This is a genomic window from Pseudomonas sp. DL (assembly GCF_047199225.1).
GTDB lineage: Bacteria > Pseudomonadota > Gammaproteobacteria > Pseudomonadales > Pseudomonadaceae > Pseudomonas > Pseudomonas aeruginosa.
Genome location: NZ_CP178323.1, coordinates 1,409,138 through 1,521,234, shown reverse-complemented (window position 1 = coordinate 1,521,234; position 112,097 = coordinate 1,409,138). Strand labels below are relative to the sequence as shown.

Here is a 112,097-nt window from a genome sequence, read left to right as displayed (position 1 = left end):
CGCGCGCACATCGAGCGGCGCCTGGAAGCCGACGGACGCGAGCTGGAATTCGAGATCGTCTCCAACCCGGAATTCCTCAAGGAAGGCTCCGCCGTCGCCGACTGCCGGCGCCCGGACCGCATCGTGGTCGGCTGCGACAACGAAGAGGTGCGCCAGGTGATGCGCGAACTCTACGAGCCGTTCAACCGCAACCACGACCGCATGCTGTTCATGGGCCTGCGCAGCGCCGAACTGACCAAGTACGCGGCGAACGGCATGCTGGCGACCAAGATCAGCTTCATCAACCAGATCGCCGAACTGGCCGAACACCTCGGTGCCGATATCGAGGCGGTGCGCCAGGGCATCGGCGCCGACCCGCGGATCGGCTACCACTTCATCTACCCCGGCTGCGGCTACGGCGGCTCCTGCTTCCCCAAGGACATGCGCGCGCTGATCCACAGCGCCGAGCAGGCGCATTGCTCCAGCGACCTGTTGCAGGCAGTGGAAGCGATCAACCGGCGGCAGAAGCACAAGCTGTTCGAACGCATCCGGGTGTTCTACGACGGCGACCTGCGCGGCAAGACCTTCGCCCTCTGGGGCCTGGCCTTCAAGCCGAACACCGACGACATGCGCGACGCGCCCAGCCGCGAACTGATGGAAGCGCTCTGGCGCCACGGCGCGCAGGTGCGCGCCTACGATCCCGAAGCCATGCAGGAAACCCAGCGGCTCTATGGCCACGACGAACGCCTGAGCCTGATGGGCACCCCCGAGGCGACCCTGGGAGGCGCCGATGCGCTGGTCATCTGCACCGAGTGGCAGCAATTCAAGGCACCGGATTTCGAGCTGCTCAAGGAGCGCCTGAAGGCCCCGGTGATCTTCGACGGGCGCAACCTCTACGACCCCGAGCGCATGGCCCGCCACGGCTTCCACTACTACCCGATGGGACGCGGGCAGTCCTGCTCGTTGCCGATCAACGAGGCCAGCCTCGCACAGGAAGATGGCATGCGCCTGTTGCGCCAGGCCTGAGGCCGCCCCAGGTCGGATCGACCGCTGGGGCGAATAACCGCTTGCGGTTATCCGCCGGTTCTCCGGAGTCTCGGCGGATAACGCCTGCGGCGTTATTCGCCCTACCCCCTGCCACGTCGCTCAGGTGGCGTAGGGCGCATGACCGCCTCGCGGCTATCCGCCAGCCGCCGGCTCCCGCGAGGACGAGGTCCCCAACGCCAGTCCCGGCTCGGCGCCGCGCTTGAGCACGGCGTAGAGCAGCCCGGTAAGCAGGCTGCCGGCGACGATCGCCAGCAGGTACGCCAGGGCGTGGTTGATCGCGTTGGGCACCAGCATCACGAACAACCCGCCGTGAGGCGCCTGCAACTTGCAGCCGAAATACATCGACAGGGCGCCGGTCAGCGCGCCGCCGGCGATGCTCGCCGGGATCACCCGCAACGGGTCCTTGGCGGCGAACGGGATGGCGCCTTCGGAGATGAAGCACAGCCCCAGCACCGAGGCTGCCTTGCCGGCCTGCCGCTCGCTCTCGGCGAACTTGCGCCGCGCCAGCAGGGTCGCCAGGCCCATGCCGATCGGCGGCACCATGCCCGCCGCCATCACCGCTGCCATCGGCGCGTAGCTGTGCGACGAGAGCAGGCCGACGGAAAAGGCGTAGGCGGCCTTGTTGACCGGTCCGCCGAGGTCGACGCACATCATCCCGCCGAGCAGCAGGCCGAGGAGGATGGCATTGGAGGTACCCATGCCGTCGAGGAACCCGGTCAGTGCCGCGAGCATCCCGGCCACCGGCTTGCCGACCACGTAGAGCATCAGCAGGCCGGTGACCAGGCTGGCCAGCAACGGGATGACCAGGATCGGCTTCAGCGCTTCCAGGCTCGCCGGCAGCCTCAGCCCGTGGCTGATGGCCCGCGCCGCATAGCCGGCGATGAAGCCGGCGACTATCCCGCCGATGAACCCGGCGCCGAGGGTCCCGGCGAGCAGGCCGCCGAGCATGCCCGGCGCCAGGCCCGGGCGGTCGGCGATGGAATAGGCGATGTAGCCGGCGAGCATCGGCACCATCAGGACGAAAGCCGTGTCGCCGACCGTCCTCAGCACCGCCGCCAGGCTGCCCGGCTGCTTGTAGGCATCGATGCCGAAGGCCAGCGACAGGGCGATCAGCAGGCCGCCCGCGACCACCATCGGCAACATGAACGACACCCCGGTCAGCAGGTGCTTGTACACCCCGCGCTTCTCGTCCCTGGCGACCACCGCGCTGGCTGCGCCCGCGCTCTCGACCTGCCCTTCCGCCAGCGCCCGCTCGAGCGTCGCGCGGGCCTGCTTGAGGGCCACGCCGGTGCCGCAACGGTAGATCTTCTTGCCGGCGAAACGGGCCGTGTCCACGTCGATGTCGGCGGCCAGCAGGACCACGTCGGCGGCGGCGATGTCCGCCGGGTCGAGCGGGTTGCGCGCGCCGACCGAGCCCTGGGTCTCGACCTGCAACGCGAAGCCCAGTTGCCCCGCCGCGAGCTGCAACGCCTCGGCGGCCATGAAGGTGTGCGCCACGCCGGTCGGACAGGCGGTCACCGCGACGATCCGCGGTGCCGCTCCGGCCTCCGGCGCAACCAGGCCGACCTCGTCCCCGGCGACCTCCACGCTCGCCAGGGCGGCGGCCCGCTGGAGGAAGGCGCGCGGATCGGCCAGCGCCTCGGCGGGACGCGCGCGATACACCGGCTTGCCGACGAAACGCGCCGCCGCCAGCGGCTCGACGCCGACCAGCAGGACCCAGTCGGCTTCGGCGATCTGTTCGGCGCTCAGTTCGCCCTCGGGCCTCGACCCGGCATTCGCCTCGACGCAGGTTTCCCAGCCCAGGCGCTCGGCGGCGCCCCGCAGCAGGCGCGCGGCGAGCACGCTGGTGACCTGTCCGCCAGGGCAGGCGGTGACGATCGCTAGTTTCATCTCAGGCCTCCTCGACCAATGGCTGCACCACGACGCCCGCTTCGATCCGCGCCAGGCGCTGCGGATCGCCGATGCCGAACTCGAACTGGGTCACCGCCAGGCTGGCGATGGCGGTGGCCTGACGCAGCACCCGCTCGGCCGGCCAGCCGCTGGCCAGCCCGTGCAGCATGCCGGCCAGCAGGGAATCGCCGGCACCCACCGTGCTGGCCACTTCCACCGCCGGCGGCCGCGCCTGCCAGGCACCCTCGGCGGCGAACCAGTTGACCCCCGCGGCGCCCTGGGAAATCACCACCTGGCCTACCCCGTCCTGGCGCAGGCGTTCGGCCGCCTGGCGCTGTGCGGCCAGGTCGTCCATCGGCGCCGAGCAGAGGTCGGCCAGTTCCTCGACGTTCGGCTTGATCATCCACGGCGCAGCCTTCACACCTTCGCGCAGGGCCGCGCCGCTGCTGTCGAAGGCGACCTTCAGGCCGAGGCGCCGCAAGCGCCGCAGCAGTTCGCCCAGCCATTCCGGCTCGACCCCGCGCGGCAGGCTGCCGGCGACCACCGCCAGCTCGTGCTCCCCGGCAAGCCGGTCGAGGCGTTCGAGCAACGCCGCCTGGGCTCGCTCGTCGGCCTCCGGGCCCGGCCCGTTGAGGTCGCTGACGCGCCCGCCGCGCTCGGCCAGCTTGATGTTGCTGCGGGTTTCGCCCGGCACCCGGACGAACGCATCGGCGAAGCCACGACGCTGGAACATGGCGGTGAACGGCGGCTGGTTGTCTTCGCCGAGGAAGCCGCTGACCGTCAACCGATGGCCGAGGTCGGCAAGCACCTGGGCGACGTTCAGGCCCTTGCCGGCGGCCTGGGTCAGCACCGCCTCGCTGCGGTTAACCGCCCCCAGTTCCAGCTGGCGCAGGCGCACGGTGAGGTCCAGCGCCGGGTTCAGGGTAATCGTCAGGATCCGCGCCATTACTGCACCTCCGCTTCCACCAGGGCCCGGACCTCGGCGGCGCTCGCCAGGCCCAGGGCTTTGCGGGCCAGGCCGCGCGCAGCGACCAGCTGCAGTTCGCGCACGCCGGCCTTGACCAGGGCGATGCTGCGCGCCGAGACGCTCAGCTCGTCCACTCCCAGGCCGACCAGCAGCGGCAACGCCAGCGGGTCGGCCGCCAGTTCGCCGCAGACGCCGACCCACTTGCCCTCGGCGTGGGCGGCGCGGACGGTCATGTCGATCAGTTGCAGCACCGCCGGATGCAGACCGTCGGCCTGGGCCGAAAGACTCGGGTGGCCGCGATCGATAGCCAGGGTGTACTGGGTCAGGTCGTTGGTGCCGACGCTGAAGAAGTCCACCTCGCGGGCCAGCACCGGCGCGAGCAACGCCGCAGAGGGCACCTCGACCATGATCCCCAGTTGCAGGTCGGCCAGCGGGATTTCCTCGCGCAGGCGCAGCGCCAGGTCACGCGCCTGGCGCCATTCGTCGAGGCTGCCGACCATCGGGAACATCACCCGCAGCGGCCGCTCCCCGGCGGCGCGGAACAGCGCGCGCAACTGGGTCTCGAGGATCTGCGGTCGCTGCAGGGTCAAGCGGATACCGCGCAGGCCCAGATAGGGATTCTCTTCGTGGGGAATCGGCCAGTACGGCAGCGGCTTGTCCCCGCCGACATCCAGGGTCCGCGCCACCAGCGGACGTCCGTCGAGGGCGTCGAGCACCCGACGGTATTCCGCTTCCTGGGTCGCCAGGTCCGGCGCGCGGGCGTTGTTCATGAAGACGAACTCGGTGCGCAGCAGGCCAACGCCCTCGGCGCCCAGCTCCACCGCGCGCGCGGCGCCGGCGGTGTCGCCAAGGTTGGCGCAGACTTCCACCGCGTGGCCATCGCGGGTCCGCGCAGGCTCCAGCCGCTGCGCGTCGGCGCGGGCCTGGCGCTGCTGGCGGGCGTCGCGCTCGGCGGCGGCCTGCTGCAACTGTTCGGTGCTCGGCGCCACCTGCAGCCAGCCGTGCTCGCCATCCAGCAGCAGTGCCGTGCCAGGCTCCAGGCCGAGCACCGCCGCGCCGGCGCCGACCAATGCCGGAATGCCGAGGGCGCGGGCGATGATCGCGCTGTGCGAAGTGGCGCCGCCGCGCGCCGTGAGGATGCCGGCGACCCGCTGGGCGTCGAGGCGGGCGACATCGGAGGGGCCGACCTCGTCCATCACCAGGATGTACGGCTGCTCCGGCTCGCGCGGCGCCTCCACCCCGCAGAGCCTGGCCAGCACCCGCCGGCCGAGGTCGCGGAGGTCGGCGGCGCGCTCGGCGAGCAAGGTGTCGTGCAGCGCCTCCTGCTGCGCCGCGCTGTCTTCCACCACCCGACTCCAGGCCGCTTCGGCGCTTTCGCCGCGATTCAGGCGCAGTTGCACCTGCTCGGCCAGTTCCGGATCGTCGAGCATCTCCCGGTGGGTGACGAAAATCTCGCGGATCGCCTTCACCGTGCTGCGTTCGACCAGGCCGACGATCTCCTCGTCCACCGCCCGCTTGGCCCGCAGCAGGCGCTCGCGTTCATGGGCCGGCGACTCGCCGCGCGGCTGGAACTCGAAGCGCTGCGCCACCTGGACATGCGCCGGACCACTGGCGATGCCCGGCGACGCGGCGATTGCCTGCAGGCGCTCGCCGGCGCGCAGCGGCGCCGGCCGGGCATCCTCTTCCGCCTCGCCGACGGCATCGGGCAAGGCCTCCTCCGCCAGCGCTTCGACCTCCTCGCCGAGCCCCTCGCGCACCGCGGCCAGCAAGGCTGGCAGCGCGTCCTCGGCGATCGCCGGCTCGGCGCTGAACTCCAGCGTCTGGCCGCGTCGCGCGCCGAGGGCGAGCAGCTTGCTCAGGCTCTTCGCCGAGACGGGGGCCGCCTCGCTGTCGGCCAGGCGTACCCGGATCTCGCCGGCGAAGCCCTTGGCCAGCTGCGCCAGCGCCTGCGCCGGGCGGGCATGCAGGCCATGCGGGTTGGCCAGGACCGCTCGCGCGCTGGGCCAGTCCGGCGGCAGCTCGCCACCGAGCGCCGCGAGTACGCTGCGGCTGCTGGTGGCGCGCACCAGCTCGGCGCCACGCCCTTCCAGCAACAGGTCGCACAGGCGTTCGAGCAGCGCCTGGTGCGCTTCGCCCAGGCTGGCCAGGCAGAACAGCCCGGTGACCGGTTGCCCCTGGTGCTGCAACGGTTGCGCCGGAGTGACGAAGGCCAGCCCGGGGCGCTTCACCAATTGTTCGCTGTGCAACCAGCACAGCCCGTCGCCCAGCGGCAACGGTTCGGTCTGCTGGAGCACGGCGGCGAAGCCGTTCTCCACGCAGCCGGCCTTCTTCAACAGGCGCGCGCCGAGCCAGGCCAGTTCGTCGAGGTCCTCGGCGTTCTGGCCGAGGCCGACCAGTTGTGCGTCCAGCGCCAGTTCCTGCGGCGCGCCCTGCAACAGGCCGAGGACTTCCTCGGCGCTGGCGGCCGCGCTCAGCGCCGGTCCCAGGTCGGCCTCGCCGAGGGCGCGGGTGAGCAATTGCAGGAGCTGCAGGTGTTCGTCGGACTTCGCCGCGATGCCGATGGCCAGGTAGACCTGCTGGCCATCGCCCCAGTCCACTCCCTCGGGGAATTGCAGCAGGCGCACACCGGTGCTGAAGACCAGCTCGCGGGTATCCGGGGTCCCATGGGGTATGGCGATGCCCTGGCCGAGGTAGGTGGAGCCTTGTGCCTCGCGCGCCTTCAGGCCCTCGGCATAGCCGGGCGCGGCCAGGCCGTCGGCGACCAGCGCCGCGCCGAGCAGGCGCAGGGCTTCGGCCTTGTCCGCGGCGCGCTGGCCCATGCGGATCTGCCGGGTATCGAGTTCGAGCATGGAAACCTCCTCAGGAGCGAACGGCTCCCCGTCTCACGTCCGGATCGTCCCGCCGCGCCGAGGCGCGGGCGCGGGATGTGCCGGCGGTAGCGGAAAGCGGCTCGCGGGAGCCTTCCGTACAGCCAGGGGCGGTGATCCGCTTGTTGTCATTGACCTGCCATAGCGTAGGCGGCGCCGCGTTCGGGCTGCGCGAGGCAGCCTGGGGCAGGGGGCGCCGGCTTCGCCGGAATCTTTTGCTGAATCGATTCACTTAATTAAATTGGCACGTTACCCGATAATGATTGATCCTTGAAGCCCAACTTGTCGTCGCCTCCAGTAGAGATCGGTTTGAAACTCAGTGATATCGCCCGCCTGGCCGGGGTCTCGGTGACCACCGCCAGCTACGTCATCAATGGCAAGGCCGCCCAGCGGCGCATCAGCGCCGCCACCGTCGAGCGCGTGCTTGCCGTGGTCGAGGAACACGGCTACCAGCCGGACCAGCAGGCCGCCGGCCTGCGCCGCGGGCAGACCCGCACCCTCGGCTTCATCCTCCCGGACCTGGAAAACCCCAGCTACGCCCGCCTCGCCAAGCAACTCGAACAAGGCGCCCGGGCGCGCGGCTACCAGTTGCTGATCGCCTGCTCCGACGACGAGCCGGAGACCGAGCGCCAGGTGGTCAACCTGTTCCGCGCGCGCCGCTGCGACGCGCTGATCGTCGCCAGTTGCCTGCCGGCCGGGGATGATACCCATGCCCGGCTGGTCGCCGAAGGCCTGCCGGTGGTGGCCATCGACCGCCAGCTCGACCCGCAGCGCTTCGCCTCGGTGATCAGCGACGACCAGGACGCCGCGCGCCGCCTCACCGAAACCCTGTTGCAACCGGCGCCGCGCCATATCGCCCTGCTCGGCGCGCGGGCGGACCTGATCATCAGCCACGACCGCGCCGCCGGCTTCCGCCAGGCGCTGAAGGACTTCCGCGGCGAGGTCATCGTCGAGCATGCCGAGGTGTTCAGCCGCGAGTGCGGACGCCGCCTGATGGAGCAATTGCTCGAGCGCCTGGGCTACCTGCCCGACGCCCTGGTGACCACTGCCTATGTACTCCTCGAAGGCGTCTTCGATGTGTTCCAGGCGCGTGCCGACGGTTGGCCCGAAGGCTTGCGGGTGGCGACCTTCGGCGACACCCAGTTGCTCGACTTCGTGCCGCTGAAGGTCAACTCGATCTACCAGCAGCACGCGCTGATCGCCGCCAACGCCCTCGAACTGGCGCTCCGCGCGGTCGAGGAGAACGACTACCGGCCGGGCCTGCACGCCGTCCCCCGGCAACTCAAGCTGCGCGACTGAGCCGGCCGCCATGCGCCTGGTCGACACCCACAACCACCTCGACTTCCCGGACTTCGACGCCGACCGCGCCGCGCTGCTGCAACGCAGCCGCGCGCTGGGGGTCGAGCGCCAGGTGGTGCTCGGCGTCTACCGCGAGAACTGGCAACGGGTCTGGGACCTGGCGCAGGCCGAGGATGGCCTGTACGCGGCGCTCGGCCTGCACCCCGTCTACCTGGCGCGGCACCGCCCGCAGCACCTGGACGACCTGCACCAGTGGCTGCAACGCCTGCGCGGCGAGACGAAGCTCTGCGCGGTCGGCGAGATCGGCCTGGACTACTACCTGGAACACCTCGACCGCGACGCCCAGCAGGCGCTGTTCGAGGCCCAACTGCGGCTGGCCGCGGAATTCCGCCTGCCGGCGCTGATCCACGTGCGCCGCGCCCACGCGGCGACCATCGCCACCCTCAAGCGCATCCGCCTGGAGCGCCGTGGCATCATCCATGCCTTCGCCGGCAGCCGCGAGGAAGCCCGCGAGTACCTCAAGCTCGGCTTCCGCCTCGGCCTCGGCGGCGCGCCGACCTGGCCGCAGGCCAACCGCCTGCGCAAGGTGGCGGCGGAGCTGCCGGCCGAGGCCATCGTGCTGGAAACCGATGCGCCGGACATGGCGCCATCGATGCATCCCGGCCAGCGCAACAGTCCGGAGCACCTGCCGGACATCTGCCGCGCCCTCGCCGAGCTGCGCGGGGTCGACGCCGAGGAACTGGCGGCGAGCAGCAGCCGCAACGCCGCCGAGCTGTTCGGCTGGGACTGATCAAGCGTCGCGCAGGACTTCCGGCGCCAGTTGCGGGTACGTCTCGCGCAACGCCTCCAGGCAGGCCGAAAGCTGCGCCGCTTCCTCCGGCAGGCGCCGGGCGAAGTCGCTCCAGCCTTGCAGACGCAATCGCCGGGGCATCGGCACCAGGCCGCTGATGGCGTCCCAGAAGGCATCCCAGTTGCATCCGTACCACGGCGGCAACGCCAGGGCCTCGCGCAGGCGTTCGTGCAAGCGCGCGGCGCTGTCCACGTCCGCCAGCTCGATGGCCAGGCTCGCCGCCCGGTTCAGTTCCTCGTCCATGGAGCCTCCGCCAGCAATGCGTCGCAACGCTCGCGCACGAACGCGCGCAAGAGGGTCACCGGACGGGTCAACTGGGCGCGGTGGGTACACAAGAGGTTCATCGGCGTCGCTTCGCCCTGCCACTCCGGCAGCAGCAGGCGCAGGCGCCCGGCGCGCACGTCCTCGGCCACGTCCAGCCAGGACTTGTAGACCAGCCCCTTGCCGGCCAGGGCCCAGCGCCGCACCACGTCGGCGTCGTCGCAGACCCGGTCGCCGGCGACCGTCAGGGTCAGGCTGCGGCGGCCCCGCTGGAACGCCCAGCGGTCGTGTACCCGGCCGCCGAGTTGGTAGAGCAGGCAATTGTGCTCGCGCAGGTCGTCCGGCTGGCGCGGCTCGCCGCGCTCCGCCAGGTAGCCCGGCGCGGCGCAGAGCACTCGCCGGTTGTCCGGCGCCAGCGGCAGGGCGACCAGGCTGGAGTCGGCCGGTGCGCCGTAGCGGATCGCCACGTCCACCGGTTGCCGGTAGAGATCGGTCACCCGGTCGCCGAGCAGCAGGCGCAGGCTCAGTTGCGGATAGCGCGCCTGGAACTCGTCGAGCCATGGCAGCAGCAGGTTGCGGCCGAAGTCGGAGGGCGCGGAAAGCTGCAGTACCCCGGCGATCTGGTCCTTGCCGCCCTGCAGCAACCGGCGCCCCTCCTCCAGGCTGCGCAACGAGGCGCGGGCATGCAGGAGGAACGCGTCGCCCTCGGGAGTCAGGCGCAGGCTGCGGGTGGAGCGGGCGAACAGGCGTACCTCCAGCTCGCTTTCCAGGCGCTTCAGCGCCGCGCTGGCCACCGCCGGGGAAATCTCCAACTGGCGCGCGGCGGCGGACAACGAGCCGCTGTCGCTGGTGTGGACGAACACCTGGAGGTCGTCGTAACGCAGCATTTTCAAGATTCCTTTGAAAGAGTCTTCCCTGATAGCCTGTTTTTCAGCGATTTGAAATAGCCCATCCTGACTCCGCTCCATCGAAGGAACCCACCATGAGCACACCCCTCACCCTGATCGCCACCATCACCGCCGCCCCCGGCCACGCCGAGGCCCTGGAACGCGAATTGCGCGCCCTGGTCGCCCCGTCGCGCGCCGAGGCTGGTTGCCTGCAGTACGACCTGCACCAGGACCGCCACGACTCCCACCTGTTCTACATGATCGAGCAGTGGCGCGACGACGCCGCCCTGGAGCGGCACCAGAACACCGAACACTTCCTGCGCTTCAGCCGCGGCAACGAAGCCCTGCTGCAGAACGTGAAGATCGACCAACTCTATCGCCTCGCCTGAGGCCCGTTTCCCGGAGTTCCCATGAAAGCTGTCGGTTACTACCAATCCCTGCCCATCGACCATCCCGACGCCCTGCTCGACCTCGAACTGCCCGAGCCCACGCCGGGCCCGCGCGACCTGCTGGTGGAGGTCCGCGCCATCTCGGTCAACCCGGTGGATACCAAGGTCCGCCAGCGCGCCCAGCCGGAAGCCGGCCAGGCCAAGGTGCTGGGCTGGGACGCGGCGGGCGTGGTGCGCGCGGTCGGCAGCGAGGTCAGCCTGTTCCGTCCTGGCGATCGGGTCTGGTACGCCGGGGACATCACCCGCCCCGGTAGCAACAGCGAGCTGCATCGGGTCGACGAGCGCATTGCCGGGCACCTGCCGAAAAGCCTCGACTTCGCCCAGGCCGCGGCCCTGCCGCTGACCACCATCACTGCCTGGGAACTGCTCTTCGAGCGCTTGCAGATCGCCGAAGGCAAGGCCGACCAGGGCCAGAGCCTGCTGGTGGTCGGTGCCGCCGGCGGGGTCGGTTCGATCCTGGTCCAACTGGCCCGGCAACTGACCGGCCTGAACGTGATCGGCACCGCTTCGCGCGCAGAGACCCAGGCCTGGGTCCGCGACCTCGGCGCGCACCATGTGATCGACCACGGCAAGCCGCTGGCCGAAGAGCTGAAGCGGATCGGTGTCGCCGAGGTCAGCCATGTCGCCAGCCTGACCCACACCGACCAGCACCTCGAACAGATCGTCGCCGCGCTGCGCCCGCAAGGCCGCCTGGCGCTGATCGACGACCCGGCGTCGCTGGACATCGGCAAGCTGAAGCAGAAGAGCCTGTCGCTGCACTGGGAGTTCATGTACACCCGCTCGATGTTCCAGACCGACGACATGATCGAGCAGCACCGGCTGCTGGAGCGGGTCGCCGGGCTGATCGACGAAGGCGTGTTGAAGACCACCGTCGGCGAGCATTTCGGCCGCATCGACGCGGCCAACCTGCGCCGCGCCCACGCGCTGCTGGAGAGCGGCCGGGCCAAGGGCAAGATCGTTCTCGAAGGGTTCTGAACGGCAGGACCACGGGGCGCGGCGTTTTCCACCCTACCGCCGTGCCCCTGGCCTTTGCTATCCCGCCTTGCGCACCCTCAGCGCAGCCTCGATCTCGCCAAGGATCGTCGGGTCGTCGATGGTCGATGGCGCCGCGTAGTCCTCGCCATCGGCGATCTTGCGCAGCACCGCGCGGAGGATCTTCCCGGAGCGGGTCTTCGGCAGCCGCTTGACTACCACCACCCGCTGGAAGCAGGCCAGCGCGCCGATCTGTTCGCGGACCAGCGCCACCAGCTCGCGCTGCAGTTGCTCGGCGGCGATCCCGGCATCGTCCTTGAGCACCACCAGTCCCAGCGGCACGTGGCCCTTGAGTTCGTCCCGCACGCCGATCACCGCGCACTCGGCAACCGCCTGGTGCTGCGCCACGCGTTCCTCCATCTCGCCGGTGGAGAGGCGATGCCCGGAAACGTTTATCACGTCGTCGGTGCGCCCCATGATGTAGACGAAGCCGTCCTCGTCGAGATAGCCGCCGTCGCCGGTGTGGTAGTAGCCGGGATAGTTGCCCAGGTAGGCCTGCAGGTAGCGCGGGTGGTCGCCCCAGAGGGTCTGCGCGCAGCCCGGCGGCAACGGCAGGGCGATGACGATCGCGCCCTGGCGGTTCGCTCCCAGCGGCCGGCCTTCGTCGTCCAGCACCTGCACGTGGTAGCCGGGCACCGCGCGGTTGGTCGAGCCGGCCCGCAGGTCGTGGCCGGCGATCCCGATGCAGGGCGCGGTCACCGGCCAGCCGGTCTCGGTCTGCCACCAATGGTCGTGGACCGGCCGCCCGGTGTGCTCCTCCAGCCAGTGCTGGGTGCTGCTGTCGAGCTTCTCGCCGGCCAGGAACAGGTGGCGCAGCGAACCCAGGTCGTAGCGCTTCACCCGTTCGCCATGCGGGTCTTCCTTGCGGATCGCGCGGATCGCCGTCGGCGCGCAGAACAGGCTGTTCACCCTGTGCTCTTCGATCACCCGCCAGTAGGCGCCGGCGTCCGGCGTGCGCACCGGCTTGCCTTCGTAGAACACCGTGGTACAGCCGCACATCAGCGGGCCGTAGACGATCAGCGAGTGGCCGACCACCCAGCCGACGTCGGAGATCCCCCACCAGACGTCGCCGGCCTGCATGCCGTAGATAGTGCGGACCGCGTAGCGCACCGCGACCGCGTGGCCACCGTTGTCGCGGACGATACCCTTGGGCTTACCGGTGGTGCCCGAGGTGTACATGATGTACAGCGGATCGCCGCTGGCCACCGGCACCGGATCGGCCGGCTCGGCGGCGGCGAGGCAGTCCTGCCAGTCCAGGTCGCGGCCCGGGTGCAGGCGCGCGGGCGCCTGCGGGCGTTGCCAGACCATGACGTGGGCAGGCTGGTGGATCGCCAGTTCGAGGGCCTTGTCCACCAGCGGCTTGTATTCGATCACCCGGTCGAACTCCAGCCCGCAGGAAGCGGTGAGCACCAGCTTCGGCGTGGCGTCGTCGATACGCAGAGCCAGCTCGTAGGGAGCGAAGCCACCGAACACCACCGAATGCACCGCGCCCAGGCGCGCGCAGGCGAGCATCGCCATGGCCGCCTGCGGCACCATCGGCATGTAGATGATCACCCGGTCGCCCTTGCCGACCCCGAGGGCCCGCAGGGCGCCGGCCAGGCGCGCCACTTCGTCGCGCAGCCGCAGGTAGCTGTAGCGGTCCTGGGTGCCGGTCACCGGCGAGTCGTAGATCAGCGCGGTCTGTTCGCCGCGCCCCTCCTCGATCTGCCGGTCGAGGGCCAGGTAGGCGCTGTTCAGACGGCCATCGGCGAACCAGCGATGGGTGCCGTCGGGCAGGCTTTCGAGGATGTTCGCGGGCGCCTGGTACCAGGCCAGGGAACGGGCCTGTTCGGCCCAGAACGCGGCCGGCTCGGCGATCGAGCGGGCGTGCTGCTGCAGGTACGTCATGTTCCAGCCCTCTGATTGTTCTTATTAGGGATGAAGCAGTGAGTGAGCCTTGGAGTATGGGCGGGTGCCGGGCACCCGCCATCAACCTTTGGTCGTAGGGGTCAGTCCTTGCCGCGGTAGAGCTTCTGGATGCTGGAGAAGTCCAGCCCCTCGTGCTCGGCATCGGCCTGGGCGTGCAGGCTGAACAGGTTGCGCGCCAGCGCGCCGAGCGGCGTCGAGGCCTGCACCGCCTGGGCGTTGGCCAGCGCCAGGCCGAGGTCCTTGTTCATCAGGCGCACCTGGAAACCGCCGGCATAGCCGTTGCTCGCCGGCGCCTGCGGCATCACCCCGGGCCAGGGGTTGTAGAGGTTCAGCGCCCAGTTGCCGCCGGAACTCTGCTTCATCACCTCGGACAGCACCGCCGGGTCGAGGCCGTTCTTCACCCCCAGCGCCAGGGCCTCGGCGGTGCCGGCCATGAGGATGCCGAGGAGCATGTTGTTGCAGATCTTCGCCACCTGGCCGGCGCCGTGATCGCCGGCGTGGAAGATGTTCCGGCCCATGTTCTCGAGGACCGGCCGGGCCCGCGCGAAGCCTTCGGCGGGGCCGCCGACGATGAAGCTCAGGGTGCCGGCGCGGGCGCCGCCGACGCCGCCGGAAACCGGCGCGTCGAGCAGGGTCAGGCCCTTCGCCGCGGCGGCCTCGGCGACCTTGCGCGCGGTCTCCGGGGCGATGGTCGAGCAGTCGATCAGCAGGGGCTTGCCGGCGACCCGCGCGAGCAGGCCGTCGTCGCCGAGATACAGGCTTTCCACGTGCTGCCCGGCCGGCAGCATGCTGATCACCACTTCGGCGCCTTCGCAGCACTGCAAGGCGCTATCGGCGCCCTGCGCGCCCTGCTCGACCAGGCCCAGCACGGCCTTGGGCTGCAAGTCGAAGACATTCACCCGGTGGCCGGCCTTGAGCAGGTTGGCGGCCATCGGCCCACCCATGTTGCCCAGGCCGAGGAATGCGATGTCGGTCATCGGTCCGTCTCCCTTTCAGCGCATCTGGATCGAGAAGTTGGTCCCGGCCACGCTGTCGCTGTCGAACCAGCGCGCGGTCACGGTCTTGGTCTCGGTGTAGAAGCGCACGCCCTGCTTGCCGTAGGCGTGCAGGTCGCCGTAGAACGAGCCCTTCCAACCGGTGAAGGAGAAGAACGGCAGCGGTACCGGAATCGGGATGTTGATGCCCACCTGGCCGACCTCGATGTGGTGCTGGAAGGTCCGCGCCGCGGCGCCGGAGCTGGTGAAGATCGAGGTGCCGTTGCCGTAGGGGCTTTCGTTGATCAGGCGGATCGCCTGCTCCAGGCTGTCGACCTCGGCCAGGCAGAGCACCGGGCCGAACACCTCTTCGCGGTAGATCGCCATGTCCGGGCGCACCCCGGCGAACAGCGTCGGGCCGACCCAGTTGCCGTCCGGGTATCCCTCGACCTTGTAGCCGCGGCCATCCAGCAGCAGTTGCGCGCCCTCCTCCACGCCCTGGCCGATCAGGCGCTCGATGCGCGCCTTGGCCTGCGGGTTGATCACCGGGCCGTAGCTGGCGCCGCTGTCATCCCATGGGCCGGGGCGGACCTTGGCCAGCGCGTCGCGGATTTCCGGAATCCACTCGCGGGCGGCCCCCACCAGCACCGCCACCGAGATCGCCATGCAGCGCTGCCCGGCCGCGCCCACCGAGGCACCGACCAGGTTGCTGATGACCTGTGCCTTGTCCGCGTCGGGCATGATCACCATGTGGTTCTTCGCCCCGGCGAAGCTCTGCACGCGCTTATTGTGCGCGGTGCCGGTGTGGTAGACGTACTGGCCGACGGCGACCGAGCCGACGAAGGACACCGCCTTCACCTGCGGGTGCTTGAGCAACTGGTCGACCTGTTCCTTGCCGCCATGCACCACCTGCAGCACGCCCTTCGGCGCACCGGCCTCGAGGAACAGCTCGGCGAGCCGCACGCTGGTCAGCGGCACCTGCTCGGAAGGCTTGAGGATGAAGGCGTTGCCGCAGGAGATGGCCAGCGGGAACATCCACAGCGGGATCATCGCCGGGAAGTTGAACGGGGTGATGCCAACGCACACGCCCAGCGGCTGGGTGATGCTGTAGGTGTCGATGTTGCGGGCGACGTTCTCCACCGTCTCGCCCATCAGCAGCGAGGGCACGTTGCAGGCGTGCTCGACCACCTCGATACCGCGCCAGACGTCGCCCTTGGCGTCCTCGAAAGTCTTGCCCAGCTCGCTGGAGACGATCTTCGCCAGTTCGTCGTGGTGTTCCTTGAGCAACGCCTGGTAACGCAGCATCACCCGCGCGCGCTCGGAAACCGGGGTTTCCTTCCAGCTGGCGAAGGTTTCGCGGGCACTGGCCACCGCCTGCTCGACCTGCTCCGCGCTGGCGCAGGCGATCTCCGCCAGGGTGCTGTTGTCGAGGGGATTGCTGACCGGGATGCGCTGGGCGCCGAGACCTTCGACGAAGGCTCCCGCGATGAGGTGGCGGACTGGGACTGACATGAACCCTCCTGCACCGGCCAGGCCGGCTTTTATTGTTGTGGCGGACTGGTACGAGGTCGATTCGGACCTCGCTTTGGCCAAGAAGCTATCACTGGGCGGAAGGTCGCGAGATCGACTAAATTGTGTTGTTCATGGACTATATTGCGGAGCCGGCTACCGACATGTCGCACACCTCCGACTGGCCCCTGCCGGCCGACAGCCTGCGCTTGCCGATCCCGGCGGCGCTGCTGGAGAAACTGGCGGTCCACCCGCTCAGCCGCGACCTCTACCCCACCTCCCTGGGCCACTACCGGCGCGCCCGCGACCACCGCATGAGCCGCGAGCGCCATGACGAGCACCTGCTGATCTATTGCAGCGAAGGCCAGGGCCTGTTGCGCGTGCGCGAGGGCGAGGCCTGGCGCGAATACCGGGTCGGCAGCGGCGACCTGCTCTGGCTGCCGCCGGGCATGGCCCACGACTACGCCGCCGACGACCGCCAACCCTGGACCATCTTTTGGACCCACCTGCGCGGCGACAGCGCCACCTGGCTGCAACACAGCGCCGGCTACCGCGACACCCCGCTGCGCCATTGGGGCCTGCAACACGCCCTGCTCGGCGGCTTCGAGCAACTGCTGGAGGTGCGCCACAGCGGCTACCGCTTCCAGCACTTCCTGCTCGCCGCCAGCCGCCTGCGCAGCCTGCTCTGCCAGCTACCGCTGCTGCGCCCGCTGCGCGAGGGCAGCCTGGACCTCGACGGGCTGCACGCCTACATGCGCGAACACCTGCATGCGCGCCTCGAACTGGAACGCCTGGCGGCCTTCTGCAACCTGTCGAAGTTCCATTTCGTCAGTCGCTACAAGGCGATCACCGGCCGTACGCCTATCCAGCACTTCCTGCACCTGAAGATCGAGTACGCCTGCCAGTTGCTGGACAGCAGCGACCAGAGCGTGGCCCGGGTCGGCCAGGCGGTCGGCTACGACGACAGCTACTACTTCTCGCGCCTGTTCAGCAAGGTCATGGGTTTGTCGCCGAGCGCCTACCGGCAGCGGGTAAGGCAGGGCGAGGGAGGAGCCTGAAGCGCTCTGCGGCGGGGCTGTAAACGAAGCGGCGACCAGTTGTCGGCAAACTGATCCCGGTCAGTGTTTTCCGGGCCGACAGGACTAGACTGAAGCTCCCTTTCCAGCCCCGATGGATGAATCGCCATGAACATCCTCGTCCGCCCGTCGCAAACCCCGAAAGGCCAATGCTGGCAAGTCTGCCTCGACCAGCAGGCCGTCAACTTCCGTAGCGAAAGCGAGGCCCGGCGTTTCGTCGACCGCCTCGAGGCGCGCCTGCGCGCGCCCCATGTGCTGCCCGAACTGAAACAGCGAACGGCCTGATCCGCGCTCAGGCGGCCTGGCGCTCCAGGCGCCCGGTCTGCCAGGCGAGCAGGGTCGCGACCGCGCCGCAGACGGCGATCACCAGAGTCATGGGGATCGCCGTGCCGTCGTGGAGCACGCCGACCAGCGCCGAAGCGCCCGCCGCCACGCTGAACTGCAGGCTGCCCATCAGCGCCGAGGCGCTGCCGGCGTGCTGTCCCTGTCCGGCCATGGCGCAGGCGGAAGCGTTGGGAATGATGCAGCCGAGGCTGGCCACGCATCCGAACAGCGGAACCAGCAGCGGCCACAGCGTGGCCGGTTGCAGCGAAGCGATGCCCAGCAGGGCCAGGCCGCACGCCAGGTAGCCCCAGATGATCCGCCGCAGCCAGAACGCCGGCCCGCGATAGCGCAGCAGCCGCGCGTTGACCTGTGCCATGACGATGAAGCCCGCGGCATTGCTGCCGAACAGCCAGCCATAGTGCTCGGCGGGAATCCCGTAGAGCTGGATGAACACGTAGGGCGAACCGGCGATGTAGGCGAACATCCCGGCCATCGCCACCCCGCCGGAAAGGCCATAGGCGAGAAACAGGCGGTCGGCGAACAGCCGCCGGTACTGCCCCAGCGCGCCGGACAGCGGCGGTCGCTCGCCGTCGGCCGGGATGGTTTCCGGCAGCCACAACGCCACGCCGAGGCCGGCCAGGGCGGCGAACAGGGTCAGGCAGACGAAGATCGATTGCCAGCCCTGCCAGTCCAGCAGCAGGCCGCCGGCCACGGGGGCGAGGATCGGCGCCAGGCCCATCACCAGCATCAACTGGGAAAACGCCTTGGCGGCGCCGATCGGATCGCACAGGTCACGCACCACTGCCCGCGAGATGACCATCCCGGCGCAGCCGCCGAGGGCCTGGACGAAGCGCGCGGCGATCAGCCACTCCAGGCTCGGCGCCAGGGCGCAGGCGGCCGAGGCCAGGGTGAAGATACTCACCCCCACCAGCAGCGGCAGGCGCCGGCCATAGCGGTCGGCCACCGGGCCGTAGAGCAACTGGCCGATGGACAGGCCGGCGAAGTAGGCGGCCAGGCTCAGCTGGACGTGCTCGACGTCGGTGGCGAAGGCCTTGGCCAGGGTCGGGAAGCTCGGCAGGTAGAAATCGATGGCCAGTGGCCCGAAGGCGCTCAGGGCTCCCAGTATCAGCAGGATGCGCAGGTTCATGGATCGCTCGGCACGGGGCGCGTCGGTGGCAGGCAAGGCACTTCCCTGCGCGGCTCCCGGCAAGCGGGACGACGACGCCTATCATTGAATCGTCTGTGAGGGCGGGCGGCTCCAGGCCTGAAGGCCGGTACTGGCGGGAAGATGCTACGGACAGCCGGGGAGTCGCCGAAAAAGCAGCGCGCAGCATAACACCGAAGACGCCCGCCGATCATGGCCGGAGACCGTGGAACCGCGGAATCCACGACTCATGAATGAGCAGCATTAGACAAAGGTGGTGTCGAAATACTTCGAGTCCGCCCGAGCGCGGCTAAAATCGGTACACTCCCCGCCCCGTTGCCGAGACCGATTCGACTACCCAGCACAGCATGCGACGCACAAAGGAAGATTCTGAAAAAACCCGTACGGCCATCCTCCTGGCCGCCGAGGAACTGTTCCTGGAAAAGGGCGTGTCCCATACCAGCCTGGAACAGATCGCCAGGGCCGCCGGGGTGACCCGTGGCGCCGTCTACTGGCACTTCCAGAACAAGGCCCACCTGTTCAACGAGATGCTCAACCAGGTACGCCTGCCGCCGGAGCAACTCACCGAGCGCCTGTCCGGCTGCGATGGCAGCGACCCGCTGCGCTCGCTCTACGACCTCTGCCTGGAGGCCGTGCAATCGTTGCTGACGCAGGAGAAGAAGCGCCGCATCCTGACCATCCTGATGCAACGTTGCGAATTCACCGAGGAACTGCGCGAGGCGCAGGAACGCAACAACGCCTTCGTGCAGATGTTCATCGAACTCTGCGAGCAGTTGTTCGCCCGCGACGAATGCCGTGTGCGGCTGCATCCGGGCATGACCCCGAGGATCGCCTCGCGCGCCTTGCACGCGCTGATCCTGGGCCTGTTCAACGACTGGTTGCGCGACCCGCGCCTGTTCGATCCGGATACGGACGCGGAACACCTGCTGGAGCCGATGTTCCGTGGCCTGGTGCGCGACTGGGGTCAGGCCAGCTCGGCGCCGTAGCCCTCCTCGCGGATCGCCTCGAGTACCTGGGTGCTGTCGAGCCGGCTGGCGACCCGGACTTCGCCGGCGCCAAGATCCACCTGGACGTCCGCCGCCGAATCCTTCGCCTGCACCGCATGGGTGATCGCCCGTACGCAGTGGCCGCAGGTCATGCCCTGAACCTTGAAGACTTGCATGGTATTGCCTCCTGTTGGTCATCGATGGGGCGATTTTCGACCTTGACATGGTGTCAAGGTCAATCCTCGAAATATCCGGTAACCGACAAAGCGTCAAGAACGGGTAAAGGCGGAGTAAAGAGGCTTAAACCCTACAAAGCACATGGTTAACATGTTCACCTTGTTCTTCACGAGGTAGAACCATGTCCATCCGCCGCTATTCCCCGTCACAGATCGCCCTGCACTGGCTCAGCGCCGTCGCGGTCCTGCTGATCATCGCCCTGCCCTACGGCGCCGACTTCTTCGCCGGCCTGCTCGGCGGCAAGGGCAACGTCTTCACCCTGCACAAGTCGCTGGGCGTGGCGGTACTCCTGCTGACCCTGACACGCCTGGCGCTGCGCCGCGTCCAGGGTGTCCCGGATACCCTGGAGGGGAACCCGGACTGGCAGCGCGCGGCCGCCAAGGCCGGGCATTTCCTGCTGTACGCGGTGCTGATCGTCATGCCGCTCTCCGGCATGCTCGCCGGCAAGCGTCCGCTGGACCTGTTCTGGCTGGTGCAGATCGGCCCGTTCGACCTGCCGGAAGCCTTCAAGGCGTTCGCCGGCGGCACCCACGTCACCGTCCAGTACCTGCTTTTCGCGCTGATCCTCGGCCACGCCGCCGCTGCCATCTGGCACCACCGCGTGCAGAAGGACGACGTACTGCGCGCCATGCTGCCGCAACGCGGCGCCTGACCCCAGCGACGGACGGGCACGCGGATGCCCGTCCCGACTTGTCCCGGGCCCCGGCTTCGGCCAAGCTTTTCCCTACACCCCCGCCGCCGAGGCCCGCCATGTTCCCCATTCTTCGCCCGCTGCTCCATACCGCCGCCCTGGCCTGCGCCCTCCCGGCGCTCGCCGCGGACCCGCAACCGGCCAGCGGTGGCTGGGCGCAACCCGACCCGGCGCCGATCGGCTATGCGGTGCTGAACGTTTCCCGCGAGCGGGTCGAGTCCGGCACTGCCTGCGATGTCGGCCTGTACGTCCACGACGAACTGGTCGGCAACCTGCAACCGGGCGCCAGCCTGGCCCTGAACCTGCAACCCGGCGCGGTGGACGTGCGTCTTGCGCCGAACGGTCCTGGCGACGCCTGCCGGAACGGCATGACCATCCTCGCCGGACAGACCCTGCCCCTGCGCGCCGGAGAGATCCGCAACCTACGCATTACCCTCGGTGCGGGCGGGCTCTACCTGGCACCGGTGGCGGATGGGTACTGAGGGGTAGCGACTTGCCGTGGAGCATTGGCCATGACGCAGGGCACGAAGGTGGCGTTTCGGCACCGGGTGCACGGGGACTGCCTGGCGGGCCGTGAATGCGTGACTGGCCCCCAGCTCCCGTCGCTGCCTGCACGGCACTAAGGGGGGAAGCTGTTGCTTAGCGCTTGAGCGGGCGTCGTGCTTGCCTTGGCCTCTTGTTTCGCCTTTCCAGGCGAGTTCCTTCTGCAAGCGTCCAAAAGACTCGCCCACCACTCGGAGGGCAAGCCAGGAGCCCGATCCGTAGGGCGAATAACCGCTTGCGGTTATCCGCCGGCTCTCCAGGGCATCGGCGGATACCGCCTGTGGCGGTATTCGCCCTACGGGACGTTCGAGCGGGCTTCATGTTTGCTGCTCAAGCTGCTTGTCGTGCCTGCCTTGGCCTCTTGTTTCGCCTTTCCAGGCGAGCTCCTTCTGCAAGCGTCCAAAAGACTCGCCCTGCCCCTCGGAGGGCATGCCAGGAGCCCGATCCGTAGGGCGAATGACCGCTTGCGGTTATCCGCCGGCTCTCCGGGGCATCGGCGGATACCGCCTGTGGCGGTATTCGCCCTACGGGACTATATCGCTCGCGACTTCTTAGCTACACGGCAGTGAGGGGGGACGCTGTTGCTTAGCGCTTGAGCGGGCGTCATGTTTGGTGGTCAAGCTGTTTTCTGTGCCTGCCTTGGCCTCTTGTTTCGCCTTCCCAGGCGAGTTCCTTTTGCAAGCGTCCAAAAGGAACCAAAAGACTCGCCCCGGCATCCGGCCCCAGCCGCTTCTCGGCTGGGGTGCCCTCGCTGCATCGTTGCTCCCGGCGGCACGCCGCCACGGTCCTTCGTGGACCGAGGCGGCTCTCGCGGCATCCTGCCACTCGTCCCCCTCCGCAACGATTCCGCTCGGCCTCCTGACGGGGCGGGTTTGCCGCCCCACCACTTGGAGGGCAAGCCTCACTTCGTGCATGCCAGGAACCCGATCCGTAGGGCGGATACCGCCTATGGCGGCATTCGCCCTACGGGACTACACGGCAATGAACGGCGCAGGCTGGCCGTTCTGCTCTTTCTTGAGTTTCTTAGCTGCCTATACGGCAGTGAACCCGGCGAAGGGCCAGTCGCTGGACCACAAGCGTTTCTTAGCTGCCTATACGGCAGTGAACCTGGACGGGCAGGTGTATCTGCGCCTGGGACATTTCTTAGCTGCCTATACGGCAGTGAACATCGACCGTCAGGTAGGGCTTGCTGTGATCGATTTCTTAGCTGCCTATACGGCAGTGAACCAAGTCTTCGGACTCCTCGGGCCGCTGCTCGATTTCTTAGCTGCCTATACGGCAGTGAACACCGTCGATACGGCCCCTCGGCCTGTCCAAAATTTCTTAGCTGCCTATACGGCAGTGAACTGAGTCCAAAGCCGATACACGGGGCTCGTTCTTTTCTTAGCTGCCTATACGGCAGTGAACGCCGGATGGGGCGCCCCTGTGTTCGGGCATGTTTTCTTAGCTGCCTATACGGCAGTGAACCTATGAAAAACCTGAAAAAACTGTTCGTTCGTTTTCTTAGCTGCCTATACGGCAGTGAACATTGCCGGCGCCGGCGAGATCCTGCACACGTCTTTCTTAGCTGCCTATACGGCAGTGAACGAGAACGGGGTGATCCAGTTCGGCCAGGCGCTTTTCTTAGCTGCCTATACGGCAGTGAACGCGCGGCGCTGTTGGTGCCGGTCGCGTAGCCGTTTCTTAGCTGCCTATACGGCAGTGAACTAGCCCCGAAAACCTATAACCATTTGAAGGAAAAGGAAATACCGAGTTGTTCCCGCCAGAAACCCTCTTTTTTCGAGGCCTCGTAACTTACTGATTTATAAGGGTGTAAGAAATCGTCCGAAAAAAGGGTCGGAAGTTTCGGGCAATTGGAGGCCGTTTCGCGAGGACCGGGACGGCGATCAACCATGCCGTTCGAGGGCAAAAGGTCTTGTGATGAGCGATGCCGCAAAGCCCCCGGCCAGGCCGGGGGCGTCGCGCCAGGGAGCGGCGCTACAGGCTCGGGTGGCCCGCCTCGATTTCGGACAAGGCATCGCTGAGCAGCGACAGCAACGCACCGTTGATGTAGGCCAGGGTGCCGCCGGGCTCTTCTTTCTCATCGAGCAAACGGGTCATGGCCAGGATGTTGATTGCCGACCTCAAGCGCACTTTCGCGTTGTCGAACAAGTGCGTGGGGAGTGCATGGGTGTCCACGTACAGGGTGGCGCTACGCGGACACATGTCGGCCTGGGAGGTGGGTAGCAGCGGGACGAAGCGGGGGGACGATTCTGTTACCTCGGGGTTGGACGTATCATTCGGCTTAGCCATGGGTCAGCTCCTTCATAAGCTGGTTTGTGGTTAGCGGGTCGTAGGTGTTCCACCACCTGCGGCCCGCGTCTTTTTTGCCCTCAGAAAATAGAGGGCAGTGCCGTTCGGTCCTGTCCCTGCGGGACGGATTTGCCGGCCCCTCCATCATCCTCCTACTGGGTTTTTATCCAATTCCCGGGCTTCTGAGAGAGCCTGCGGAAATGTCCGGGGGAGCTGTCCGGCGTTTCCAGGGCCTGTAGGGCGAATACCCCGGATAAGCGGCGGATAACCGCAAGCGGTTATTCACCCTACGGATCAGGGCTTCGGTATGTGGAGGTCTGGCATGCACGAGGCATCCCCCTCCTGAAGCGCCCCTCAGCCCAATCGAATCCTTCCGCTCGCCACCAGCACCGCATGCCCGGCGATACTCACCCGCTCGCCCTCCAACCGGCACCACAGCTCGCCGCCGCGCGCCGAGCACTGCTGGGCGGTCAGCGACAGTTTGTTCAAGCGCTGGGCCCAGTAGGGAATCAGGCTGCAATGCGCGGAGCCTGTGACCGGGTCTTCGTCGACGCCCATCGCCGGGGCGAAGAAGCGCGAGACGAAATCCTTCTGCAGACCCCGCGCGGTGACGATCACTCCACGCCAGGGCAGCCGCGCCAGGGCCGCGAAGTCGGGGCGACAGGCGCGCACCGCCTCTTCGGACTCGAGCAGCACCAGCAGCTTGTCGGTGGAGCCCAGCACGTCCACCGGCGGCAGGCCCAGGGCCTGCTCCAGCTCGACGGTGCTACCGACTTCGCTCGGATACTGCGCGGGGAAATCCAGGACCAGCCGCTCGTCCTCGCGGTTGACCCGCAGCGCACCGGAGCGCGAGATGAATTCCAGGCGCTCGCCCGGCTCGTCGTAGACCTCGAACAGTACGTGGGCCGCAGCCAGTGTGGCGTGGCCGCAGAGCGCCACCTCGACGCTCGGGGTGAACCAGCGGATCCGCCAGGCCTCTCCTTCGCGAACGACGAAGGCGGTCTCGGAGAGGTTGTGCTCGGTCGCGATCATCTGCATCAGCTCGTCCGCCAGCCAGGCGTCGAGGCGATAGACCACGGCGGGATTGCCACTGAACGGGCGGGAAGAAAACGCGTCGACCTGGTGGAACTCGAGCTGCATGGCAGACCTCCTGGGAACGATCGCCACAGCATGCCGCCGCAGGCTCCGGGATGGGCGATACAGTGCGATCTTTTCCGATCGTAACAGTGGGACTTCGCCCTGCCTTCGACCCATTGCCCGAGCGGGCGTTTGCGGCGACCTGCCGGCGTTGTGAAGCCGCCGGCAAAAACGCCGCCTTTTTCCGCGAAACGCCGCTCAGGCCTCGCTGCGCACCCGTCGCACCGCGTTCTGCCAGCCGGCGTAGAGTTCGCCGCGGCGCTCCTCGGCCATGTGTGCGGCGAAGCGGCGCTGCAGGTGCCAGTGGCTGGCGATGTCGTCCAGGTCACGATAGAAGCCGGCCTTCAGCCCGGCCATGTAGGCCACGCCGAGGGCGGTGGTCTCGGTGACTTCCGGGCGCTCCACGGTGACGCCAAGGATGTCGGTGAGGAATTGCATCACCCAGTTGTTCACCACCATCCCGCCGTCCACCCGCAGCGCGCTGGGCGGCGTGCCGTCCTGGCGCATCGCTTCGAGCAGGTCGCGGGTCTGGTAGCAGACCGATTGCAGACCGGCGGTGACGATCTCCTTGATTCCGGTGTCGCGGGTCAGGCCGAAGATCGCGCCGCGCGCCTTCGGGTCCCAGTAGGGCGCGCCGAGGCCGGTGAAGGCCGGCACCAGGTAGACGCCGTTGGAGTCGCCGGCCTGGATCGCCAGGGCTTCGCTTTCGTGGGCGTGGTCGATCAGCTTGATGCCGTCGCGCAGCCATTGCACCGCGGCGCCGGCGACGAAGATGCTGCCCTCCACCGCGTAGCTGACCTTGCCGTCCAGACGGTAGCCGACCGTGGTGAGCAGGCGGTTCTTCGAGGTCACCGGCTGCTCGCCGGTGTTCTGGATCATGAAGCAGCCGGTGCCGTAGGTGCTCTTCACCATGCCCGGCTGGAAGCAGGCCTGGCCGATCAGCGCGGCCTGCTGGTCGCCGGCCATGCCCAGCACCGGGATCGCCGCGCCAAGCAGCGACGGCTCGCTGACGCCGAACTCCGCCGCGCAGTCGAGTACCTCCGGCAGCAGGCTGCGCGGGATCTCGAACAGCGCCAGCAATTCCTCGTCCCAGTCCTGGCTGTGGATGTTGAACAGCAGGGTGCGCGAAGCGTTGGTCGCGTCGGTGCGATGGGAGCGGCCGCCGGTCAGGCGCCAGAGCAGGAAGCAGTCGACGGTGCCGAAGCGCAGCTCGCCGCGTTCGGCGCGCTGGCGGGCGCCGGGCACGTTGTCGAGGATCCAGCGCAGCTTGGTGGCGGAGAAATACGGATCGATCAGCAGCCCGGTGCGCGCGCTGACATTGGCCTCGTGGCCGGCGGCCTTGAGTTCGGCACAGTAGTCGGCGGTACGACGATCCTGCCAGACGATGGCCGGGTGGATCAGGTCGCCGCTGGCGGCGTCCCAGACCAGCGTGGTCTCGCGCTGGTTGGTGATGCCGATGGCGGCGATGTCGGCCGCGCGCAAGCCCTTGCGGGCGAGCGCGTCGCGACAGACCTGGAGGGTGGTCAGCCAGATTTCCTCGCCGTCGTGCTCCACCCAGCCGTCCTTCGGGAAGTACTGCTTGAATTCCTGCTGGCAGCTCGCCACCGGCAAGCCCTGGGCACTGAACACGATGGCGCGGGAGCTGGTGGTGCCCTGGTCGATGGCGAGGAGATAGTGGGACATGGAAAACCTGACAGATTGAAAAGTAAGACGAATGCCGACCGCTAGGCCGGCGGGATTAGCGGCTCATTCACGGCCGATGGCGGCGAACGAACCCTGGGTCAGCTGGGCCAGCACCTCGGCCGCCAGCTCCACTTCCAGCCCGCGCCGTCCTGCGCTGACATGGATGCTCGGGTACTGCCGCGCGCTTTCATCGATGAAGGTACGCAGGCGCTTCTTCTGCCCCAGCGGGCTGATCCCGCCCACCAGGTAGCCGGTGGCCCGCTGCGCCGCCTGCGGATCGGCCATGTCGGCCTTCTTCGCCCCCGCCGCATGGGCCAGGGCCTTCAGGTCGAGACTGCCGATCACCGGCACCACCGCCACCAGCAACTCGCCCTTCTCCGTGGCGGCGAGCAGCGTCTTGAACACCCGCTGCGGGTCCAGGCCGAGCTTTTCCGCGGCCTCCAGGCCATAGGAAGGTGCCTTGGGGTCGTGGCTGTAGCTGAGCACCTTGTGCGCGGCGCGGGTCTTTTTCAGCAGGTCGATGGCAGGGGTCATGGTCACTCCCGGAGAAGAACGTTGGCTGAAAACCGGCGCCTACCTTAAGCCATCGCCGCCCCTGCTGCACGGGCGCCGATGCCGCGGCCCGCGTGCCTCGGTAGCGATATTCGATTGGCCGCGAAAACGAAACCGGAGGGTCGTTTTTCGGACAAACGTTCATCTTCGCGCTTTGACAGCATTCCTTTGTGAATATATTTTTTCGAAACTGAACAATTTTCACGGCTGCCCGCCATAATTACAAGAACAGACAAGAGAGGCCCCATGACCACCGCCGCCCCGACCCCGTCCCTGTTCGGCCAATGCCTGGCCGAGTTCCTCGGCACCGCCCTCCTCATCTTCTTCGGCACCGGTTGCGTCGCGGCCCTGAAGGTCGCCGGCGCCAGCTTCGGCCTGTGGGAAATCAGCATCATCTGGGGGGTCGGCGTGAGCATGGCGATCTACCTCAGCGCCGGCGTCTCCGGCGCCCACCTGAACCCGGCGGTGAGCATCGCGCTGTGGCTGTTCGCCGGCTTCGAGGGGCGCAAGCTGCCGTTCTACATCACCGCCCAGGTGGCCGGTGCGTTCTGCGCCGCAGCGCTGGTCTACACCCTCTACAGCAGCCTGTTCATCGAGTTCGAACAGGCGCAGAACATCGTCCGCGGCAGCCAGGACAGCCTGGCCCTGGCCTCGGTGTTCTCCACCTATCCGCACCCGGCGCTGTCGGTCGGCCAGGCGTTCCTCGTCGAAGTGGTGATCACGGCCATCCTCATGGCGGTGATCATGGCCCTTACCGACGACGGCAACGGCCTGCCGCGCGGTCCGTTGGCGCCGCTGCTGATCGGCCTGCTGATCGCCGTGATCGGTAGCGCCATGGGCCCGCTGACCGGTTTCGCGATGAACCCGGCGCGCGACTTCGGCCCCAAGCTGATGACCTACCTGGCCGGCTGGGGGCCCATCGCCTTCACCGGCGGCCGCGAGATTCCCTATTTCCTGGTGCCGATCTTCGCCCCGATCCTCGGTGCCTGCCTCGGCGCCGGCGGCTATCGTGTACTGATCGCGCGCCATCTGCCGAGCGCCGCAGCGCCCGCCGAAGCCGAGCCGGAGAAGGTTCGCGCTTCCTGACCGCCCGTTCTTTCCTGCCATAGCCACAAGGCCACAGCCATGACCGACAAGCACAACAAGAAATACGTCGTCGCCCTGGACCAGGGCACCACCAGCTCCCGCGCCATCGTCTTCGACCGCGATGCCAACGTGGTCAGCCAGGCCCAGCGCGAGTTCGCCCAGTTCTATCCGCAGGCCGGCTGGGTCGAGCACGACCCGATGGAAATCTGGGCCACGCAGAGTTCGACCCTGGTCGAGGCCCTCGCCCAGGCCAGCATCGAGCACGACCAGGTGGCCGCCATCGGTATCACCAACCAGCGCGAGACCACGGTGGTCTGGGACCGTCACAGCGGTCGGCCGATCCACAACGCCATCGTCTGGCAGTGCCGGCGCAGCGCGGCGATCTGCGCGCAGCTCAAGCGCGACGGGCTGGAAGACTACATCCGCGAAACCACCGGGCTGGTCACCGATCCGTACTTCTCCGGGACCAAGCTGAAGTGGATCCTCGACAACGTCGAAGGCGCCCGCGAACGCGCGCGCAACGGCGACCTGTTGTTCGGCACCATCGACACCTGGCTGATCTGGAAGCTCACCGAAGGCAAGGTCCACGTCACCGACTACACCAATGCCTCGCGGACCATGCTGTTCAACATCCACAGCCTCGACTGGGACGCACGGATGCTCGAGGTGCTCGACATTCCCCGCTCGATGCTGCCCGAGGTGCGCAACTCTTCGGAGGTCTACGGCAACGCCCGGATCGGCGGGGTCGGCGGCGGCGAGCTGCCGATCGCCGGGATCGCCGGCGACCAGCAGGCCGCCCTGTTCGGCCAGATGTGCGTGGAACCGGGCCAGGCGAAGAACACCTACGGCACCGGCTGCTTCCTGCTGATGCACACCGGCGACAAGGCGGTGAAATCCACCCATGGCCTGCTCACCACCATCGCCTGCGGCCCGCGCGGCGAGGTCGGCTACGCCCTGGAGGGCGCGGTGTTCAACGGCGGCTCCACGGTGCAGTGGTTGCGCGACGAACTGAAGGTGATCAACGACTCCTTCGATTCCGAATACTTCGCCACCAAGGTCAAGGACAGCAACGGCGTCTACCTGGTACCGGCCTTCACCGGACTCGGCGCGCCCTATTGGGACCCCTATGCGCGCGGCGCGGTGTTCGGCCTGACCCGTGGAGTCAAGGCCGACCACCTGATCCGCGCTACCCTGGAATCCATCGCCTACCAGACCCGCGACGTGCTCGACGCCATGCAGCGCGATGCCGGCGAACGCCTGCGCGCCCTGCGCGTCGACGGCGGGGCGGTGGCCAACAACTTCCTCATGCAGTTCCAGGCCGACATCCTCGGCACCCGCGTGGAACGTCCGGTGATGCGCGAGACCACCGCCCTCGGCGCCGCCTACCTGGCCGGCCTGGCTTGCGGCTTCTGGAGCAGCCTCGACGAGCTGAAGAGCAAGGCGGTGATCGAGCGGGTGTTCGAGCCGGAGTGCGACGAGCCCCGGCGCGAAAAGCTCTATGCCGGCTGGAAGAAAGCGGTGGAGCGCACTCGCGGCTGGGACGACGGCGAACTGTGACGAGCTGGCGCCATTCGTCCGCCGCAATGCGGCGAATGGCGTGTTCCCGGGCGCCGCTCTGGCATGCCCTGGGTAACGTTTGCGCGCGGCGGCCGGGTGCCGCCGCGGCGCCCTCTACGACTCATGCACGGCTGACAACGGCCCCCCGCGTGCGGCATTCTTGGCGACTTTCCAGGGTCCCGGCCCGGCAGCACGAGAACAACCCATGAACCTGCCCCCCCGACAGCAAAGCATCATCGAGGAGGTCCGCGAGCGCGGTTACCTGAGCATCGAGGAGATGGCGCAGATGTTCGCGGTCACCCCGCAGACCATCCGCCGCGACATCAACCAGCTCGCCGAACAGGGACTGCTGCGCCGCTACCACGGCGGTGCGGCCTACGATTCGAGCATCGAGAACACCGCCTACACCATGCGCGCCGACCAGATGCGTGACGAGAAGCAGCGCATCGCCGAAGCCGTGGCCAGCCTGGTGCCGGACAACGCCTCGCTGTTCATCAACATCGGCACCACCACCGAGGCCATCGCCCGCGCCCTGCTCAACCACCGCAATCTGAAGATCATCACCAACAACCTGCACGTGGCCGCCACCCTCAGCGCCAAGGAAGACTTCGAAGTGCTGGTCGCCGGCGGCACCGTACGCAGCGACGGCGGCATCGTCGGCCAGGCCGCGGTGGATTTCATCCAGCAGTTCCGCGTCGACTTCGCCCTGGTCGGCATCAGCGGCATCGACGAGGATGGCAGCCTGCTCGACTTCGACTACCAGGAAGTGCGCGTATCCCAGGCGATCATCGACAACGCGCGGCAAGTGTTCCTGGCCGCCGACTCGAGCAAGTTCGGGCGCAACGCGGTGGTCCGCCTGGGACCGATCTCGCTGGTCAACCGGGTCATCAGCGACAGCCCGCCGCCCGCCGCCATCGCCCGCCTGATGGCACAGCACAAGGTTCACCTGGACCTGGTCTGAGGCATTTCCCCTGCCACGGCGCCGTTCGGCGCCGTGAATGTTCGTTTCAGAAAAGCCACCTGCCGACCCCTGCCCATGCGCCACGACCCTCGGCGGCCGCTTTCCCGCATGCGGAAGAGGGGCGGTTCCCGCGCGGACGGGCAAACCGGTAGCGCCCGGGCACCCCTTCGAAATTGAAAAAGCCTGGTGAATCGGGCTGGTCAATAACTGCGCAATCGACTAAGCTATTTTCGAATTCGAACAAAACTACGTTCACTTTCGACTTCAGGGCCTTTCACATGAGTCAAGCGCACACCCCCTCCGCTCCACTCGCCGAAGTCTACGATGTCGCCGTGGTCGGCGGTGGCATCAACGGTGTAGGGATCGCCGCCGACGCAGCCGGGCGCGGCCTGTCCGTGTTCCTTTGCGAACAGCACGACCTGGCCCAGCACACCTCCTCGGCCAGCAGCAAGCTGATCCACGGCGGCCTGCGCTACCTCGAACACTACGAATTCCGCCTGGTCCGCGAAGCCCTGGCCGAGCGCGAGGTCCTGCTGGCCAAGGCGCCGCACATCGTCAAGCCGCTGCGCTTCGTCCTGCCGCACCGTCCGCACCTGCGCCCGGCCTGGATGATCCGTGCCGGCCTGTTCCTCTACGATCACCTCGGCAAGCGCGAGAAGCTGCCCGCCTCGCGCGGCCTGCGCTTCACCGGCAGCAGCCCGCTGAAGGCCGAGATCCGCCGTGGCTTCGAGTACTCCGACTGCGCGGTGGACGATGCGCGCCTGGTGGTGCTCAACGCGATCTCCGCCCGCGAGCACGGCGCCCACGTCCATACCCGCACCCGCTGCGTCAGCGCCCGTCGCAGCAAGGGACTCTGGCACCTGCACCTGGAGCGCAGCGACGGCAGCCTGTATTCGATCCGCGCCCGCGCCCTGGTGAACGCCGCCGGCCCCTGGGTAGCGCGCTTCATCCAGGACGACCTGAAACAGAAGTCGCCCTACGGTATCCGCCTGATCCAGGGCAGCCACATCATCGTGCCGAAGCTGTACGAAGGCGAGCACGCCTACATCCTGCAGAACGAAGACCGCCGCATCGTCTTCGCCATCCCCTATCTGGACCGTTTCACCATGATCGGCACCACCGATCGCGAGTACCAGGGCGACCCGGCCAAGGTGGCGATCAGCGAAGAGGAAACCGCCTACCTGCTGCAAGTGGTGAACGCCCATTTCAAGCAGCAACTCGCGGCCGCCGACATCCTGCACAGCTTCGCCGGCGTGCGTCCGCTGTGCGACGACGAGTCCGACGAGCCTTCGGCGATCACCCGCGACTACACCCTGTCGCTCTCCGCCGGCAACGGCGAGCCGCCGCTGCTCTCGGTGTTCGGCGGCAAGCTGACCACCTACCGCAAGCTGGCCGAATCGGCGCTGACGCAGCTCCAGCCGTTCTTCGCCAATCTCGGCCCGGCCTGGACCGCCAAGGCACCGCTGCCGGGCGGCGAGCAGATGCAGAGCGTCGAGGCGCTCACCGAGCAACTGGCCAACCGCTACGCCTGGCTCGACCGCGAACTGGCGCTGCGCTGGGCGCGCACCTACGGCACCCGGGTGTGGCGCCTGCTGGACGGGGTCAATGGCGAAGCCGATCTCGGCGAGCACCTGGGCGGCGGCCTGTATGCCCGCGAAGTGGACTACCTGTGCAAGCACGAGTGGGCCCAGGACGCCGAGGACATCCTCTGGCGCCGCAGCAAGCTCGGCCTGTTCCTCTCGCCGAGCCAGCAGGTGCGCCTCGGCCAGTACCTGCAGAGCGAGCATCCGCATCGCCCGCGGGTGCATGCGGCCTGATCGCCAGCCAGAAACGTCGAGGCCCGCTTTTGCGGGCCTCGTTCGTTATGGAAGGGTACGGGACGATCCGGGCATAATGCGCGGCGCCACCAAGCCGGTGGCGCCGCCGCAGTCGAGAATCCCGTGGACCTGATGTTCAAGGCGCTGATCGGCGCCGCCGTGGTCGTGCTCCTCGCCGTCCTGTCGAAGACCCGCAACTACTACATCGCCGGCCTGGTGCCGCTGTTTCCCACCTTCGCCCTGATTGCCCACTACATCGTCGGCAAGGGCCGTTCGCTGGACGACCTGAAGACCACCATCGTCTTCGGCATGTGGTCGATCATCCCCTACTTCGTCTATCTCGCCGCGCTCTACCTGCTGGTCGAGCGCTTCCGCCTGGAGACCTCGCTGGCCCTGGCGGCGCTGGCCTGGCTGGTGGCGGCAAGCGTGCTGGTGGGCCTCTGGGTACGCCTGCACGCCTGAGACCGCGAGCGCGGCTTCAGAGCTGGACGACGCTGGCCTGCCGATGGGCCTTCAGGTAAGGCACCACCGCCGCCAGCAACGGCTCCTTGAAGGCTTCCTGGAAGCGATGGGCGAGACCGGGGATCAGCTTCAGCTCCGAGCCACGGATATGCGCCGCCACGTGCACGCCGTGCATCACCGGCAGCAGCGGATCGGCGGTGCCATGGATCACCAGGGTCGGCACCTGCAGACGGTTCAGCAGCGGCACCCGGCTGGGTTCGGCGAGGATCGCCAGCAATTGCCGCTGCACGCCTTCCGGGTTGAAGGCGCGGTCGTAGGAACGTGCGGCCTGCAACAGAAGTTGCTGGCGATCATCGCGCACTTCCGGACTGCCCAGCGCCGCCAGCAGGTCGGCCTGCTGCTCGACCGCCTGCTCGCGGCTGGCCGCCTCGCGCCGCGCCAGCAGGCGCAGCAGCGACTCGCTGGGCGCCGGCAGGCCTTCGGCGCCGGAGCTGGTCATCACCAGGGTCAGGCTGAGCAGGCGCTGCGGCGCCATGTCGGCGATGTGCTGGGCGATCATCCCGCCCATGCTGGCGCCGAGCACATGGGCCTGGGGGATATCCAGCGCGTCGAGCAGATGCAGGGCATCGCCGGCCATGTCGGTGAGGGTATAGGGCGCGCTGACCGGCAGGCCGAGGCGATAACGCACCACTTCGTAGGTCAGCCGCGAACTGGGCACCGGCACGTTCCAGGCCGACAGGCCGACGTCGCGGTTGTCGTAGCGGATCACCCGGAAGCCTTGCTCGCACAGGGCGCTGACCACCTCGTCCGGCCAGTGGATCAGTTGCCCGCCCAGGCCCATCACCAGCAGCAGGGCCGGATCGCTGTCGCGGCCGATGCTCTGGTAGGCCAGGCGCACGTCGCCCAGTTCGACCGTCTCGGTAGGTACGCGTGCGTCGCAACGCGCCGCCGCAAAGGAGGAGAGGCTGCACAACAAGGCGGCCAGGAAGATGAAAGCACGCATGAAGAAAACCCAGAACGCAAAACCCCAGTGGAGCGCGATTCTGATTAAATTTCGTCCAGCGCGCTGCCACAGTAGCGTGACAGTTTGATGAATGCCGCCAGGCGGTCGTGGCGTTGTGGCTCTGCGGCGTTGCGCCGCTGCTCCGTGCCGCCGTCCCGTGTGCCGGGCTCTTCTCCCCGTCGCTCCACGATCGCACGCTCTGCGGGATCGAGGCCATCGCTTGTCGACAGCCCCTGGCGTATGAGACAAACTCAACGAATCCGCACCGCTATCAAGTTTTGCTCATACAGAGGCCGCCATGCTCGAACTTCGCCACCTCAAGACCCTGCACGCGCTGCGCGAAGCCGACAGCCTGGTGGAAGCCGCCGAGCGCCTGCACCTTACCCAGTCGGCGCTGTCGCACCAGTTCAAGGAACTGGAAGAGCGCCTGGGCATGCAGTTGTTCGTGCGCAAGACCAAGCCGGTACGCTTCACCAGCGCCGGGCTGCGCCTGCTGCAACTGGCCGACTCGCTGCTGCCCCAACTGCGCACCGCCGAGCGCGACCTGGCACGGCTCGCCGGCGGTACCGCCGGGCGCCTGCACATGGCCATCGAATGCCACAGTTGCTTCCAGTGGCTGATGCCGACCATCGACCAGTTCCGCGACGCCTGGCCGGAAGTCGAACTGGACCTGGCCTCGGGCTTCTCCTTCGCGCCGCTGCCGGCCCTGGCCCGCGGCGACCTCGACCTGGTGGTGACCGCCGACCCGGTCGAGTTGCCCGGCATCACCTACGTGCCGCTGTTCACCTACGAAGCGCTGCTGGCGGTGGCCAATCAGCATGCCTTGGCTAGCCGGCCGTACGTCGTCCCGGAGGACCTGGAGCGGGAAACCCTGATCACCTATCCGGTGGAACGCGACCGTCTCGACGTCTTCACCCGCTTCCTCGACCCCGCCGACGTGGAGCCGGCGCAGGTGCGCATAGCCGAGCTGACCGTGATGATGATGCAACTGGTGGCCTCCGGTCGCGGCGTCTGCTGCCTGCCGAACTGGGCCCTGCACGAGTACAGCTCGCGCGGCTACGTGACGGCCCGGCGCCTCGGTGAGAAGGGCCTGTACTGCACGCTCTTCGCCGCCATCCGCACGGACATGTTCGATGCGCCATTCATGCGCGACTTCCTGCTCACCGCCAAGGACACCTCCTTCGCCACCCTCGAAGGGGTCAGCGCCGCCAAGGGCTGAGCGACTCAGAACAGCGGCAGCTCATAGGTCAGGTACAGGCGGTTCTCATCGATGTCACGGCTGAAGGCCGAACGGTAGGTAGCGTTGCGCCAGACCAGCCCCAGTCCCTTCAGCGGACCGCCCTGCAACACGTAGCGCAGGTCGCTGTCGCGTTCCCATTCACGACTGCCGTCGGCGCCCTTAGGTTTCGCGCCGTGGCCGCTGAAATAGCGCATCATCAGGCTCAGGCCAGGCACCCCGAGCGGCGCGAAGTCGCAGTCGTAGCGCAGTTGCCAGGAGGACTCGCCGGCCTCGGCGAAGTCGTTGTACTGGCCGAAATTGACCAGGTACGGATCGGTCCCCTCCAGGTAGGGGAAACCGTGGTCGCCGCTCATCCGCTGGTAGCCCAGGCCGAAGGCCTGGCCGTTGCGCAGGCGGTAGGTGAGCAACCCGCTGAAGGAACGGTTGTCGATGCGCCCGCCGCGAGCGCCGCCGGTATCCCGGCTGAGCGCCAGGCGCAAGTCGCTCTCCAGGCTATCCGCGGCGACGCCGATGCGCCCCTTGAGACCGAGGAAATGCTGGGCGTAGACCTGCTCCAGTTCGCCATAGTGGTAGCTGCCGGTCCAGTCCGGGGCGATACGGTAGTCCAGGCCGGCCAGGTCGAAACGGTCCGCCTGCGCCGCGCCGGCGAAACGCCGGTTGCGGTTGAACAGCGCCAGGTCGCTGGTGCCCGCCTCGTTGCGCTGGCTGACCTCGGTCAGCCGTCCCAGGTTCAGGCTCAGTCCGCTCAGTTCGCCGGAAGTCAGCAGCGCGCCCTGGAACACCTGGGGGAATAGCCGCCCGTAGTTGGGCTGGATGGTCGGTAGCTTCGGCACCAGGCCGCCGACCTTCAGCTCGCTGCGCGACAGGCGCAGCTTGGCGGTCGCGTCCAGCCGCGCGTAGTCGCCCGCCGCGCTGCCATCGTCGCGAAGCGGAAGCAGGCCGGTGCCGCTACGCCCCGCGCCGGAATCGAGTCGGACGCCGAGCTTGCCCAGCAGGTCGAGACCCACGCCGAGGGTGCCCTCGGTATAGCCCGAGCGGTAGTCGAAGAGAAAGCCCTGGGCCCACTCCTCGCTTTTCGCACGCCCCGCGCCATCGCGGAAGTCGCGGTTCATGTAGAAGTTGCGCAAGGCCAGGCTGGCCCGCGAGTCTTCAAGGAAGCCCTCGGCCAGGGCGGGAACGCTATCGCCGGCAAGGATCGGCAGCAGGAAAAACGCGCATTTCTTGTTGTTGTTCATACGCACTCCGGACGGGCGCCTGGGCGCCTCTTTTTCTAGGGGGAACGGTGTCTCATCGGCAGCGCTCGATCACCATCGCCACGCCCTGGCCGAGCCCGACGCACAGGCTGACCACCGCGTAGCGCCGCTCGATGCGTTGCAGCCCGCGGGCGGCGGTGAGCACCAGGCGCGCACCGGAGGCGCCGAGCGGATGGCCGAGGGCAATGGCGCCGCCATGGGGATTGACCCGCGGGTCCTCGTAGTCCAGGCCGAGCAACTTCAGGCAGGCCAGGACCTGCGGCGCGAAGGCTTCGTTGATCTCGATCAGGCCGACCTCGTCCAGGTCGATGCCGGCGCGTTGCAGCGCGCGGAGGATCGCCTGCTGCGGGCCGATGCCCATCAACCGGGGCTCCACGCCGACGCTGGCGCTGGCGAGGATCCGCGCCAGCGGCCGGATGCCCTCGCGCTCGCCGATCGCGCGATCGCCCAGCAGCACTACCGCCGCCCCGTCGTTGATCCCCGACGCATTACCGGCGGTCACTACCCCACCGGCGAACAACGCCGGCAAGCGCGCCAGGGCCGCCAGGTCGGCCTGCGGCCGCGGATGCTCGTCGTGCTCCACCAGCCGCGTCTCGCCCTTGCGTCCGGCACGCACCTCCACCGGAAGGATCGCGCCGAGGAAAAAGCCCTCCTCCAGCGCAGCCTGGTAGCGCGCCTGGGAAGAAGCGGCGAAACGGTCGGCGTCTTCGCGGGCGATGCCGAAGGCGCGGGCCACGTTGTCGCCGGTCTCCGGCATGCTGTCGTTGCCATAGCGCTCGACCAGCCTGGGGTTGGCGAAGCGCGCGCCGATGGTGCTGTCGAAGACCTCCAGCGTGCGGCTGAAGGCGCTCTCCGCCTTGGCCATGACGAACGGCGCCCGGGACATGCTTTCGGCGCCGCCGGCCAGGTACAGCCGACCCTCGCCGCAACTGATCGCGCGCGCCGCGTCGATCACCGCCGACAGTCCGCTGGCACACAAGCGGTTGACCGTCTGCCCGGGCAGCCGCGCCGGCAGGCCGGCTGCGAGCAGCGCGTTGCGCGCCAGGTTGCGGCTGTCTTCGCCGGCCTGGTTGGTGCAACCGAGGATCACATCCTCCAGGTCGTCGACGGCGAACCCGGAGGTTTCCGCGAGACGCGCCAGCAGCAGGCCGGCCAGGTCGTCCGGACGCACCGTCGAGAGTGCACCGGCATGCCGGCCGAAAGGCGTACGCAGGCCGGCGTAGATATAGGCATCGAGCATGGTGTGTTTCTCCGCGAAAGGATCAGGAGGCCAACGGGCTGTCCGGCTGGCGCAGGGAAAGGCCCAGTTGGGCGCGCCGGCGCAGCCAGGGACTGGGGCGATAGCGCGGGTCGCCGCTGAGCGCATGCAGGCGTTCGAGGATGCGCAGCACGCGCCCGGCGCCCAGTCGGTCGCCCCACTCCAGCGGCCCCAGCGGATAGCCGAGACCGAGGCGCACCGCCAGGTCGATGTGCTCCACCGAAGCGATACCCTGCTGGGCGATGTCGCAGGCGAGATTGACGATCGAGGCGAGGGTGCGCTGGACGATGAACCCGGCGCTGTCGCGAATCAGCGTGACGCCCACGCCGTCCCGTGCGAACAGGGTGCGAGCCGCCTGCTGCAGCTCCGCTCGGGTCGCCGGGCAGGCCATCAGGCAGCGGTGTCGCTCCAGGTCCGACAGCACGTCGATGGCCAGGCTGCGCGTCGGATCGACGGCGAACCGCCGCGCTGCGGCGCTGACGTCGGCGCCCAGTGGCGCAAGCAGGCACAACGCCGCCCCGGAAGGACGCTCGCCGCTCTCCACCTCGGCGCCCAGACGTTGTAGCAACATCAGCAATGGCGCGCGGTCATGTTCGTCGTCGACGCCCAGCCACACCGGCGGCAACGCCGCGCCTGGCGCAACCGCCGGGGCGGCGACGGGCACCTGCCCAGCGCCGTCGTAGCGGTAGAAGCCCTGGCCGCTCTTGCGCCCCAGGCGGCCGGCGGCGAGCATCTGGCGCAGCAAGGGATGCGGACGATAACGCGGCTCCTCGTAGTACTGCCGGTAGATCGACTCCATCACCGGCAGGCTGACGTCCAACCCGACCAGGTCGAACAGCTCGAACGGGCCCATGCGGAAGCCGGCGCCCTCGCGCAGGACTTCGTCGATCGCCGCCACCGGCGCCACGCCCTCGCCGAGGATACGCAGCGCCTCGGTGCCGAAGGCCCGTCCGGCATGGTTGACGATGAAGCCGGGGCTGTCCGTGGCACGCACCGCCTGGTGGCCGAAGGTCGCCACCAGGGCGCACAGTCGCTCGGCGATGCCGGTGCGGGTGGCGAGACCCTCGATCACCTCCACCAGACGCATCAGCGGCACCGGATTGAAGAAGTGCAGACCGGCGACCCGGCCGGGATCGCGACAGGCCGAGGCGATCGCGGTAACCGACAGCGAGGAGGTATTGCTGGCGAGGATCGCTTCGTCGCCGACCACCTCTTCCAATTGGCGGAACAACGCCTGCTTGGCCTCCAGGTTCTCGACGATCGCCTCGATCACCAACTGGCAGCCGCCTAGGACCCGCAAGTCCTCGACCACCCGCAGATTGCCCATCGCGCGCTCGACAGCCTCCGCCTCCAGCCGGCCCCGCTCCACCTGCCGGGCAAGGACCGTGGCGATCTGCTCGCGCGCTTGCAGCGCCACCCCCTGGCGGCTGTCGTAGAGCAGCACCGACAGCCCGGCACAGGCAGCGAGCAGGGCGATGCCCTGGCCCATGGCACCGGTACCGACGATACCGATGAGAACGATCGATGGCTCGCTCATTTTCCCAGGTACTCCGCTGTGCGTTTTTCCAGGAAGGCACGCATGCCCTCCTTCTGGTCGTGGCTGTCGAACAGCAACTGGAAGGCCTTGCGCTCCAGCGCCAGGGCCTGGTCCAGCGGCAGGTCGGCGCCGGCCAGGACCACTTCCTTGATCTGCGCCAGCGCCAGCGGCGGCAGGCCGGCGATCTGGCGAGCCAGTTCGAGGGCGCGATCCAATGCCTGGCCATCCGCCGCCACCTCGCTGACCAACCCTATGGCCAGGGCCTCCGGCGCCCGTACCGTGCAACCGGTAAACAGCATGCGCAGCGCCTGGAACTTGCCCACCGCTCGCACCAGGCGCTGGGTGCCGCCGGCGCCGGGCATCACGCCGACACGAACTTCCGGCTGGGCGAAGCGCGCCGAGGCACCGGCGACGATCAGGTCGCAGTGCATCGCCAACTCGCAGCCTCCACCCAGGGCATGGCCCTCCACGGCGGCGATCAGCGGTTTGCGGCAGGCGGCGAGGGCCTGCCAGTGGCGCTCCACCCCGCGCTGCTGGATCTCCAGCACGGACGCCTCCGCCAGTTCGTTGAGATCGGCGCCGGCGGCGAACGCCGCGCCATTTCCGGTGAGGACGATGACCCGGGTATCGGCGCACTCGTCGAGGCGCCGTACGTGCTCCGCCAGAGCCTCGCGCAGGCGCATGTTCAGGGCGTTGAGCACTGCCGGGCGGTTCAGTCGCAACAGGGCCACGCCCTGCTCCGGCCGCTCCAGCAGCACGAGTTCGGGGCGCACCGCCCCAGGGGAGGAATCCATGGCCATCTCCAATTGCCCGGGGATTGAGTTGCACGGCGCAGGCCGTGCCGTGAGGGGTTTCAGGCGCGGACGATGCCGCGCCGGACCAGCGCGTCGATCGCCTCGGCGCTCAATCCCAGTTCCGCCAGGACTTCCCGGGTGTCTCCGCCCAGCACCGGCGGCGCGGCGCGGTAGCTGGCCGGGGTGCGCGAAAGCTTCACCGGCGAGGCGATGCCGCGATAGCCCTCGAGTTCGACGACCATCCCGCGATGGCGGGTGTGCGGGTGCTCCACCACCCGCTCCACCGTGGCGATGGCTCCGCAGGGCACGCCGAGACGGATCAGCCGCTCGGCCAGCTCACGGCCGTCGTGGGCCGCCAGGTAGTCCTCCAGAGCGCGCTTCAGCGCCTCGCGGTTGACCGAGCGCTTGCCGTTGTCGGCGAAGCGCGGGTCCCCCGGCAGTTCATCCGCTCCCAGGTACTCGCACAGGCGGGCGAACTGGCGGTCGTTGCCGACGGCGAGGAAGATCGGCTCGGTACCGGTGCGGTAGCTGTCGTAGGGCGCGATGTTCGGGTGGGCGTTGCCGCTACGCCGGGGCGTACGTCCGGAAGCGAAGTAGTTCGGCAGGTGCGGGTGCAGCAGGGAGATACCGCAGTCGTACAGGGCGATGTCCACCGACTGCCCGCGCCCGCTGACCTGGCGCTCGTGGAGGGCGAGGAGGATGCCGGCCATGGCGTTCAGCCCGGTGACCATGTCGACGATCGGCAGGCCGATGCGCAACGCCTCGCCGCCGGCCTCGCCGTTCACGCTCATCAGTCCGGCCATCGCCTGGATCGCCGCGTCGTAGCCGGGCAGGCCGCCGAGCGGGCCGTCGGCGCCGAAGCCCGATACCGCGCAGTGGACCAGCCGCGGGAAGCGCTGGCGAAGCACCTCCTCGTAGCCGATCCCCCAGCGCGCCAGGGTGCCGGGCTTGAAGTTCTCCAGCAGTACGTCGGCGTCCTCCAGCAAGCGCAGCAGCAGCTCGATGCCCTCCGCCGTCGCCAGGTCGACGGCGATGCCCTTCTTGTTGCGGTTCACGCCCTTGAAGTAGGACGCCGTGTCGCCCTCGAAGGGCGGCCCCCAGCCACGGGTCTCGTCGCCGCCAAGGGGTTCCAGCTTGATCACCTCGGCGCCGTGGTCGGCCAGCGCCTGGGAGCAGTAGGGTCCGCCGAGGACCCGGCTGAGATCGATGATTTTCAGGCCACGCAGGGCGCCCGTCTGATTGGTCATGGCGACTCTCTGGTTGTTGTGAGCGGGAATGCGGGCAGTCAGGCCGGCAGCAATTGCATGGCTTCGGCCTGGCTCAGCGGCACCTCGCCGACCACCCTGGCCAGCAGTTCGGCCTGGTCGGTCCAACCCTCCAGGTGCAGCGGGTCGCGCGGCAGCAGCTTGTGCCGGGCGACCAGGAAGGCCAGGGCCAGGCGGCGCTGGTCGGGTGCCTGGCGGCTGGCCTCCCAGGCCATGAAGATCGCCGTGCACAGGTGGTAGAGGGCGCTGCCGGCCTGGCGCACCTGCTCGTCCTGGCGGCGCTCGGCGACGTCGGCCATGGTCGCGACCACTCGCACCAGCAGTTCGTCGAAGAGGTCGCGGGCGTCCCCTGGCAGGTCGCTGTCATCCAGCAGCCGGCGCAGGTGGCGCTGCAAGGGTTCGAGCGCCTGTTCGCGGCTCACCGCACGGGCGACGTCCAGCGCCACGATGTTGCTGGTACCCTCCCAGATCGACCCCAGGTGGGCGTCACGCACCAGCCGCGGGTCGCTCCACTCCTCGATGTAGCCGACCCCGCCGCGCACCTCCATGGCGTCGCCGGTGACCCGTCGCGCATCGCGGCAGGCGCGGAACTTGATCAGCGGGGTGAGGATCCGCACGCATTTCTGCGCCTCGACCTCGCCGCCATCGGCGCGCGGCAGCAGCGTGGCGATCTGCATGAACATCGAGCGCGCCTGTTCGGTGGGCAGCATCATCTTCAGCAACTGCTTCTGCATCAGCGGCATGTCGATCAGGTGCTTGCCGAAGGCGCGCCGATGGCGGGCGACGAACAGCGCCTCGCTCAGCGCCCGGCGCATCAGCCCGGCGGCGCGCACGCCGTTGGACAGGCGCGACATGTTGACCATGTCGGCCATCTGCTGGAAGCCGCGGCCGATCTCGCCGATCAGGTAGGCGCTGGCGCCTTCCAGGCGGACTTCGCCGCTGGCCATGGAGCGGCTGCCCAGCTTGTCCTTCAGGCGGACGATGCGATAGGCGTTGCGCGTGCCGTCCTCGCGGACCTTCGGCAACAGGAACAGGGTCACGCCCTTCATTCCTTCCGGCGCGCCTTCGGGGCGGGCCAGGACCATCGCCAGGTCGGCGTCCGGGTTGGAGCAGAACCACTTGTCGCCGTAGAGCTTCCACTCGCCGCCCTGCTCCCGCGCCACGGTACGGGTCCGCGCCACGTCGGAGCCGGCGGCCTGCTCGGTCATGAACATGGCGCCCTGGAACAGCTCGTCGAAATCCCGCGAGGCGAGGGACGGCAGGTAGCGCTCGACCAGTTCTGGCGCGCCGAACCTGCGCAGGGTGCGGGTCAGCGAGTCGGTCATGCTGACCGGGCAGCAAAGGCCGAACTCGGCCTGTACGAACAGGTGGGTGAGCGCATACTTCACCAGCGGCGGCGGGCCGTCCGGGCGATGGCTCATGGAAGCCAGGCCAAGTTCGGCATAGGCCACCCGTTCGAGGGCGACGTAGTCCGGATGCTTGCGAATGCTCTGCAAATCCTCGCCGCGGCGGGTGCGCGGCGCCAGCACCGGCGGGTTCTTGTCCGCCGCCAGCGCCAGCACGTCCAGCTCGCCGCCGGCACGGGCGCCGAGCCGTTCGAGGAGCGGCCGCCATTCGGCGAGCAACGCCGGCGGCAGGTATACCTCCAGCAGCCGCTCCAGGGCCGGATCGCAGGTGTAGAGATTCAGCCCACGGCTGTCGGGGATGTTCAGCGTATCTTCGCGAAGTACTTCGGGCATGGCGGTCATGGCGCGGCTCCTGCTTGTCTTGCGCCGAGACTAGGCGAGTGCTTCGATAAGCATCCAATACAAAAAAAATCATCGACGATAAGAAAAACAGATCGTAGAACCAGGTGCCTGCCATGGATCTCAGACAGCTTCGCTACTTCATCGCGGTCGCCGAGGAACTGCATTTCGGTCGCGCCGCGGCTCGCCTGTTCATCTCCCAGCCGGCGCTGAGCTTCGACATCAAGAAGCTGGAGGAACAGCTCGGAACCCAATTGCTGCTGCGCAACAACAAGTCGGTGAAGCTCACCGGCGCCGGCCAGGTCCTGCTGGTGGAAGCGCGCAACCTGCTGCTGCAGGCAGAGAAGGTGAAACGCCTGACCCAGCTATCCGCCGAGGGCGACGTCGGCCAACTGCGCGTCGGCTTCGTCAACTCCATGCTCTACCGCGGCCTGCCCAGGGCCATGTCCCGTTTCGAACGGGAGCACCCGAACATGGAGGTGGTGCTCGGCGAAATGAACAGCGCGGAGCAGGCCCAGGCGTTGCAGCGCGGGCAGATCGACCTGGGCTTCGTGCACTGGGGCAGGCTGCCGGCGGAAATCGTCTCCGAACCCTTGATCAGCGACCCGTTCCTCTGCTGCCTGCCCGCCGGGCACCGCCTGGCTGGCCAGGCGCGTCTGGACCTCGCCGAACTGCGCGACGAAGACTTCATCCTCTTCCCGCGCCATGTCTCCCCGCACTACCACGACCTGATCATCGCCCGCTGCGTGGACGCCGGCTTCAGCCCGCGCATCCGCCACGAGGCGCGCCTGTGGCAGACCGTCGCCGCCATGGTCGGTCTCGGCATGGGCGTGGCGCTGATCCCGGAAACCCTCTGCCTGGCCTGGCGGAACGAGGTGCGCTACCTGGAGATCGAGCCGGCCGGCGCGCGTTCGGAGATCCACGCGATCCTTCCGGCCAGCGAACCTTCCCGGGCGGCGCAGGCGTTCCTGGCGACGCTGAAGAGCGGCCTGGACGACGCCTGAGCGAGGGCTGACGGAAAACGTCGATATGGAATCCCTTATCGAGCCATAAGATTAAAAGACTATTGATTTGCGGGGGTGCCACCTAGACTCCGAGGCACCCGGGTCAACACCGACGCACGCTCTCCATCCACGGAAACCAGCGTTTCCGCCCCGCCTTTCAGCGAAGGGCGGTAGGGCGCGGCGTGTCGGCGAGAACAACAATAAACAGGACTCGACCCATGCCGCGCTCGCCCTCTCCCGAAGACGCCGACCTGCACAAGAAAGCCCGCAGGGCCGGTATCGCCTCCTTCATCGGCACCACCATCGAGTGGTACGACTTCTACATCTACGGCCTGGCCGCCGCCCTGGTGTTCGGCAAGGTATTCTTCCCCGCCAACATGGATCCGGGCCTGGCCACCCTGCTGTCCTTCGTCACCCTCTGGTCGGGTTTCATCGCCCGCCCGCTGGGCGGGATCATCTTCGGCCATCTCGGCGACCGCATCGGCCGCAAGACCACCCTGGTGATCACCCTGATCATGATGGGCATCGCCACGACCTGCATCGGCCTGTTGCCGGTCTATACGCAGATCGGCATCTGGGCACCGATCTCCCTGGTGGCGCTGCGTATCGTCCAGGGCATCGCGGTCGGCGGCGAGTGGGGCGGCGCGATCCTGATCGCCAGCGAAAGCGCGCCCAAGGGCAAGGGCATCCTGTACGCCGCCTTCGCCCAGCAGGGCTCGCCCACCGGCAACCTGCTGGCAACCCTGGCGTTCTTCGCCCTCAGCGCCCTGCCCGCCTCGGACTTCATTCTCTGGGGCTGGCGCGCGCCGTTCCTGCTCTCTGCGGTGCTGGTCATCGTCGGCATGGTGATCCGCCTGAAGCTGGAGGAGTCGGAAGACATGAAGCGTGTGCTGGCGCAGAAGCGCACGGTGAAGCTGCCGCTCGCCGAGGTGCTGGGCAAGCACTGGAAGATCGTCCTGCTCGGCGCCGGCGTGCTGCCGATCATCCACGTCACCTACTTCAAGAGCACCTTCGCCCTCTCCTGGGCGACCAAGACCCTCGGCTACAGCCAGGGCACCTTCCTCAGCATCATCGTGGTCGCGCTGGTGGTGCAGTTCCTCAGCCAGCCGCTGGGGGCGCTGCTCACTTCGCGCATCGACATGCGCAAGGCGGCATGCCTGATGGTGCTGCCGGAGTTCATCCTGATGCCGGCGATGTTCTTCGCCGTGGAAACCAAGGTCTACTGGATCGCCGCGGTCGGCATGTGCCTGGCCACGGTGCCGCACGCGATGTTCTACGGCGCGGTGGGCGGTATCCTCGCCCGAGCCTTCCCGGCGCGGGTGCGCTACACCGGCCTGTCGCTGGCCTACCAGCTCTGCTCGCTGCTGGTCGGCGGCGGTACGCCGGTACTGGCCCAGTGGATTCTCAACAGTACCGGCAGCATCGTCGGCGTGGCCCTGGCCTCAGCCTGCTACGCGCTGGTCTCGCTGGCCTGTACCCTGGCCCTGTTGCGGATCACCGGGTTCCACGCCAGCGACCTGTCGACCGCCGAGCGCGCCGACGCCGAGGACTTGCAGCGGCCCGCAGCGGTCGAGCGGGAACCGGTGTTGCGCGCCCCCGCCCGGCTTCTGGGCGGCGATCCCGGCTAGCCGGCAGCGCCCATGCGCCGCTCGTGCTCCAGCAACCAGCGCTTGCGCCACAGGCCACCGCCATAGCCGGTCAGGGAACCGTCCGAACCGATGACGCGGTGGCAGGGAATCACGATGGCGATCTGGTTGGCTCCGTTGGCGCGGGCCACGGCGCGCACCGACGACGGCGAGCCGATGGACCTGGCCAGCCCGGCGTAGCTCTGCGTGCTGCCGCACGGTACCTCGCGCAGCGCCTGCCAGACCGTGCGGGTGAAGGCCGAGGCGTTCAGCGCCAAGGGGGTCTGGAAGCGCACTGGAGTACCGCCGAAGTAGTCGGCGAGTTCCGCCTCGATCCTGTCGATGGAGGCGAAACGGCCGAAACCGATGCTCGATCCGCTGCTCTTCTGCAGGCGTTTCAGCTCCCCGCTCAACGCCGGGCGGTCGAAGAATTCCAGCAGGTGCAGGGCCTGCGCATCGGCCACCGCGAGCATGGCGCCGAGCGGGGTCTGCAGCCAGTCCGCCTTGAGCAGCTCGCGCCCGCGCAACTGCGACGGCGGCTCGCCCAGCAGGCGCGCGAAGGCGCTACGGAAGCCGCTGTCAGAGTCGAAGCTGGCATCCAGTTGCGCGTCGATCACTCGCGCGCCCGAGGACAGCCGCTCGGCGACCTGGCCAAGACGGCGCAGGCGAGCCATTTCCAGAAAGGTCACGCCGAACTCGCGCTTGAAAGCACGGCGCACGGTGGACGGGTCATAGCCCAGCGCCGCCAGGTCGTCTTCGAACCAGCGCCGCTGCGGTTGCCGACCGAGGCGCTGGAGCAGGTCGCTGACCAGCGGCCCCTGCGTGCCGAGCCGCTCCAGCGGCCGGCAACGCAGGCAGGGTCGGAAGCCGGCCTCGACGCAGCCCTTGATCGAATCGAAGAACAGGGTGTTCTCGCGCTTCGGCTTGCGCGCCGGGCAGGTCAGGCGGCAGAACACCCCGGTGCTCTTCACCCCGACGAAGGCGAAGCCATCGTAGGCGGGGTCGCGCGCCAACAGCGCGGCATACAAGGTGTCGTCATCGGGAAGGGGAAGGAACAACGCTGCGTCGGACATGGCCGGCTCCGGAACCAGGGAGGCGATGGATAGCCACTCTAGGCCAGGAGCCTGCGCCTTGCCGCCGCGAAACGGGCGTCGATTCTTTCTCAGCCCTCCTCGAAACGCATCTCCGGCGGCTGCTCGCGGAAACCGTGGGTGATCGCCGCCAGGTACACCGCGCCCAGCGCCAGCCAGCAGAGGCCGAGGATGATCGCCAGATGGTCGAGGCTGGCCATCAGCCACAGGTCGGCGACCAGGCCGATGCCAGGGAATACCAGGAACAACAGGGTTTCCCGTGGGCCGCGGCGCTCGGCGCCAAGGTAGTAGTGGAAGACCACCGACAGGTTGACCAGGCTGAAGGCGAGGAAGGCGCCGAAGTTGATGAACGAGGTGGAGGTGGTCACGTCCATCTGCAGCGCCAGCAGGGCCACCACGCCGCACAGGACGATGCTGTTCACCGGCGTCTCGAAGCGCTTGCCGAGACGCCCGAAGAACGGCCGCGGAAGGACGCCGTCGCGGCCCATGGCGAAGAGCAGGCGCGAGGCGCTGGCCTGGGCCGAGAGGCCGGAGGCGAACTGGCCGACGATCAGGCCGACCAGGAAGAAGGTCACGAACAGGTCGCCACCGATGTTGCGGGCGATCTCGTAGGCCGCCGAGTCCGCGCTGTCGAAGGCGAACGACGGGTGCGCCAGTTGCACGAAGTACGAGGTGACGATGAAGATCAACCCGCCCAGCAGGGTGATCAGCAGGATCGCCCGCGGGATGTTGCGCCGCGGGTCGCGGGTTTCCTCGGTCAGGGTACTGACCGCGTCGAAACCGAGGAACGAGTAGCAGGCGATCGCCGCACCGCTCATCACCAGCGGCACCTGCAGGTCGCCACCGAGCAACGGTTGCAGTGACCATAACGGCTTGCCCGGGTCGCCCAGCACGTAGTGCACGCAGAGTGCGACGAAGGCGCCGAGGACCAGGAACTGCACCAGCATCAGCAGGCCATTGACGTTCTTCGCCAGGCGCAGGCCGACGATGTTGATCGTCGTGGTCACGCCGATGAACGCCAGCACCCAGACCGCGTTGGGTACCGCGGGAAAGGCCGAGTGCAGGTAGGCGGCACCGATCAGCCAGATCGCCATCGGCAGGAACAGGTAGTCGAGCAGCACCGCCCAGCCGGCGATGAAGCCGAGCCGGGAATCGATGGCCTTGCGCACGTAGGTATAGGCCGAGCCGGCCACGGGGAAGGCCGCGGCCATGCGCCCGTAGCTGAGGGCGGTGAAGAGCATCGCCAGGGAAGCGGCGATGTAGGCGGCGGGGACGTGTCCCTGGGTGGTCTCGGCGAGGATGCCGAAAGTCCCGAGGACGATGATGGGGGTCATGTAGGCGATGCCGAACAGCACCACGGAACCCAGCGACAGGGTGCGCTTGAGTCTGGCCATTACTGCTTACTCCGGAATTATCGTTTGTTATGGCAGTGGCCCGCAGCCGGCCGGGCCGCGGGGCGCAGGGGCCTCCCCTCACCCGGGAGACCGGCGGACGCTCGGGCGCCCATCGTTGTGCTACGGCTTTCCGGGCCGATCCTCGCCCGCTCGCTGGCGGACGGAGGACGACGCGACGCTCCTGTCGCGCCGCGGTGAATCAGGGAATCAGCAGCTCGCGCAGGCCGTCCGGGTGCTCGCGGCGCTCGCCGGGCAGGACCAGGCGACGCTCTTCGAGGTAACGGTAATCCCGACGCGCATCCTGCAACCGGCCGAGGTCCAGTTCGACGATCTGCCGGCATTCTTCGCGCCCGGCCTCGCAGAGCAACTGGCCGTAGGGATCGACCACAGCGCTGCCGCCGGCGAAGACCAGCCCGCCGTCGCCATGCCCGACGCGGTTGACCATCACCGCGTAGGCCTGGTTTTCCATGGCGCGGGCCATGATCGCGGTGCGATGGGTCGGGCCATAGGGGTCCATGTTGCCATTGGTCACGATGATCAGTTCCGCACCCAGTTGGCCGAGGGCCCGCGCGCTTTCCGGGAACTCGATGTCGAAGCACACCAGCAGGCCGACCCGGATGCCGTTCCACAGGGCGGTGGCGTAGCGGTCGCCAGGCGTGAAGATGCCGCGGTCGGAGGCCCACAGGTGGGTCTTGCGGTATTTCAGGGCGATGCCGTCGGGAGCGATCAGCAGGGTGGTGTTGTAATAGCGGCCGGCGTCCGCCTCGGCGATGCCGATCGCCACCGAAACGTTACGTTCACGGGCGACGCGCTGCACCGCGCTGACCGTCGGGCCGTCGAGCGGCTCGGCGAGGGCGGCGATGTTGTCTTCGCTGGGGAAGCCGGTCAGGTGGGTTTCCGGGAACACCACCAGTTCGGTGTCCGCCGCACAGTCGGCGATGGCCGCCAGGGCGCGTTCCAGGTTGTGCGCGGTGTCGCCATCGCGACCGGCGATCTGGACGAGTTCGACTTTCATCGGAATTCCTTGTTGTTCTCGGCGCTGTTCGGCACGCGCGCTGTTCGTATGCAGGGGTCGGCACAGTATGCTTGGCGTTCCCCGCGCCGATAATTACGTCCGAGGGTTAACCCAACAGGGGTAGAAGATGAGTTTCACCTTGCAGGACATCGCCTGGCACCGCTCCGTCGGGCAACTGGTCGAGGCGCTGGATGCGCCGGACTTCTGGATTCGCCTGGTACGCCTGCTCGAACAGTACGTTCCGTTCGACAGCTGGGTGGCCCTGCTGTTCAGCCAGGGCCGGCCACAGGTGTTCGCCGAATGCCCGGGCGCCGACGGCGGGCCGGATCCGCTGTTCCAGGACTACCTGCGAGGCCTCTACCTGCTCGACCCGTTCTACATCGCCAGCCGCGAGAACCCGTGCAGCGGCCTGTTCCGTCTGGCCGACGTGGCACCGGAATGCTTCGAGCAGACCGATTACTACCAGCGTTACTTCCGCCTCAACGTGGTGGCCGATGAAATCCAGATCAACGTCCAGCTCTCCGGCGAACGCACCCTCTGCCTGTCGCTCGGCTCGCGGCGCCGCTTCACCCCCGAGCAACTCGCCGTGCTCGGCCTGGTGCGGCCCTGGGTGGCCGGGCTGATGCGCCAGCGCCTGGCCTTCGAGGACGAAGTGTTGAACAGCCCCGCGGCGCCGGAGCCGGGCTGGCAGGGTTCGCTGGAGAAGGTCGCGGAGCAGATGGGCACGCCGCTGACGGCGCGCGAACTGGAGGTCGGCAGGCTGATGCTCAGCGGCTGCTCGAGCAAGGAGATCGCCCGCAAGCTGGCGATCTCGGCGGAAACCGTGAAGGTCCACCGCAAGCACATGTACGGCAAGCTCGGCATCAAGTCGCAGTCCGAGCTGTTCGGCCTGTTCCTCCAGGCCCAGGGCTGACGGGACGGGCGACCGTCCCGTCGCCGCTCAGCGGCGCTTGATCTTCGGCTTCGGCCGGCCCTGCACGCACTTGAAGCGCGGATTCGACTTGCAGATCACGTAGAGCCGGCCACGGCGCTTCACCACCTGGCAATCGCGATGGCGCAGCTTGGCCTGTTTCAGCGAGGCGAGGACTTTCATCAGGCCCCCTTGCCGCCGACGAAGCCGGCGAAACGCTTGTTGAACCCGGCCACGCGGCCTTCGCTCTTGGTCTTGCGCTGTTCGCCGGTGTAGACCGGGTGCGAGGCGCTGGAAACGTCCAGCGTCACGTAGGGATAGGTCTTGCCGTCGGTATGGGTATGGGTCTTGTCGGTCTCCGCGGTGGAGCCGATCAGGAAGTACACGTCCGCCGAGGTGTCATGGAACAGGACGGGACGGTATTCAGGATGGATGCCGGGTTTCATGGGGATGCCTCCTACATAATGTTATATAGTTACATATTACTCCGATAAGAATAATTCGCAACTCCGGAAAGAGTTCCCGGCGACCATTCGGCTGCTCGACCATCCAGACACAATTATTAGCTTGCTTTCTATCCCCGTTTGTTTCCCATAATCAGCGCTTGGTTAGCGCGGGGGGAACCCGTCGTAGACGCCTCGAAGAAGGTGACTACCATTTTGAACCGAAGCCTGAAGATTGGAGACATGATGAATCTGTCGCTACTCAGTCGCTATGCGTTTTTCGCCTGTATCGCCCTTTTCACCTTGGTCAGCCTGCCGTTCCTCGGCAGCACCGAATGGCTCTGGCCGTTCACCCTCCTGGGCGTGGCCCTGAGCCTGCTCGGCCTGTTCGACCTGATCCAGACGCCCCACGCGGTGCGCCGCAACTATCCGATCCTGGGCAACATCCGCTATCTGGTGGAAGGCATCCGCCCGGAGATCCGCCAGTACCTGCTGGAAGCCGACGGCGACGCCCTGCCCTTCTCCCGCGCCCAGCGCTCGCTGGTCTACTCGCGGGCGAAGAACGAAAGCTCGGAGAAGCCCTTCGGCACCCTGATCGACGTGTACACCGCCGGCTACGAATTCATCAGCCACTCGATGCGTCCGGCGCCGCTCAGCGATCCCTGCGAGTTCCGCGTCGACATCGGCGGGCCACAATGCAGCAAGCCGTACTCCGCTTCGCTGTTCAACGTCTCGGCGATGAGTTTCGGCGCCCTCAGCGCCAACGCCATTCGCTCGCTGAACCGTGGCGCGCAGATGGGCAACTTCTACCACGACACCGGCGAGGGCAGCATCAGTCCCTATCACCGCGAGAACGGCGGCGACCTGGTCTGGGAACTGGGCAGCGGCTACTTCGGGTGCCGCACCCGCGATGGCAAGTTCGACCCTGAGCGCTTCGCCGCCCAGGCCCTCGACCCGCAGGTGAAGATGATCGAGATCAAGCTCAGCCAGGGCGCCAAGCCGGGACACGGCGGTATCCTGCCCAAGCACAAGGTCACCCCCGAGATCGCCGCCACCCGTGGCGTGCCGATGGGTGAGGATTGCGTTTCGCCGTCGCGCCACAGCGCCTTCTCCACGCCGATCGAGCTGATGCAGTTCATCGCCCAGCTGCGCGAACTGTCCGGCGGCAAGCCGGTCGGCTTCAAGTTCTGCCTGGGCCATCCATGGGAGTTCATGGGCATCGCCAAGGCCATGCTGGAGACCGGCATCCTCCCCGACTTCATCGTCGTCGACGGCAAGGAAGGCGGCACCGGCGCGGCGCCGCTGGAGTTCACCGACCATATCGGCGTGCCGCTGCGCGAAGGCCTGCTGTTCGTCCACAACACCCTGGTCGGCCTCAACCTGCGCGACAAGATCAAGGTCGGCGCCAGCGGCAAGATCGTCAGCGCCTTCGATATCGCCAGCGTCCTGGCCACCGGCGCGGATTGGGCCAACTCGGCGCGCGGCTTCATGTTCGCCATCGGCTGCATCCAGTCGCAGAGCTGCCATACCAACAAGTGCCCGACCGGCGTCGCCACCCAGGACCCGCTGCGCCAGCGCGCGCTGGTGGTGCCGGACAAGGCCGAGCGGGTGCGCAACTTCCATCGCAACACCCTCAAGGGCCTGGCCGAGATGCTCGCCGCGGCGGGCCTGGAACATCCCTCGCAGCTCGAAGCCAAGCACCTGGTGCGACGCATCACCGACACCGAGATCCGCCTGTTCTCGCAGCTGCACTACTTCCTCAAGCCGGGCGAACTGCTTTCCGGCAAGATCGAGGGCGAGTTCTACGAGCGCATGTGGAACATGGCGCGGGCCGACAGCTTCGACGCGGCGGCCTGAGCCGCCGCCCTCGCACGCAAGAAAAAGCCGGAGGCATCGCTGCCTCCGGCTTTTTCATGTCCGCGTAGATCAGCCCAGCAGGATGGTCGCCCAGGTCACGGTGATCACGGTGAGGGCCACGAACTGCGCGGCGCTGCCCATGTCCTTGGCATTCTTCGACAGAGGGTGGCGTTCCAGCGAGACGCGGTCGACGGTGGCCTCGATCGCCGAGTTGAGCAGCTCGACGATCAGCGCCAGCAGGCACACCGCGATCATCAGCGCGCGTTCGCCGCGACTGACGTCGAGGAGGAAGGCCACCGGGATCAGCACCACGTTGAGCAGCACCAGTTGGCGGAAGGCGGCTTCACCGCGGAAGGCGGCGAGGAAACCTGCGAGGGAATAGCCGGTGGCGTTGAGGATACGCTTGAGGCCGGTCTGGCCTTTGAAGGGGGAAGGCGACACGTCGGGTTCTCATCGATTCGGAAGGCCGGCAGTCTAGCCGCCGGCTGGTCAAAAAAGCGTTAAGCCGTCTCTCAATGAGAAGCGGGAACCGTCTCCATTTGTTGCAGCAGCAGCGCGGCCTGGGTCCGGGTGCGCACGTTGAGCTTGCGGAAGATCGCCGTGACGTGGGCCTTCACCGTCGCCTCGGAAACGTTCAGGTCGTAGGCGATCTGCTTGTTCAGCAACCCTTCGCAGACCATGGTCAGCACTCTGAACTGTTGCGGGGTGAGGCTGGCGAGCCCGGCGCTGGCGGCCTTGGCCTCCTCGCTGAGGGCTTCGGCGGCGGCATCCTGCGGCGGCCACCAGGTGTCCCCGTCGAGCACCGCGCGCACCGCCTGCTGCAGGGTTTCCAGCGGGCTGGACTTGGGAATGAAGCCGCTGGCGCCGAACTCGCGGGAGCGCTGCACCACCGCGGCCTCCTCCTGTGCCGAGATCATCACCACCGGCACCTGCGGGTATTGCCCGCGCAACAGCACCAGGCCGGAGAAGCCATAGGCCCCCGGCATGTTGAGGTCCAGCAGGACCAGATCCCAATCGGCCTTCTCGTTCAGCCGCGCTTCCAGTTCGGCGATGCTGGCGGCTTCCACCAGGCGCACGTCGGGACCCAGCCCGAGGGTGAGGGCCTGGTGCAAAGCGCTGCGAAACAGGGGGTGATCGTCGGCGATCAGGATCTCGTAAGAAGCCATGACATGTCCTAGTTTGTTCGGCCCAGCCGAGGCGGCGCTCAGGATGCCGACCGAGGGCGGACCGGTCAAGCCGAATGAGGGATACCTCGTACACCGCGTTCGTCTTTTCAAACACCCCGGCTTGCTGGCAGAGTGGCGGACCCTCCCCGCCCCGTCGAGCGAGCCATGCGAAGCCAAGCCCTGCGTGCCGATGTCCTGATGCTGATCACCGCCATGATCTGGGGGGTGTCGTTCGTCGCCCAGCGCCTGGGGATGGACGCCATCGGGCCGTTCCTCTATACCGGCCTGCGCTTCGTCCTCGGTGCCCTGGTGCTGGTGCCACTGCTGATGCTGCGCTCGCGACGCGACGGCGCGCAACCCTTCAATCGCGGACAGTTGCTCGCCGGTGTGATCCTCGGCGTCGCCCTGACCACCGGGATCAACCTGCAGCAGGTCGGCCTGCTGTTCACCAGCGTGACCAACTCCGGCTTCATCACCGGGCTCTACGTGATCGTCGTGCCGTTGCTCGGCCTGCTGTTCGGCCAGCGCACCGGCGCGGGCACCTGGCTGGGGGCGTCGCTGGCGGTGCTCGGCATGGCCCTGCTGAGCATCGGCCCGGGCTTCCAGGTCGCCTCCGGCGACTGGCTGCAACTGGCCGGCGCGGTGGTCTGGGGCGCGCACGTCCTGCTGGTAGGCCTGTTCGCCAGCCGCTACGACCCGATCCGCCTGGCCTTCCTGCAGTTCGCCACCTGCGCGGCGGTCAGCCTGCTGCTGGCACTGGTCTTCGAGGAAATCCACTGGGACGCCATCGTCCAGGCCGGTCCCGCCCTGCTATACGGCGGCCTGCTCGGCGTCGGCACCGGCTTCACCCTGCAGGTGGTGGCGCAGAAGCACGCCATCGCTTCCCATGCGGCGATCATCCTGTCCCTGGAAGCGGTGTTCGCCGCCATCGCTGGCGCCCTGTTCCTCGCCGAGACCCTGCACCTGCGCGGCTATTTCGGTTGCGCGCTGATGCTGGCGGGCATGCTGGTGGCGCAGTTGTGGCCGCGCAAGCTCGCCGCCGAAGCGCGCCCGGCCTGACGCTCAGCCACGGAACGGCGCCAGGGCACGGTGCGCCGGGCTGGCCTCGTCCAGCGGAATGTGCCGCTTGGCGCCCAGGTAGCGCTCGCTGAACACCTCCAGGTAGGCGCCGAGCGCCTCGCCCGCGGCCTCGTCGCCAGCCAGCTCCAGGCACAGCGCCGCCACTTCGGCGGTGCACAGGTGCTCGCCACGGGTCGAGCGACGCAGGCGATAGCGCGAGAGCTGCTCGGGCAGCAGGCTGAGCACCGGGAACGGCTCCAGGTAGGGACTCTTGCGGAACATCTTGCGCGCCTCGGTCCAGGTCGCGTCGAGCAGGATGAACAGCGGTCGCTTGCCTTCCACCAGCGGGGCGACCTCGTTCACCACCCGCTCCGCCGCCACGTATTCGCCGGGGAACACCAGGTATGGCTGCCACTGCGGGTCGGCCAGCAACTCCAGCAAGCGCGGGTCGACCTCGGTGCGCGACCAGCCGAAGGCGAAGGTGTCGGCCACGGTATCGGCGATCAGCCAGCCGGTGTTGGTCGGTTTCAGCGCCTCGATGTCGTGCATGACCAGGCACATGCCGGCGCGCGCCTCGACCCGCGGCCGCCAGGCGCACATGCAATAGCTCGGCAGCAGCCGACAGCCTTCGCAGCGCGGCATGCGCGAACCGCGCGCGACGAAGGGTTTCAGGCTGCGCGCCAGGCGCTCCTGGCGCAAGCGGGAAACGGCATGGCTCATCGGGCAGGCTCCCGATACGGAAAGGACGGGCGAAGGAACATCGAAGACTCGAGGAAACGGGCTGGAAAGCGACCGCGAAATTCTATCAGAGCCCGCGTGGCTCCTGCTTTGTCGGACAACTTCCGAGGCCGCGAAAAAAAATTCTTCACAGGGGCCTCAGACGTCTAGTTAGAGCGGGATGCGATCCCTATAATCCGCCCCCTTTTTCGACACCGGGCAGCCGGCTCCGCCCGCTGACCTTACTGCCTCTCCAGACGAGTGACGCCCCCCTTGCTCGAGATCCGCAACGTGACCCGCCGCTTCGGCGACTTCACCGCCGTCGACAATGTCAGCCTGACGATCAACACCGGCGAATTCTTCACCCTCCTCGGCCCTTCCGGGTGCGGCAAGACCACCCTCCTGCGCATGCTCGCCGGCTTCGACCAGCCGGACAGCGGCGAGATCCGCCTCAACGGCCAGGACCTCGCCGGCGTCGAGCCGGAGAAGCGCCCGGTGCATACGGTGTTCCAGAGCTACGCGCTGTTCCCGCACATGAGCGTAGCGCAGAACATCGCCTTCCCGCTGAAGATGGCCGGAGTGGCGAAGAGCGAGATCGACGCCCGCGTCGAACAGGCCCTGAAGGACGTACGCCTGGCGGACAAGGGCGGGCGCATGCCGACACAGCTTTCCGGCGGCCAGCGCCAGCGCGTGGCGATCGCCCGCGCGCTGGTCAACCGGCCGCGCCTGCTGCTGCTCGACGAACCGCTGTCGGCGCTGGACGCCAAGCTGCGCGAAGAAATGCAGATCGAACTGATCAACCTGCAGAAGGACGTCGGCATCACCTTCGTCTATGTCACCCACGATCAGGGCGAAGCCCTGGCGCTGTCGCACCGCATCGCAGTGATGAACCAGGGCCGGGTGGAGCAACTGGACGCCCCGGAAACCATCTACAGCTTCCCGCGCAGTCGTTTCGTCGCCGACTTCATCGGCCAGTGCAACCTGCTCGACGCCACGGTCGAGGCGGTCGACGGCGAACGCGTGCGCATCGACCTCCGGGGCCTGGGCGAGGTCCAGGCGCTGAAATCCTTCGACGCCCAGCCCGGCGAGGCCTGCGTGCTGACCCTGCGGCCGGAGAAGATCCGGCTGGCGCAGAGCGTCACCGCCGACAGCAACGAGGTGCACTTCCGCGGTCGCGTCGCCGAACTGCTCTACCTGGGCGACGTGACCCTGTACATCGTCGAACTGGAGAACGGCGAGCGCCTGGAAACCCTGCTGCCCAACGCCACGCCCGGCCGAGCCAAGTTCTTCGAGGTGGGCGACGCGGTGGAAGCCGCCTGGCGCTTCGATGCCGGCCATCTGGTCAGGGCCTGACACGATGAGAAAGAACCTCGGCAAGTGGCTGCTGGTCTGGCCGCCGCAAGCGTATCTGCTGTTCTTCTTCCTGGTTCCGGCGCTGATCATGCTGTTCGCCTCGTTCCGCTTTCCCGGCGACTACGGCGGCCTGGCGCCCTGGATGTACAGCGAAGACGGGCAGACCGTCTACGACCTCAGCGTGGAGAACTACACCCGGCTCACCGAGAGCTGGGTGTACCTGCAACTGTTCGTCAAATCCTTCGGCTACGCCCTGGTCACCACCCTGGCCTGCCTGCTGCTCGCCTACCCGGTGGCGACCACCCTCGCCCGGGCCCCGGCGAAGTGGCGCAACCTGCTGATCCTGCTGGTGATCCTGCCGTTCTGGAGCAACCTGCTGGTACGCGTCTACGCCTGGATGATCATCCTCTCGCCGTCCGGTGCCCTGACCCGCGGGATCAACGCCACGCTGGACCTGTTCGGCGCGCAGCCGATCAGCCTGATGTTCACCCCGTTCGCGGTGATCCTGTGCATGGTCTACGTGCACCTGCCGTTCATGATCCTGCCGCTCTACGCCAACCTGGAGAAACACGACCCGGCCCTGCTGGACGCCGCCCAGGACCTCGGCGCCGGTCGTTGGCAACGCTTCTGGCGGGTGACCTTCCCGCTCTCGCTGCCGGGCGTGGCCGCCGGCGCGGCACTGGTATTCATCCCGGTGCTGGGAATGTTCGCCATCCCCGACCTGGTCGGCGGTACCGACGGCATCATGATCGGCAACCTGATCAAGAGCCAGTTCCTCGACTCCCGCGACTGGCCGTTCGGCAGCGCGCTGTCGATCGCCCTGACCGGCTGCATCCTGCTGCTGGTCGCCCTCGGCATGGGCGCCGCGCGCGCCCGCAAGGGAGGCGCCCATGCGTAGGCCCTACCTGCTCTGGAGCGCCACCGCGCTGGTGTACCTGTTTCTCTACGTACCGCTGGTGATCGTGGTGCTGTACTCCTTCAACGACTCGCGGCTGAACGCCGAGTGGGTGGGCTTCACCCTGGACTGGTACCGCAAGCTGTTCGGCAACCGCGACATGCTCCAGGCCGCCGCCAACTCGCTGGTCATCGCGCTGGTTTCGGCCAGCGTGGCGACCCTGCTCGGCACCCTCGCCGGGGTCGCCCTGCATCGCTTCAAGCTGCGCGTGCTGCCCCTGCTGGTGCTGACCCCGATCGCCATTCCGGAACTCCTGATGGGGGTCTCGCTGGTGATCTTCTTCATCGGCCTGAACATGAGCCTGGGCATGCTCTCGGTGACCCTCGCGCACATCACCTTCTCGGTCGGCTTCGTCGCCCTGGTGGTGCAGGCGCGCATGTCGGGCATGGACGAAAGCCTCACCGAGGCGGCCCGCGACCTCGGTGCCACGCCCTGGCAGAGCTTCCGCCTGGTGACCCTGCCGCTGATCATGCCGGGCATCGTCGCCGGCGCGCTGATGGCCTTCACCCTGTCCATCGACGACTTCGTGATCACCTTCTTCACCGCCGGCGGCGGCTTCGCCACCCTGCCGACGCAGATCTACACCATGATCAAGATCGCCGTGACGCCCGAAGTGAACGCCGTCTCCACCCTGCTGATGCTGCTCACCCTGGTGCTGATCGTGATCGCCTCGAAACTCTCCCCCAGCGCCATCAAGGGCCATTGATCCGCCGAAACCCGCGGGCCTCCCGGAGAGGCCCGCGGCCTTGCCCTGCTCCGGTTTCCGGAGCCCTGCCACCCCGTAACAAGGAACCATGATGAAAAAGCTGTTGCTCGTCGCAACCCTCATGGCAGGAGCCGCCCAGGCCACCGCCGCCGAGAAGCTGTATCTGTTCAACTGGAACGACTACATCGCCGAGGACACGCTGAAACGCTTCGAGCAGCAATGTGGCTGCGAGCTGGTGCAGGAGTTCTATTCCGGCACCGAGGAAATGATGGCCAAGCTGGCCGCCGGGGCCAGCGGCTACGACGTGATCATCCCGACCCAGAACGCGGTCGAGGCGCTGATCCGCAAAGGCGACCTGCTGGAGCTGGACAAGAGTCGCCTGGCGAACCTGAGCAACGAGGCCGCGGGCTACCTCGACAAGGATTTCGACAAGGGCAACCGCTATTCCCTGCCCTACGCCTTCACCACCACCCTGGTCGGCTACAACAAGACCGAGCTAGACAAACTGGGCATCGACCCCGCCGACTGGTCGGTAATCTTCGACCCGGCGGTCCTGGAGAAGATCAAGGGCAGGGTCACGGTGATGGACGACCCGCAGGAACTGTTCGGCGCCGCCCTGAAGTACCTCGGTCACTCCGCCAACGACACCGACCCGCAGCACTGGAAGGAAGCCCAGGCGCTGATCCTCGCGGCCAAGCCGTACTGGGCCGCGTTCAACTCGTCGAGCTATATCAAGGAGCTGACCCTGGGCAACATCTGGGTCGCCCATGGCTACTCCAGCGACATGTACCAGGCCAGGGCCGACGCGGAGTCTGCCGGCCGCGCCTTCAAGGTCGACTTCGCCCTGCCCCGCCAGGGCGCGGTACTGGCCATCGACAACATGGTGATCCACAAGGGCTCGAAGAACCCCGACCTGGCCTACCGCTTCATCGACTTCATGCTCGACGGTCGGAACGCTTCCGAGCTGACCAACCAGATCGGTACCGGCACGCCCAACGCCGCCGCCCTGCCCTTCATCAGGCCGGAAATCAAGACGCTCGCCGCCCTGTTCCCGGACGCCACCACCCAGGCCAGGCTGGAGCCGCTGAAGGACCTGAACTCGCGCCAGCGACGCGCCCTGAACAAGCTCTGGACAGAGATCAAGCTGCGCTGATCCGCACCGCTATCGACGAAAGGGCGACCCTCGGTCGCCCTTTTGCGTTTCCGTGCCCCGCCCCGAACGCGGTAACATGGCGCCCATTCGCCACCGTCCGTCCCGGGAATGGGCCGACGGAAACAATTCGCCCCCTCCATCGGTCGAATCCGCTTATTGCCCCAGGAGATCTTCGATGTCGCGCTTCATGGCCCTTGCCCTTTGTTTCGTCCTGCCCACCGCCGCCCATGCCGCCTCGCTCAAGGATTTCGAACTGAGCAAGATGCTGGAGAAAGTGGCCAAGGAAAGCAGCGTAGGCACTCCCCGCGCCATCAACGAAGACATCCTCGACCAGGGCTACACCGTCGAAGGCAACCAGTTGATCAATCACCTCAGCGTACGCGCCAGCCACGCCGAGCGCATGCGCTCCAACCCGGACAGCGTGCGCAGCCAGCTCGGCGATAGCGTGTGCAGCAACACCGGCTATCGCCAGTTGCTCGCCCGCGGCGCGATCCTCACCTACAGCTTCACCGAGTACAAGACCAACCAGCCGGTCGCCACCGAACGCTTCGATGCCGGCAGCTGCCGCATCCAGGGCAAGAAGTAAGCGCGCCGCGCGGTCGCCATGCTGGACAAGCAGCATCTGCTGAAGATCGCCAGGACGCCGATGCCGTTCGGCAAGTACCAGGGACGGATGCTGGTCGACCTGCCGGAGGAGTACCTGCTGTGGTTCTACAAGAAAGGCTTCCCGCCTGGTGAACTCGGGCGGCTGATGCAGTTGACCCTGGAACTGAAGATCGACGGGCTGGACGGGCTGCTCAAGCCGCTTCGTCCCCCCGCTCCGTAGGCGAATGACGTCGCCGACGCTATCCGCCGATACCCTGCCCACACCCTGCCTTCGCCAGACACCCGCCCCCGTTCGGCAGGGCGAATAACGCCACAGACGTTATCCGCCGATACGCAGCCGAACTCAGCGCAACAACGCCGGATCGCCCTTGCCGGCCACCGCCGCCGCTTCCTCCGGGGTCAGCAGCGCGGTGCGCGGGACCTCCATCAAGCGGGCGCAAGCCGCCAGCACGTTGCCCCAGCAGGCGCGGTTGGCGAACTGCATGCCCGCCTCGTCGAGGGTGCCGCCGCGGTTGCGATAGCCGAGTACCGAGGTGCGCCGGGCATCCGGCAGGATCGGCCAAAGATGACCGCGCGCCACTTCCGCGCGCATATGGGTGAGTAGCACGCGGCGCTCATGGCTATCCGGGAACAGTCGTTCCACCAGCGCCTCGTCGGCCACCGCCTCGACCTCCCAGCGATCGCGCGGCGCGCGGAAGCGTCCCGGCTCCTGCAGGTAGACCAGCCGGTAGGCCTGCCCGGCCTCGGCCAGGCGCTGCGCGGCGCGGCGCATCTGTTCGAGCTGGTAGCTGCCGTTGGCGATCAGCAGCAGCGGATCGGAGCCGCAGCGCTCCTCGACCAGGATCGCGCCGTCGCGGGCCAGGCGCTCGGCCTGGACGGCGTCGAACACCATCGGCCGGTCGCGCTTGGGGATCACCAGGCAGGCCAGTTGCCCCCGGCTGCGGTAGATCGTCGGTAGCAGCGCCAGGGCGCTGTTGTGATCGGCCGGGAAGAGCACCCGGACCATGTCGCTCATCTCGCCAAGCAGGGCCTCGCAGAAGGTGGTGTCCTGGTGCGACTGCTGGTTCTTGCCGTTCTCCCAGGTATGCGAAGTAGCGACCAGCGGCCAGCCCAGCCAGCCGGCCGGACGCCCGACTTCCTTCTGCTGGCGGGCGAAGATCAGGGTCTGGCGCACCGCGCCGAGCATCTTCACGCAGAACGCCTCGTAGCTGGCAACCAGGTTGAGTCCGCCCTGGTTGGCCAGGCAGGCGGACACCACCGCCTCCTCGTTGAGCGCGGTGATGACCCGACCGCTCACCGATTCCAGTTCGCTCTCCGGCTCGCTGACCCGATGCTTGAGCGCCTTGAGCACGCCGCCGAGGCGGTTGCTGGCCAATTCGTCGGGATTGCCGACCCGGGCGCGCAGGTCGGGGTTGGCCTCCACCAGTTCGGTATAGAAGCGGTCCAGCGCGGCCATCGGCGAGCAGGCGTCGTCGCGATAGCGCAGCGGCGGGATGATCGGTTCGATGGGATGGCGCAGGGCCAGCGGGTTGTCCCGTTCGAGGGGACGCTCGCCGCGCTGCTCGGCGAACAGCCGGCGGGCCAATTCGAGAGCCTCAGGCTCGACCCAGAGTTCGTTTGCATGCTGGTTGAACAGTTGCCGGGCCTGTTCGTCGTTATGCGGATTGCCCGGCAGCGGCAGGTTGTGCGCGGCGTTGCTGCCGGCGCCATAGAAGCCGAAGCCCTTGACCGTCTCGGCGATGCCGTAGGGAATCGGCAGCGGGTAGCGGAGGATGCCGCTGTTCTTCTCCTGCACGCGCCGCTCCAGGCGCTGCTCCATCTCCCAGAGCGTACAGACGAAGGCGGCCGGGTCGCGCCCATCGAAGCTGATCGGATCGAAGCCGCATCGGCGCAGATGCAGCTTGAAGCCCTCCAGCCCCTCATGGGTGCCCAGTTCGGTGCGCTGCTCGATGCGCCGGCCATTGGCGATCATCACCGGCAGCGCCGCCCCGCAATCCTCGGCTCGCCACCAGCGCGGAATCCAGTCGCTGCCGCGCTGTTCCTCGGCGGCACCATCGGAGAGGAACGCCACCAGGGTCTCGCCGGGCAGCGGCATGTGCGCGTACTGCAATTCGGCGAAGCCGAGGTAGCCGCCCTCGGCGATACCGCCGGCGGTATGCGGATTCACGTGGCTGCCCAGTGGCGCCGCCGGTGCGCCGTTGGGGGCCTGGGCGTAGCCGTAGAAGTCCTGCAGCAAGCGGTTCAGCCCTTCCTCGCCGTCGGCATAGGCGCGCTCCTGCTCCGGGTGCAGGTTGCCGGTGAGGACGTTCAGCGCGTCGATGGCGGCCACGCAATGGCCCTGGCCCATCAGCCAGGCGCGAGTCTTGCCGGTCAGGACGTTGAGTGCCAGATAGCCGGCGTAGGCCGGGACCATGTTCAGGGCTCCGCCGGTGTGGCCCTCGGGCTGTGTCTTGAAATCCTCGGCCTGCAACGGCTGGCCGTCCAGGCGGATGCGCCGAGCGTAGGTCATGTGCACGACGATGCGCAGGGCGCTGGCGGTCAGCCGGTCGAGGGCGCGGAACAGCTGGTAGACGCTGGCCAGGTCCGGTTGCAGCCCGGCTTGGACCAATTGATGAGCGGTGCGGAACACGGCGGCGCGGGTCTCTGCGCTATGCTGGAGCGGACCATGGCCTTGCAGCCACGCGGCAAACGCCGGCTCGGCCGCCGCATGGGCAAGCAACTCGTCCTGACTGGGCAGAATCTGACTCATGGTGGGTAGCCTCCCTAGTGGTGCCTTGCAGTCTAGGCAGCACACGGCAAAGGGCGCTGACCTGCATCAAGCTCCCCGCCCCCGATTCGTTCACCCTGGCCCTGTACGAAGGTTCCATGGCATTCCACGATCCCCGAAAGGTATCGGGGTGTCGACAGAGCTCTGACGGAGGAGGCTCGATGGCATCACTGACGTTTCTAGGCGCCGCCCAGGAGGTCACTGGCTCCTGTTATCTGCTGGAAACCCTCGATGGCGTGAAGGTCCTGCTCGAATGCGGCATGCGCCAGGGGCGCCGCGAAGCCGACAACGGCAACCGCGCGCCCTTCCCCTTCGATCCCGCGAGCATCGACGCGGTGGTCATCTCCCACGCCCACCTGGACCACAGCGGCCTGCTGCCGCGCCTGGCGGCCGAGGGCTTCAAGGGCCCGATCTTCGCCACCGAGGCCACCTGCGAACTGCTGGAACTCATGCTGCTGGACTCCGCGCACATCCAGGAAAAGGACGCCGAGTGGGAGAACCGCTGGCGCAACCGGATCGGCAAGCCGAGCATCAAGCCGCTGTATACCCAGGCCGACACCGAACGCGCGCTCAAGCTGCGCCGGCCGATCAGCCTCGGCAGCACCGTGGCGGTCGCTCGTGGCGTGCGGGTGACCTTTCACAACGCCGGGCACATCCTCGGCTCGTCGATCGTCGAAGTGCAATTCCACGACCAGGTGCAACCGCGCCGCCTGGTGTTTTCCGGCGACCTCGGCAACACCTGCTCGCCGTTGATGCGCGCGCCCTCGCCACTGAGCCGGGCCGACGTGGTGATGCTCGAATCCACCTATGGCGATCGCGATCACCGCGACAGCAACGACACCCTGGAGGAACTGGCGGCGATTCTCGACCAGGCGCACCGCGACGGCGGCAACGTGCTGATCCCGTCGTTCGCCGTCGGCCGCACCCAGGACCTGCTCTACTACCTCGGCCGCTTCTACCAGGAGGGCCGCCTGCCGCAACAGGCGGTATTCCTCGACAGCCCGATGGCCGCCCGTGCCAATGGCATCTACCTGCGCCACAGCAACGAGTTCGACGACCGCGACCGCGAGTACATTCGCGGCACCGGCACCACCCGCCTGGAGGAATGGCTGCCGGTGCTGCGCGTCACCCGCAGCGCCGACGAGTCGATGGCGATCAACCGGATCAAGAGCGGCGCGGTCATCATCGCCGGCAGCGGCATGTGCACCGGCGGCCGTATCGTCCATCACTTCAAGCACAACCTCTGGCGCCCGGAATGCCATGTGGTATTCCCCGGCTTCCAGGCGCGCGGCACCCTGGGCCGCAACATCGTCGACGGCGCCAGCGCGGTTCGCGTGTTCCACCAGCGCATCGCGGTCAAGGCGCAGATCCATACCCTCGGCGGCTTCTCCGCCCACGCCGGGCAATCGCAGCTGCTCGACTGGGTCGGTCACTTCGCCCACCGTCCAGCGCTATACCTGATACATGGCGAGCGGGAAAAGATGGAAGCGCTGCAGGGCGCGATCCGCGAGCGTCTCGACTGGGATGCCGAGATACCGGAGCCCGGCGAACGCATCGAGATCTGAGCCGCCGTCCGCAACTGTCACGCAGTCCGTGGCAGTATGCGGATGACCGCCTGTCCAGGGTGGTTGTAGAAGGAGTATGCGAATGCCCTACGAAGCCGATGACTATCTTTCCCGGCACTTCCAGACCAGCGGCACCGACCTGGCGCGGAAGGTCGACGAACTGGCGGCCCTTGCGGCTCCCGGCGACAGCCCCAATCTCGCGCTCTACCGCGAGATGCTCTTCACCGTGACGCGCATGGCCCAGGCCGACCGCAACCGCTGGGACGCCAAGATCATGCTGCAGACCCTGCGCGAGATGGAGCATGCCTTCAGCGTCCTCGAGCAGTTCAAGCGGCGACGCAAGGTCACCGTGTTCGGCTCGGCGCGCACGCCAGTCGAACATCCGGTCTATGCCCTGGCGCGCAAGCTGGGCGAGGAACTGGCCCGCTACGACCTGATGGTGATCACCGGCGCCGGCGGCGGCATCATGGCCGCCGCCCACGAAGGCGCCGGGCTGGAGAACAGCCTGGGCTTCAACATCACCCTGCCCTTCGAGCAGCACGCCAACCATACGGTGGACGGCAGCGGCAACCTGCTGTCGTTCCACTTTTTCTTCCTGCGCAAGCTGTTCTTCGTCAAGGAAGCCGACGCCCTGGTGCTCTGCCCCGGCGGCTTCGGCACCCTAGACGAGGCACTGGAAGTGCTGACCCTGGTACAGACCGGCAAGAGTCCGCTGGTGCCGATCGTGCTGCTCGACCAGCCGGGCGGCCGCTACTGGGAACACGCCCTGGAGTTCATGCAGGAACAGTTGCTGGAGAATCACTATATCTTGCCGGCCGACATGCGCCTGATGCGCCTGGTGCATTCGGCCGAAGACGCGGTGAAGGAAATCGCCCAGTTCTACCGCAACTTCCACTCCAGCCGCTGGCTGAAAGGCACTTTCGTGATTCGCCTGAACCACGCCCTGAACGAAGCCGCGCTGGCGCACCTGCACGAACACTTCGCCAGCCTCTGCCTGAGCGGCGGCTTCCAGCAGCAGGCCTACAGCGAGCAGGAACAGGACGAACCGGAGTTCCGCAACCTGACCCGCCTCGCCTTCGTGTTCAACGGGCGCGACCAGGGGCGGCTGCGGGAATTGCTGGACTACATCAACCTGCCGGAAAACTGGGACTGAAGCTGCCGGTCCGGCACGCGCTCAATCGTCGCTGCGGCCGTTCAACAGGCGGCTGATCGACTCCATGGAGTAACCCCGGTACGCCAGGAAGCGGCCCTGCTGGGCCTTTTCCCTGGCGTCCTGCGGCAGGCGGGCGAACTTGCGGCGCCAGACCTCGCGCAATTGCGCACTCCAGTCGACCTCGCAGGCACCCAGCGCCCTTTCGATATCGACGCGCGGCAGACCGCGTTGCGCCAGTTCCTCACGGATGCGCAACGGCCCATGGCCGCTACGGGCGCGACTGGCGATGAAGCTTTCGAGATAGCGGGATTCGTCGAGCAGACCTTCCTCGGCCAGGCGGTCGAGGGCAGGGTCGATCAACTCGGCAGACGCGCCACGCTGGCGCAACTTGCGGGAAAGCTCGGCGCGCCCGTGCTCACGGCGCGCCAGCAGATCCATGGCCGCCCGCCGCACGGCGACGGGCGTATCGAGCACGGTCGCCATTGGCCTCAATCGGCTTCGGCGTCAGCCACTTCTTCGGCGTCGGCCTTCACCGGACCGCTCTTGGCCAGCAACTGGTCGCGGATGGTCTTCTCCAGCACCGAACCGATCTCCGGATTGTCTTCCAGGTACTTGGCGGCGTTCGCCTTGCCCTGGCCGATCTTGCTGCCCTGGTAGCTGTACCAGGCGCCGGACTTCTCGACCAGGCCCAGTTGCACGCCCAGGTCGATGATCTCGCCGGTACGGTAGATGCCCTTGCCGTAGAGGATCTGGAACTCGGCCTGGCGGAACGGCGGGGAAACCTTGTTCTTCACCACCTTGACGCGGGTTTCGCTACCCACCACCTCGTCGCCTTCCTTCACCGCACCGGTACGACGGATGTCCAGGCGGACCGAGGCGTAGAACTTCAGTGCGTTACCGCCGGTGGTGGTTTCCGGGTTGCCGAACATGACGCCGATCTTCATGCGGATCTGGTTGATGAAGATGACCAGGCAGTTGGCGTTCTTGATATTGCCGGTGATCTTGCGCAGCGCCTGGGACATCAGGCGTGCCTGCAGGCCGACGTGGGCGTCGCCCATCTCGCCTTCGATCTCGGCCTTGGGTACCAGCGCGGCCACGGAGTCGACGATGATCACGTCGACCGCGTTGGAGCGCACCAGCATGTCGGTGATTTCCAGGGCCTGCTCGCCGGTGTCCGGCTGGGAGACCAGCAGGTCGTCGACGTTGACGCCCAGCTTGCCGGCATAGTCGGGATCGAGCGCGTGCTCGGCGTCGACGAAGGCACAGGTGGCGCCCTGTTTCTGGGCCTCGGCGATCACCGAGAGGGTCAGGGTGGTCTTGCCCGAGGATTCCGGACCGTAGATCTCGACGATCCGGCCCTTGGGCAGGCCGCCGATGCCGAGGGCGATGTCCAGGCCCAGGGAGCCGGTGGAGATGGCCGGGATCGCCTGGCGCTCATGGTCGCCCATGCGCATGACCGCGCCTTTGCCGAATTGGCGTTCGATCTGTCCCAGGGCCGCGGCCAGGGCGCGCTTCTTGTTCTCGTCCATTGAAGTCCTCGCGAAGTCAGGGCGGCCGGACGGCCACGAACAACTGTATAAGTAGACAGTATTATTCCACAGGGCAAGTCGCTCGCCTACCCCCGACGGGAAGAATGTTCCGAACGGTTGCCCGCAGGCGCGGCTAGCCCGGGTTCTCGCCGTTGCTCATGCGCAGCAGGCCGGTCAGCGCGGTCGCCACCGTCTGCCGGCGCACGGCGTCGCGGTCGCCGTTGAACTGGCAGCGCTCACTGACCAGCCGCTCGCCGTCGGCCCAGGCCAGCCAGACCGTGCCTACCGGCTTTTCCGGCGAGCCGCCGTCGGGCCCGGCGACACCGCTCACCGCCACCGCGAAACGCGCCCCGCTGTGCCGCTGGGCGCCGCGCACCATGGCCTCGACCACTTCCCGGCTGACCGCGCCGACTGCCAGAAATAGCGACTCGGGCACCTCCAGCTGGAGGGTCTTCTGGCGGTTCGAGTAGGTCACGTAGCCAGCCTCGAACCAGCCCGAACTCCCCGGGATGCGGGTGATCGCCTCGGCGATGCCGCCACCGGTGCAGGATTCCGCCGTGCTGACCTGCTCGCCCAGGTAACGAAGGCTTTCGCCGATGCGGGCGGCCAGTGCGGTCAGGTCGGACTCCATCAGGGTCATCACTGTTCTCCAGGGTAGAAACGGAAAGGGACTACCCTACACCATCGGCTTTTCCATTCAGAAGCAGCTTTCGGACAAGCGCAACCGCGCGAAGGCAGCGAATGCGCGAACATGCGTGCTCCATCACCGTCCAAGGAAAGGCCCCCCATGAACATAGCGCCACTCAAGGTCTCTCTGCTCTCCCTCGCCCTGCTCCTCTCCCCCGTTGCCAGCCTCCCCGCCCATGCGGCCTGCACCGCCAACCTGGCCCTGCAACCCGCCAGCAGCCTGCCCGCGCTCGGCGGGCGCCTGGTCTACCACAGCTATATGGAGTACGGGGACGGCTCCTCGAACCTCTACCTGCACGATTTCAAGAGCAAGAGCACCCGCCAGCTCAACCAGCCCGGCTGGAACATCGAGGACCCGATGAATGCGCATTTCTCCCCGGACGGCCGCTACCTGACCTTCATGGGCCGCCAGAATGGCGCCTGGCACGTGTTCGCCTGGGCCATCGGCGGTACCCAGGCGCCGAGCAACCTGACCGCGGCCATCGGCGGTCGCAACGAGGACCCGAAGTTCTCCTTCGATGGCCGCCAGGTCGTGCTCAAGCACGAGGGCGACATCCGCCTCGCCACCCTGGTCTTCAATGGCGATGGCAGCGTCGGCGTGAGCGCCTGGAAAGCTGTGACCAGCGACGGCTGGAGCACCGAGGAGTCGATGCCGTTCCTCACCCCCTCAGGCAAGTACGTGGTCTACGCGACAGGAGCCGGCGACAGCCTGCGGGTGGTGCGCAGGAACCTGGAGAACGGCCAGGTCAGCCCCCTCGCCACCCCGGCCGCGGGGGGCCGCGACTATTACCCGGTGGTACGCGACTACACCGCCTACTTCCTCTCGCGTACCCAGCCGGCCGGCAACGACCAGTTGGCCATGGTCGTACCCAACAGCCCGCCCGGCACCCCGGCGATCCTGCCGCTCAACCACTGCCAGGGCGACAATTCCGATGCCGCGCCGGTGAACGAGGACTACCTGATCTTCTCCAGCACTTCGTTCGACCCGACCTACAGCCTGCTCCTCGGTGACATCGCCGCGGCGCGGGTCTGGCGTCTCGACCCGGCGCAGATCAACCTGCCCGACGGTCGGCAGAAGCTCGGCGCCAGCTATACCGCGGCACGCTGAAAGCAGCCCGCACAGGCGCGGACCTGAGGGTCCGCGCCGGTTCCGAACGGACCCGACACAGGCCGGTGAATCGGGTTAACATTGCCCTCTTTTGCACCGTCCAAAGCCCGCTTCCGAAGGCCCGTATGACCGACCTCTCCCAGCACACGCCGATGATGCAGCAGTACTTCAAACTGAAGCATCAGCACCCCGACCAATTGATGTTCTATCGCATGGGCGACTTCTACGAGCTGTTCTACGAGGACGCGAAGAAGGCCGCCAAACTGCTCGACATCACCCTGACCGCACGCGGCCAGTCCGGCGGCAAGGCGATCCCGATGGCAGGCATTCCCTTCCATTCCGCGGAGGGCTACCTGGCCAAGCTGGTCAAGCTCGGCGAGTCGGTGGCGATCTGCGAGCAGATCGGCGATCCGGCCACCAGCAAGGGGCCGGTGGAGCGCCAGGTGGTGCGGATCATCACTCCCGGTACGGTGAGCGACGAAGCGCTGCTCGACGAACGCCGCGACAACCTGCTGGCGGCGATCCTCGGCGACGAGCGCCTGTTCGGCCTCGCCGTGCTGGACATCACCAGCGGCCGCTTCAGCGTCCAGGAGATAAAAGGCTGGGAAACCCTGCTGGCCGAACTGGAGCGCCTCAACCCGGCCGAGCTGCTGATTCCCGACGACTGGCCACAGGGCCTGCCGGCGGAGAAGCGCCGCGGCGTACGTCGCCGCGCGCCATGGGACTTCGATCGCGACTCGGCGCACAAGAGCCTCTGCCAGCAATTCGGCACCCAGGACCTGAAAGGCTTCGGCTGCCAGAACCTGACCCTGGCCATCGGCGCCGCCGGCTGCCTGCTCGCCTACGCCAAGGAAACCCAGCGTACCGCCCTGCCGCACCTGCGCAGCCTGCGCCACGACCGCCTCGATGACACGGTGATCCTCGACGGTGCCAGCCGCCGCAACCTGGAGCTGGATATCAACCTCAGCGGTGGCCGCGAGAACACTCTGCAATCGGTGGTCGACCGCTGCCAGACCGCCATGGCCAGCCGCCTGATGAGCCGCTGGCTGAACCGTCCGCTGCGTGACCGCGCGGTACTGGAAGCCCGCCAGGAGTCCATCGCCTGCCTGCTGGAACGCTACCGCTTCGAGAACCTGCAACCGCAGCTCAAGGAAATCGGCGACCTCGAACGCATCCTCGCCCGCATCGGCCTGCGCAACGCCCGCCCTCGCGACCTGGCGCGCCTGCGCGACGCGCTGGCGGCGCTGCCGGACCTGCAGAACGCCATGACCGAACTGGAAGCGCCGCACCTGCAGGCGCTGGCCACCACCATCGGCACCTATCCCGAACTCGCCGAACTGCTGGCCAAGGCGATCATCGACAACCCGCCAGCGGTGATCCGCGACGGTGGCGTGATCAAGACCGGCTATGACGCGGAGCTGGACGAGCTGCAGGCGCTGAGCGAAAACGCCGGGCAATTCCTGATGGACCTGGAAGCGCGCGAGAAGGCCCGCACCGGCCTGCCCAACCTGAAGGTCGGCTACAACCGCATCCATGGCTACTTCATCGAGCTGCCACGGGTACAGGCCGAACAAGCTCCGGCCGACTACATCCGCCGGCAGACCCTGAAAGGCGCCGAGCGCTTCATCACGCCGGAACTGAAGGCCTTCGAGGACAAGGCGCTGTCGGCCCAGAGCCGCGCCCTGGCCCGCGAGAAGGCGCTCTACGAAGAGCTGCTGGAACGCCTGATCGGCCACCTCGCTCCGCTCCAGGACAGCGCCTCGGCGCTGGCGGAACTGGACGTGCTGGCGAATCTCGCCGAACGCGCGCTGAACCTCGACCTGAATCGCCCACGGTTCGTCGAACACACCTGCCTGCACATCGAGCAGGGCCGCCATCCGGTGGTCGAGCAGGTGCTGGAGACACCGTTCGTGGCCAACGACCTGGCGCTGGATGCCGACACCCGGATGCTGGTGATCACCGGTCCGAACATGGGCGGTAAATCCACCTACATGCGGCAAACCGCGCTGATCGTGCTGCTTGCGCACATCGGCAGCTTCGTTCCGGCTGCACGCTGCGAGCTGTCCCTGGTGGACCGCATCTTCACCCGCATCGGCTCGTCCGACGACCTTGCCGGCGGCCGCTCGACCTTCATGGTGGAGATGAGCGAAACCGCCAACATCCTGCACAACGCCACCGACAAGAGCCTGGTGCTGATGGATGAGGTCGGCCGCGGCACCAGCACCTTCGACGGCCTGTCGCTGGCCTGGGCAGCGGCCGAGGACCTGGCCCGGACTCGCGCCTTCACCCTGTTCGCCACCCACTATTTCGAACTGACCGTACTGCCGGAAAGCCAGCCCGCGGTAGCCAACGTGCACCTGAACGCGACCGAGCACAATGAACGCATCGTGTTCCTGCACCATGTACTGCCGGGACCGGCGAGCCAGAGCTACGGCCTCGCGGTGGCCCAGTTGGCCGGCGTGCCGGCCCCGGTAATCCAGCGCGCCCGCGAACACCTCAAGCGCCTGGAAACCACCAGCCTGCCGCACGAGATGCCGAGCCAGCAGAGCGGCAAGCCCGCCTCGCCGATGCAGAGCGACCTGTTCGCCAGCCTGCCGCACCCGGTGATCGATGAATTGTCGAGGATCAATCCCGACGATATCAGCCCGCGGCAAGCTCTCGATCTGTTATATGCATGGAAGATGCGGGTCTGACGGACTACCGCACAAGCTGCTAGAATCGCGCGCGCTTAGCCGCCCGCCTGAGGAGAGAACTAGAAAATGACCTTCGTCGTCACCGACAACTGCATCAAGTGCAAATACACCGACTGCGTGGAAGTCTGCCCGGTAGACTGCTTCTACGAAGGACCCAACTTCCTGGTCATCCATCCGGACGAGTGCATCGACTGCGCCCTGTGCGAGCCCGAATGTCCGGCCCAGGCGATTTTCTCCGAAGACGAAGTGCCGGAGAACATGCAGGAATTCATCGAGCTGAACAGCGAGCTGGCGGAAATCTGGCCGAACATCACCGAGAAGAAGGATGCCCTGCCCGACGCCGAGGAATGGGACGGCGTCGCCGGCAAGCTCCAGCATCTGGAGCGCTGATACGCCAAGGCCCGCAAACAGCGGGCCTTTTCTTTGGCGACGAGTAAAACGGCAGGCAAAAAAAAGGGGCGGGGTATTACCCCGCCCACTCTTCAGTCCCTCGTCATCATCCTGATGAATCGCCTCCCTGGCGACGTCCCTTCCCCGATCCTTCGGGGTTGCGTGTTCCCTGTACGCAGGAGTGATATTAGCGATTCCCAGTGCTCCCGCAACCTGCCAGAAAACCCAGCGAAGCTTCTTCGGCAGCCATTTTAGAAAAATATATTCCTTTAATTTCAATAAGTTACTTAAATTCACCGAGCGTTTTTGGCAAACCTCCCGGGCATTTATCTACTTAGGCTCACACGCCGTGTAAGTTAATGCTTACAAGAGCAGACACAAAAAACCCGGCGAACGCCGGGTCTTCAGTGGGTCTAAGGTTTTCCGTCACTGGAACAGCGCGTCACTCGACAGGCCATTCTTCTCCAGAATCTCCCGCAGGCGCTTCAGCGCCTCGACCTGGATCTGACGAACCCGCTCGCGGGTCAGGCCGATTTCCTGGCCGACCTCTTCCAGCGTGCTGCTTTCGTGCCCGCGCAAGCCGAAGCGGCGAATCACCACCTCACGCTGCTTGTCGGTGAGTTCCGTCAGCCACTGGTCGATGCTTTCGCTGAGATCGTCATCCTGCAGCAGCTCGCACGGGTCGGTGGGGCGATCGTCGGTGAGCGTATCCAGCAGGGTCTTGTCCGAGTCCGGACCAAGAGAGACGTCCACCGAAGTCACCCGTTCGTTCAGGCCGAGCATGCGCTTGACCTCGGCGACCGGCTTCTCCAGCAGGTTGGCGATTTCTTCGGGTGAAGGTTCGTGGTCGAGCTTGTGGGTCAGTTCCCGCGCCGCACGCAGGTAGACGTTGAGCTCCTTGACCACATGGATCGGCAAGCGAATGGTCCGGGTCTGGTTCATGATGGCCCGCTCGATGGTCTGGCGGATCCACCAGGTGGCGTAGGTCGAGAACCGGAATCCGCGCTCCGGATCGAACTTCTCCACGGCGCGGATCAGGCCTAGGTTGCCTTCCTCGATCAGGTCGAGCAGGGACAGTCCGCGATTGACATAGCGCCGGGCGATCTTCACCACCAACCGCAGGTTGCTCTCGATCATCCGCTTCCGACCAGCGGGATCGCCCTTCTGCGCCAGACGAGCGAAGTGGACTTCCTCTTCGGGCGTCAACAGGGGCGAGAAACCGATTTCGTTGAGATACAGCTGCGTTGCGTCCAACGCGCGCGTGTAGTCGATGTGCTTGTGTTGTTTGGAAGAGAAGGAAGTGGTGGCTTTTGGAGTTGCCCGGGGAGAAGGCTGCTCGTCGGCAGACGACTCGTCCAGCATGATGCCGGGCTCCAGGAGGAGCACTTCATCATCGTGGTCAAACTCCGGCCCTTCTTTTTTGAGTGCCATGTCGTTATCCCTTGCATGAGTTCGACTCAAGCCCGGGCGATTCCTTTCCCGCTGGACACGCCCGGACCCGCTCACCTACATGATGTGGGCGGGCGAACTCCCGGTCAGCGACGTGGCAAATATTGCAGTGGATCGACAGGCTTACCCTGGCGGCGAATCTCGAAGTGCAGCTTCACCCGATCGGTTCCTGTGGAGCCCATCTCGGCAATCGATTGCCCTACCTTGACCTGTTGCCCTTCCCGCACCAGCAGCCTGCGGTTGTGACCGTAGGCACTCACGTAGGTCTCGTTGTGTTTGATGATGACCAACTCGCCGTAGCCCCGCAAACCACTACCGGCGTATACAACGGTCCCACCAGACGCAGCCAGGACAGGCTGGCCCAATTGACCGGCTATATCAATCCCTTTATTCAAACTTCCGTTTGAGGCAAAACGGCCGATCAGAGTACCGCTCGCAGGCCATGCCCACCCCCCCACCGCAGGCCCCGCGACGACGGGAGTCGCGCCGCTGCTGGGTGGGGTCGTGGTCGAGGCCGGAGCCGGTGCGGGCTTGGCAGGTACCGACGTACTAACTGCGGGTGGAACCGGGGTAGGCTTGGTCGCCACGGGCGCAGCGACGACCGGCGTGTTTTTCGCGACGGACGGTTGCGTCGATGCCCGCCCACCAAATTGGATAGCTTGACCGACCTGGATGGTATAGGGCGGCGCGATGCCATTGCGCGCGGCCAGGGCTTTCCAGTCCCAGCCGAAGCGGAAGGCAATGGAATACAGGGTGTCGCCGCGGCGCACGATGTACTGCCCGCTGGTGACCGGCGTACGCCGCGCAGCGGCAGGCGCGGAACCGTTGCGATCGACGACCTTGACCCCGCCGGGAGGCGACGACGAACAGGCGGCGAGAAGGGAACAGACGACGGCCCCGAGCAACAGGTGGCAGCCACCGTAGAGCCGAGTCCATTGCCGCAGGGTCGCTGCTAGCCTCAATCCTTCCCCCTTATCCATCTTCTTCGCTTTCGTTCAATCGGGCCGGCGACGCCGGCCGCCGGCTCAGGCGATCGGGCCGTTGAGCAGCGGGACGAAACGTACCGAGTCGAGTACCTGGCGGCTGAACCCGTCCTCGGTGCGGACGATCAGCATCAGTTGCTGGACCTCGCCGCCACCGACCGGGATCACCAGGCGCCCCCCAGGCGCCAACTGGTCCAGCAACGACTGCGGGACTTCCGTGGCCGCCGCGGTGACGATGATTCCATTGTAGGGAGCCAACGCCGACCAACCCTCCCAGCCATCGCCCCAACGAAAGACAACATTACGCAGGTTTAGCTCCGCAAGACGCTCCTTGGCCTTGTCCTGCAACGCCTGGATCCGCTCGACGGAGAAGACCCGCTCGACCAGTTGCGCCAGCACCGCGGTCTGGTAGCCGGACCCAGTGCCGATCTCCATGACCTTGTCCAGCGGGCCGGCCGCCAGCAGCAACTCGGTCATCCGCGCCACCATGAACGGCTGGGAAATGGTCTGGTTGTGGCCGATCGGCAGGGCGGTGTCTTCGTAGGCGCGATGCGAGAGCGCCTCGTCGACGAACAGATGACGCGGCGTGCGGCGGATCACCTCGAGCACGTGGGCGTTGGAAAGGCCTTCTTCGTACAGGCGCTGGATCAGGCGCTCTCGGGTACGCTGGGAGGTCATGCCGATACCCCGGCGATGCAGGTCTTCGGACATCACGTCAGTCCTCCCAGCCACTCGTCGAGGCCGCCGAAGGCTTCGTGGAAGGTGCGGTCCAGCTGCAACGGGGTGATCGACACGTAGCCTTGCATGACCGCGTGGAAATCCGTCCCCGGCCCGCCATCCTCGGCATCGCCGGCCGCGGCGATCCAGTAGCCTTCCTTGCCGCGCGGATTGACCACCTTCACCGGTGCGGCGGCACGGGCGCGGTGCCCGAGGCGGGTCAGTTGGATACCACGTACGCGATCCAGCGGCAGGTTCGGGATATTGACGTTGAGCACGGTACGCGGCGGCACGGCCAGGCGCTCGTGGGCGGAGACCAGCAGGCGGGCGAAGTGCATGGCGGTGGGCAGGTTGTCCGTCAACCGCGAGACCAGCGAGAAGGCGAAGGCCGGCCCCTTCAGGAAGCGCCCTTCGATGGCCGCCGCCACGGTACCGGAATAGAGGACGTCATCGCCGAGGTTGGCGCCCAGGTTGATACCCGAGACCACCATGTCCGGCAATTCCTCCAGCAAGCCGTTCAGGCCCAGGTGCACGCAGTCGGTCGGCGTGCCGTTGAGGCTGATGAATCCGTTGTCCAGGCGCTGCGGGTGCAGCGGGCGGTCCAGCGTCAGGGAACTGCTGGCGCCGCTCTTGTCCTGGTCGGGGGCGATCACTACGCAATCGGCATGATCCGCCAGCGCGTCGTAAAGCGCGGCGATACCGGGTGCGGTCACCCCGTCGTCGTTGGCAATCAGTATGCGCATGGGTTTTCCGTCTGCCCTGTCGGTACCAGGTCGAGGATTTCACGCACCACTACGGTGGCGAAACAACCGGCCGGCAGGACGAATTCCAGTTGCAGAACATCAGGTTCGGGATAATGCCACGCCAGCCCCTGGATGGGGAGCCGCAGGATGCGCCGTTCGTGCGCCATGCCCGCCTTCGCCAGCCAGCGGCAGAGCGCCGGCTCGCTCCCGGCCAGGGCCAGCTCGCGTTCGAGGACGCCGGCGCCGCTCGGCGGATCGCCCTCGCCCCAGAGCGGTCCGGTGGGGTGCAGGTCGAGGGCGGCCAGACGGGCATCGCGGCATTCTTCCTCGCCAGCGAGGAAAAAGCTGCGGCTGTCGGTGAAGGCCAGCAGGTCACCGACCGCTGCCCGGTTCCAGCTACCCTCCGCGACCCGCTCGGCGAGCAGGCGATTGAACAGGTAGCTGCGCCCGGCGGAAAGGAAGCGCGAACGCAGGTTGCGGTTCGCCGGCAGCAGGTCCTGTTCCGCGCAACTGCGCGCGTCGACCAGGTTGCCGCCGCCGTGGCCGAAGCGTTGCAGGCCGAAATAATTGGGCACGCCGTCCGCGGCGATACGTGCCAAGCGCGCGTCGAGAAGGGCACACTCCGCCCGCAGCCCGGTCAGACGCAGGGTGAAGCCGTTGGCGGCATGCGCGCCTCGCTGCAACTTGCGCGAATGACGGGTGCAGCGAAGAATCCGCAGGTCCGCGCCCTCGGCTGCACCCAGGTCGGGATCGGCCTTGCCCGGCAGGTGCAGGCTGAACCATTGCCGGGTCAGGGCCTGGCGGTCCTTCAACCCGGCGTAGCTGACGTTCTTCTGCTGCACACCGGCGGCGCGGCCGAGGCGACGGGCCGCCTCCTCGGTGTTCAATCCGCGCTTTTCCACCCACAACCAGAGGTGCTCGCCTTCACCGCTGAGGGGAATGTCCAGCACCTCGTCGACCTGGAAGTCCTCGGCCACGGCCTTGAGCACCGCCTCGCCGCAGGCTGCCCCATGGGCGCGCGGCCCGAGCAGGTCGAGTTCGCCGAGAACGCTCATCGGGCCATCAGCAAAGCGACCGCATGTACAGCAATGCCCTCTTCGCGTCCGGTGAAACCTAGCCGCTCGGTAGTGGTGGCCTTGACGTTGACCTGGTCGACCGCGACGCCGAGGTCCTCGGCGATCAACCCGCGCATGGTCTCGATGTGCGGCGCCATCTTCGGCGCCTGGGCGACGATGGTGGCGTCGACGTTGCCGACCTTCCAGCCCTTCTCGGCGACGATGGCGACCACGTGTCGCAGCAGCGCGCGACTGTCGGCGCCCTTGAACCGCGGGTCGGTGTCCGGGAAGTGCTTGCCGATGTCGCCCAGCGCCGCCGCGCCGAGCAGCGCATCGGACAAGGCGTGCAGCAGCACGTCGCCGTCGGAGTGGGCGACCAGCCCATGTTTATGGGGAATGCGCACACCGCCGAGGGTGATGAAGTCGCCCTCGCCGAAGCGATGCACGTCGTAGCCATGGCCAATTCGCATGAAAAAACGCCCTGGTTGGAATCAGGGCGTGATTCTACCCCGGATCGGGACAGGCTTCAGGTATCGCGGATCAACCGTTGAGAACCCCGGCATGATGGCGCAGGTGATCCTCGATGAAACTGGCGATGAAGTAGTAGCTGTGGTCGTAACCTGGTTGCAGACGCAGCTCCAGCGGGTGGCCGGCCTTGTCCGCCGCATTGCGTAGCGCTTCCGGCTTGAGCTGGACGGCGAGGAAGTCGTCGCGCTCGCCCTGGTCGACCAGGATCGGCAAGCGTTCGGACGCACCCTCGAGCAACGCACAGGCATCCCACTCGCGCCAGGCCGCCGGGTCCTCGCCCAGGTAGCGGGAGAACGCCTTCTGGCCCCAGGGACAATCGCTCGGATGGCAGATCGGCGCGAAGGCCGACAGCGACAGGTAGCGCCCCGGGTTGCGCAGCGCGCAAACCAGCGCGCCATGCCCACCCATCGAGTGCCCGCTGATGCCGCGCCGCCGGGACACCGGGAAATGCGCCTCGATCAGCGCCGGCAACTCGTGCACCACGTAGTCGTGCATGCGGTAGTGCGCGGCCCAGGGCTCCTGCGTGGCGTTCAGGTAGAAGCCTGCGCCCAGGCCGAAGTCCCAGGCGCCGTCGGGATCGCCGGGGACACCGCTGCCGCGCGGGCTGGTATCCGGCGCCACCAGTACCAATCCCAGTTCGGCGGCGACCCGCTGGGCGCCGGCCTTCTGCATGAAGTTCTCGTCGGTACAGGTCAGCCCGGACAGCCAGTACAGGGCCGGCAGCGCCGCCTCCGGCTCGGCCTGGGGCGGCAGGTAGATGGCGAAGACCATCTCGCAGTTCAGGGTCCGGGAAAAATGACGGTAACGCTGGTGCCAGCCGCCGAAGGTCTTCTGGCTGCCGATCAGTTCGAGGGAATCCTTCACGTGACCTCCGTGAAACGGTCGTGGCGAGCCGCAGGGCCCGCCGCGACGGCTTGTCAGTAATGAATGACGGTGCGGATGCTCTTGCCTTCGTGCATCAGCTCGAAGGCCTCGTTGATGTCCTCCAGCCCCATGGTGTGGGTGATGAAGGTATCCAGCGGGATCTCGCCCTTCTGCGCCTTCTCGACATAGCTCGGCAGCTCGCTGCGCCCGCGCACCCCGCCGAACGCCGAACCGCGCCAGACGCGGCCGGTGACCAGTTGGAACGGCCGGGTGCTGATTTCCTGGCCGGCACCGGCGACACCGATGATCACCGACTCGCCCCAGCCCTTGTGGCAGCATTCCAGCGCGGCGCGCATCAACTGCACGTTGCCGACGCACTCGAAGGAGTAGTCGACGCCGCCATCGGTCAGTTCGACGATGACGTCCTGGATCGGCTTGTCGTAGTCCTTCGGATTGATGAAGTCGGTGGCGCCCAGTTCCCTGGCGATATCGAACTTGCCCGGGTTGATGTCGACCGCGATGATGCGCGCGGCCTTGGCCATCTTCGCCCCGATGATCGCTGCCAGGCCGATGCCGCCCAGGCCGAAGATGGCAACGGTAGCGCCCTCTTCCACCTTGGCGGTATTCAGCACGGCGCCGATCCCGGTGGTGACGCCGCAGCCAAGCAGGCAGACCTTCTCCAGCGGGGCATCCTTGGGAATCTTCGCCAGGGAGATTTCCGGCAGCACGGTGTATTCGGAGAAGGTCGAGCAGCCCATGTAGTGGAAGACCGGCTCGCCCTTGTAGGAGAAACGGCTGGTGCCGTCGGGCATCAGGCCCTTGCCCTGGGTGGCGCGCACGGCCTGGCAGAGGTTGGTCTTGCCGGACAGGCAGAATTTGCACTTGCCGCACTCGGCGGTGTAGAGCGGGATGACATGGTCGCCCACCTGCAGGGAGGTCACGCCCTCGCCCACCGCTTCGACGATGCCGCCACCTTCGTGGCCCAGGATGCACGGGAACACCCCCTCGGAATCCTGGCCGGACAGGGTGTACGCGTCGGTATGGCAGACGCCGGTGGCGACGATGCGCACCAGTACCTCGCCCTTCTGCGGCGGCGCCACATCCACCTCGACGATTTCCAACGGCTTGTTGGGGGCGAAGGCGACGGCGGCACGGGACTTGATCATCTGGGAACTCCTGAACGATGGAAGCCGGCGGGCCGCTAAGCGACCCACTGAAACGGAAAGTGTAGAAAACCGCGTTTCAAGGAATAATCAGGCAATAATCAAAACATTATTGCCATACAGGGACAATCCAGATGAATCGCTGGGAAGGACTCGACGAATTCGTCGCTGTCGCCGAAACCGGGCAGTTCACCGCGGCAGCCGAACGCATGGGCGTTTCCTCGTCGCACATCAGCCGCCAGGTCGCCCGCCTGGAGGAGCGCCTGCAGACCCGCCTGCTCTACCGCAGCACCCGGCGAGTGTCGCTGAGCGAAGCCGGACAGACCTTCCTGCAACATTGCCAGCGCCTGCAGGACGCCCGCGACGAAGCCCTGCGCGCGGTCAGCGACCTCTCCGCGGAGCCCAAGGGCCTGCTGCGCATGACCTGCGCGGTAGCCTACGGCGAACGTTTCATCGTGCCGCTGGTGAATGCCTTCATGGCCGACTATCCGCAACTGCGGGTCGACATCGAGCTGTCCAACCGCCAGTTGGACCTGCTCCACGAGGGCTTCGACCTGGCCATCCGCCTCGGCCGCCTGAGCGATTCGCGATTGGTCGCCACACGGTTGGCGCCACGCGTCATGTACCTCTGCGCCACGCCGGAATACCTGCGCCGCCACGGCACTCCGCAGTCGCCGGCGGAACTCGGCCAGTTCAACTGCCTGATCGGCAGCAGCGACCTGTGGAGCTTCCTCGAGGACGGCCGGGAAACCCAGCACCGGGTCCAGGGCAACTGGCGCTGCAACAGCGGCCAGGCGGTGCTCGACGCCGCCCTGCGCGGCTTCGGCCTGTGCCAGCTGCCCGACTACTATGTGATCGAGTATCTGCGCAGCGGCCGCCTGGTCTCCCTGCTGGAAGGCCACCAGCCGCCGAATACCGCGGTATGGGCGCTGTACCCGCAGCAGCGGCACCTGTCGCCGAAAGTCAGGCAACTGGTGGACTATCTCAAGGAAGGCCTGGCGCAATCCCATCCGGGACTCGCCGGAGAGAAAAACCTGCGCTGAAGCAGTAAGGCGATTCACCGCTGCGATAGACTTGGCGGTTTCCCGTTCCACCCGCTATCGATTCAAGGAAGTCGCATGTCTGCCTTCAATGCGTTTCGCCAACGCTACCTGGTGAGGTTCTGGTCGCCGCTGCCGGCGCTGGTCGCCCTCGGCGTCGCCTCCGCCTACTACTTCGCGCTCACCGGCACCTTCTGGGCGGTGACCGGCGAATTCACCCGCTGGGGCGGCCACGTGCTGTCCTGGTTCGGCTACCAGCCACAGGACTGGAGCTACTTCAGGCTGATCGGCCTTCAAGGCACGCCGCTGGACCGGATCGACGGAGTGATGATCATCGGCATGTTCCTCGGCGCCCTGTGCTGCGCCCTCTGGGCCGGCAACGTCAGCCTGCGCTGGCCGACCAGCAAACGTCGCCTGCTGCAGGGTCTGGTCGGCGGTATCGTCGCCGGCTTCGGCGCGCGCCTGGCGATGGGCTGCAACCTGGCGGCGTTCTTCACCGGTATCCCGATGTTTTCCCTGCACGCCTGGGCCTTCATGTTCGCCACCGTCGGCGGCGCCTGGATCGGCGTGAAGATCAGCCTGCTGCCGTTCCTGCGCACACCGCTGAAAGTCGGCGCCACGGCCAGCGCCCTGCCCAGCGCCGAAAGCCTGGCCCGACGCGCACGCCTGCAGGCCCGCCTGGGCCTGGCGGTGCTGGCGCTCGCCGCGCTGTTCGCCGCCTGGCGCTTCGAGGTATCGCTGGTGCTGGGCATGGCCTGCCTGTTCGGCCTGCTGTTCGGCGGCCTGATCGAGCGCGCGCAGATCTGCTTCACCAGCGCCGCACGGGACCTCTGGACCACCGGCCGGACCCGCGCCGCCTTCGGCATCCTGCTCGGCATGGCGGCCGCCTGCATCGGTACCTTCGCCGCGATCCGCCTGGGCGTCGCGCCGAAGATCTTCTGGATGGGCCCGAATGCGATCATCGGCGGCATTCTCTTCGGCATCGGCATCGTCCTCGCCGGCGGTTGCGAGACCGGCTGGATGTACCGCTCGATGGAGGGCCAGGTGCACTTCTGGGTGGTCGGCATCGGCAACGTCATCGGCGGAACCCTGGTGGCGATCTTTTGGGACCAGTTGGGCACCCGCCTCGCCCTGCCCTATCCCAAGCTCAACCTGCTGGAAAGCTTCGGGCCCGGCAACGGCCTGCTATTGACCTTCGCCGGCCTGGCCCTGTGCCTGCTGCTGGTGCAACTGAACGCCTCCCGATTCACCCGACCGCGGAAACCGAACCATGAGCCAGACCGACAAACCGACCCTGTCGCTTGACCTGCGCGGCGAACATTGCCCGTACAACGCCATCGCCACCCTGGAAACCCTGGCGACCATGCAGCCGGGCGAACGCCTGGAAGTGGTCACCGACTGCTCGCAATCGGTCCACGGGATTCCCGAAGATACCCAGCGCCAGGGCTACAAATGCCTGGCGGTGGAGCAGCATGGCGCGCTGTTCCGCTTCCTCATAGAGGTGCCGCTGGAAAGCTGAACGAGCGAGCCTGCAACGACAAGAAAGCCGACCCTCGGGGCGGCTTTCTTGTGCCAGGGTTCAGTGCGGAAAACTGCGCTGCAGGCGCAGCAGGTCTTCCGGGGTGGTGATCTTCAGGTTGTCGGCGCGCCCTTCCACCAGCTTCGGCGCATAGCCGGCCCACTCCATCGCCGAAGCCTCGTCGGTGATCGCCACGCCGGCCACCAACGCATCGGCCAGCGCCCGGTGCAGGGCGCCGAGGCGGAACATCTGCGGCGTATAGGCCAGCCAGACCACCGAGCGGTCGATGGTTTCGCTGACCCGGCCGTCGCGGTCGGAGCGCTTGAGAGTGTCCCTCGCCGGCACCGCCAGCAGCCCGCCGACCGGATCTTCGGCGAGTTCTTCGAGCAGGCGGTCGAGGTCGCCGCGGGTCAGGTTCGGCCGCGCGGCGTCATGCACCAGCACCCAGTCGTCGGCCTGTGCCCCCAACTCCAGCAGGCGCAGCAAGCCGTTCAACACCGAGCCGGCGCGCTCGACGCCCCCGGCGGCGCGCTGCACATGCCGGCTGGCGGCGCAGTCCAGCCCGGGCCAGTAGGGATCGTCCTCGGCCAGGCAGACCACCAGGCCCCTGAGCATCGGGTGTTCGAGGAAACAATCGAGGGTGCGCTCGATCACGGTGCGACCGGCAAGATCGAGATATTGCTTCGGGCGGTCGGCGCGCATGCGCGAACCCACGCCGGCGGCGGGGATCACCGTCCAGAAGGCGGGAAGGTCGGAAGTCGTCATCGGGAGAAGGGTCGTCAGCTCACTTGGCGAGCTGGTAGAGGGTTTCGCCGTCCTTGACCATGCCGAGCTCGTGCCGCGCACGCTCCTCGACGGTCTCGGTGCCTTTCTTCAGCTCGGCGACTTCGGCTTCGAGAATCCGGTTGCGCTCCAGCAGGCGCTCGTTCTCGCCATGCTGGTCGGCGATCTGCTTCTGCAGGTCGCGCACCTGCGCCAGGCTGCCATCGCCGACCCACAGGCGATATTGCAGGCCCGCCAGCGCCAGGATCAGCACCACGAACAGCCAGTAGGGGCTACGTAACCTCAAGCCTCGAACTCCTTGAGAAGAAAAGGGGTGGCTCTTGCCACCCCTTCACCGTACCAGACTAGGCTCAGCCGCGGAATTCCGCGCGACCACGGTACGGCGCCTTGGCGCCCAGTTGCTCTTCGATGCGCAGCAACTGGTTGTACTTGGACACGCGGTCGGAGCGGCACAGCGAACCGGTCTTGATCTGACCGGCGGCGGTACCCACGGCCAGGTCGGCGATGGTCGAGTCCTCGGTTTCGCCGGAGCGGTGCGAGATCACCGCGGTATAGCCGGCGGCCTTGGCCATCTGGATGGCCTCCAGGGTCTCGGTGAGCGAACCGATCTGGTTGAACTTGATCAGGATCGAATTGCCGATGCCCTTCTCGATGCCTTCCTTGAGGATCTTGGTGTTGGTCACGAACAGGTCGTCGCCGACCAGTTGGACCTTGGCGCCGATCTTGTCGGTCAGGCCTTTCCAGCCGGCCCAGTCGGACTCGTCCATGCCGTCCTCGATGGAGATGATCGGGTAGCGCTGGGTCAGGCCGGCCAGGTAGTCGGCGAAACCGGCGGCGTCGAATACCTTGCCTTCGCCTTCCAGGTCGTACTTGCCGTCCTTGAAGAACTCGCTGGAGGCGCAGTCCAGGGCCAGGGTCACGTCGTCGCCCAGCTTGTAGCCGGCCTTCTCGACGGCCTCGGCGATGGCGGCCAGGGCGTCTTCGTTGGACGACAGGTTCGGCGCGAAGCCGCCTTCGTCACCGACGGCGGTGTTCAGGCCACGGGCCTTCAGCACGGCCTTGAGGTGATGGAAGATCTCGGCGCCCATGCGCAGCGCCTCGGCGAAGTTCTTCGCGCCGACCGGCTGGACCATGAATTCCTGGATATCGACGTTGTTGTCCGCATGCTCGCCGCCGTTGATGATGTTCATCATCGGCACCGGCATGGAGTACTGGCCGGGAGTGCCGTTGAGGTCGGCGATGTGCGCGTACAGCGGTACGCCCTTGGCCTGTGCGGCGGCCTTGGCGGCAGCCAGGGACACCGCGAGGATCGCGTTGGCGCCCAGCTTGGCCTTGTTCTCGGTGCCGTCCAGCTCGATCATCGCGTGGTCGAGGGCTTTCTGGTCGGCCGCGTCCTTGCCCAGCAGCAGGTCGCGGATCGGGCCGTTGATGTTGGCCACGGCTTTCAGCACGCCCTTGCCCAGGTAACGGCTCTTGTCGCCATCGCGCAGCTCGAGGGCCTCGCGGGAACCGGTGGAAGCACCGGAAGGCGCGCAGGCGCTGCCGACGATGCCGTTGTCCAGGATCACGTCCGCTTCAACGGTAGGGTTGCCGCGGGAGTCCAGGACCTCACGGCCCTTGATGTCGACGATCTTTGCCATTCTTGTTAACACTCCGAAGTGAATGAACGGGGCGGTCTGAGGAGACTAGGCAGTCTCGATTGCAGGAAAGCTCTTGATCAGCTCGTCCAGTTGCTTGAGCTGGGACAGGAAGGCTTCGAGTTTGTTCAGGCGCAGCGCGCACGGACCGTCGCACTTGGCGTGCTCGGGGTCCGGATGGGCCTCGAGGAACAGCCCGGCGAGCTTCTGGCTGAGCCCGGCCTTGGCCAGGTCGGTGACCTGGGCGCGCCGGCCGCCGGCGGAGTCCGCGCGACCGCCAGGCATCTGCAGGGCGTGGGTGACGTCGAAGAATACCGGGTACTCGAACTGCTTCATGATGCCGAAGCCGAGCATGTCGACCACCAGGTTGTTGTAACCGAAGGAGGAGCCGCGCTCGCAGAGGATCAGGCGGTCGTTACCGGCTTCCTCGCACTTGGTCAGGATGTGCTTCATCTCCTGGGGCGCGAGGAACTGGGCCTTCTTGATATTGATCACCGCGTTGGTCCTGGCCATCGCCACCACCAGGTCGGTCTGTCGCGAGAGGAAGGCCGGCAGCTGGATGATGTCGCAGACCTCGGCCACCGGCTGGGCCTGGAACGGCTCGTGGACATCGGTGATGACCGGTACCTTGAAGGTCTTCTTGATCTCTTCGAAGATCTTCATTCCCTCTTCCAGGCCCGGACCACGGAACGAGTGGATCGAGGAACGGTTGGCCTTGTCGAAGCTGGCCTTGAACACATAGGGGATACCGAGTTTCTCGGTAACCCGTACGTATTCTTCGCAGACCTGCATGGCCAGGTCGCGCGACTCCAGCACGTTCATGCCGCCGAACAGCACGAACGGCAGGTCGTTGCCGATCTGGATATCGCCGACGCGAACGATCTTCTGTGCCATGCTCAGGCCTTCCCGGAATATTTCAGCGCGGCGTTGACGAAACCGCTGAACAGCGGGTGGCCATCACGCGGTGTGGAGGTGAACTCCGGGTGGAACTGGCAGGCGACGAACCACGGATGCTCCGGGGCCTCGACCACTTCCACCAGGGCGCCGTCGCCGGAGCGGCCGGAAATCTTCAGGCCGGCCTGCTCCAGTTGCGGCAGCAGGTTGTTGTTCACTTCGTAGCGATGGCGATGGCGCTCGACGATCACGTCCTTGGCATAGCAGTCGTGCACCAGGGTGCCGGTCTGCAGCTGGCACTCCTGGGCGCCCAGGCGCATGGTGCCGCCCAGGTCGGAAGCTTCGGTGCGGATCTCGGTGGCGCCGGTCGCGTCCTGCCATTCGGTGATCAGGCCGACCACCGGATGGCCGCTGGACTTGTCGAACTCGGTGGAGTTGGCGTCGCTCCAGCCGAGCACGTTGCGGGCGTATTCGATGACCGCGACCTGCATGCCCAGGCAGATGCCCAGGTAGGGGATCTTGTTCTCGCGGGCGTACTGCACGGTGCTGATCTTGCCTTCCACGCCGCGCAGGCCGAAGCCGCCCGGGACCAGGATGGCGTCGACGCCTTCCAGCAGGCTGGTGCCCTGCTGCTCGATGTCTTCGGAGTCGATGTAGCGCAGGTTGACCTTGGTGCGGCTCTGGATGCCGGCGTGGGTCATCGCCTCGATCAGCGACTTGTACGCGTCCAGCAGTTCCATGTACTTGCCGACCATGGCGATGGTGACTTCACGCTCGGGGTTGAGCTTGGCATCGACCACCCGGTCCCATTCGGACAGGTCGGCCTGCCCGCACTCCAGGCCGAAGCGCTCGACGACGATGTCGTCCAGGCCCTGGGCATGCAGCACCGACGGGATGCGGTAGATGGTGTCGACGTCTTCCAGGGCGATCACCGCGCGCTCCTCGACGTTGGTGAAGAGCGCGATCTTGCGCCGCGAGGAGACGTCGATCGGGTGGTCGGAACGGCAGACCAGCACGTCCGGTTGCAGGCCGATGGAGCGCAGCTCCTTGACCGAGTGCTGGGTCGGCTTGGTCTTGGTCTCGCCGGCGGTGGCGATGTACGGGACAAGGGTCAGGTGCATCAGCATCGCGCGCTTGGCGCCGATCTCGACGCGCAGTTGGCGGATCGCCTCGAGGAACGGCTGCGACTCGATGTCGCCGACGGTGCCACCGATCTCCACCAGGGCGACGTCGGCATCGCCGGCGCCCTTGATGATGCGCCGCTTGATCTCGTCGGTGATGTGCGGGATCACCTGCACGGTGGCGCCCAGGTAGTCGCCGCGGCGTTCCTTGCGCAACACGTCCATGTAGACGCGGCCGGTGGTGAAGTTGTTGTTCTGGGTCATGGTGGTACGAACGAAGCGCTCGTAATGGCCCAGGTCCAGGTCGGTCTCGGCGCCGTCCTGGGTCACGAAGACCTCACCGTGCTGGAACGGGCTCATGGTGCCCGGGTCCACGTTGATGTAAGGGTCCAGCTTGAGCATCGTGATCTTCAGGCCACGCGCTTCCAAGATCGCAGCCAGAGAAGCCGAAGCGATGCCTTTCCCCAATGAAGAAACAACACCACCCGTGACGAAGATGTAGCGCGTCATGAAAAACCCTAGAAGTCAGCGTTTAGGCGGGATCAACCGCCGGGGATTCGGAGAAGGGAGGCCAGCTCCCGCCACGGACAAATCCGTGGGCAAAGCAAACTCCTGCTGATTCCGGAGGGAATCGGCGGGAGCAGTACAAGACGGGAGCGTAGTCTACTGGAAACGGCTTACTAGCTCAAACCCGGGTCGTTCGTCGGCGGGCTCCAGGACAGTCGCCAGCCCCCCTCGCGGGGACTGTCCAGGCCAGGAATGTTGGCCACCGCGAGCAGTTCGTCGGCTCGGAAGAGCAGCGGCAAACGACCGCGCAGGAAGCTCGGTACGCCCGCTTCGTTGAGCAATCGCTTGAGGTCGCGGCGACCGCGCCCGGCCAGGGCCAGCACCTCCCCACCCCGCCGGTAGTCGACGCGCAACGGCCCCGCCGGAACCTCGCCGAGCAACGCCAGCCGACCATTGCCGGGAAGAAGCAATGGATGAGCGGGACGCTCCCAGACGAACGGTCCCGCCGCCGCCCGCCAGTCCGCCGGCAACCACCAGATCCGCCCCGCGCCGCGACGCAGCTCGCCGCTCTCCAGGCGCCAGATCGGGTCGGCATCGTCGCCGGCATCGCGCAACGACTCCCAGCCGGCCCAGTGGTCACTGTCCGGCAACCGCGTCAGCTGCCCCAGCCATGCCCGCAGCAGGTTGCGCTGGCGCGCAGCGCTGAGGCGGCGCAGAGGCTCCAGGGCGATCCGGGGCAGATCCAGCCAGTCCGGCCAATCCAGTTCCGAGGGTTGGCGGCAGGCCCGGAGGTCGATGGCGGCCAGTTCAGCCAGCAGGTCTTCGGCCTCGCGCAGATGCGCCGCGCAGCGCGCCATGCCGGCGACGGCCTGCGGCCAGTGGGAGGCGAGACGCGGCATGATCTCCCGGCGCAGGTAGTTGCGCGAGAAGCGCGGATCCTGGTTGGAAGGATCCTCCACCCAGTCCAGCCGGTGCGTCTGCGCATAGGCTTCCAGTTCGGCGCGGGAAACCCCGAGCAAGGGTCGGCACAGGCGGCCGCCGCCCAGCGGCCGGCTCGCCGGCATCGCCGCCAGGCCGCGCAGGCCCGCTCCACGCAACAGGCGGAACAGCAGGGTCTCGGCCTGGTCGTCGAGGTGCTGCGCGGTGAGCAGCACCTGTCCCTCGCCCAGGTTCGCCTGGAATGCGCGATAGCGGGCGTCGCGCGCCGCCTGCTCGATGCTGCCGCCAACGGCGACCTGCACCCGCTCGACCCGCAGCGGGATACCCAGCGACCGGCAGACCACCTGGCAGTGCGCCGGCCAACCGTCCGCCGCAGCCTGCAAGCCATGGTGGACATGCAGCGCCGACAGCGCCGGCAAGGCTTCGCTCCGGGCCAGTTGGGCGAGCAGATGCAGCAACACCGTGGAATCCAGCCCGCCGGAAAACGCCACGCACCAGCCCCCCGCTTCGCGCCAGGGCGCCAGGGCCTGTAACAGACGGGATTCGAGCGGCACCGCCGGCATGCTTGCGCTCCTCATGCGACAAGCCCGGCGAATGCCGGGCTTGTCGATCGTACCATTGCGCCGGATGGCTTACGGCGCGCCGTAGCTCATCAGGCGGTCGTAACGACGCTCCAGCAACTCACCCATTTCCAGGCCCTGGAGCATCTTCAGTTGCGTCAGCAGTTCGCCACGGATCGATTCGGCCATGCTCGCCGGATCGCGATGGGCGCCGCCCAGCGGTTCGTCGATGACCTTGTCGACGATGCCCAGGCCTTTCAGGCGCTCGGCGGTGATGCCCATGGCCTCGGCGGCTTCCGGCGCCTTCTCGGCGGTCTTCCAGAGGATGGAGGCGCAGCCTTCCGGCGAGATCACCGAATAGGTGGAGTATTGCAGCATGTTCAACTGGTCGCAGACACCGATGGCCAGCGCGCCGCCGGAACCGCCCTCGCCGATCACGGTGGCGATGATCGGCGTCTTCAGTCGCGCCATCACCCGCAGGTTCCAGGCGATCGCCTCGCTCTGGCCGCGTTCCTCGGCATCGATGCCCGGGTAGGCGCCGGGCGTGTCGATGAAGGTGAGGATCGGCATCTTGAAGCGTTCGGCCATTTCCATCAGGCGGCAGGCCTTGCGATAGCCTTCCGGACGCGGCATGCCGAAGTTGCGCCGGACCTTCTCACGGACTTCGCGGCCTTTCTGGTGGCCGATGACCATCACCGGGGAACCGTCGAGGCGGGCAACGCCACCGACGATCGCCGGGTCGTCGGCGAAATGCCGGTCGCCGTGCAGTTCCTCGAAATCGCTGAACAGGTAGCCGATGTAGTCGAGGGTATAGGGACGCTTGGGATGGCGCGCGAGCTGGGCGATCTGCCAACTGGACAGATTGCCGAAGATGTTTTCGGTGAGCGCCTTGCTCTTGTCCTGCAGACGCGAGATTTCGTCGCTGATGTTCAGCGCATTGTCGTTGCCCACCAGGCGCAGCTCTTCGATCTTGGCTTGCAGGTCGGCGATCGGCTGTTCGAAATCAAGAAAGTTCGGGTTCATAGGCTTCCGTCGTGCGCAGATTCTAGTGGGCCGTTTCCGTTTGGCGCCCTACCTTACGGGATCGGGCGCCAGGGGTCGAGCCGGGAGCAAGGGCGATCCGCGTTTTCCCGCCGCAGAGCGCGGAACAACGGCGTTATCGCCCATCGCGATTAACGATAATTGAGGAAGACGTTGTCGCGCCCGAACTGGTCACGCAATGCCTGGATCAGATCGTCCGCCGGATCCACCCGCCAGCTCTCGCCGAACTGCAGCAGGGCCTTGGCGTCGGCGCTGGTGTAGTCCAGGGTGATCGGGCAGGAACCGCGATGGCGGTTGAACAGCTCGCCCAGCCAGCGCAGGCGATCGCCCTTCAACAGGTCGGCGTGCAGCTTCATCCGCAGGCTCTCCGCCAGGCCGGTACGCGCCTCCTCCAGGCTCATCACGCGCTTGGCGCGCAGGCGCAGTCCGCCGGAGAAGTCGTCCTGGCTGACCTCGCCCTCGACCACCACCAGCGCGTCGGTCTGCAGCAGCGACTGGGCCGCGGCGAAGGCTTCGGAGAACAGCGAGGCCTCGATCCGTCCGGAGCGGTCGTCGAGGGTGACGAAGCCCATCTTGTCGCCCTTCTTGTTCTTCATCACCCGCAGGTTGACGATCAGCCCGGCCACCGTCTGGGTATCGCGCGCCGGCTTCAGCTCGACGATGCGCTGGCGGGCGAAGCGCCGCACCTCGCCTTCGTACTCGTCGATCGGATGGCCGGTCAGGTACAGGCCGAGGGTGTCCTTCTCGCCCTTCAGGCGTTCCTTGAGGGTCAGCTCCTTGACCTTGCGGTGGTTGGCGTAGACATCCGCCTCCGGCTCGGCGAAGACTCCGCCGAACAGGTCCATGTGCCCGCTGTCGTGGCTGCGCGCGGTCTGCTCGGCGGCCTGGATCGCTTCCTCCATCGCCGCCAGCAGCACGGCGCGGTTGAGGTCGACGGTAGCCTGGTAGGCCTTTAGCTCGTCGTGGTAGTGCGGCCCCAGGCGATCCAGCGCACCGGCGCGGATCAGCGCTTCCAGGGTGCGCTTGTTGATGCGTTTCAGGTCGACGCGGTCGCAGAAGTCGAACAGGGTGTTGAACGGCCCGCCTTCGGCGCGGCATTCGGTGATCGCCTCCACCGGCCCCTCGCCGACGCCCTTGATCGCGCCCAGGCCATAGACGATCCGGCCATCGTCGTCGACGGTGAAGCGGAACTCGGAGTTGTTCACGTCCGGCGCCACGATGCGCAGCTTCATGTGCCGGCATTCTTCGATCAGCGTCACCACCTTGTCGGTGTTCTGCATATCCGCGGTGAGTACCGCGGCCATGAACGGCGCCGGGAAGTGGGTCTTCAGCCAGGCGGTCTGGTAGGAGACCAGGCCGTAGGCTGCCGAGTGCGACTTGTTGAAGCCGTAGCCGGCGAATTTTTCCACCAGGTCGAAGATGTTGCCCGCGAGGTCGGCATCGATGCCGTTGTTCTTGCAACCCTCGATGAAACCGCCGCGCTGCTTGGCCATTTCCTCGGGCTTCTTCTTGCCCATCGCCCGGCGCAGCATGTCCGCGCCACCGAGGGTATAGCCGGCCATGACCTGGGCGATCTGCATCACCTGTTCCTGGTACAGGATGATGCCGTAGGTGGGCTTGAGCACCGGCTCCAGGCCGGCGTACTGGTAATCGGGGTGCGGATAGGACAGCTCGGCGCGACCGTGCTTGCGGTTGATGAAGTCGTCCACCATGCCCGACTGCAGAGGACCCGGGCGGAACAGCGCCACCAGTGCGATGAGGTCTTCCAGGCAGTCCGGCTTGAGCTTCTTGATCAGCTCCTTCATGCCGCGCGATTCGAGCTGGAACACCGCAGTGGTCTCGGCCTTCTGCAGCAGCGAATAGGTCGGCTTGTCGTCCAGCGGGATGAAGTCGATGTTCACCGGCTCCAGGCCCTTCTTGGCCTGCTCGCGGTTGATGATCTCCATCGCCCACTTGATGATGGTCAGGGTCCGCAGGCCGAGGAAGTCGAACTTCACCAGGCCGGCCGCCTCCACGTCGTCCTTGTCGAACTGGGTCACCAGGCCGCCGCCTTCCTCGTCGCAGGCGATCGGCGAGAAGTCGGTCAGCTTGGTCGGCGCGATCACCACGCCACCGGCGTGCTTGCCGGTACCGCGGGTGATGCCTTCCAGCTTGAGGGCCATCTCCCAGATCTCGGCGGCTTCCTCGTCGCTCTTGAGGAAGTCGCGGAGCATTTCTTCCTGCTCGTAGGCCTTATCCAGGGTCATGCCGACTTCGAACGGGATCATCTTCGACAGCCGGTCGGCGAGACCGTAGGACTTGCCCTGGACCCGCGCCACGTCGCGTACCACCGCCTTCGCCGCCATGGTGCCGAAGGTGATGATCTGGCTCACCGCGTTGCGCCCGTAGGCGTCGGCCACGTAGTCGATCACCCGGTCGCGGCCCTCCATGCAGAAGTCGACGTCGAAGTCGGGCATGGAGATCCGTTCCGGGTTGAGGAAACGTTCGAACAGCAGGTCATAGGCCAGCGGATCGAGGTCGGTGATCTTCAGCACGTAGGCCACCAGCGAGCCGGCGCCCGAGCCCCGCCCGGGGCCTACCGGTACGCCGTTGTTCTTCGCCCACTTGATGAAGTCCATCACGATGAGGAAGTAACCGGGGAAACCCATCTGGATGATGATATCGAGTTCGAAGTTCAGGCGATCGACATAGACCTGGCGCTTGGCCTCGTAGTCCGGGGTGTCCTTCGGCAACAGCACCTCCAGGCGCTCCTCGAGACCTTCGAAGGAGGCGTGCCGCAGGTAGTCGTCGATGCCCATGCCATTGGGCGTGGGGAAGTCCGGCAGGAAGTACTTGCCCAGCTGCACCTCGATGTTGCAGCGTTTGGCGATCTCGACGGTGTTTTCCAACGCTTCCGGCAGGTCGCTGAACAGCTCGGCCATTTCCGCCGGCGACTTCAGGTATTGCTGGTCCGAATAGGTACGCGGCCGCCGCGGATCGTCGAGGGTCCGCCCCTCGCCGATGCAGACGCGGGTCTCGTGGGCCTCGAAGTCGTCCTGCTTGATGAAGCGCACGTCGTTGGTCGCCACCAGCGGCGCGTTGCAGCGTGACGCCAGAGCCACCGCCGCGTGGAGGTGCTCCTCGTCGTTGACCCGGCTGGTACGTTGCACTTCGACGTAGAAGCGCTCGGGGAACACCTCCATCCACTCGCGCAACAGCGCCTCGGCCTTGGCCTCCTCGCCGTCGAGCAGCGCGTGGCCGATCTCGCCTTCCTTGGCCGCGGACAGCGCGATCAGGCCTTCCGCCGCCTCCTTGACCCAGTCGCGCTCGATGATGATCTCGCCATTGCGCTGGCCTTCGCTCCAGCCGCGGGAAATCAGCTCGGTGAGGTTGCGATAGCCCTTCGCGTTCATCGCCAGCAGGCTCAGGCGGCTGAGCGGGCCATCTTCCTCGCGGCTGGCGAGCCAGATGTCGGCCCCGCAGATCGGCTTGATGCCGGCGCCCATGGCGGTCTTGTAGAACTTCACCAGCGAGCACATGTTGCTCTGGTCGGTGACCGCCACCGCCGGCATGCCCAGCCCTGCCACTGCCTTGGCCAGGGGCTTGACCCGGACCAGGCCGTCGACCAGGGAGAATTCGGTATGCAGACGCAGGTGAACGAAGGATACGGTCATGAAGGCCCCGGAGCAGAAATAACGCAAAAACGACAAGGCCCGGATTGTACCGGGCCCGGTGGCAAAGCTACAGGTTCAAGAGCGGACGATGCGCCTCGGCTGCGCCGAGAAACGTCGCCCGCCCCGCGCTCAGGCGCGGCGGTCGTCCCAGATGCCCGGCTCGAGCTTCTGCTGGACTTCCGGGAACTGGCTGGCGTCGAAGGTCGGCAGCTTGCCGGCCTTGCGCTGGGCGTTATAGTCCTTGGCCAGCTTGATCGCGAGGTTGGACAGCAGCAGGATGGCGATCAGATTGGTGATCGCCATCAGGCCCATCGACACGTCGGCGAGGTTCCAGACGAACGGCAGCGAAGCCAGCGCGCCGAACATCACCATCGCCAGCACGATCAGGCGGAAGATCAACAGGCCCGCCAGGTGGTTGTGCTCGAGGAATACCAGGCAGTTCTCGGCATAGAAGTAGTTGGCGACGATCGAGGTGAAGGCGAAGAACAGGATGATCACCGCCAGGAAGTAGCGGCCCCAGTCGCCGACCTGGCTGGTCAGAGCATTCTGCACCAGCATGATGCCCTCGCCTTCCTGCGGTCCGGCCAGCAGGATGATGGCGGCGGAAGCGGTGCAGATCAGCAGGGTATCGATGAACACGCCGGCCATCTGCACATAGCCCTGGGACGCCGGGTGCGGCGGATAGGGCGTGGCCGAGGCGGCGGCGTTGGGCGCCGAGCCCATGCCTGCTTCGTTGGAGAACAGGCCGCGCTTGAAGCCGTTGAGGATCGCCGCGCCGATGCCGCCGGCGGCGGCCTCGTGCCAGCCGAAGGCACTCTTCACCACCATCGCGAGGACGCCCGGCAGTTCGCTGAGGTTGAACAGGATGATGCCCACCGCCAGCAGCAGGTAGGCCACCGCCATGAAGGGTACCGCCAGTTCGGAGAAGCGCGCGATGGAGCGCAGGCCGCCGAAGATGATCAACGCGGTGAGGATCACCACGGCGATGCCGCTGATCCAGGTCGGCACGCCGAAGGCGCCCTGCATGGCACCGGTGATGGTATTGGCCTGCACCGAGTTGAAGACGAAACCGAAGGCGATGATCAGGAAGATCGAGAACAGGATGCCCATCCAGCGCGCGCCCAGGCCCTTCTCCATGTAGTAGGCCGGGCCGCCACGGAACTGGCCCTTGTCGTCGCGAATCTTGAACAACTGGGCCAGGGTCGCCTCGACGAAGCCGGTCGCCATCCCCACCAGGGCGATCGCCCACATCCAGAACACTGCGCCGGGACCGCCGAGCGTGATCGCTACCGCCACGCCGGCGACGTTGCCGGTACCGACCCGCGCCGCCAGAGAGGTGCAGAGCGCCTGGAACGAGGAGATTCCCGAGTCGTCCGACTGGCGGCTGCCCTTGAGCACGCTGAAGGTATGACCGAAGTGGCGGAACTGGATCAGCCCCAGGCGCACGGTGAAGTACAGGCCGCAACCGACCAGCAGCCAGATGAGGATCTTGCCCCAGATAAGGCCGTTGAGCAGGTCGACGACCTGAGTGGCGAATTCTTGCATGGATAACTCCCCTGTTCCGCTTGTGGCGGATTGTTGTCAGCCGACCTCCCGGGTAGAAGGCCGCGTGTTTCGGACACACACGGAATGACGTGCGAGCCGAAGGAAATTTCGCTGTGAATGGCACTTGGCAGGAAGGGGCAGGACTTTCCGCTATTGACGTCGCTCGCCGCTTGTCACCAGGCGACAGATACGGTCAGTCACGCGACATCCGTTCAATTATTGAACAGAGACGTCCAGCAATTCGCGAACCGGCGCAAACGAGCGTCGATGGATCGGCGTCGGGCCGAGGCGGGAAAGCGCCTCGAGATGGACCGCGGTCGGATATCCCTTGTGCCCGGCCATGCCATAGCCCGGATAGACCCGGTCCAGCTCGACCATTTCTCGGTCGCGACTGACCTTGGCCAGGATCGACGCCGCAGCGATCGCCGGCACCTGGCTGTCGCCCTTGACCACCGGCGCGCAGGGCACCGCCAGTTTCGGACAACGATTGCCGTCGATCAGGGCCAGCCGCGGAGTCACGCTGAGGCCTTCGACCGCGCGCTGCATGGCGAGCATGGTGGCATGCAGAATGTTCAGCCGGTCGATCTCCTCGACCTCGGCGCGGGCGATGCACCAGGCCAGGGCCTTCTCGCGGATCTCTTCGAACAGCGCCTCGCGGCGGGCTTCGCTGAGCTTCTTCGAGTCGTTCAGGCCGAGGATCGGGCGGCTCGGGTCGAGAATCACCGCGGCGGTGACCACCGGGCCGCACAACGGACCGCGACCGACCTCGTCGACGCCCGCGACCAGATCCTCCACCAGATTGAAATCCAGACCCAGTTGCATCAGCGGCGCTCCACCAGTTGCAGGACGGCTTCCGCCGCCTGTGCCGAGGCATCCTGGCGCAAGGCCCGATGGATGGCATCGAAGAATTCCACCTGCTGCGAGCCGTCGTCCAGCAGCGGCGAGAGGGTTGCGGCTAGCGCTTGCGGGGTGGCGGCGTCCTGGATCAGTTCCGGCACCAACAGGCGTCCGGCCAACAGGTTCGGCAGGGAGATGTAAGGGCTTTTCACCAGGCGCTTGAGAATCCGGTACGTCAGCCCGGCGACCCGATAAGCCACCACCATGGGCCGCTTGTAGAGCAGCGCCTCGAGGGTCGCGGTACCGGAGGCGATCAGCACCGCATCGCAGGCGGCAAGCGCTTCATGGGAAGCGCCGTCGAGCAGCGTCAGCGGCAGAGGCTCGCGGCCCTGGAGCATCTGCTCGATCTGTTCGCGCCGTGCAGCGCTGGCGCAGGGCAGCACGAAACGCAGGCCCGGCCGTTCGACGAGCAGGCGCTGGGCGGTGTCGAGGAACAAGGCGCCGAGCTTGCCGACCTCGCCGCCGCGACTGCCCGGCATCAGCGCCAGCACCTGTCCGTCCGCCGGCAATCCGAGCCGCGCGCGGGCCGCAGCGCGATCCGCCTCCAGGGGAATGGTGTTGGCCAGGGGGTGGCCGACGAAACGCACAGGCACCCCATGCTCTTCGTAGAAACGTGCTTCGAAGGGGAACAATGCCAGCATCAGGTCGCAGGCTTCGCGAATCTTCAGCACCCGCTTCTGCCGCCAGGCCCATACCGAAGGGCTGACGTAATGCACGGTGCGCAGGCCAGCCTGGCGCAGCTTGTGTTCGACGCCGAGGGTGAAGTCGGGAGCGTCGATGCCGATCATCACATCCGGCCGGGCCTCGATGAGCGTGCGGATCAGGCGCTTGCGCCGTCGCAACAACTCCGGCAGCCTGCCCAGCACTTCGACCAGGCCCATCACCGACAGGCGCTCCATGGGGAAATAGCTGGACAGCCCTTCGGCCTCCATGCGCGGCCCACCGACGCCGATGAACTCGATATCCGGGTGCCGCGCCCGCAGCGCCTGCATCAGTCCGGACCCGAGGATGTCGCCGGAGGCCTCGCCGGCGACCAGGGCTACGCGTAATCCGTCAGCCATGGCTCAGCGGGTGATGCCGCGGGTTGCGCTCTGGATGGAATCACGGAACACCGCGACCTCGGGGAACTGGGCAGCGCTTTCGGCCAGCTCGGCCAGGGCTTCCTCGACGGTATGTCCCTGGCGATAGACCACCTTGTAGGCACGCCGCAGGGCATGGATGGCCTCGCTGCTGAAGCCGCGCCGACGCATGCCTTCGAAGTTCATGCTGCGGGCTTCGGCCGGGTTGCCGAAGACCGTCACGTAGGCCGGGACGTCCTTGCCGATGGCGCTGCCCATGCCGGAAAAGCTGTGCGCGCCGATCCGGCAGTACTGGTGCACCAGGGTGTAGCCGGACAGGATCGCCCAGTCGTCCACGTGGACATGCCCGGCCAGCGCCGTGTTGTTCACCAGGATGCAATGGTTGCCGATCACGCTGTCATGGCCGATGTGCGCATAGGCCATGATCAGGTTGTGGTCGCCAATGGTGGTTTCCGCGCGATCCTGGACGGTTCCGCGATGGATGGTCACGCCTTCGCGGATCACGTTGTGGTCACCGATCACCAGGCGCGTCGGCTCGCCCTTGTATTTCAGGTCGGGAGTATCCTCGCCGACGCTGGAAAACTGGTAGATGCGGTTGTGCTTGCCGATCTTCGTGGGGCCCTTGAGCACCACGTGCGGACCGATCACCGTCCCTTCACCGATCTCCACTTCCGCCCCGACGATGGACCACGGGCCCACCTGGACGTCAGCCGCCAGCCTGGCGCTCGGATCGATGATGGCGCGAGGATCGATCAAACTCATAGTTTGCGTTCCGCACAGATGATTTCAGCCGAGCATACCGGCTTGTCGTCGACGGTAGCGTGGCAGTCGAATTTCCAGATGCTGCGCTTCACGCTGATGAACTTGGCGTGCAGTTGCAGTTGGTCGCCCGGCAGGACCGGCTGGCGGAAGCGCAGCTTGTCCGAACCGACGAAGTAGTAAAGAGTGCCGTCGGCGGGCTTCACGTCGAGCATCTTGAAACCGAGGATACCGGCCGCCTGGGCCATCGCCTCGATGATCAGCACGCCCGGCATGATCGGGTGCTCGGGGAAATGTCCGTTGAAGAACGGCTCATTGATACTGACATTCTTGTAGGCGCGAATGCGCTTGCCCTCGATGTCCAGCTCTACCACCCGATCCACCAGCAGGAAAGGATAGCGATGAGGCAGGTATTCGCGAATCTCGTTGATGTCCATCATGTTAGGGGGAGCCTGTTCAGAAAAGGGTGACGCAAAAAACGTCAATTACGCATCAGATGAAGCGTCACCGCTTGAGGTCACGGCAGCCAGGCGTTTTTCCAGCTGCTGAAGTCGACGCGCCATGTCGTCCAGTTGACGAATGCGCGCGGCGCTTTTTTTCCATTCGGCCGCCGGTTGCATGGCGGTACCGGAGGAATACGATCCCGGCTCGGTGATCGAGCGGGTCACCATGGTCATGCCGGTCACGAAAACGTTGTCGCAGATCTCGATATGGCCGACCAGGCCAACGCCGCCGGCGAGCATGCAATGCCTGCCGATCTTGGCGCTGCCGGAAATGCCGACGCAAGCGGCCATGGCGGTATGATCGCCGATCTGCACGTTGTGCGCGATCATGATCTGGTTGTCCAGCTTCACACCGTTGCCGATCAGCGTATCGGACAGTGCTCCACGGTCGATGGTGGTGTTCGCGCCGATCTCGACGTCGTCACCGATGGTCACCCCGCCGATCTGGGCGATCTTCTGCCAGACGCCCTTCTCGTTGGCGAAACCGAAACCTTCGCCGCCGATCACCGCGCCCGACTGGATACTCACCCGCGCGCCGATGGTGACGTCGTGGTAGAGCGTGACCCGCGGCGCCAGCCAGCCGCCTTCGCCGATCACGCTACGGGCTCCGATCACGCAGTGCGCGCCGATGCTGACGCCAGCGCCGATGCGGGCGCCACTCTCGATCACCGCATAGGCGCCGACGCTGGCGCTCGGATCGACCTCGGCGTCCGCCGCGACGATAGCGGTGGGATGGATACCGGCGGCCGCCTTCGGCTTGCGATCGAACAGATGCGACAGGCTGGCATAGGCCAGGTAGGGATTGGCCACCACCAGCGAGGTACCGGCGAACCCGTCGGCGTCGGCAGCCGTCAGCAGGACGGCGCCGGCACGGCTTTCGGGCAGGTACTTGCGATACTGCGGGTTGGCCAGGAAGCTCAGCTGAGCCGGTCCGGCCTCCTGCAAGGTCGCCAGGCCCTGGATCGGCAGGTCCGCGTCGCCACGGACTTCCGCGCCGACATGCGCGGCCAGCTGGCCCAGGGTGTAGGACAAGGTACTCATCATCAACGCAGCTGGTTCATCCGCTCGATCACCTGGCGGGTGATGTCGTATTGCGGCTTGACGTCGACCACGGCGCCACGTTCGATGACCATGTCGTAACCACCTTTCTTGATGGTCTCCTCGACGGCCTGGTCCAGCTTCGGCTTGAGTTTCTTCAGCATGTCGCGGTCGGCGGCGGCCTTCGACTCGTTCAACTCCTTGGACTGGAACTGGAAGTCACGGGCCTTCTGCTTGAAGTCCAGCTCGGCCTTCTCGCGATCGCCCTGGGACATCTTGCTGCCGTTGGAAACCAGCTTGTCCTGCAGCGCCTTGGCGTCGCGCTCGAGGTTCTTCAGCTTGTTCAGCTGGGGGCCGAACTTCTTCTCGGCATCCACGGCGTATTGCTTGGCGGCATCGGACTCGAGCAGCGCCATCTGGTAGTTGAGCACCGCGATCTTCATTTCAGCGAACGCCGAAGGAGCCGCCATGATGGCTGCGGTGATCAGGACGAACTGGGTGAACTTACGCACGATGCACTCCTGCACAAAGCATGGTTTCGTTACTCGGTACTACGTACAAATCAGAAGGTCTGGCCCAGGGAGAACTGGAAGACCTGGGTTTCCGCGTTGTCCGGCTTCTTGATCGGCGTCGCCAGGCTGAAGCTCAGCGGGCCCAGCGCGGTGATCCAGGTCAGGCCGACGCCCACGGAACTGGCGAGGTTGTCGGTCTTGATGCCGTCGCAGTTGGTGGTGGTCTTGGTCGGGCAGTCGGTATCGAAGGTGCTACCCACGTCCCAGAACAGCACGGTACGCAACTGGCGCTGGTCCTTGACGAACGGCAGCGGGAACAGCAGCTCGGCGCCGCCGGTGATCAGGATGTTACCACCGAAGGCTTCGGGATCCTGGTCCGGGTCGGTGTAACGACCTTGGCTATCAGGACCGGGAATCTGCTTACCGTTGGCATCGCGGGCAATAGACGGCGTACTGCGCGGTCCCAGCGTACTGTCCTTGAAGCCCCGCACCGAGTTGAAGCCGCCGGCGTAGTAGTTCTCGTAGAACGGCAGGCGCTCGGTGGATCCGTAGCCGTCGCCATAGCCCAGCTCGGTGTGGAAGCGCATGGTGTAGTTGTCGGTCAGCGGGGCGAAGACCTGCCCGCGGTAGTCGATCTTGTAGAACGACAGGTCGCTGCCCGGCAGGGTGGTTTCCAGGGTCAGGCTCTGCGAGTGACCACGGGTGGCCAGCACGCCCTTGTTCAGGGTCGATTCGGACCAGCCGATGGAAGCCTTGAAGTTGGTGAAGTTGTCGCCTTCCTTGTCGAGGAAGTCGTAGATCTCGTCCACGGTGTAGCGGCCGGTGTCGATCTGGTCGCGCTGCACGCTCAGGCCATAGGTCAGGCGCGAGGTCTCGCTGATCGGGTAGCCGATGCTCATGCCGGCGCCCAGGCTGTTCACCGAGTAGCTGGCGACGTCGACGTCGAGTTCGTCGTAGTCGGTCTTCCGGTAGAAGGCGTTGTAGCCGAGGCTGACGCCGTCGACGGTCCAGTAGGGGTCGACGAAGCCGAAGTTGTAGCGGGTCTGGTATTCGCTGCGGGTCAGGCCGATGCTGACCTTGTTGCCGGTACCCAGGAAGTTGTTCTGGCTGATCGAGCCACCGAGGATCAGGCCGGCGCTCTGGGCGAAGCCGACGCTGGCGGTGATCGAGCCGGACGGTTGCTCTTCGACGCTGTAGTTGACGTCGACCTGGTCGTCGGTGCCGGGAACCGCCGGGGTCTCGACGTTGACTTCCTTGAAGTAGCCGAGGCGCTCCAGACGGGCCTTGGACTGGTCGATCAGGTAGGTGGAGGCCCAACCGCCTTCCATCTGGCGCATTTCGCGGCGCAGCACTTCGTCTTCGGTCTTGGTGTTGCCGCGGAAGTTGATGCGGTTGACGTAGGCGCGCTTGCCCGGGTCGACGACGAAGGTCACCGAGACGGTCTTGTCGTCGTCATGGGCTTCCGGCACGCCGTTGACGTTGGCGAAGGTGTAGCCCTCGTTGCCCAGGCGACGGGTGATCAGGTCGGAGGTGGTGGTCATCACCTTGCGCGAGAACACCTGGCCCTTCTGTACCAGCAGCAGGCGCTTCACTTCCTCTTCCGGCACCTTCAGGTCGCCGGTCAGCTTCACGTCGCGGATGGTGTACTTCTCACCCTCGTTGATGTTGACGGTGATGTAGACGTGCTTCTTGTCCGGGGTGATGGATACCTGGGTGGAGGCGATATCCATGTTGATGTAGCCGCGGTCCAGGTAATAGGAGCGCAGGCGCTCGAGGTCGCCGGAGAGCTTTTCGCGGGCGTACTTGTCGTCGTTCTTGAAGAACGACAGCCAGTTGGTGGTCTTCAGTTCGAACAGGTCGGTCAGGTCTTCTTCGGAGAAGACGGTGTTGCCCACCACGTTGATGTGGGAAATCGCGGCGACCGTGCCTTCGTTGATGTTGATCTTCAGCGCGACGCGGTTGCGCGGCTGCGGGATCACTTCCGCGTTGATCTCGGCCGAGTAGCGGCCCTGGGCCACGTACTGGCGTTGCAGCTCGTTGCGCACGCCTTCGAGGGTGGCGCGCTGGAAGATCTCGCCCTCGGCCAGGCCGGACTGTTTCAGGCCCTTGAGCAGGTCTTCCTTGGAAATCGCCTTGTTGCCCTCGATCTCGATGCTGGAGATCGACGGGCGCTCGACTACAGTGACTACCAGCACGTTGCCATCACGGCCGAGCTGGATGTCCTGGAAGAAGCCGGTCTTGAACAGGGAGCGGGTGGCCTGGACCAGGGCCTGGTCGTCGATGGTCTCGCCGACGTTCAGCGGCAGGGCGGCGAACACGCTACCGGCGGACACGCGCTGCAGGCCATTGACCCGGATATCGGAAACAGTGAAGGACTCGGCGTGAACCTCGGCGATCATCAGCGCTGACAGCAGCGCGGGTAGCAGAAAGCGTTTCATGGAGTCCTTTTTTTCCAACTGACAAATAGAGAATCTGCCGCAAAGGGCGGCAGATTCGAATTCAACATGACTACAGACGACTCAGATCGTTGACCAGAGCGAGCAACATCACGCCAACGACCAGACTGATGCCGATCTGCATCCCCCAAGCCTGTACCCGTTCGGATAATGGGCGCCCGCGCACCCACTCAACCAGATAGAACAGCAGATGCCCGCCATCGAGGACAGGGATCGGCAGCAGGTTGAGAACCCCCAAGCTAATGCTCAGATAGGCCAGGAAATTGAGAAAATCCCCCACGCCAGACTGGGCTGAAGCGCCCGCCACTTTAGCAATGGTTATCGGCCCGCTCAAGTTTTTTACCGAGAGCTCGCCGAGCAACATTTTCTTTATGGAGTCGAGCGTTAGCAGGCTCATGGTCCAGGTTCGGGAAAGCGCCTGACCCACCGCCTCCAGCGGTCCGTAGCTCACTTCGCGGAGCATTTCCGCCGGCCATCCGGTACCGGCGACCCCCGCCCCCATGTAGCCGGTCCGGGCCTTGCCCTCGCCGCGCACCGCCAGCTCCAGGGCAACATCCAGCACTTCGCCGTCGCGCAGCACCTTGAGCTGGACGCGCTGCCCGGGACGGGCACGGACGCTGTCCACCACCTGCTGCCAGTCGTCGACGGCGATGCCATCGATGCTCTGCAAGCGGTCGCCGAGCTTCAGCCCGGCGGCCTGCGCCGGCCCCTTGGGGTCGAGTTCGGCCAGCACCGGCGGCAAGGCCGGCCGCCAGGGCCGGATGCCCAGCGAGGCGATGGGATCGGGATTGTCCTCGCCCTTCAGCCAGCCATCCAGACGCACCTGGTGGGTGGAATCGACATTCGAGCCCTTTTCCTGCACCCGCACTTCCAGCGTACCGCTCTCGCCGAGACGGCGAACCAGCTGCAGGTTGACCCCGCTCCAGCCGGTGACGGGCTCGCCGTCCACCGCCAGCAGTTCCTGCCCGGCCTCCAGGCCGGCCTGGGCGGCCAGGCTCTCCGGCGCCACGGAACCGATGACCGGGCGCACCTGCTGACTACCGAGCAGGGCGACGACCCAGAAGAACAGAATCGCCAATAGGAAATTGGCGATGGGACCAGCCGCGACGATGGCGATCCGCTGACGGACCGTCTTGCGATTGAAGGACTGTTCGAGCAGATGGGCCGGTACTTCCGCCTCGCGCTCGTCGAGCATCTTGACGTAGCCGCCCAGCGGAATGGCCGCCACCACGAACTCGGTGCCGTGCCGGTCGTGCCAGCGCACCAGCGGCGTGCCGAAGCCGACGGAGAAGCGCAGGACCTTCACCCCGCAGCGTCGCGCGACCCAGAAGTGGCCGAATTCGTGGAACGTCACCAGCACGCCCAGGGCCACCAGGGTACCGACGATCATGTAAAGCGCACTCATCTCCTACCTCCAGGCCGTCCGAAGACTAGCCGGCGTGTCGGGTCAACCATTGCCCGGCGACCGAACGGGCGCGGCGATCGGCGGCCAGGACCTGATCGAGCGATTCGACTGCGGTCACCGCCTCGCGGTTCAGCACGTCCTCGATGATAACCGCGATGTCGCTGAAGCGGATGCGCCGCTCGAGAAATGCGGCCACGGCCACCTCGTTCGCGGCATTCAGCATGGCCGGGGCGCTGCCGCCGGTTTCCGCGGCCTGGCTCGCCAGGCGCAGGCAGGGGAAGCGCTGCTCGTCGGGGCGCTGGAAATCCAGGCGACCGACGGCGAACATGTCCAGCGGCGAAACGCCGGAATCGATTCGCTCCGGCCAGGCCATGGCATAGGAAATCGGCGTGCGCATGTCCGGATTGCCGAGCTGGGCGATCACCGAGCCGTCGATGTAGTCCACCATCGAGTGGATCACGCTCTGCGGGTGGATCACCACCTCGACCTGGCTCGGCTGGGCGTCGAACAGCCAGCACGCCTCGATCAGTTCGAGCCCCTTGTTCATCATGCTGGCGGAATCGACGGAAATCTTCCGCCCCATCGACCAGTTCGGGTGCGCACAAGCCTGCTCCGGCGTCACCGAAGCGAGTTGCTCCAGCGGCGTCTCGCGGAACGGGCCGCCGGAGGCGGTCAAGAGGATCCGGCGCACGCCGACCCGCTCCAGGCCATCGGCATAATTGCGCGGCAGCGACTGGAAGATCGCGTTGTGCTCGCTGTCGATCGGCAGGAGCACCGCGCCGCTGCGCTTGACCGCCTGCATGAACAGCGCGCCGGACATCACCAGCGCTTCCTTGTTGGCCAGCAGTACGCGCTTGCCGGCCTCGACGGCCGCCAGGGTCGACGGCAGCCCGGCGGCGCCGACGATGGCCGCCATTACCATGTCCACTTCGGGCGCGCTGGCCACTTCGCACAACGCCTGCTCGCCGAACAGCACCCGGGTGCGGATACCCGCCGCGGCGAGCGAGCCCTGCAAGGCGATCGCCGCGGCCTGCTCCGGCACCACCGCATAGACGGGGCGGTGCCTGAGGCACAGCGCCTCGAGTTCGGCCAGGCGGCTGAAGCCGGTCAGGGCGAAGGCTTCGTAACGATCGGGATGACGCTGGACGACGTCCAGGGTGCTCAGGCCGATCGAGCCGGTCGCGCCGAGCACGCTGATCCGCTGCGGTCGACTCATGGCGCACCCCAGCCGGCGGCCCAGAGCAGGGCCGCGAATACCGGGATGGCTGCCGTCAGGCTGTCGATGCGATCCAGCACGCCACCGTGGCCGGGCAGCAGGTTGCTGCTGTCCTTGATTCCGGACTGGCGCTTGAACATGCTTTCGGTGAGGTCGCCGACGATCGAGACGAACACCACCAGCGCCGCGCCGAGCAGGGCCAGGAGCAGCGCGCCGAGGGACCAGCCGCGGTAGAGGCCGACCGCCAGGGTGATCGCCAGGCTGGCCGCCAGGCCGCCGTAAACGCCTTCCCAGCTCTTGCCGGGGCTGACCCGCGGCGCCAGCTTGCGCTTGCCGAAGGCCTTGCCGGAGAAGTAGGCGCCGATATCCGCGCCCCAGACCAGCACCATCACGGCGATGATCAGGCCATTGGCCAGCGGCCACTGCTTGAGCAGGACCAGCCCCTGCCAGGCCGGCAACAGGATCAGCAGGCCCATGCCCAGGCGGCGCCAGCGGCCGCCCCAGTAGCCGACGCTTTCCGGGTAGGTGAGCACCAGCACGGTGGCCAGCGTCCACCAGACCAGCGCCAGCAGCAGCACGGCTCCGGCAAGCTGCGGCAGATGGTAGAGAGCGACCATCAGCACGGCGACCGTCGCCGCGTAGGCAACGCGGCCGAACTGTTGTTCATAGCCGGCCAGGCGCGCCCATTCCCAGGCCCCCAGGCTCACCACCGCGCCGATGAACAGGGCGAAGAACGCCCCTTCGAGAAGGAAAAAACCACCCAGCGCGATGGGCAAAAGCACCAGCGCCGTGATGATCCGTTGTTTCAGCATGACGGACGGGCCTCGGCCTCGACTTGCTCGCTGGTCTTGCCGAAGCGGCGCTGGCGCTTGGAGAAATCCGCCAGGGCAGCCCGCATCGCCGCGTGCTTGAAGTCGGGCCAGAACAGGTCGGAGAAATACAGCTCGGCGTAGGCCAGCTGCCAGAGAAGGAAATTGCTGATGCGATGCTCGCCGCCAGTGCGGATGCACAGGTCGGGCAGCGGCTGGTCGCCGGTCACCAGGCAGCCCTGGAGCAGCTCGGCGGAGATATCGTCCGCCGCCAGGTGCCCGCCCTGGACCTCGCGCGCCAGGCGCTGTGCGGCCTGGACGATGTCCCACTGGCCGCCGTAGTTGGCGGCGACCTGGAGGAGGAAACGGGTATTGCCGGCAGTGGCGGCTTCCGCTTCGCGCATGGCCGCCTGCAACTCCGGATGGAAACGCGTGCGATCGCCGATGATGCGCAGGCGGATGCCGTTCTCGTCGAGCTTGCGCACCTCGCGGCGCAGGGCCACGAGAAACAGCTCCATCAGCGCGCTGACTTCGTCCGCCGGACGCTGCCAGTTCTCGCTGGAGAACGCGAACAGGGTGAGGACCTCGACCCCTGCCTCGGCGCAGACCTCGATCACCGCCCTGACGGCATCGACACCGGCCTTGTGGCCGGCGACGCCGGGCAGAAGACGCTTCTTCGCCCAGCGATTGTTACCGTCCATGATAATGGCCACGTGGCGTGGCACGCACACATCCTTCCGGGTCTTTTCCATGACGTCAGCCCGGCCTCAGACAGCCATGAGGTCCGCTTCTTTGGCTTCCAGTGCCTTCTCGATCTCACCGATGAACTTGTCGGTCAGCTTCTGCACGTCGTCGCCGGCGCGGCGCTCTTCGTCCTCGCTGATTTCCTTTTCCTTCTGCAGGTCCTTCAGCTGGGCCAGCGCATCGCGACGGATGTTGCGCACGGAAACCCGCGCCTGCTCGGCCTCGGCACGCGCCTGCTTGGTGTAGCCCTTGCGGGTCTCCTCGGTCAGGGCCGGCATCGGTACGCGGATGGTGGTGCCGGCGGTGGCCGGGTTGAGCCCCAGGTCGGAGGTCATGATGGCCTTCTCGACCGCCTGGATCATGCTCTTGTCGAACACGGCCAGGGCCAGGGTGCGGGAGTCTTCCACGGTGACGTTGGCGACCTGGCGCAGCGGCGTATCGGCACCGTAATAGGAAACCATCACGCTATCCAGGATGCTCGGATGCGCGCGACCGGTGCGAATCTTCGCGAAGGCATGGCCCAGCGCTTCCAGGGTCTTGCCCATGCGCTCCTGCGCTTCCTTCTTGATCTCGTTGATCATTCTCAACCCTCCTCGATCAGGGTGCCTTCGGCACCACCAACAACAATATTCAGCAATGCGCCCGGCTTGTTCATGTTGAACACCCGCAGCGGCATGTTCTGGTCACGGCACAGGCAGATGGCGGTCAGGTCCATCACGCCGAGCTTGCGGTCGAGCACTTCATCATAGGTCAGGCGCTCGAACTTCTCGGCATTCGGGTCCTTGAACGGGTCGGCAGTGTACACGCCATCGACCTTGGTAGCCTTAAGGACCACGTCGGCGTCGATCTCGATGGCGCGCAGGCAAGCCGCCGAGTCGGTGGTGAAGAACGGGTTGCCGGTACCGGCGGAGAAGATCACCACCTCGCCACCGCCGAGGTGGCGCATGGCCTTGCGGCGGTCGTAGTGGTCGGTCACGCCGACCATGGAGATCGCCGACATCACCAGCGCGGGGATGTTCGAGCGCTCCAGCGCATCGCGCATCGCCAGGCCGTTCATCACGGTGGCCAGCATCCCCATGTGGTCGCCGGTCACCCGGTCCATGCCGGCCGCGGACAGGGCCGCTCCGCGGAACAGGTTGCCGCCGCCGATGACCAGGCCGACCTGCACGCCGATCCCGACCAACTGGCCGATTTCCAGCGCCATGCGGTCCAGCACCTTGGGATCGATGCCGAACTCCTCCGAGCCCATCAGGGCTTCGCCGCTCAACTTTAGAAGAATGCGTTTATAGCGAGGTTGACGAGCGCTCAGTTGCTGAGCCATGACCTTTTCTCCTGCGGCGATAAAAATACGTGACGGCCGGGCCGTCGTGGGCGGAGACGACTTTGCGCCTGCGTTGCGTGCGAGCCCGCCGAGCGGGCCGGCAACGCGGAAGCTGCCCCGAACGCTTCCCCATTTGACGAAGAGGCCGCACGCATCAGCGGGCAGCCTCTTCCGGGGCGACAGTCGAAACCGTCTTTGTTACTGCTTGGTGGCGGCTACTTGAGCGGCAACTTCGGCAGCGAAGTCCACTTCGGCCTTCTCGATGCCTTCGCCCACTTCGTAACGAACGAAGGAAACGATTTCGGCGCCGGCCTGCTTGGCCAGGTCGCCGACCTTCACTTCCGGGTTCTTCACGAAAGGCTGCTCGACCAGGCTCGCTTCGGCGAGGAACTTGCTGATGCGGCCCTTGACCATGTTCTCGACGATATTCTCTGGCTTGCCGGCGATCTTGTCGGCGTTCAGCGCCAGGAAGATTTCCTTCTCTTTCGCGATCGCTTCTTCGGAAACTTCCGAAGCGCTCAGGAACTGCGGGTTGCTGGCGGCGACATGCATGGCGATGTCCTTGGCCAGTTCCGGGTTGCCGCCTTTCAGGTTGACCACGACACCGATGCGGTGGCCGTGCAGGTAGGCGCCGACCACATCGCCCTCGACGCGGGTCAGGCGGCGGATGTTGACGTTCTCGCCGGTCTTGGCGACCAGGGCCAGACGAGCTTCCTCACGCGCTTCGACCAGCGGAGCGGCGTCGGTCAGCTTCTCGTTGAAGGCCTTTTCCAGGCTCTCGGCGACGAAGCCCTTGAAGTCGTCCTGGAGGGCCAGGAAGTCGGTCTGGGAGTTGACTTCGATGATCACGGCGGCCTTGTTGTCGGCAGCGATCTTGACGGCGATCGAGCCTTCGGCGGCAATGTTGCCGGCCTTCTTGGCAGCCTTGATCGCACCGGCAGCGCGCATGTCGTCGATGGCCTTCTCGATGTCGCCGCCAGCGGCGGTCAGCGCCTTCTTGCACTCCATCATGCCCAAGCCGGTACGCTCGCGCAGTTCTTTAACCATGGCTGCAGTAATTTCTGCCATTTCGAAATCCTCTTGAGTGGTAGCTCTCAAAAAACCTTTGTGCCCGGCCTGCCGGGCAGAAACTCAAAGGTGGCAAAAAGGGGGCCTAGCCCCCTTCCTGCGCACCGTCGGACGTCTGAACGTCCCGGAATCAGCCTTCGGCGGATTCGGCCGGCGCTTCCTCGACGAACTCGTCGGCGCTGGTGGCAGCGCCCTGCTTGCCGCGGATTACCGCTTCGGCCATCGAGTTCAGGTAGAGTTGCACGGCGCGGATGGCATCATCGTTACCGGGAATTACATAGTCGACGCCTTCCGGGCTGCTGTTGGTATCGACAACGCCGATGACCGGGATGCCCAGCTTGTTGGCTTCGGTGATGGCGATGCGCTCGTGGTCGACGTCGATCACGAACAGAGCGTCCGGCAGGCCGCCCATGTCCTTGATGCCGCCCAGGCTGCGCTCGAGCTTCTCGAGGTCACGGCTGCGCATCAGGGCTTCTTTCTTGGTCAGCTTGTCGAAGGTGCCGTCCTGGGACTGGGTTTCCAGGTCGCGCAGGCGCTTGATCGACTGACGGATGGTCTTGTAGTTGGTGAGCATGCCGCCCAGCCAGCGATGGTCGACGTACGGCATACCGCAACGAGCGGCTTCCTCGCGAACGATCTTGCCGGCGGAACGCTTGGTGCCGACGAACAGGATCTTGTTCTTGCCAGCGGCCAGGCGCTCAACGAAGGTCAGGGCCTCGTTGAACATCGGCAGGGTCTTTTCGAGGTTGATGATATGGATCTTGTTGCGCGCGCCGAAAATGAACTTGCCCATTTTCGGGTTCCAGTAACGGGTCTGGTGGCCGAAGTGCACACCGGCCTTCAGCATATCGCGCATGTTGACTTGGGACATGATAGTTCCTCGATAAGTCGGGTTAGGCCTCCACGCATCCCAATGACCAACCCTTGCGGGCACCCAGGCCATCGTGTCGATGCATGTGTGGGTTTGTGCTCCGGAAAAGGCCGCAGCCTCGGAGCGGGGCGCTTTATACCATAACCGTGGACGCAGTGAAACCCGCCGCGGATGGCCGGGCGGGAGTAGATCGGTCGGTCAGGTCTGCTAGAATCGCGTATTCCTTATTATTCATGCGTGCTTGCACGCCCGAAGAGAATTCGCATGACCGTCACCATCAAGACGCCCGACGATATCGAGAAGATGCGCATCGCCGGCCGCCTGGCCGCCGAAGTGCTGGAAATGATCGGCGAACACATCAAGCCCGGCGTGACCACCGAGGAGCTGGATCGCATCTGCCACGACTATATCGTCAACGAGCAGAAGGCGATTCCCGCCCCGCTGAACTACAAGGGCTTTCCCAAGTCGATCTGCACCTCGATCAACCATGTGGTCTGCCATGGCATCCCCAACGAGAAGCCGCTGAAGGAAGGCGACATCCTCAACGTCGACATCACCGTCATCAAGGACGGCTACCACGGCGACACCAGCAAGATGTTCCTGGTCGGCAAGACCCCGGAATGGGCCGACCGCCTCTGCCAGATCACCCAGGAATGCATGTACAAGGGCATTTCCGTGGTGCGTCCGGGCGCGCACCTGGGCGATATCGGCGAAATCATCCAGAAGCACGCGGAAAAGAACGGCTTCTCGGTGGTCCGCGAATACTGCGGCCATGGCATCGGCAAGGTGTTCCACGAGGAGCCGCAGGTCCTCCACTACGGTCGTGCGGGTACCGGCATCGAGCTGAAGGAAGGCATGATCTTCACCATCGAGCCGATGATCAACCAGGGCCGCCCGGAGACCCGCCTGCTCGGCGACGGCTGGACCGCGATCACCAAGGACCGCAAGCTGTCCGCGCAATGGGAGCACACCGTGCTGGTCACCGCCGATGGCTACGAGATCCTCACCCTGCGCAACGACGAAACCTTCCCGCGCACCTCGGCAGCCTGATCCGGCCCGGCTTTTGCTGCCAGCCGTGCGCCTCGACGCCCCGCCCCATTCCGGCGGGGCCGACGCCCCGATTCGGCGCAACGCGCGCACCAATACAGCGCAAAAACGCACCAAGACGGGGCGCTCGCGTATCGAACCCAACCGCTAGCAGATAAAGGAAGGCCGCATGCCGCAGGTGGATCCCGAATTGTTCGATCGCGGGCAGTTCCAGGCGGAACTGGCCTTGAAGTCCAGCCCGATCGCCGCCTTCAAGAAGGCCATCCGGCAATTCCGCGAAGTGCTCGACAACCGCTTCAACAGCGGCCGCGACATCCGCCGCCTGATCGAAGATCGCGCCTGGTGCGTCGACCAGATCCTGCAACAGGCCTGGCAGCGCTTCGACTGGGGAGACGACGCCGACATCGCCCTGGTCGCCGTGGGCGGCTACGGCCGCGGCGAACTCCACCCCTACTCCGACGTCGACCTGCTGATCCTCCTCGACAGCGAGGACCAGGAGAGCTTCCGCGAGCCGATCGAAGGCTTCCTCACCCTGCTCTGGGACATCGGCCTGGAAGTCGGCCAGAGCGTGCGCTCGGTGCAGCAGTGCGCGGAGGAAGCACGCGCCGACCTGACGGTGATCACTACCCTCATGGAATGCCGCACCATCTGCGGCCCTGACAGCCTGCGCCAGCGCATGCTGCGGGTTACCGGCAGCGCGCACATGTGGCCGAGCAAGGAGTTCTTCCTGGCCAAACGCCACGAACAGCAGCGCCGCCACGCCAAGTACAACGACACCGAGTACAACCTCGAGCCCAACGTCAAGGGCTCCCCCGGCGGCCTGCGCGACATCCAGACCATCCTCTGGATGGCCCGCCGCCAGTTCGGCAGCCTCAACCTGCACGCCCTGGTGCGCGAAGGCTTCCTGGTGGAAAGCGAGTGCAGCATGCTGGCTTCCAGCCAGGAGTTCCTCTGGCGGGTCCGCTATGCCCTGCACATGCTCGCCGGGCGCGCCGAGGATCGCCTGCTGTTCGATCACCAGCGCAGCATCGCCCGTCTGTTCGGCTACGAAGACAACGACGTCAAGCTAGCGGTCGAACGCTTCATGCAGAAGTACTACCGGGTGGTGATGGCGATCTCCGAGCTGAACGACCTGATCATCCAGCACTTCGAGGAAGTCATCCTGCCCTGCGAGCAGCCGGTGCAGATCCAACCGCTGAACAGTCGCTTCCAGTTGCGCGACGGCTACATCGAGGTGACGCACCCGAACGTCTTCAAGCGCACCCCGTTCGCCCTCCTGGAAATCTTCGTGCTGATGGCCCAGCACCCGGAAATCAAGGGCGTGCGCGCCGACACCATTCGCCTGCTGCGCGACAGCCGACACCTGATCGACGACGAGTTCCGCCACGACATCCGCAACACCAGCCTGTTCATCGAGCTGTTCAAGAGCAGCCAGGGTATCCACCGCAACCTGCGGCGAATGAACCGCTACGGCATCCTCGGCCGCTACCTGCCGGAGTTCGGCCATATCATCGGGCAGATGCAGCACGACCTGTTCCATATCTATACGGTGGACGCCCACACCCTCAACCTGATCAAGCACCTGCGCAAGCTGAATCGGCCGGAGATGGCCGAGAAATATCCGCTGGCGAGCAAGATCATCGATCGTCTGCCCAAGCCGGAACTGATCTACATCGCCGGTCTCTACCATGACATCGCCAAGGGCCGTGGCGGCGACCACTCGGAACTCGGCGCGGTGGACGCCGAGGCCTTCTGCCAGAGCCACCAGTTGCCGCTCTGGGACACCCAACTGGTGTCCTGGCTGGTGCAGAACCACCTGGTGATGTCGACCACCGCGCAACGCAAGGACCTCTCCGACCCGCAGGTGATCTTCGATTTCGCCCAACTGGTCGGCGACCAGACCCACCTCGACTACCTGTACGTGCTCACCGTGGCCGACATCAACGCCACCAACCCGACGCTCTGGAACTCCTGGCGCGCCAGCCTGCTCCGGCAGCTCTACACCGAGACCAAGCGCGCCCTGCGCCGCGGCCTGGAGAACCCGGTGGACCGCGAGGAGCAGATCCGCCAGACGCAGACCGCGGCCCTCGACCAACTGGTAC

General features: G+C 66.5%; 102 protein-coding genes and 1 CRISPR repeat array (2 of these 103 running past the window's edge). Of the genes, 37 read left to right on the top strand and 65 right to left on the bottom strand.

All coding sequences use genetic code 11. The annotated features are described in order from the left end of the window. Positions 1-1,005, top strand: partial view of a UDP-glucose 6-dehydrogenase gene (locus ACI766_RS07120; RefSeq protein WP_003163481.1) — the 3' portion only. 390 nt of this gene lie to the left of the window's left edge; 1,005 of the gene's 1,395 nt are visible here — the last part of the coding sequence; its start codon lies beyond the left edge, outside the window; the stop codon is at positions 1,003-1,005. 153 nt (positions 1,006-1,158) lie between these two features. Here the strand turns inward: ACI766_RS07120 and ACI766_RS07115 are convergent, their stop codons facing one another. From ACI766_RS07115 to ptsP, 3 genes are read right to left on the bottom strand one after another with little or no spacing between them, the layout of a single operon-like run. Then, complete coding sequence (locus tag ACI766_RS07115; RefSeq protein WP_034052757.1) at positions 1,159-2,916, bottom strand: PTS fructose-like transporter subunit IIB; 1,758 nt, start codon at positions 2,914-2,916, stop codon at positions 1,159-1,161. A 1-nt stretch (position 2,917) separates the two neighbouring features. Next, positions 2,918-3,862: a 1-phosphofructokinase gene (gene pfkB / locus ACI766_RS07110; protein ID WP_012613743.1), complete on the bottom strand. Its 945-nt coding sequence runs from the start codon at positions 3,860-3,862 to the stop codon at positions 2,918-2,920. Further along, a complete protein-coding gene (ptsP, locus tag ACI766_RS07105; protein WP_023095283.1) occupies positions 3,862-6,732 on the bottom strand; it encodes a phosphoenolpyruvate--protein phosphotransferase in 2,871 nt (956 codons plus the stop codon). Before ptsP ends, pfkB begins: the two co-directional genes overlap by 1 nt. A 327-nt stretch (positions 6,733-7,059) precedes the next feature. On the opposite strand from ptsP, the gene cra reads away from it, so the two are divergent. Both cra and ACI766_RS07095 read left to right on the top strand, forming a co-directional pair. After that, entirely contained in the window at positions 7,060-8,049 is a 990-nt protein-coding gene (gene cra / locus ACI766_RS07100; RefSeq protein WP_003104372.1) for a catabolite repressor/activator, read from the top strand. Between the two features lie 10 nt (positions 8,050-8,059). Beyond that, positions 8,060-8,839 (top strand): TatD family hydrolase, encoded by a 780-nt coding sequence (locus tag ACI766_RS07095; protein ID WP_033943023.1) that lies wholly within the window; start codon positions 8,060-8,062, stop codon positions 8,837-8,839. On the opposite strand, the gene ACI766_RS07090 is transcribed toward ACI766_RS07095, so the two are convergent. Both ACI766_RS07090 and ACI766_RS07085 read right to left on the bottom strand, forming a co-directional pair. Beyond that, positions 8,840-9,142 (bottom strand): barstar family protein, encoded by a 303-nt coding sequence (locus tag ACI766_RS07090; RefSeq protein WP_003111769.1) that lies wholly within the window; start codon positions 9,140-9,142, stop codon positions 8,840-8,842. After that, the gene (locus tag ACI766_RS07085; RefSeq protein WP_003092132.1) at positions 9,127-10,047 is read right to left on the bottom strand and encodes a LysR family transcriptional regulator; all 921 of its coding nucleotides are present in this window, start codon (positions 10,045-10,047) and stop codon (positions 9,127-9,129) included. The genes ACI766_RS07090 and ACI766_RS07085 overlap by 16 nt, the downstream gene beginning before the upstream one ends. Positions 10,048-10,142: 95 nt before the next feature. Here ACI766_RS07085 and ACI766_RS07080 point away from each other — a divergent pair, with 95 nt between their 5' ends. Then, on the top strand, positions 10,143-10,436 hold the full coding sequence (locus ACI766_RS07080; RefSeq protein ID WP_003104358.1) for a putative quinol monooxygenase: 294 nt from the start codon (positions 10,143-10,145) through the stop codon (positions 10,434-10,436). A gap of 21 nt (positions 10,437-10,457) precedes the next feature. Further along, on the top strand, positions 10,458-11,471 hold the full coding sequence (locus tag ACI766_RS07075; RefSeq protein ID WP_003104356.1) for a zinc-binding alcohol dehydrogenase family protein: 1,014 nt from the start codon (positions 10,458-10,460) through the stop codon (positions 11,469-11,471). A gap of 57 nt (positions 11,472-11,528) precedes the next feature. Here the strand turns inward: ACI766_RS07075 and ACI766_RS07070 are convergent, their stop codons facing one another. The 3 genes from ACI766_RS07070 to mmsA all read right to left on the bottom strand — a co-directional run bounded on the left by ACI766_RS07070 (position 11,529) and on the right by mmsA (position 15,922). Beyond that, positions 11,529-13,415 carry a propionyl-CoA synthetase gene (locus ACI766_RS07070; protein WP_023113255.1) on the bottom strand — a complete coding sequence of 629 codons (1,887 nt, stop codon included), beginning with the start codon at positions 13,413-13,415 and terminating at the stop codon, positions 11,529-11,531. A gap of 101 nt (positions 13,416-13,516) precedes the next feature. Then, a complete protein-coding gene (gene mmsB, locus ACI766_RS07065; RefSeq protein ID WP_003113890.1) occupies positions 13,517-14,413 on the bottom strand; it encodes a 3-hydroxyisobutyrate dehydrogenase in 897 nt (298 codons plus the stop codon). Between the two features lie 15 nt (positions 14,414-14,428). Further along, positions 14,429-15,922: a CoA-acylating methylmalonate-semialdehyde dehydrogenase gene (gene mmsA / locus ACI766_RS07060; protein ID WP_009876901.1), complete on the bottom strand. Its 1,494-nt coding sequence runs from the start codon at positions 15,920-15,922 to the stop codon at positions 14,429-14,431. A gap of 131 nt (positions 15,923-16,053) precedes the next feature. On the opposite strand from mmsA, the gene mmsR reads away from it, so the two are divergent. Then, positions 16,054-16,977, top strand: a complete 924-nt coding sequence (gene mmsR, locus ACI766_RS07055) for an MmsAB operon transcriptional regulator MmsR (RefSeq protein WP_003122160.1) — start codon at positions 16,054-16,056, stop codon at positions 16,975-16,977. Positions 16,978-17,103: 126 nt separating this feature from the next. Next, positions 17,104-17,280: a hypothetical protein gene (locus tag ACI766_RS07050; RefSeq protein WP_003104346.1), complete on the top strand. Its 177-nt coding sequence runs from the start codon at positions 17,104-17,106 to the stop codon at positions 17,278-17,280. 7 nt (positions 17,281-17,287) lie between these two features. On the opposite strand, the gene ACI766_RS07045 is transcribed toward ACI766_RS07050, so the two are convergent. Continuing rightward, on the bottom strand, positions 17,288-18,466 hold the full coding sequence (locus ACI766_RS07045) for a multidrug effflux MFS transporter (RefSeq protein WP_003092150.1): 1,179 nt from the start codon (positions 18,464-18,466) through the stop codon (positions 17,288-17,290). 365 nt (positions 18,467-18,831) lie between these two features. Here ACI766_RS07045 and nalD point away from each other — a divergent pair, with 365 nt between their 5' ends. Next, complete coding sequence (gene nalD, locus ACI766_RS07040; protein ID WP_003092152.1) at positions 18,832-19,470, top strand: efflux system transcriptional repressor NalD; 639 nt, start codon at positions 18,832-18,834, stop codon at positions 19,468-19,470. Here the strand turns inward: nalD and ACI766_RS07035 are convergent. Further along, on the bottom strand, positions 19,449-19,646 hold the full coding sequence (locus tag ACI766_RS07035; RefSeq protein WP_003092153.1) for a heavy-metal-associated domain-containing protein: 198 nt from the start codon (positions 19,644-19,646) through the stop codon (positions 19,449-19,451). The two genes, nalD and ACI766_RS07035, sit on opposite strands and share 22 nt — an antisense overlap. Before the next feature lie 182 nt (positions 19,647-19,828). Between ACI766_RS07035 and ACI766_RS07030 the strand changes: the two genes are divergently transcribed. Further along, entirely contained in the window at positions 19,829-20,359 is a 531-nt protein-coding gene (locus ACI766_RS07030; RefSeq protein WP_003092155.1) for a cytochrome b, read from the top strand. Between the two features lie 98 nt (positions 20,360-20,457). Further along, complete coding sequence (locus ACI766_RS07025; protein ID WP_076938869.1) at positions 20,458-20,880, top strand: hypothetical protein; 423 nt, start codon at positions 20,458-20,460, stop codon at positions 20,878-20,880. A gap of 1,080 nt (positions 20,881-21,960) precedes the next feature. Further along, a CRISPR array of direct repeats spans positions 21,961-22,648; the repeat unit is 28 nt; unit sequence TTTCTTAGCTGCCTATACGGCAGTGAAC. Positions 22,649-22,918: 270 nt separating this feature from the next. Here the strand turns inward: ACI766_RS07025 and ACI766_RS07020 are convergent. The 4 genes from ACI766_RS07020 to ybaK all read right to left on the bottom strand — a co-directional run bounded on the left by ACI766_RS07020 (position 22,919) and on the right by ybaK (position 26,587). After that, positions 22,919-23,233 (bottom strand): hypothetical protein, encoded by a 315-nt coding sequence (locus tag ACI766_RS07020; RefSeq protein ID WP_003113065.1) that lies wholly within the window; start codon positions 23,231-23,233, stop codon positions 22,919-22,921. A 354-nt stretch (positions 23,234-23,587) separates the two neighbouring features. Next, positions 23,588-24,373, bottom strand: a complete 786-nt coding sequence (locus tag ACI766_RS07015) for a PhzF family phenazine biosynthesis protein (protein ID WP_003159513.1) — start codon at positions 24,371-24,373, stop codon at positions 23,588-23,590. Between the two features lie 195 nt (positions 24,374-24,568). Beyond that, positions 24,569-26,053, bottom strand: a complete 1,485-nt coding sequence (gene glpK, locus ACI766_RS07010) for a glycerol kinase GlpK (RefSeq protein WP_003092161.1) — start codon at positions 26,051-26,053, stop codon at positions 24,569-24,571. A 63-nt stretch (positions 26,054-26,116) separates the two neighbouring features. Next, positions 26,117-26,587, bottom strand: coding sequence for a Cys-tRNA(Pro) deacylase (gene ybaK, locus ACI766_RS07005; RefSeq protein ID WP_012613741.1), 471 nt, complete (start codon positions 26,585-26,587; stop codon positions 26,117-26,119). A gap of 264 nt (positions 26,588-26,851) precedes the next feature. Between ybaK and glpF the strand changes: the two genes are divergently transcribed. The 5 genes from glpF (at position 26,852) to ACI766_RS06980 (ending at position 32,488) form a co-directional block, all read left to right on the top strand. Next, positions 26,852-27,691 carry a glycerol uptake facilitator protein GlpF gene (gene glpF, locus ACI766_RS07000; protein WP_003092166.1) on the top strand — a complete coding sequence of 280 codons (840 nt, stop codon included), beginning with the start codon at positions 26,852-26,854 and terminating at the stop codon, positions 27,689-27,691. A 39-nt stretch (positions 27,692-27,730) separates the two neighbouring features. Then, on the top strand, positions 27,731-29,248 hold the full coding sequence (glpK, locus tag ACI766_RS06995; RefSeq protein ID WP_003092168.1) for a glycerol kinase GlpK: 1,518 nt from the start codon (positions 27,731-27,733) through the stop codon (positions 29,246-29,248). Positions 29,249-29,453: 205 nt separating this feature from the next. Next, on the top strand, positions 29,454-30,209 hold the full coding sequence (locus tag ACI766_RS06990; protein ID WP_003092173.1) for a DeoR/GlpR family transcriptional regulator: 756 nt from the start codon (positions 29,454-29,456) through the stop codon (positions 30,207-30,209). Between the two features lie 278 nt (positions 30,210-30,487). Then, positions 30,488-32,026 carry a glycerol-3-phosphate dehydrogenase gene (glpD, locus tag ACI766_RS06985; RefSeq protein WP_003098460.1) on the top strand — a complete coding sequence of 513 codons (1,539 nt, stop codon included), beginning with the start codon at positions 30,488-30,490 and terminating at the stop codon, positions 32,024-32,026. Positions 32,027-32,158: 132 nt separating this feature from the next. Next, complete coding sequence (locus ACI766_RS06980) at positions 32,159-32,488, top strand: GlpM family protein (RefSeq protein WP_003119370.1); 330 nt, start codon at positions 32,159-32,161, stop codon at positions 32,486-32,488. 16 nt (positions 32,489-32,504) lie between these two features. Here the strand turns inward: ACI766_RS06980 and ACI766_RS06975 are convergent, their stop codons facing one another. Continuing rightward, complete coding sequence (locus ACI766_RS06975; protein ID WP_003098462.1) at positions 32,505-33,491, bottom strand: alpha/beta fold hydrolase; 987 nt, start codon at positions 33,489-33,491, stop codon at positions 32,505-32,507. A 298-nt stretch (positions 33,492-33,789) separates the two neighbouring features. Here ACI766_RS06975 and metR point away from each other — a divergent pair, with 298 nt between their 5' ends. Next, entirely contained in the window at positions 33,790-34,710 is a 921-nt protein-coding gene (metR, locus tag ACI766_RS06970; RefSeq protein WP_004345413.1) for a transcriptional regulator MetR, read from the top strand. A 5-nt stretch (positions 34,711-34,715) separates the two neighbouring features. On the opposite strand, the gene ACI766_RS06965 is transcribed toward metR, so the two are convergent. The 6 genes from ACI766_RS06965 to ACI766_RS06940 are packed head-to-tail and all read right to left on the bottom strand — an operon-like array spanning position 34,716 to position 42,586. After that, positions 34,716-35,966: an OprD family porin gene (locus tag ACI766_RS06965; RefSeq protein ID WP_087823914.1), complete on the bottom strand. Its 1,251-nt coding sequence runs from the start codon at positions 35,964-35,966 to the stop codon at positions 34,716-34,718. A gap of 52 nt (positions 35,967-36,018) precedes the next feature. Then, positions 36,019-37,224, bottom strand: coding sequence for a 3-oxoadipyl-CoA thiolase (locus ACI766_RS06960; protein WP_087823913.1), 1,206 nt, complete (start codon positions 37,222-37,224; stop codon positions 36,019-36,021). Positions 37,225-37,246: 22 nt separating this feature from the next. Next, entirely contained in the window at positions 37,247-38,779 is a 1,533-nt protein-coding gene (locus ACI766_RS06955; protein ID WP_019395753.1) for a 3-hydroxyacyl-CoA dehydrogenase, read from the bottom strand. Beyond that, positions 38,776-39,573 (bottom strand): enoyl-CoA hydratase, encoded by a 798-nt coding sequence (locus ACI766_RS06950; RefSeq protein WP_010793349.1) that lies wholly within the window; start codon positions 39,571-39,573, stop codon positions 38,776-38,778. Before ACI766_RS06950 ends, ACI766_RS06955 begins: the two co-directional genes overlap by 4 nt. A 59-nt stretch (positions 39,574-39,632) precedes the next feature. Next, a complete protein-coding gene (locus ACI766_RS06945; RefSeq protein WP_003143270.1) occupies positions 39,633-40,820 on the bottom strand; it encodes a CaiB/BaiF CoA transferase family protein in 1,188 nt (395 codons plus the stop codon). A 38-nt stretch (positions 40,821-40,858) separates the two neighbouring features. Next, entirely contained in the window at positions 40,859-42,586 is a 1,728-nt protein-coding gene (locus ACI766_RS06940; protein WP_003098471.1) for an acyl-CoA dehydrogenase family protein, read from the bottom strand. 113 nt (positions 42,587-42,699) lie between these two features. On the opposite strand from ACI766_RS06940, the gene ACI766_RS06935 reads away from it, so the two are divergent. After that, a complete protein-coding gene (locus ACI766_RS06935; protein ID WP_003092195.1) occupies positions 42,700-43,587 on the top strand; it encodes a LysR substrate-binding domain-containing protein in 888 nt (295 codons plus the stop codon). Between the two features lie 218 nt (positions 43,588-43,805). Next, positions 43,806-45,215 (top strand): MFS transporter, encoded by a 1,410-nt coding sequence (locus ACI766_RS06930; protein WP_024928433.1) that lies wholly within the window; start codon positions 43,806-43,808, stop codon positions 45,213-45,215. Here ACI766_RS06930 and ACI766_RS06925 read toward each other — a convergent pair. The 3 genes from ACI766_RS06925 to ACI766_RS06915 form a co-directional block, all read right to left on the bottom strand. Beyond that, positions 45,212-46,285: a bifunctional transcriptional activator/DNA repair enzyme AdaA gene (locus ACI766_RS06925; RefSeq protein WP_003119362.1), complete on the bottom strand. Its 1,074-nt coding sequence runs from the start codon at positions 46,283-46,285 to the stop codon at positions 45,212-45,214. The genes ACI766_RS06930 and ACI766_RS06925 overlap by 4 nt on opposite strands. Positions 46,286-46,374: 89 nt before the next feature. Then, positions 46,375-47,697, bottom strand: coding sequence for an APC family permease (locus ACI766_RS06920; RefSeq protein ID WP_029528724.1), 1,323 nt, complete (start codon positions 47,695-47,697; stop codon positions 46,375-46,377). A gap of 199 nt (positions 47,698-47,896) precedes the next feature. Continuing rightward, complete coding sequence (locus ACI766_RS06915) at positions 47,897-48,712, bottom strand: carbon-nitrogen hydrolase family protein (RefSeq protein ID WP_003092205.1); 816 nt, start codon at positions 48,710-48,712, stop codon at positions 47,897-47,899. Between the two features lie 127 nt (positions 48,713-48,839). On the opposite strand from ACI766_RS06915, the gene ACI766_RS06910 reads away from it, so the two are divergent. Further along, on the top strand, positions 48,840-49,625 hold the full coding sequence (locus ACI766_RS06910) for a helix-turn-helix transcriptional regulator (protein WP_003092207.1): 786 nt from the start codon (positions 48,840-48,842) through the stop codon (positions 49,623-49,625). Positions 49,626-49,652: 27 nt separating this feature from the next. Here the strand turns inward: ACI766_RS06910 and ykgO are convergent, their stop codons facing one another. After that, positions 49,653-49,805 carry a type B 50S ribosomal protein L36 gene (gene ykgO, locus ACI766_RS06905; protein WP_003092209.1) on the bottom strand — a complete coding sequence of 51 codons (153 nt, stop codon included), beginning with the start codon at positions 49,803-49,805 and terminating at the stop codon, positions 49,653-49,655. Beyond that, on the bottom strand, positions 49,805-50,068 hold the full coding sequence (locus tag ACI766_RS06900) for a type B 50S ribosomal protein L31 (RefSeq protein ID WP_003092213.1): 264 nt from the start codon (positions 50,066-50,068) through the stop codon (positions 49,805-49,807). Before ACI766_RS06900 ends, ykgO begins: the two co-directional genes overlap by 1 nt. A gap of 243 nt (positions 50,069-50,311) precedes the next feature. Between ACI766_RS06900 and ACI766_RS06895 the strand changes: the two genes are divergently transcribed. After that, positions 50,312-51,922, top strand: a complete 1,611-nt coding sequence (locus tag ACI766_RS06895) for an FMN-binding glutamate synthase family protein (RefSeq protein ID WP_003098476.1) — start codon at positions 50,312-50,314, stop codon at positions 51,920-51,922. A 69-nt stretch (positions 51,923-51,991) separates the two neighbouring features. Here ACI766_RS06895 and ACI766_RS06890 read toward each other — a convergent pair whose 3' ends face one another. Further along, positions 51,992-52,363 carry a diacylglycerol kinase gene (locus ACI766_RS06890; protein WP_003092226.1) on the bottom strand — a complete coding sequence of 124 codons (372 nt, stop codon included), beginning with the start codon at positions 52,361-52,363 and terminating at the stop codon, positions 51,992-51,994. A gap of 71 nt (positions 52,364-52,434) precedes the next feature. Continuing rightward, positions 52,435-53,088, bottom strand: coding sequence for a response regulator transcription factor ErdR (erdR, locus tag ACI766_RS06885; RefSeq protein WP_003092229.1), 654 nt, complete (start codon positions 53,086-53,088; stop codon positions 52,435-52,437). Positions 53,089-53,220: 132 nt separating this feature from the next. On the opposite strand from erdR, the gene ACI766_RS06880 reads away from it, so the two are divergent. After that, positions 53,221-54,147, top strand: coding sequence for a DMT family transporter (locus tag ACI766_RS06880; protein WP_003119360.1), 927 nt, complete (start codon positions 53,221-53,223; stop codon positions 54,145-54,147). A gap of 3 nt (positions 54,148-54,150) precedes the next feature. Here ACI766_RS06880 and ACI766_RS06875 read toward each other — a convergent pair whose 3' ends face one another. Further along, positions 54,151-54,867: a tRNA-uridine aminocarboxypropyltransferase gene (locus tag ACI766_RS06875; protein ID WP_003098478.1), complete on the bottom strand. Its 717-nt coding sequence runs from the start codon at positions 54,865-54,867 to the stop codon at positions 54,151-54,153. 258 nt (positions 54,868-55,125) lie between these two features. Between ACI766_RS06875 and ACI766_RS06870 the strand changes: the two genes are divergently transcribed. The 6 genes from ACI766_RS06870 to ACI766_RS06845 all read left to right on the top strand — a co-directional run bounded on the left by ACI766_RS06870 (position 55,126) and on the right by ACI766_RS06845 (position 59,857). Beyond that, positions 55,126-56,217: an ABC transporter ATP-binding protein gene (locus ACI766_RS06870; RefSeq protein WP_019682178.1), complete on the top strand. Its 1,092-nt coding sequence runs from the start codon at positions 55,126-55,128 to the stop codon at positions 56,215-56,217. A gap of 4 nt (positions 56,218-56,221) precedes the next feature. Further along, positions 56,222-57,115 carry an ABC transporter permease gene (locus tag ACI766_RS06865; RefSeq protein WP_003159504.1) on the top strand — a complete coding sequence of 298 codons (894 nt, stop codon included), beginning with the start codon at positions 56,222-56,224 and terminating at the stop codon, positions 57,113-57,115. Next, positions 57,108-57,878 (top strand): ABC transporter permease, encoded by a 771-nt coding sequence (locus ACI766_RS06860; RefSeq protein ID WP_003092244.1) that lies wholly within the window; start codon positions 57,108-57,110, stop codon positions 57,876-57,878. Before ACI766_RS06865 ends, ACI766_RS06860 begins: the two co-directional genes overlap by 8 nt. A gap of 88 nt (positions 57,879-57,966) precedes the next feature. Next, complete coding sequence (locus ACI766_RS06855) at positions 57,967-59,031, top strand: spermidine/putrescine ABC transporter substrate-binding protein (protein ID WP_019371539.1); 1,065 nt, start codon at positions 57,967-57,969, stop codon at positions 59,029-59,031. 175 nt (positions 59,032-59,206) lie between these two features. Next, the gene (locus ACI766_RS06850; RefSeq protein WP_003092248.1) at positions 59,207-59,617 is read left to right on the top strand and encodes a quorum-sensing-regulated virulence factor family protein; all 411 of its coding nucleotides are present in this window, start codon (positions 59,207-59,209) and stop codon (positions 59,615-59,617) included. A gap of 18 nt (positions 59,618-59,635) precedes the next feature. Continuing rightward, a complete protein-coding gene (locus ACI766_RS06845) occupies positions 59,636-59,857 on the top strand; it encodes a DUF3820 family protein (RefSeq protein WP_003092249.1) in 222 nt (73 codons plus the stop codon). 123 nt (positions 59,858-59,980) lie between these two features. Here ACI766_RS06845 and ACI766_RS06840 read toward each other — a convergent pair whose 3' ends face one another. After that, positions 59,981-62,386, bottom strand: a complete 2,406-nt coding sequence (locus ACI766_RS06840) for a phosphoketolase (protein ID WP_003113876.1) — start codon at positions 62,384-62,386, stop codon at positions 59,981-59,983. Positions 62,387-62,565: 179 nt separating this feature from the next. On the opposite strand from ACI766_RS06840, the gene ACI766_RS06835 reads away from it, so the two are divergent. Together ACI766_RS06835 and ACI766_RS06830 are read left to right on the top strand one after the other, a co-directional pair. Beyond that, on the top strand, positions 62,566-63,969 hold the full coding sequence (locus tag ACI766_RS06835) for an MBL fold metallo-hydrolase RNA specificity domain-containing protein (protein WP_003098484.1): 1,404 nt from the start codon (positions 62,566-62,568) through the stop codon (positions 63,967-63,969). Between the two features lie 82 nt (positions 63,970-64,051). After that, the gene (locus ACI766_RS06830) at positions 64,052-65,122 is read left to right on the top strand and encodes an LOG family protein (protein ID WP_003092255.1); all 1,071 of its coding nucleotides are present in this window, start codon (positions 64,052-64,054) and stop codon (positions 65,120-65,122) included. A gap of 21 nt (positions 65,123-65,143) precedes the next feature. Here ACI766_RS06830 and recX read toward each other — a convergent pair whose 3' ends face one another. From recX to ACI766_RS06815, 3 genes are all read right to left on the bottom strand, one after another. Further along, the gene (gene recX, locus ACI766_RS06825) at positions 65,144-65,605 is read right to left on the bottom strand and encodes a recombination regulator RecX (protein ID WP_076938865.1); all 462 of its coding nucleotides are present in this window, start codon (positions 65,603-65,605) and stop codon (positions 65,144-65,146) included. Positions 65,606-65,610: 5 nt separating this feature from the next. Beyond that, positions 65,611-66,651 (bottom strand): recombinase RecA, encoded by a 1,041-nt coding sequence (gene recA, locus ACI766_RS06820; protein ID WP_003092260.1) that lies wholly within the window; start codon positions 66,649-66,651, stop codon positions 65,611-65,613. A 133-nt stretch (positions 66,652-66,784) separates the two neighbouring features. After that, positions 66,785-67,291, bottom strand: a complete 507-nt coding sequence (locus ACI766_RS06815; protein WP_076938864.1) for a CinA family protein — start codon at positions 67,289-67,291, stop codon at positions 66,785-66,787. A 147-nt stretch (positions 67,292-67,438) separates the two neighbouring features. Between ACI766_RS06815 and ACI766_RS06810 the strand changes: the two genes are divergently transcribed. The 3 genes from ACI766_RS06810 (at position 67,439) to fdxA (ending at position 71,529) form a co-directional block, all read left to right on the top strand. Further along, the gene (locus ACI766_RS06810; protein ID WP_003092265.1) at positions 67,439-68,446 is read left to right on the top strand and encodes a TolB family protein; all 1,008 of its coding nucleotides are present in this window, start codon (positions 67,439-67,441) and stop codon (positions 68,444-68,446) included. A gap of 125 nt (positions 68,447-68,571) precedes the next feature. Further along, positions 68,572-71,139, top strand: coding sequence for a DNA mismatch repair protein MutS (gene mutS, locus ACI766_RS06805; RefSeq protein WP_003113873.1), 2,568 nt, complete (start codon positions 68,572-68,574; stop codon positions 71,137-71,139). A 66-nt stretch (positions 71,140-71,205) separates the two neighbouring features. Beyond that, on the top strand, positions 71,206-71,529 hold the full coding sequence (gene fdxA, locus ACI766_RS06800; protein ID WP_003119354.1) for a ferredoxin FdxA: 324 nt from the start codon (positions 71,206-71,208) through the stop codon (positions 71,527-71,529). A gap of 426 nt (positions 71,530-71,955) precedes the next feature. Here fdxA and rpoS read toward each other — a convergent pair whose 3' ends face one another. The 8 genes from rpoS to ACI766_RS06760 form a co-directional block, all read right to left on the bottom strand. Then, positions 71,956-72,960 (bottom strand): RNA polymerase sigma factor RpoS, encoded by a 1,005-nt coding sequence (gene rpoS / locus ACI766_RS06795; protein ID WP_003113871.1) that lies wholly within the window; start codon positions 72,958-72,960, stop codon positions 71,956-71,958. Positions 72,961-73,064: 104 nt separating this feature from the next. Beyond that, positions 73,065-73,958 (bottom strand): peptidoglycan DD-metalloendopeptidase family protein, encoded by an 894-nt coding sequence (locus tag ACI766_RS06790; RefSeq protein ID WP_003115226.1) that lies wholly within the window; start codon positions 73,956-73,958, stop codon positions 73,065-73,067. Between the two features lie 45 nt (positions 73,959-74,003). Continuing rightward, a complete protein-coding gene (locus tag ACI766_RS06785) occupies positions 74,004-74,639 on the bottom strand; it encodes a protein-L-isoaspartate(D-aspartate) O-methyltransferase (protein WP_003098558.1) in 636 nt (211 codons plus the stop codon). Between the two features lie 32 nt (positions 74,640-74,671). After that, a complete protein-coding gene (surE, locus tag ACI766_RS06780) occupies positions 74,672-75,421 on the bottom strand; it encodes a 5'/3'-nucleotidase SurE (RefSeq protein WP_003092341.1) in 750 nt (249 codons plus the stop codon). Then, positions 75,409-76,476 carry a tRNA pseudouridine(13) synthase TruD gene (gene truD / locus ACI766_RS06775; protein WP_076938863.1) on the bottom strand — a complete coding sequence of 356 codons (1,068 nt, stop codon included), beginning with the start codon at positions 76,474-76,476 and terminating at the stop codon, positions 75,409-75,411. The genes surE and truD overlap by 13 nt, the downstream gene beginning before the upstream one ends. Continuing rightward, the gene (ispF, locus tag ACI766_RS06770; RefSeq protein WP_003098560.1) at positions 76,473-76,946 is read right to left on the bottom strand and encodes a 2-C-methyl-D-erythritol 2,4-cyclodiphosphate synthase; all 474 of its coding nucleotides are present in this window, start codon (positions 76,944-76,946) and stop codon (positions 76,473-76,475) included. The genes truD and ispF overlap by 4 nt, the downstream gene beginning before the upstream one ends. Before the next feature lie 70 nt (positions 76,947-77,016). After that, positions 77,017-77,868 carry an S-formylglutathione hydrolase gene (gene fghA / locus ACI766_RS06765; RefSeq protein ID WP_003113869.1) on the bottom strand — a complete coding sequence of 284 codons (852 nt, stop codon included), beginning with the start codon at positions 77,866-77,868 and terminating at the stop codon, positions 77,017-77,019. Positions 77,869-77,921: 53 nt separating this feature from the next. After that, on the bottom strand, positions 77,922-79,034 hold the full coding sequence (locus ACI766_RS06760) for an S-(hydroxymethyl)glutathione dehydrogenase/class III alcohol dehydrogenase (RefSeq protein ID WP_003092351.1): 1,113 nt from the start codon (positions 79,032-79,034) through the stop codon (positions 77,922-77,924). Positions 79,035-79,165: 131 nt separating this feature from the next. Here ACI766_RS06760 and gfnR point away from each other — a divergent pair, with 131 nt between their 5' ends. The 3 genes from gfnR (at position 79,166) to yedF (ending at position 81,590) form a co-directional block, all read left to right on the top strand. After that, positions 79,166-80,074: a glutathione-dependent formaldehyde neutralization regulator gene (gfnR, locus tag ACI766_RS06755; RefSeq protein ID WP_016562193.1), complete on the top strand. Its 909-nt coding sequence runs from the start codon at positions 79,166-79,168 to the stop codon at positions 80,072-80,074. A 75-nt stretch (positions 80,075-80,149) separates the two neighbouring features. Beyond that, on the top strand, positions 80,150-81,376 hold the full coding sequence (gene yedE, locus ACI766_RS06750; protein ID WP_003098565.1) for a selenium metabolism membrane protein YedE/FdhT: 1,227 nt from the start codon (positions 80,150-80,152) through the stop codon (positions 81,374-81,376). Then, positions 81,342-81,590, top strand: coding sequence for a sulfurtransferase-like selenium metabolism protein YedF (gene yedF, locus ACI766_RS06745; protein WP_003092358.1), 249 nt, complete (start codon positions 81,342-81,344; stop codon positions 81,588-81,590). Before yedE ends, yedF begins: the two co-directional genes overlap by 35 nt. 60 nt (positions 81,591-81,650) lie before the next feature. Here the strand turns inward: yedF and ispD are convergent, their stop codons facing one another. The 24 genes from ispD to rpsB all read right to left on the bottom strand — a co-directional run bounded on the left by ispD (position 81,651) and on the right by rpsB (position 108,948). After that, positions 81,651-82,355 carry a 2-C-methyl-D-erythritol 4-phosphate cytidylyltransferase gene (ispD, locus tag ACI766_RS06740; protein WP_003122146.1) on the bottom strand — a complete coding sequence of 235 codons (705 nt, stop codon included), beginning with the start codon at positions 82,353-82,355 and terminating at the stop codon, positions 81,651-81,653. A 19-nt stretch (positions 82,356-82,374) separates the two neighbouring features. Next, complete coding sequence (ftsB, locus tag ACI766_RS06735) at positions 82,375-82,659, bottom strand: cell division protein FtsB (protein ID WP_003098569.1); 285 nt, start codon at positions 82,657-82,659, stop codon at positions 82,375-82,377. Positions 82,660-82,723: 64 nt separating this feature from the next. Further along, complete coding sequence (eno, locus tag ACI766_RS06730) at positions 82,724-84,013, bottom strand: phosphopyruvate hydratase (protein WP_003092364.1); 1,290 nt, start codon at positions 84,011-84,013, stop codon at positions 82,724-82,726. Positions 84,014-84,058: 45 nt separating this feature from the next. Then, complete coding sequence (gene kdsA / locus ACI766_RS06725; RefSeq protein ID WP_003092365.1) at positions 84,059-84,904, bottom strand: 3-deoxy-8-phosphooctulonate synthase; 846 nt, start codon at positions 84,902-84,904, stop codon at positions 84,059-84,061. A gap of 2 nt (positions 84,905-84,906) precedes the next feature. Then, positions 84,907-86,535: a CTP synthase gene (locus tag ACI766_RS06720; RefSeq protein WP_003092366.1), complete on the bottom strand. Its 1,629-nt coding sequence runs from the start codon at positions 86,533-86,535 to the stop codon at positions 84,907-84,909. 170 nt (positions 86,536-86,705) lie between these two features. After that, the gene (tilS, locus tag ACI766_RS06715; protein WP_003122145.1) at positions 86,706-88,034 is read right to left on the bottom strand and encodes a tRNA lysidine(34) synthetase TilS; all 1,329 of its coding nucleotides are present in this window, start codon (positions 88,032-88,034) and stop codon (positions 86,706-86,708) included. A 69-nt stretch (positions 88,035-88,103) separates the two neighbouring features. Continuing rightward, positions 88,104-89,054, bottom strand: a complete 951-nt coding sequence (gene accA, locus ACI766_RS06710; RefSeq protein WP_003098575.1) for an acetyl-CoA carboxylase carboxyl transferase subunit alpha — start codon at positions 89,052-89,054, stop codon at positions 88,104-88,106. Positions 89,055-89,203: 149 nt separating this feature from the next. Next, positions 89,204-92,725, bottom strand: coding sequence for a DNA polymerase III subunit alpha (dnaE, locus tag ACI766_RS06705; protein WP_003453637.1), 3,522 nt, complete (start codon positions 92,723-92,725; stop codon positions 89,204-89,206). 129 nt (positions 92,726-92,854) lie between these two features. Continuing rightward, positions 92,855-94,270, bottom strand: coding sequence for an alanine/glycine:cation symporter family protein (locus tag ACI766_RS06700; protein WP_003092370.1), 1,416 nt, complete (start codon positions 94,268-94,270; stop codon positions 92,855-92,857). A 216-nt stretch (positions 94,271-94,486) separates the two neighbouring features. Continuing rightward, entirely contained in the window at positions 94,487-95,092 is a 606-nt protein-coding gene (rnhB, locus tag ACI766_RS06695) for a ribonuclease HII (RefSeq protein ID WP_003098580.1), read from the bottom strand. Then, the gene (gene lpxB, locus ACI766_RS06690; RefSeq protein ID WP_003159491.1) at positions 95,092-96,228 is read right to left on the bottom strand and encodes a lipid-A-disaccharide synthase; all 1,137 of its coding nucleotides are present in this window, start codon (positions 96,226-96,228) and stop codon (positions 95,092-95,094) included. The genes rnhB and lpxB overlap by 1 nt, the downstream gene beginning before the upstream one ends. Before the next feature lie 3 nt (positions 96,229-96,231). Next, complete coding sequence (lpxA, locus tag ACI766_RS06685) at positions 96,232-97,008, bottom strand: acyl-ACP--UDP-N-acetylglucosamine O-acyltransferase (RefSeq protein WP_003092373.1); 777 nt, start codon at positions 97,006-97,008, stop codon at positions 96,232-96,234. After that, positions 97,005-97,445, bottom strand: a complete 441-nt coding sequence (gene fabZ / locus ACI766_RS06680; protein ID WP_003092375.1) for a 3-hydroxyacyl-ACP dehydratase FabZ — start codon at positions 97,443-97,445, stop codon at positions 97,005-97,007. Before fabZ ends, lpxA begins: the two co-directional genes overlap by 4 nt. A gap of 45 nt (positions 97,446-97,490) precedes the next feature. Beyond that, on the bottom strand, positions 97,491-98,552 hold the full coding sequence (gene lpxD, locus ACI766_RS06675) for a UDP-3-O-(3-hydroxymyristoyl)glucosamine N-acyltransferase (RefSeq protein ID WP_019726592.1): 1,062 nt from the start codon (positions 98,550-98,552) through the stop codon (positions 97,491-97,493). Then, a complete protein-coding gene (locus ACI766_RS06670) occupies positions 98,552-99,058 on the bottom strand; it encodes an OmpH family outer membrane protein (RefSeq protein WP_003098586.1) in 507 nt (168 codons plus the stop codon). Before ACI766_RS06670 ends, lpxD begins: the two co-directional genes overlap by 1 nt. A gap of 50 nt (positions 99,059-99,108) precedes the next feature. Next, positions 99,109-101,496: an outer membrane protein assembly factor BamA gene (gene bamA, locus ACI766_RS06665; protein ID WP_003117486.1), complete on the bottom strand. Its 2,388-nt coding sequence runs from the start codon at positions 101,494-101,496 to the stop codon at positions 99,109-99,111. A 70-nt stretch (positions 101,497-101,566) separates the two neighbouring features. Next, positions 101,567-102,919, bottom strand: coding sequence for a sigma E protease regulator RseP (gene rseP / locus ACI766_RS06660; protein WP_087823912.1), 1,353 nt, complete (start codon positions 102,917-102,919; stop codon positions 101,567-101,569). Positions 102,920-102,944: 25 nt separating this feature from the next. Continuing rightward, positions 102,945-104,135 carry a 1-deoxy-D-xylulose-5-phosphate reductoisomerase gene (ispC, locus tag ACI766_RS06655; protein WP_023109728.1) on the bottom strand — a complete coding sequence of 397 codons (1,191 nt, stop codon included), beginning with the start codon at positions 104,133-104,135 and terminating at the stop codon, positions 102,945-102,947. Further along, on the bottom strand, positions 104,132-104,947 hold the full coding sequence (gene cdsA / locus ACI766_RS06650) for a phosphatidate cytidylyltransferase (RefSeq protein WP_003092388.1): 816 nt from the start codon (positions 104,945-104,947) through the stop codon (positions 104,132-104,134). Before cdsA ends, ispC begins: the two co-directional genes overlap by 4 nt. After that, positions 104,941-105,696 carry a polyprenyl diphosphate synthase gene (uppS, locus tag ACI766_RS06645; protein ID WP_003113863.1) on the bottom strand — a complete coding sequence of 252 codons (756 nt, stop codon included), beginning with the start codon at positions 105,694-105,696 and terminating at the stop codon, positions 104,941-104,943. Before uppS ends, cdsA begins: the two co-directional genes overlap by 7 nt. 15 nt (positions 105,697-105,711) lie before the next feature. After that, positions 105,712-106,269 carry a ribosome recycling factor gene (gene frr / locus ACI766_RS06640; RefSeq protein ID WP_003092390.1) on the bottom strand — a complete coding sequence of 186 codons (558 nt, stop codon included), beginning with the start codon at positions 106,267-106,269 and terminating at the stop codon, positions 105,712-105,714. 2 nt (positions 106,270-106,271) lie between these two features. Continuing rightward, complete coding sequence (gene pyrH / locus ACI766_RS06635) at positions 106,272-107,009, bottom strand: UMP kinase (RefSeq protein WP_003092391.1); 738 nt, start codon at positions 107,007-107,009, stop codon at positions 106,272-106,274. A 198-nt stretch (positions 107,010-107,207) separates the two neighbouring features. Then, positions 107,208-108,077: a translation elongation factor Ts gene (gene tsf / locus ACI766_RS06630; RefSeq protein WP_003092393.1), complete on the bottom strand. Its 870-nt coding sequence runs from the start codon at positions 108,075-108,077 to the stop codon at positions 107,208-107,210. Between the two features lie 130 nt (positions 108,078-108,207). Continuing rightward, positions 108,208-108,948 (bottom strand): 30S ribosomal protein S2, encoded by a 741-nt coding sequence (rpsB, locus tag ACI766_RS06625; RefSeq protein WP_003092394.1) that lies wholly within the window; start codon positions 108,946-108,948, stop codon positions 108,208-108,210. A gap of 264 nt (positions 108,949-109,212) precedes the next feature. On the opposite strand from rpsB, the gene map reads away from it, so the two are divergent. Both map and ACI766_RS06615 read left to right on the top strand, forming a co-directional pair. After that, positions 109,213-109,998: a type I methionyl aminopeptidase gene (gene map, locus ACI766_RS06620; RefSeq protein WP_003092395.1), complete on the top strand. Its 786-nt coding sequence runs from the start codon at positions 109,213-109,215 to the stop codon at positions 109,996-109,998. Positions 109,999-110,164: 166 nt separating this feature from the next. Then, positions 110,165-112,097, top strand: the 5' portion of a protein-coding gene (locus ACI766_RS06615; RefSeq protein ID WP_003098610.1) for a [protein-PII] uridylyltransferase. The gene runs 770 nt beyond the window's last position; 1,933 of the gene's 2,703 nt are visible here — the first part of the coding sequence; the start codon lies at positions 110,165-110,167; its stop codon lies beyond the right edge, outside the window.

Excerpts from the sequence above, each read along its gene's own strand:
- ACI766_RS07115 (WP_034052757.1), bottom strand. The coding sequence starts at position 2,916 with ATGAAACTAGCGATCGTCACCGCCTGCCCTGGCGGACAGGTCACCAGC.
- pfkB (WP_012613743.1), bottom strand. The coding sequence starts at position 3,862 with ATGGCGCGGATCCTGACGATTACCCTGAACCCGGCGCTGGACCTCACC.
- ptsP (WP_023095283.1), bottom strand. The coding sequence starts at position 6,732 with ATGCTCGAACTCGATACCCGGCAGATCCGCATGGGCCAGCGCGCCGCG.
- ACI766_RS07095 (WP_033943023.1), top strand. The coding sequence starts at position 8,060 with ATGCGCCTGGTCGACACCCACAACCACCTCGACTTCCCGGACTTCGAC.
- ACI766_RS07090 (WP_003111769.1), bottom strand. The coding sequence starts at position 9,142 with ATGGACGAGGAACTGAACCGGGCGGCGAGCCTGGCCATCGAGCTGGCG.
- ACI766_RS07085 (WP_003092132.1), bottom strand. The coding sequence starts at position 10,047 with ATGCTGCGTTACGACGACCTCCAGGTGTTCGTCCACACCAGCGACAGC.
- ACI766_RS07080 (WP_003104358.1), top strand. The coding sequence starts at position 10,143 with ATGAGCACACCCCTCACCCTGATCGCCACCATCACCGCCGCCCCCGGC.
- ACI766_RS07075 (WP_003104356.1), top strand. The coding sequence starts at position 10,458 with ATGAAAGCTGTCGGTTACTACCAATCCCTGCCCATCGACCATCCCGAC.
- ACI766_RS07070 (WP_023113255.1), bottom strand. The coding sequence starts at position 13,415 with ATGACGTACCTGCAGCAGCACGCCCGCTCGATCGCCGAGCCGGCCGCG.
- mmsB (WP_003113890.1), bottom strand. The coding sequence starts at position 14,413 with ATGACCGACATCGCATTCCTCGGCCTGGGCAACATGGGTGGGCCGATG.
- mmsA (WP_009876901.1), bottom strand. The coding sequence starts at position 15,922 with ATGTCAGTCCCAGTCCGCCACCTCATCGCGGGAGCCTTCGTCGAAGGT.
- mmsR (WP_003122160.1), top strand. The coding sequence starts at position 16,054 with ATGGACTATATTGCGGAGCCGGCTACCGACATGTCGCACACCTCCGAC.
- ACI766_RS07050 (WP_003104346.1), top strand. The coding sequence starts at position 17,104 with ATGAACATCCTCGTCCGCCCGTCGCAAACCCCGAAAGGCCAATGCTGG.
- ACI766_RS07045 (WP_003092150.1), bottom strand. The coding sequence starts at position 18,466 with ATGAACCTGCGCATCCTGCTGATACTGGGAGCCCTGAGCGCCTTCGGG.
- nalD (WP_003092152.1), top strand. The coding sequence starts at position 18,832 with ATGCGACGCACAAAGGAAGATTCTGAAAAAACCCGTACGGCCATCCTC.
- ACI766_RS07035 (WP_003092153.1), bottom strand. The coding sequence starts at position 19,646 with ATGCAAGTCTTCAAGGTTCAGGGCATGACCTGCGGCCACTGCGTACGG.
- ACI766_RS07030 (WP_003092155.1), top strand. The coding sequence starts at position 19,829 with ATGTCCATCCGCCGCTATTCCCCGTCACAGATCGCCCTGCACTGGCTC.
- ACI766_RS07025 (WP_076938869.1), top strand. The coding sequence starts at position 20,458 with ATGTTCCCCATTCTTCGCCCGCTGCTCCATACCGCCGCCCTGGCCTGC.
- ACI766_RS07020 (WP_003113065.1), bottom strand. The coding sequence starts at position 23,233 with ATGGCTAAGCCGAATGATACGTCCAACCCCGAGGTAACAGAATCGTCC.
- ACI766_RS07015 (WP_003159513.1), bottom strand. The coding sequence starts at position 24,373 with ATGCAGCTCGAGTTCCACCAGGTCGACGCGTTTTCTTCCCGCCCGTTC.
- glpK (WP_003092161.1), bottom strand. The coding sequence starts at position 26,053 with ATGTCCCACTATCTCCTCGCCATCGACCAGGGCACCACCAGCTCCCGC.
- ybaK (WP_012613741.1), bottom strand. The coding sequence starts at position 26,587 with ATGACCCCTGCCATCGACCTGCTGAAAAAGACCCGCGCCGCGCACAAG.
- glpF (WP_003092166.1), top strand. The coding sequence starts at position 26,852 with ATGACCACCGCCGCCCCGACCCCGTCCCTGTTCGGCCAATGCCTGGCC.
- glpK (WP_003092168.1), top strand. The coding sequence starts at position 27,731 with ATGACCGACAAGCACAACAAGAAATACGTCGTCGCCCTGGACCAGGGC.
- ACI766_RS06990 (WP_003092173.1), top strand. The coding sequence starts at position 29,454 with ATGAACCTGCCCCCCCGACAGCAAAGCATCATCGAGGAGGTCCGCGAG.
- glpD (WP_003098460.1), top strand. The coding sequence starts at position 30,488 with ATGAGTCAAGCGCACACCCCCTCCGCTCCACTCGCCGAAGTCTACGAT.
- ACI766_RS06980 (WP_003119370.1), top strand. The coding sequence starts at position 32,159 with ATGTTCAAGGCGCTGATCGGCGCCGCCGTGGTCGTGCTCCTCGCCGTC.
- ACI766_RS06975 (WP_003098462.1), bottom strand. The coding sequence starts at position 33,491 with ATGCGTGCTTTCATCTTCCTGGCCGCCTTGTTGTGCAGCCTCTCCTCC.
- metR (WP_004345413.1), top strand. The coding sequence starts at position 33,790 with ATGCTCGAACTTCGCCACCTCAAGACCCTGCACGCGCTGCGCGAAGCC.
- ACI766_RS06965 (WP_087823914.1), bottom strand. The coding sequence starts at position 35,966 with ATGAACAACAACAAGAAATGCGCGTTTTTCCTGCTGCCGATCCTTGCC.
- ACI766_RS06960 (WP_087823913.1), bottom strand. The coding sequence starts at position 37,224 with ATGCTCGATGCCTATATCTACGCCGGCCTGCGTACGCCTTTCGGCCGG.
- ACI766_RS06955 (WP_019395753.1), bottom strand. The coding sequence starts at position 38,779 with ATGAGCGAGCCATCGATCGTTCTCATCGGTATCGTCGGTACCGGTGCC.
- ACI766_RS06950 (WP_010793349.1), bottom strand. The coding sequence starts at position 39,573 with ATGGATTCCTCCCCTGGGGCGGTGCGCCCCGAACTCGTGCTGCTGGAG.
- ACI766_RS06945 (WP_003143270.1), bottom strand. The coding sequence starts at position 40,820 with ATGACCAATCAGACGGGCGCCCTGCGTGGCCTGAAAATCATCGATCTC.
- ACI766_RS06940 (WP_003098471.1), bottom strand. The coding sequence starts at position 42,586 with ATGACCGCCATGCCCGAAGTACTTCGCGAAGATACGCTGAACATCCCC.
- ACI766_RS06935 (WP_003092195.1), top strand. The coding sequence starts at position 42,700 with ATGGATCTCAGACAGCTTCGCTACTTCATCGCGGTCGCCGAGGAACTG.
- ACI766_RS06930 (WP_024928433.1), top strand. The coding sequence starts at position 43,806 with ATGCCGCGCTCGCCCTCTCCCGAAGACGCCGACCTGCACAAGAAAGCC.
- ACI766_RS06925 (WP_003119362.1), bottom strand. The coding sequence starts at position 46,285 with ATGTCCGACGCAGCGTTGTTCCTTCCCCTTCCCGATGACGACACCTTG.
- ACI766_RS06920 (WP_029528724.1), bottom strand. The coding sequence starts at position 47,697 with ATGGCCAGACTCAAGCGCACCCTGTCGCTGGGTTCCGTGGTGCTGTTC.
- ACI766_RS06915 (WP_003092205.1), bottom strand. The coding sequence starts at position 48,712 with ATGAAAGTCGAACTCGTCCAGATCGCCGGTCGCGATGGCGACACCGCG.
- ACI766_RS06910 (WP_003092207.1), top strand. The coding sequence starts at position 48,840 with ATGAGTTTCACCTTGCAGGACATCGCCTGGCACCGCTCCGTCGGGCAA.
- ykgO (WP_003092209.1), bottom strand. The coding sequence starts at position 49,805 with ATGAAAGTCCTCGCCTCGCTGAAACAGGCCAAGCTGCGCCATCGCGAT.
- ACI766_RS06900 (WP_003092213.1), bottom strand. The coding sequence starts at position 50,068 with ATGAAACCCGGCATCCATCCTGAATACCGTCCCGTCCTGTTCCATGAC.
- ACI766_RS06895 (WP_003098476.1), top strand. The coding sequence starts at position 50,312 with ATGAATCTGTCGCTACTCAGTCGCTATGCGTTTTTCGCCTGTATCGCC.
- erdR (WP_003092229.1), bottom strand. The coding sequence starts at position 53,088 with ATGGCTTCTTACGAGATCCTGATCGCCGACGATCACCCCCTGTTTCGC.
- ACI766_RS06875 (WP_003098478.1), bottom strand. The coding sequence starts at position 54,867 with ATGAGCCATGCCGTTTCCCGCTTGCGCCAGGAGCGCCTGGCGCGCAGC.
- ACI766_RS06865 (WP_003159504.1), top strand. The coding sequence starts at position 56,222 with ATGAGAAAGAACCTCGGCAAGTGGCTGCTGGTCTGGCCGCCGCAAGCG.
- ACI766_RS06860 (WP_003092244.1), top strand. The coding sequence starts at position 57,108 with ATGCGTAGGCCCTACCTGCTCTGGAGCGCCACCGCGCTGGTGTACCTG.
- ACI766_RS06855 (WP_019371539.1), top strand. The coding sequence starts at position 57,967 with ATGATGAAAAAGCTGTTGCTCGTCGCAACCCTCATGGCAGGAGCCGCC.
- ACI766_RS06850 (WP_003092248.1), top strand. The coding sequence starts at position 59,207 with ATGTCGCGCTTCATGGCCCTTGCCCTTTGTTTCGTCCTGCCCACCGCC.
- ACI766_RS06845 (WP_003092249.1), top strand. The coding sequence starts at position 59,636 with ATGCTGGACAAGCAGCATCTGCTGAAGATCGCCAGGACGCCGATGCCG.
- ACI766_RS06840 (WP_003113876.1), bottom strand. The coding sequence starts at position 62,386 with ATGAGTCAGATTCTGCCCAGTCAGGACGAGTTGCTTGCCCATGCGGCG.
- ACI766_RS06835 (WP_003098484.1), top strand. The coding sequence starts at position 62,566 with ATGGCATCACTGACGTTTCTAGGCGCCGCCCAGGAGGTCACTGGCTCC.
- ACI766_RS06830 (WP_003092255.1), top strand. The coding sequence starts at position 64,052 with ATGCCCTACGAAGCCGATGACTATCTTTCCCGGCACTTCCAGACCAGC.
- recX (WP_076938865.1), bottom strand. The coding sequence starts at position 65,605 with ATGGCGACCGTGCTCGATACGCCCGTCGCCGTGCGGCGGGCGGCCATG.
- recA (WP_003092260.1), bottom strand. The coding sequence starts at position 66,651 with ATGGACGAGAACAAGAAGCGCGCCCTGGCCGCGGCCCTGGGACAGATC.
- ACI766_RS06815 (WP_076938864.1), bottom strand. The coding sequence starts at position 67,291 with ATGACCCTGATGGAGTCCGACCTGACCGCACTGGCCGCCCGCATCGGC.
- ACI766_RS06810 (WP_003092265.1), top strand. The coding sequence starts at position 67,439 with ATGAACATAGCGCCACTCAAGGTCTCTCTGCTCTCCCTCGCCCTGCTC.
- mutS (WP_003113873.1), top strand. The coding sequence starts at position 68,572 with ATGACCGACCTCTCCCAGCACACGCCGATGATGCAGCAGTACTTCAAA.
- fdxA (WP_003119354.1), top strand. The coding sequence starts at position 71,206 with ATGACCTTCGTCGTCACCGACAACTGCATCAAGTGCAAATACACCGAC.
- rpoS (WP_003113871.1), bottom strand. The coding sequence starts at position 72,960 with ATGGCACTCAAAAAAGAAGGGCCGGAGTTTGACCACGATGATGAAGTG.
- ACI766_RS06790 (WP_003115226.1), bottom strand. The coding sequence starts at position 73,958 with ATGGATAAGGGGGAAGGATTGAGGCTAGCAGCGACCCTGCGGCAATGG.
- ACI766_RS06785 (WP_003098558.1), bottom strand. The coding sequence starts at position 74,639 with ATGACCTCCCAGCGTACCCGAGAGCGCCTGATCCAGCGCCTGTACGAA.
- surE (WP_003092341.1), bottom strand. The coding sequence starts at position 75,421 with ATGCGCATACTGATTGCCAACGACGACGGGGTGACCGCACCCGGTATC.
- truD (WP_076938863.1), bottom strand. The coding sequence starts at position 76,476 with ATGAGCGTTCTCGGCGAACTCGACCTGCTCGGGCCGCGCGCCCATGGG.
- ispF (WP_003098560.1), bottom strand. The coding sequence starts at position 76,946 with ATGCGAATTGGCCATGGCTACGACGTGCATCGCTTCGGCGAGGGCGAC.
- ACI766_RS06760 (WP_003092351.1), bottom strand. The coding sequence starts at position 79,034 with ATGATCAAGTCCCGTGCCGCCGTCGCCTTCGCCCCCAACAAGCCGTTG.
- gfnR (WP_016562193.1), top strand. The coding sequence starts at position 79,166 with ATGAATCGCTGGGAAGGACTCGACGAATTCGTCGCTGTCGCCGAAACC.
- yedE (WP_003098565.1), top strand. The coding sequence starts at position 80,150 with ATGTCTGCCTTCAATGCGTTTCGCCAACGCTACCTGGTGAGGTTCTGG.
- yedF (WP_003092358.1), top strand. The coding sequence starts at position 81,342 with ATGAGCCAGACCGACAAACCGACCCTGTCGCTTGACCTGCGCGGCGAA.
- ispD (WP_003122146.1), bottom strand. The coding sequence starts at position 82,355 with ATGACGACTTCCGACCTTCCCGCCTTCTGGACGGTGATCCCCGCCGCC.
- eno (WP_003092364.1), bottom strand. The coding sequence starts at position 84,013 with ATGGCAAAGATCGTCGACATCAAGGGCCGTGAGGTCCTGGACTCCCGC.
- kdsA (WP_003092365.1), bottom strand. The coding sequence starts at position 84,904 with ATGGCACAGAAGATCGTTCGCGTCGGCGATATCCAGATCGGCAACGAC.
- ACI766_RS06720 (WP_003092366.1), bottom strand. The coding sequence starts at position 86,535 with ATGACGCGCTACATCTTCGTCACGGGTGGTGTTGTTTCTTCATTGGGG.
- tilS (WP_003122145.1), bottom strand. The coding sequence starts at position 88,034 with ATGCCGGCGGTGCCGCTCGAATCCCGTCTGTTACAGGCCCTGGCGCCC.
- accA (WP_003098575.1), bottom strand. The coding sequence starts at position 89,054 with ATGAACCCGAACTTTCTTGATTTCGAACAGCCGATCGCCGACCTGCAA.
- dnaE (WP_003453637.1), bottom strand. The coding sequence starts at position 92,725 with ATGACCGTATCCTTCGTTCACCTGCGTCTGCATACCGAATTCTCCCTG.
- ACI766_RS06700 (WP_003092370.1), bottom strand. The coding sequence starts at position 94,270 with ATGCAAGAATTCGCCACTCAGGTCGTCGACCTGCTCAACGGCCTTATC.
- rnhB (WP_003098580.1), bottom strand. The coding sequence starts at position 95,092 with ATGCAACTGGGTCTGGATTTCAATCTGGTGGAGGATCTGGTCGCGGGC.
- lpxB (WP_003159491.1), bottom strand. The coding sequence starts at position 96,228 with ATGGCTGACGGATTACGCGTAGCCCTGGTCGCCGGCGAGGCCTCCGGC.
- lpxA (WP_003092373.1), bottom strand. The coding sequence starts at position 97,008 with ATGAGTTTGATCGATCCTCGCGCCATCATCGATCCGAGCGCCAGGCTG.
- fabZ (WP_003092375.1), bottom strand. The coding sequence starts at position 97,445 with ATGATGGACATCAACGAGATTCGCGAATACCTGCCTCATCGCTATCCT.
- lpxD (WP_019726592.1), bottom strand. The coding sequence starts at position 98,552 with ATGATGAGTACCTTGTCCTACACCCTGGGCCAGCTGGCCGCGCATGTC.
- bamA (WP_003117486.1), bottom strand. The coding sequence starts at position 101,496 with ATGAAACGCTTTCTGCTACCCGCGCTGCTGTCAGCGCTGATGATCGCC.
- rseP (WP_087823912.1), bottom strand. The coding sequence starts at position 102,919 with ATGAGTGCGCTTTACATGATCGTCGGTACCCTGGTGGCCCTGGGCGTG.
- ispC (WP_023109728.1), bottom strand. The coding sequence starts at position 104,135 with ATGAGTCGACCGCAGCGGATCAGCGTGCTCGGCGCGACCGGCTCGATC.
- cdsA (WP_003092388.1), bottom strand. The coding sequence starts at position 104,947 with ATGCTGAAACAACGGATCATCACGGCGCTGGTGCTTTTGCCCATCGCG.
- uppS (WP_003113863.1), bottom strand. The coding sequence starts at position 105,696 with ATGGAAAAGACCCGGAAGGATGTGTGCGTGCCACGCCACGTGGCCATT.
- frr (WP_003092390.1), bottom strand. The coding sequence starts at position 106,269 with ATGATCAACGAGATCAAGAAGGAAGCGCAGGAGCGCATGGGCAAGACC.
- pyrH (WP_003092391.1), bottom strand. The coding sequence starts at position 107,009 with ATGGCTCAGCAACTGAGCGCTCGTCAACCTCGCTATAAACGCATTCTT.
- tsf (WP_003092393.1), bottom strand. The coding sequence starts at position 108,077 with ATGGCAGAAATTACTGCAGCCATGGTTAAAGAACTGCGCGAGCGTACC.
- rpsB (WP_003092394.1), bottom strand. The coding sequence starts at position 108,948 with ATGTCCCAAGTCAACATGCGCGATATGCTGAAGGCCGGTGTGCACTTC.
- map (WP_003092395.1), top strand. The coding sequence starts at position 109,213 with ATGACCGTCACCATCAAGACGCCCGACGATATCGAGAAGATGCGCATC.